Genomic DNA, 112,105 nt, shown 5'->3' on the forward strand with positions numbered 1-112,105 from the left:
TGCCGCACATGTCCGCGCTGACCAGGCGTTCGCCCTCGCGCAGCACGGTCTCGGCCTCGGGCTGCGCGGCGGGGGGGTCGGCAGCCACATCCTCGCTCTTCCACAGCGCCACCTCGGCATCGAAGGCCGTCTTCTGGCGCGCCTGGAACGCGGCAATGCTGTCCGCCTGCTCGGCCACAAAACGCTGATGCGCCGCGAAGTCGAATATCTCTTCTTCGATGCGGACCGTCGCGCGGCCTTCGCGGAAGTCTTCGCGCAGCACATCCAGTTCGGCTTCGGTGACCGGATAGAACCGCACCTGATCGAAGAAACGCAGCAGCCAGGGCTTGCCGTCCTGGAACACGGGATTCTTCAGGAACTTGTTCCAGATGGGCAGCGTGCGTCCCACCAGCTGATAACCCCCGGGCGAATCCATGCCGTAGATGCACATGTAGACGCCGCCGATGCCCACCGTGCCCTCGGCGGTGAAGGTGCGCGCCGGGTTGTACTTGGACGTCAGCAGGCGGTGGCGCGGATCGATCGGCACCGCGCACGGCGCGCCCAGATAGACGTCGCCCAGGCCCATGATGAGATAGCTGGCGTCAAAGACGATGCGGCGCACCTCGTCGCGCGAATCCAGGCCGTTGATGCGCTGGATGAAGTCCACGTTGTTCGGCAGCCAGGGCGCGCTGGCGCGCACGGTTTCCTGATAGCGCTGCACCGCGCCCAGCGTGGCGCTGTCTTCGAAGGCCATGGGCAGGTAAACGACGCGCGTCGGCACCTTCAGCGTCGCGACGTCGGCCAGTCCTTCCTCGATCTTCAGCAGCCTGGCGATGAGCGCGCCCTGCAGGATCACCCGGCTGTCGTAGCGGATCTGCAGCGAGCGCACGCCCGGCGACAGCTCCAGCACGCCGGCCACCGGGTTCGCGTTCAATGCTTCCATCAACAGGTGGATGCGCATGCGCAGCGCCAGGTCCAGCACGTTGTCGCCGTATTCCAGCAGCAGGTAGCCGTCGCCCGCCTGCCGGTACGACACCGAGGGACGCGATCCTTCAGCGGGCAGCGCGGCCACGATCGTCTCGGAGACGGTCGCGGGCACGGGCGTCGGCTCCGTCGCAGCGGGAACCGCCGGCGCCAGATCGGCAATGCGGCGGTCCTGCGCAGCTTCCAGCGCCACGGCCTGCGGGTAGTCGATGCGCACGAAGCGGATGCGGTCGCCGGGCTTGACCTGCCCCACCTTCCACAGTTCGGCGCGGGCAATGGTGACCGGGCACACGAAGCCGCCCAGGCTGGGGCCGTCGCGCGTCAGGATCACGGGGCTGTCGCCCGTGAAGTTGATGCTGCCGATCGCATACTCGCAATCGTGGATGTTGGACGGGTGCAGGCCCGCCTCGCCGCCGTTCTCACGCGCCCACGTCGGCTTGGGCCCGATCAGCCGCACGCCCAGGCGGTTGGAGTTGTAGTGCACCTCCCAGTCGGCCGCGAAGAACGCGTCGATGGCTTCCGTCTGAAAAAAGTCCGGCGCGCCGTGCGGGCCGTACAGCACGCCGATCTCCCAGGTGCTGCCGTATTCGGGGATCAGCGCCGCAGGCGCGGCCTGCGGCAGCGTCTCGGGCGGCGCGGCCGTGGCGCCCGCCAGCTCGGGGCGGATCACGGGCAGCATGTCGCCTACGCGCAGCGTGCGGCCGGCATGGCCGCCGAACTGCCCCAGCGCAAACGTGGAGCGGCTGCCCAGATACGGCGGCACGTCCAGACCGTTGCGCACCGCCAGGTAGCTGCGGCAGCCGGACAGCGCACGGCCGGTGGCCAGCACCTGACCCGACGTAACGAAGATCGGCTGCCACATCGGGACGGGTTCGCCGTCCAGCGTGGCGGCGCACGAGGCGCCGGTCAACGCCACGACGGCGTCGCCGTGAAAGCGCAGCGTGGGTCCGACCAGCGTGGTCTCGATGCCGGCCGCGTCCGGCGCGTTGCCGACGATGCGATTCGCGACCCGAAACGCGTAGTCGTCCATGGGACCGGACGGCGGCACACCGATGTCCCAGTAGCCCGCGCGGCCGGGATAGTCCTGCACGCTGGTGTAGGTCCCGGCTTCCACGACCTCGATCGCCGACGGGCGATACGCAAAGCTTTCCAGAAAGCACGTGGACAGCTGCCCAGCGCGAAAGCGCGCATCGGCCACGATCTGGCGCAGGTAATCCAGGTTGGTCGCAATGCCGTGCAGGCGCGTGCGCGCCAGCGCGTCGGCCAGCTTGTCCAGCGCGGCCTCGCGCGTGTCCGCATGCACGATCAGCTTGGCCAGCATCGGGTCATAGAACGCGGGCACGTCCGTGCCGGTTTCGACCCAGCCATCGACGCGCACGCCTTCCGGGAACGAGACCTCGGTCAACACGCCTGGCGACGGCTGGAACTGGCGCAGCGGATCCTCCGCATACAGGCGCACTTCAATGGACGCGCCTTGCGGCGCGCGCGACATGGCTGCGAAATCCAGCGGCTCGCCTGCTGCCACGCGCAACATGCACTCCACCAGGTCCAAGCCGGTGACGGCCTCGGTCACCGGATGCTCGACCTGCAGGCGCGTGTTGACCTCCAGAAAATAGAAGGCGTCGCGCCCCGGATCGTAGATGAACTCCACCGTGCCGGCAGAGCGGTAGTTCACCGATTCGCCCAGCTTGACGGCGGCATCCAGCAGCGCGGCGCGCGTGGCGGCCGGCAGCAACGGCGCGGGGGTTTCTTCGATGACCTTCTGGTTGCGGCGCTGCACCGAGCAGTCGCGTTCGCCCAGCGCCAGCACGCGGCCCGCACCGTCGCCAAAGATCTGAACCTCGACGTGCCGCGCGTTGTCCACATACCGCTCGATGAACGCGCCGCCATCGCGAAAGAAGTGCTCGCCCATGCGCTGCACGCTGTCGAACGCCACGGTCAGTTCCGCCTCGTTCTCGCAGCGCGAGAGCCCAATGCCGCCGCCGCCCGCCGTGCTCTTGAGCATGACGGGATAGCCGATGCGCTCGGCCTGCGACAGCGCCTCACCCAGGCTGGACAGGAGCCCGGTGCCCGGCGTCATCGGCACGCCAGCTTCCGCAGCCAGCTCGCGCGAGCGGTGCTTCAGCCCGAACTCGCGTATCTGCAGCGGCGTGGGGCCGACGAAGGCGATGCCCGCGGCCTCGCAGGCGTCCGCGAATTCAGCGCTTTCCGACAGAAAGCCGTAGCCGGGATAGATCGCCTGCGCACCCTGTTCGCGTGCGGCGGCCAGCAGCAGGTCCATGCGCAGGTAGCTGTCGGCCGCCTTCTCGCCGCCCAGCGCCACGGCCACATCGGCCTCGCGCACGTGCGCGGCGTTGCGGTCCGGGTCGGAATAGACGGCCACGCTGCGGATGCCCAGCCGCTTGAGGGTGCGGATGGCGCGGACGGCGATTTCGCCGCGGTTTGCAATCAGAACAGTATCGAACACGGTGCGACTCCCTGAGGTGAGGGCGGGGTTATGGAGTGGGTAGCGGGTAGTCAGCAGGTGGCGGCATTCAGGCTGGCCAGATAGGCCCGCCAGCCGCCGAACGCGGTGATGTCGCGCGCGCCCTCCAGGCCGCGCGGTTCGCAGATGAAGCCCTTGACCAGCCGGCCGTCGGCCAGCTCCAGCGTGCCGATGCCCAGCGGCGCGGGAATCTCGGCCACAAACGCGCCGAAGGCCGTCACCGGCACGTCCCACAGCTCGACCTCGATGGCGGCGCCGCTGTCCATCTTCACCAGCCCGGGCTTGGGCGGTGTGGTGTTGGCCAGGGCGAAGAGGCGGTAGTCGCCCGCCGTCGCCGTCTTCTCGACAAACACCGCGTGGCGCGACGTCAGTTGGTGGTTGAGCGGCATGCCGGTCAGATGCGCGCCCACGACGGCGACGCGCACGGTGTCCGCGGACGGTGCGCCATCCGCCGCCAGCGCGGGCAGCGGCATCCCGGTTGCGCCCAGCGGCAGCCCGCGCCGCGCCTGCCATTGCTTGCCGAACTGCGCCAGCGCGCGATCCTGCCACGCCAGTCCGATCAGCGTGATGCCGGACGGCAGCCCATCGGCGCGCATGCCGGCCGGCACTGCCAGCGCGGACAGATCGGCCAGATTGGCGAAGTTGGTGTAGACACCCAGGCGGGAATTGAGCGTGACGGGGTCCGCTTCAAGCTGGGCGATGGTATAGATGGACGGCGAGGTCGGCACGACCAGCGCGTCAAAGCCTTCCAGCGCGCGATGGATCTGGCGGGTGAGCTCGGCGCGCCGGTACTCGGCCTTGAACGCGTCCAGCGCGATGTAGTTCGCGGCCTGTTCGACAATGCCGCGCACCACCGGATTGATGGCGCCGGGGTTCTCTTTCCACAACGATTCCACGGCCGCAAAGCGTTCGGCGACCCATGGCCCTTGATACAGCAGCGCGGCCAGTTCGCTGAACGGCGCGAAGTCGATGGTCTCGACCTGGGCGCCCTCGGCACGCAGTGCACGCACCGCGTCGTCGAACACGGCGGCGGCCTGCGTGTCGCCAAAGAATTCCAGCGATGCGGGCACCGCCAACCGAGGCGCCTTCGGCCACGGCAGCGACGCGCCAACCGGCATGGGGCGCGAATACGGATCGGCATCGTCGTACCCGCCGGCCACTTGCGCCACCTTGTCGGCGTCGTCCACCGTCAGCGCAAAGATCGATACGCAGTCCAGCGTGCGGCACGCCGGCACTACGCCTGCGGTGCTGAGCCAACCCTTGGTCGGCTTGAGCCCGACGATATTGTTGAAGCCGGCCGGCACACGCCCGGAGCCCGCGGTATCGGTGCCCAGCGAAAACGCCGCGATGCCGCGCGCGACCACCGATGCCGAACCGGAGCTGGAACCGCCGCTGACGTAGGCGGGATCGAACGTGTTGGCCACGGCGCCATGCGGCGATCGCGTGCCCACCAGGCCGGTCGCGAACTGGTCCAGATTCGTCTTGCCGATGAGGATGGCGCCGGCCGCGCGCAGACGGCGCACGACGGTGGCGTCTTCCTGCGGTGTATAGGCGAACTCGGGACACGCCGCGGTCGTGGGCCAGCCGGCCGCATCGATGTTGTCCTTGATCGCGAAGGGAACGCCATACAGCGGCAGGCGCGAGATGTCGCCGCCCGCCGCGGCCAGCAAGAGACGCAGGCCGTCGAGCTGTTCGTCGAGCTGCGCGCGGTCCACGCGCCGGATCCAGGCATTGTCTTCGACGTCATCCGGCGCGGCCACATGGCCGGCCAACAAGCCTTCAGGCTGCGCACCGTCGCGGTAGGCGGCCTGCCATTGCGCGATCGTCCAACCGGCGGGGTGCTTCTGCGTTGCTGCGGCATTCATGCTGGAATCCTTTCTTGTATACAAGTACGGATTCCCAAGCAAAGTGCGTGCCATGTTGGCCGCGCACGCCGCTTTCCCTCTGAAGCGCGGCAAGACCGCGCGCCTGGCGCTTTCGCAGGCCATCGCATCGGCATGCACGCCGCACCGTCATCGCGCGCAACACGCACCGATTCTGTGCAGACGGCACCGTTCTGATCCCCGTCGCGCGGCGCCGCCATCGCCACGCGCCTTCGCGTAAACCCGCCCGCTTCATACAGCAGCCGCATGCCTGCCAAAACTTGGCACGCGTTTTGCTTTTGAGTCTCTGTGCGACTGCATTTTCAGAACGTTCTCTCGCCGGCCAGGCCGGCACCTTCCATCCAGGAGTCACCATGAAACGCAGACTAGCCCTTAAGCAACTGACCGCCGTGAGCCTGTTGGCCATGACAGGATGGATGCCGCAGGTCCATGCCGCCGAGGACACCATCAAGGTCGGCATCCTGCATTCGCTGTCGGGCACCATGGCCATCTCGGAAACGTCGCTCAAGGACGTGGCCCTGATGACCATCGACGAGATCAACGCCAACGGCGGCGTGATGGGCAAGAAGCTGGAAGCCGTGGTGGTGGACCCCGCCTCGAACTGGCCGCTGTTTGCCGAGAAGTCGCGCCAGCTGCTCGCGCAGGACAAGGTGGCGGTGGTCTTCGGCTGCTGGACCTCGGTGTCGCGCAAGTCGGTGCTGCCGGTGTTCAAGGAACTGAACGGTCTGCTGTTCTACCCCGTGCAGTACGAAGGCGAAGAGCTGGAGAAGAACGTGTTCTACACGGGCGCCGCGCCCAACCAGCAGGCCATTCCCGCCGTCGAATACCTGATGAGCGAAGACGGCGGCGGCGCCAAGCGCTTCGTGCTGCTGGGCACCGACTACGTCTATCCCCGCACCACCAACAAGATCCTGCGCGCCTTCCTGCATTCCAAGGGCGTGAAGGACAGCGACATCGACGAGGTCTACACCCCGTTCGGTCACTCCGACTACCAGACCATCGTCGCGAACATCAAGAAGTTCGCCACGGGCGGCAAGACGGCCGTGATCTCGACCATCAATGGCGACTCGAACGTGCCCTTCTACAAGGAACTGGGCAACGCCGGCCTGAAGGCCACCGACGTGCCGGTCGTGGCGTTCAGCGTGGGCGAAGAGGAACTGCGCGGCGTCGACACCAAGCCGCTGGTCGGCCACCTGGCTGCGTGGAACTACTTCCAGTCCGTCAAAAACCCCGTCAACGACGCATTCATCGCGAAGTGGAAGGCCTACGCCAAGGCCAAGAATCTGCCCAACGCCAACACCGTCGTGACGAACGATCCGATGGAAGCCACCTACATCGGCATCCACATGTGGAAGCAGGCGGTTGAACAGGCCAAGACCACCGACGTCGACAAGGTCATCGCAGCGATGGGTGGGCAGAAGTTCAACGCGCCGGACGGCTACACGATCGAAATGGACAAGACCAACCACCACCTGCACAAGCCCGTCTACGTCGGCGAGATCAAGGCGGACGGCCAGTTCAGCGTGGTGTGGAAGAGCAAGGGTCCGATCCGCGCCCAGCCGTGGAGCCCGTACATCCCGGGCAACGAAGGCAAGCAAGGCCTGTAGTCTCAACCCCAAGGAAAAGGTAGCCATGCGCATCGCGGCAATCGCACACTTCTTGCGTCGTTTCCTCCTGGCATGGCTGATCGCCGTGCCGGCGCTGGCCGCGCCCGCGGCCGCCGCCGGCGTGGACCAGGCCCTGCTTGCGCCGCTGGCCGGCGACGACACCGACGCCAGGCTGCAGGCGATTGCCGCGCTGGGCCAACTGCCCGATCCCGCTGCGGCCGCGGTGCTGCAGGCGCTGGGCAGCGACCAGCTCTACGCCACTGCCGACGGCCGCGTGCTGATCGGCGCCGGCGGGTCGCGCGCCACTGACCCTTCCACGAGCGCTGCCGTGGACCTGCCCGCGGACGCGGGCACGATTTCCATCAACAACCGCCTGCGCCGCGCCATCGAGGCCGCGCTGGCGGGATCCCGCCTGTTCTCCGACAACGCCAACGAGCGTCTTGACGCGGCCCGGCGGCTGCAGCAGACCGGCGACCCGGCGCGCCTGCCGATGCTGGAAAAGGCGCTGGCTGCGGAGAAGAGCGAGGCCGTGCGCGGCGCACTGCTGATCGCGCAAGCCAATCTGGAACTGAAAAGCGAAGACCCCGCCAAGCGCCGCCACGCGGTGCAGGTGTTGGGCGACACGAAGAATGCGGCCTTCCGGCCCACGCTGGCGGCCCTGACGCAGGAGCGCGACGGGACGTACACCGAACCCGACGCCGGCGTCCGCGAGGCGGCGGCCAATGCGCTCAAGCAGATCGACCGGCACCTGGCCACGATCGAATGGGCCGGCAATCTCTTTTACGGCGTGAGCCTAGGCAGCGTGCTGCTGCTGGCCGCGCTGGGCCTGGCCATCACCTTCGGCCTGATGGGCGTCATCAACATGGCGCACGGCGAACTGCTGATGATCGGCGCGTATGTGACGTACGTGGTGCAGACGGTGTTTCGCGCCTGGCTGCCGGGCTGGCTGGACTGGTATGTCGTGGCCGCGTTGCCGCTTGCCTTCGTGGTGACGGCGCTGGTGGGCATGGCGCTGGAACGCACCGTGATCCGCTGGCTGTATGGCCGTCCGCTTGAAACGCTGCTGGCCACCTGGGGCATCAGCCTGATGCTGATGCAGGGCGTGCGGTCGCTCTTCGGCGCGCAGAACGTGGAGGTCGGCAACCCCAGCTGGATGTCGGGCGGCGTAACGGTGTTGGGCGGGTTGGTGCTGACCTACAACCGGCTCGTCATCATCGGCTTTGCCTTCTTTGTGGTGTTTCTGGTGTGGGCCCTGCTGAACCACACGCGGCTCGGCCTCTTTGTCCGCGCCATCACGCAGAACCGGCGCATGGCCGACTGCGTGGGCGTGCCCACCGGCCGCGTTGACATGCTGGCCTTCGGCCTGGGCTCGGGCATCGCGGGGCTTGCGGGCGTGGCGCTGTCCCAGCTGGGCAACGTGGGGCCGGACCTGGGCCGCGGCTACATCGTCGACTCGTTCATGGTCGTGGTGCTGGGCGGGGTGGGCCAGCTGGCCGGCACCGTCATCGCCGCGCTCGGCCTGGGCGGCGTGAATAAATTCCTTGAGCCTTACGCGGGAGCTGTCATGGCCAAGATCACCATCCTGGTGCTCATCGTGCTGTTCGTCCAAAAGCGGCCACAAGGCCTGTTCGCCCCCAAGGGCCGGAGCGTCGAATGAAACAGACCGCGCTGACCGACCTGAACCTGCTGGCGCGCCGCCCGATCTTCTCGGGCCGCGTGTGGGCGGCGCTGGCCGCGGGCGTCGTCCTGCTGGCGCTGTTGCCGCTGATGAATCTGGTGTTTCCGCCCGGCCATGCACTGCATGTGTCGGCCTACGCCGTGGCCTTGATGGGCAAGTTCATGTGCTACGCCATGGCGGCGCTGGCGCTGGACCTGGTGTGGGGCTATGCGGGCATCCTGTCGCTGGGCCATGGCCTGTTCTTTGCGCTGGGCGGCTACGCGCACGGCATGTACCTGATGCGCGCCATCGGCCGCGACGGCGTCTACCAGAGCGACCTGCCCGACTTCATGGTGTTCCTGGATTGGAAGACCTACCCCTGGTACTGGTCGTTCACCGAACACTTCTGGTACGCGATGCTGCTGGTGGTGCTGGTGCCGGGCGTGCTGGCCTTCGTCTTCGGCTACTTTGCCTTCCGCTCGCGCATCAAGGGCGTGTACTTCTCGATCATTACCCAGGCGCTGACCTTTGCCGCGATGCTGCTGTTCTTTCGCAACGACACGGGGTTTGGCGGCAACAACGGCTTTACCGATTTCAAGCGCATTCTGGGCTTTGACATCACCGCGCCGGGCACGCGCGCGACGTTGTACTGGGTGACGCTGGCGGCGCTGGCCGGCGCGCTGATTCTTGCGCGCATGGTCACGCAGAGCAAGCTGGGCCGCGTGCTGACCGCCGTGCGCGATGCCGAAAGCCGCGTGCGCTTCATCGGCTACGACCCGCTGGGCTTCAAGCTGTTCGTATGGACGCTGTCGGCCGTGCTGTGCGGCATCGCCGGGGCGCTGTACGTGCCGCAGGTCGGCATCATCAATCCCGGTGAAATGTCCACCGAGAACTCCATCGAGATGGTCATCTGGGTGGCGACGGGCGGGCGCGGCACGCTGATCGGCCCCATCATCGGCGCGGGCGCCGTCAACGGCCTGAAGACCTGGTTCACCAGCGTGCTGCCGGAATACTGGCTGTACGCGCTGGGCCTCATCTTCGTGCTGGTGACCCTGTTCCTGCCCACCGGCATCGTCGGTCTTGCCCGCCGCATCGCGGCCCGCGTCCAGGAGAAAAAGGCATGACCACCACGCACACCGAATCGGCCACGCTGGACGGCGGCCCGAGCGGCGACGCCGGCTATGGCCGCGTCAGCCCCAAGGGCCTGGACACCAGCCACGGCGCCATCCTGTACCTGGAAGGCATCACGGTCAGCTTCGACGGCTTCAAGGCGTTGAATGATCTGACGCTGGATATCGGCGTGGGCGAACTGCGCTGCATCATCGGCCCCAACGGCGCCGGCAAGACCACCATGATGGACGTCATCACCGGCAAGACGCGGCCCACGGCGGGCACGGCCTACTTCGGCCAGAGCATCGACCTGACGACGCTGAGCGAGGCGCAGATCGCGCACGCGGGCATCGGCCGCAAGTTCCAGCGCCCCACGGTGTTCGAACAGCACACCGTGTTCGAGAACCTGGAATTGGCGATGAAGACGGACAAGCGCGTGCGCCCCACCCTGTTCTCGCGGCTGTCCAGCGAACAGGCCGACCGGATCGGCGAGACGCTGGACCTGATCCGGCTGCGGCCCGAGGTATGGCGGCCCGCGGGCCTCTTGTCGCACGGCCAGAAGCAGTGGCTGGAGATCGGCATGCTGCTGATGCAGGAGCCGCAGTTGCTGCTGCTGGACGAACCCGTGGCCGGCATGACCGACGCCGAGACCGAACGCACCGGCGAACTCTTGAATGAACTGCGCGGCCGGCATTCCCTGATGGTGGTGGAACACGACATGGACTTCGTGAACCAGATCGCGGGCGATGGCAAGGTGACGGTGCTGCACGAAGGCTCGGTGCTGGCCGAAGGCCCGATGAGCCGTGTGCAGGCCGACCCGCGCGTGATCGAAGTCTACTTGGGGCGCTGAACATGCTGGACGTAAGCACGATCGACCAATACTACGGCGGCAGCCATACCCTGCGCGGCGTGTCGCTGTCGGTGCGGCAAGGCGAATGCCTGGCGCTCCTGGGCCGCAATGGCGTGGGCAAGACAACGCTGCTCAAGTGCGTCATGGGCGTGCTGCCCGTGGCGCGCGGCGGCATCGCCTTCGACGGCGCCGACATCACGCGCCTGGCGCCGCACCAGCGCGCCGCGCGCGGCATGGCTTATGTGCCCCAGGGCCGCGACATCTTCGCGCGGCTGACGGTCGAAGAAAACATCCTCATGGGCATGGCGACCAAACCCGCGGCCCGCGCCCGCCGCATCAAGGAGGAAGTCTTTGAACTGTTCCCGGTGCTGAAAAGCATGCTGTCGCGGCGCGGCGGCGATCTGTCTGGCGGGCAACAGCAGCAGTTGGCCATCGCGCGGGCGCTGGTGGCCGAGCCCAAGCTCATCATCCTGGACGAGCCCACCGAAGGCATCCAGCCGTCCATCATCAAGGACATCGCGCGGGTTATCCACATGCTGCGCCAGCGCGGCGACATCGCGATCCTGCTGTGCGAACAGTATTTTGATTTCGCGCGCGAACTGGCGGACCAGTTTGTCGTGCTGTCGCGCGGCGAGGTGGTGGCAAGCGGCGGGCGCGATGCCATCGACGGCGAGGACGTGCGGCGGCATCTGTCGGTGTGACGGCGGCGCGGCGCCGGACTGCGGCGCGGTAGATGGACTATGCTCCGGGTCTTGCCTTGCTCAATGGCATGGCGCAGTTGCATTGTGCAGATTCATCGCGCATCACCCGAAGGAGGAGCCCTCATGTCCGACGTCATCATCTATCACAACCCCAAGTGCGGCACCTCGCGCAACACGCTGGGCCTGATCCGCAACGCCGGCATCGAGCCGCAGATCGTCCTGTACCTGGAAACGCCGCCCTCGCGCGAAACGCTGAAAGCGCTGTTCAAAAAGGCTGGCGTCAGCGTGCGTGATGCCCTGCGCGAAAAGGGCACGCCCTACGCGGAACTGGGTCTGGACGACACGTCGCTGTCGGATGACGCGTTGCTGGACGCGATCGAGCAGCACCCGATCCTGCTGAACCGTCCCTTTGTGTCGACGCCGCTGGGCGCGAAGCTGTGCCGGCCGTGCGAACTGGTGCTGGACATTCTTCCGTCGCCGCAGAAGGGCGCTTTCTCGAAGGAAAGCGGCGAGCCGGTTGTCGATGCGCAGGGCAATCGCATCCAGAAGTAAAAGCGGCCGTATCGAAGCGCGTTGTAAGGGAACTGACGGGTACGGTCATTACCATCGCGGCAACCGATTTATTACGCCGCGATGACGTGTCATGGATTTCCTGGAAAGCTTCAACCAGTCCCTTTTTCTTCTGATCAACGCCGACCCCGCCACGCCCGCGTGGCGGATCCATGCGGCCATGCTGGTGGCGAACAAGCTCATCCTGCTGGTGCCGGGCGTCATGGCCGCCGTGTGGCTGTGGGGCAAGGAAGCCCGGCGCAGCCTGATGCTCAAGGCGCTGGCCAGCGTCGCCGTGGCGTTGGCCGCCAGCTATTTATGCGGCATGCTGTGGCCGCATCCGCGGCCGTTCGTGATCGGCCTGGGGCACGCCTTCTTCACGCACAAGGCGACCTCGTCGTTTCCCAGCAATCACACGATCATCATCGCGGCCTTCGCCTTTGCGCTGATCCTGGATCGCCGCTGGGCGGGATGGGGCTGGCTGGCATTGGGGGGCGCGTTGCTCGTGGGGACATCGCGCGTGTATCTGGGCGTGCATTTCCCGCTGGATATCCTGGGCGGGTTGCTGCTGGCGCCCATGGCCGCGGCGGTCACGATTCCCGTGTGGCGCCGCGCGGGCGCGCCGGTGACGGCGGCAATCCAGGGGCTGTATCGCAAGGTGCTGGCCCTGCCGATTTCGCGTGGATGGATCCGCGCATGACGGGGGTCACGACGGCCGGCGCGGCAGCGGCCGCAATGGCCGCTCCCGCCCTGCCCCTCAATTCACTGCAACTTTCGCTTCCTTGACCAGCTTCGCGTAGTTCGCGGTGTCTGCGCCTATGCGTGCCTTCATTTCCGCGGGCGTGTCGCCGATCGGCACCGCGCCGATTTCCGCCATGCGGCGCGTGAAATCGGGTGATCGGATGATCTTCACCATCTCGGCATTCAGCCGGTCGACCACCTCCTTGGGCGCGGCGGCCGGCGCCAGCACGCCGAACCACGTGCCCATGTTGAAGGGCTTCAGACCGGCCTCTTCCATGGTCGGCACGTCCGGCAGCGCGGCCGAACGCTGGTTGGTGGTGACCGCCAGCGCACGCAGCTTGCCGCTCTGAATGTGCGCCAGCACCGGCGTGATCGTGTCGAACGACATGTCGATCTGGCCGCCCAGCAGATCGGTCGTCAGCGGACCACTGCCCTTGTACGGCACATGCAGCAGCTGCACATGGCCCGCGCGCTCGAACTGTGCGCCGATCAGGTGCTGGCCCGTTCCCATGCCGTTGGAACCGTAGGTCAGCTTGCCGGGCGACGCCTGCGCCAGTTTCAATAGCGACGCCACGTCCTTGGCGGGCAGCTTGGGATTGACGACCAGCACGTTGGGCACCAGCGCCACCGTGGTGACCGGCGCGAAGTCCTTCTGGAAGTCGTAATGCAGGCTTTTGTAGACACTGGTGGCGATGGTGTGATGCACCGCGCCCATCAGCAACGTGTAGCCGTCCGGCGCCGCCTTGGCGACGTAGTCCGCGCCCAGCGTCGAACCCGCGCCCGGCTTGTTCTCGACCACCACCGGCTGGCCGAGGCTCTTGGCCAGCTCCTGCCCCAACGCGCGCGCCAGCACGTCCGTCGTGCCGCCCGCCGGGAACGGCACGATCAGGCTCACGGGACGCGCCGGGTAGGACTGCGCCTGCGCGCCGCCCGCGAATGCAACGCCGATCAGGCAGGCGAACGCCAGGGCGCGCGCGGTCATCGCTTTCTTATGCATGATTTGTCTCCTGACTACGAATGAACTTCGCTTGTTGTTGTGTTGCCGGGCGCAGGGGTCGGATCTGATGTCCTCTTACCTGACCGGATTTCCTGAAGCCGTAAGACAGATTCAGGTGTCTGACACCGGAAACGGTCCTACATCAAGAAGGGTGTCTGACACCGGAATCCGTCCTACATCCGGAAGCCGTCTATGCCGCCTTGGCTTGCGCCGATTCCGCCAGCTTTGCGCAGACCGCCTTGGTCACCTGCTCGGTCGTCGCCCGTCCGCCCAGGTCGCCGGTGTGCAGCGCGGGGTCGGCGGTGACGCTTTCGATGGCCTGCATCAGCCGCGCCGCCGCATCGGTCTCGCCCAGGTGTTCCAGCAGCATCACCACCGACCAGAACGTCCCGACCGGATTGGCGAGTCCCTTGCCCATGATGTCGAAGGCAGAACCGTGGATGGGTTCGAACATGGACGGGTAGCGGCGCTCGGGGTCGATATTGCCGGTGGGCGCGATGCCCAGGCTGCCGGCCAGGGCGGCCGCCAGGTCGCTCAGGATGTCGGCGTGCAGGTTGGTGGCGACGATGGTGTCCAGCGTCGCGGGCCGGTTGACCATACGGGCGGTGGCGGCGTCGACCAGCTCCTTGTCCCAGGTCACGTCGGGGAATTCGCGGCTGACCTGCACGGCGATCTCGTCCCACATCACCATGGCGTGGCGCTGGGCGTTGGACTTGGTGACAACGGTCAGCAGCTTGCGCGGCCGCGACTGCGCCAGCTTGAACGCAAAGCGCAGGATGCGCTCGACGCCGGCGCGCGTCATGATCGACACGTCGGTCGCGGCCTCGATGGGATGGCCTTGATGCACGCGGCCGCCGACGCCGGAGTACTCGCCTTCGGAGTTCTCGCGCACGATCACCCAGTTCAGCTGTTCGGGCGTGCAGCGCTTGAGCGGGGCGTCGATGCCCGGCAGGATGCGCGTCGGGCGTACGTTGGCATATTGGTCGAAGCCCTGGCAGATCTTCAGGCGCAGGCCCCACAAGGTGATGTGGTCGGCGATGTCGGGGTCGCCGGCCGAGCCGAACAGGATCGCGTCCTTGTCCCGCAGCGCATCCAGCCCGTCGGCGGGCATCATGACGCCATGCTTGCGGTAGTAGTCGCCGCCCCAGTCGAAGTCTTCAAATTCGAACCGCAGACCGCCCTGGGCCGCGAGTTCCTGCATGACGCGCTGGCCGGCGGGAATCACTTCCTTGCCGATGCCGTCGCCGGGGATGGTTGCAATGCGATAGGTCTTCATGGTGCCAGCGCTCCGTGCGGATGAGTCTGCTGGCACTGTACCGAGCGCGGCGCGTGGTGAACGCGCCGAAATTCACAACATTTTCAACTTGAAGTTGAAAGTGCCGCCTCGGTACGGCGCTGCGGCTGCGCGCTGCGCCAGGCGGCCTCGTGCGCCAGCAGCCAGCGCTTGCGGTGCAGGCCGCCGCCGTAGCCCGTCAGCGCGGCGTTGGCGCCGATCACGCGATGGCAAGGAATGACGATGCCCACGGGATTGGCGCCGTTGGCCAGCCCGACCGCGCGCACGGCCGTGGGACGGGCGATTCGGGTCGCCAGCGTGCCGTAGCTGATGGTGCTGCCGCCTTCGATGCCGCGCAGCGCGTGCCAGACCTGCTGCTGGAAGCGCGTGCCGCCGAAGGCGACCGGGAGATCCGTGATGGCGTCCACGTCGCCATCGAAATACGCTTGCAGCGCGCGGCTTGCCTGCGAAGGCTGCGCGGCGTCCTGCAGTTGCACCGCGCCCCGGCCGTACTGGCGCTGTAACAGCAGGTGCATGCGGGATTCGTAGTCTTCCCAGTCCACGGCGCGCAGGTGGGCTTGGGCATCGGTCAGCACGAGCATCCGGCCAATGGGGGTGGGAACCCGTTCCAGCAGAAAGGTGTGTACCGGCATGATGTCGCTCCGGATAGGTGTGCAAGCCGCCAATATAGACCCGCCGCCGGACCGGGCGCTGGCGGTTTTCGGACAGCAGTGTGACATTCACAACCCTGTCCGAAATCCGCTAGATCTTGCCCGCCCGGCGGCGTTAGCATCGCTTCATGAACCTGAACCACGAAGCCTGCTACAGCGCCATCCAGGTGCGCGACGCCCGTTACGACGGCCGCTTCTTCACGGCCGTCAAGACCACGCGCATCTATTGCCGTCCGGTCTGTCCGGCGCGCACGCCGCTGTCGAAAAACGTCACGTTCTTTTCGACGGCCGCGGCCGCGCAGGAAGCCGGGTTTCACCCTTGCCTGCGCTGCCGCCCCGAAACGGCGCCCGAAGTCGGCCCCGGCCACGAGTTGCCGCCCACCGTGTCGCGCGCATTGCAGCGTATCGAGCTGGGCGCGCTGGACGAGGCCGGCGTCGATGCGCTGGCGCAGCGCCTGGGCGTGGGCGAACGGCAGTTGCGGCGCCAGTTCCGCCAGCACCTGGGCGCCTCGCCCGTCGCATTCGCGCAGACGCGCCGCGTGCTGCTGGCCAAGCAGCTCATCCATGAAACGCAGTTGCCCATGGCCGAGATCGCCTTCGCGTCGGGATTCGGCAGCATCCGCCGTTTCAACGAGGTGTTCCTCGACCTGTTCGGCCGGGCCCCCGGCGAACTGCGGCGTTCAGGCAAGCCGGAGGTCCCGGCGGGCCAAAATGGGGAAATCAAGCTGCTGCTGCGCTACCGCCCGCCCTACGACTGGGACGCCATGCTGGCGTTCCTGCGGCTGCGCGCCATTCCCGGCGTCGAGTCCGTGACGGGCGACACGTATGCGCGCACCGTCAGCCTGGATGGTGCGCAAGGCACGGTCACGGTGCGGCCGGGCGCGGGCGACGCGCTGCAGGTGGCGGTGCGCTTTCCTCATCTGCCGTCGCTGCCGGCCATCATCGCGCGCCTGCGCCGCGTGTTCGACCTGGCCAGCGACCCGGCGGCAATCGCTGCGCAGTTTGCCGCCGATCCGGTCATGACAGCGCTGATGCAGGCGCGGCCGGGGCTGCGCGTGCCGGGCGCGTGGGACGGTTTTGAACTGGCCATGCGGGCAGTGCTGGGACAACAGATCACGGTGGCCGCCGCCATCCGGCTGGCGGGCAAGCTGGTGGCGGCGCATGGCAAGCCGCTAGCGCAGCCGGACGGCGCGCTGACGCACGTGTTTCCCGAGCCGGACGTGGTGGCTGCCGCCGAACTGGCCTCGCTGGGCATGCCGCGCAGCCGGGCGGCGACGCTGTCCGCGGTGGCCGCGGCAGCGGTCGCGGACCCGCATCTCTTTGACGCCGCCCTCGACCTGGAAGACGCCGTGCGGCGGTTGCGCACGATACGCGGCGTGGGGGAATGGACGGCGCAATACATCGCGCTGCGGCAATTGCGTGAGCCGGATGCGTTTCCGCATGCGGATATCGGCCTGATCCGCGCGCTGGAAAAACTGGAATCGCGGGCCTACACACCCGCGCAACTGTTGACGCGGTCCGAGGCCTGGCGGCCGTGGCGCGCCTACGCGGCGCAGCACCTGTGGACAGCGTGATCGATGTTGAAGGAATCGCGCGCAACGGGATCTCGCACAAAGGAACAGCGCTTCACCACCGCCCCTCCGACCCTTCGCCGAAATACGCCACCAGAAAATCCACGAACACCCGCACCTTGGCGGACAGGTGGTGCCTTTCCGGGAAAACAGCGTAGATATCCGCCTGCGGCAGCGCATAGTCCTCCAGCACCTGCACCAGCCGGCCGCTGCGCAGGTAGCGCGCCAGGTCCCATTCCGCGCGTTGCAGGATGCCCAGGCCGGCCAGGCCCCAGGTCAGGGTGACCTCGCCATCGTTGCTGCTGAGATTGCCGCGCACCTTCACGGTTTCGCTGCGCCGGCCCTTCGTGAAACGCCACAGCCCATAGGCAGCGTCGTTCTGGCGCAGCACGATGCACTGGTGCCGCGCCAGATCGTGCGGCGTGGCCGGCGTGCCGTGTTTTTTCAGGTAACCGGGCGACGCGCACACGAGGCGCCGGTTGGGCGCGATCTTGCGCGCGATGAGACTCGTGTCGGGTAGATCGCCAAAGCGCACCGCAACGTCAAAGGCCTCGCGCACGAAGTCGGCCGGCCGGTCGGTCAGCTGCAATTGCAGCGAGACTTCGGGATACTGCTGCGCGAATTCCGCGATGGCCGGCGCGATATAGCTGCGCCCGAAACCCAGCGGCGCATTGACTTTGAGCAGGCCGCGCGGGGCGGCCTGACGGCTGGCGATGAGCGCGTCCAGGTCGTCGATCTCGCCCAGGATGCGGCGGGCGTTTTCCAGATACACCTCGCCCTCGGCGGTAAGACTGAGGCGCCGCGTGCTGCGGTTGAAGAGCCGCACGCCCAGCCGCGCCTCGATCTGCGCCAGCCGCTTGCTGACTGCGGCAGGGGTGACATCAAGCTCGCGCGCCGCGGCCGACATGCCGCCCGCGCGCGCAAGCTCAACGACAAGGAGCAGTTCGCTGGAATGCCCCATCGGTGCGGCCCGCGCGGCTTAGTCGCGGAAGTTTTCGAACTGCAGCGGCAGCTCGACGTCGGTCTTTTTCAGCAATGCAATGGCGGTCTGCAGGTCGTCGCGCTTCTTGCCCGAGATGCGCAGCTTGTCGCCATTGATCTGCGATTCGACCTTGAGCTTGGCGTTCTTGATGGCGGCGATGAGCTTCTTGGCGACGGGCTGTTCGATGCCCTGTTTGATGGTGACCTTCTGGCGGGCGCCGCCCAGGTTTTCCAGCGGGTCGGCCACGTCCAGGCAGCGCACGTCGATGCCGCGGGCAGACAGGCGGCCGCGCAGGATGTCCAGCATCTGCTTGAGCTGGAACGCGCTGGAAGCGACCTGGGTCACGACATAGCCCTCGAGCTCAAACTTGGCTTCGGTGCCCTTGAAGTCGAAGCGCGTGGACAGTTCGCGGTTGGCTTGGTCGACGGCGTTGGTCAGTTCGTGTTTGTCGACTTCGGAGACGACGTCAAAAGTAGGCATGACACGGGGTCCTGTGAAAATTGGCGGAAAAGTGCAATGCCCGCCATTTTACCGGCCCCGCGTCCGGCGTCACGCCGTCATGTCGTGACCACCAGCAGGCGCTCGGGCTGCAAGGGATGCGGCATGACATGGGCGTCGATGCCGTAGGCCAGGAACAGGTTCTTCGGCGTCAGCACCTCGGCCGGCGTGCCCGACGCGATGGCCCGGCCGCCGCACAGCAGGAGCAAGCGGTCGCACCAGCGCGCCGCCAGGTTCATGTCGTGCAGGATCACGAGTACGCCGGTATCGCCGTCATGGGCCAGGCCCGCCGCGACGCGCAAGAGGTCGCCCTGGTGCTTGGGGTCCAGACTGGCGGTGGGCTCGTCCAGCAGCAGATAGCGCGGCTCACCCTGCGCCCGGGCCGCCTTGCACTGCACCAGCACGCGCGCGAACTGCACCCGCTGCTGCTCGCCCCCGGACAGCTCGGGATAGCGGCGCGCATTCAGATGCGACACGTCGGCCCAGCCCAGCGCCTGATCCACCAGCGTGTCCACCTGCGCGGGCGACAGTTCGGGAAACGGGTACGCCCCCATTGCCACCACGTCACGCACGTCCAGGTCGAAGCTCAACCCGGGCTTTTGCGGCAGCACGGCGCGCAGGCGGGCCTGTTGGCGATGCGCCAATTGCTGCACGTCGGCATCGCCCAGGCGGACCGAGCCAGCTTCCGGCGCCAATTCGGCGGACATCGCGCCCAGCAGCGTCGACTTGCCCGCGCCGTTCGCGCCCAGCAGGCCGACCACTTCGCCGGGCCGCACCGCCAACGACACCTTGTCCAGAATGCGGTTGCCGCCCCGCGTCAATACGAGATCGTCGGCTGCAAGCATCAACCGTGCCTCCGGCCGCGCGCCAGCAGCCACAAGAAAAAGGGTCCGCCCACCAGACTGGTCACCAGCCCGATCGGCAGCTCGGCCGGCACGACGGCGACACGCGACAGCCAGTCGGCCAGCGTCAGCGCCAACGCGCCGCCCAGCACGCAGGCCGGCAGCAGCCAGCGGTGATTCGCGCCCAGCGTCATGCGCACCAGATGCGGCACCACCAGGCCGACAAAGCCGATGCCGCCCGTCGCGGCAACCAGCGGCCCAACGATCAGCGCGCATGCCAGCACCAGCTGCGCGCGCACGCGCTTGAGCGCGTAACCCAGGTGCTGCGCTTCGCGCTCGCCCAACAGCAAGGCGTTCATGACGCGCCACTGGCGCATCAGCCACCAGGACATCAGCAGCACCCACGGGCCAAGGAACGCCAGCAACGTCCACTTGGCGCCGGCCAGGCTGCCCATGGTCCAGAACGTGAGGTCGCGCAACTGCGCGTCATTGGCCACGAATGTGAACAGGCCGATCATGGCGCCCGCCACCGCGTTGATGGCGATGCCCGCGAGCAGCAGCCCCGCCATGCCGGGCACGCGCCGGCCCAGCGCGTATGCGCAGAAGGTGGCAAGCAGGCTGCCGGCGAACGCGGCCGGCGCCAGCACCCAGAAGCCGCCCGAGGTCAGCACGATGGCGGCCACCGCGCCCAGCGAGCCCCCCGCCGAAATGCCGATAAGGCCGGGCTCGGCCAGCGGATTGCGAAACAGCGCCTGCATCGCCGCACCGGATATGGCCAGCGCGGCGCCCGCCGCCATCGCAAACAACACCCGCGGCAGGCGGATGTCGATCAGGACGTTGCGCCACAGCGCATCGCCCGGCGCGGGGTCGCCAAACAGCAGCGTGGGCATGTCGCGCAACGGAATCTGGACCGCGCCGCTGCTGCTGGCGGCCAGCGCCACCAGCGCCAGCACGGCGCCCAGCACTGCCAGCGCCAGCGGCGCGGAGACGCGCTTTGCGCTAGCGCCCCATGACACCGGCCGCCTCCCGCTTGAGTTCGGTCAGCGCCAATGGCAGGCGCGGGCCCATGCCCAAGAGGAGCAGGTCGTCCATGACGATGACTCGCTTGTGCGCGGCGGCGGGCGTGGAAGCCAGGCCCGGCAGCGCCAGCAGCTTGTCCACGCCGCCGGAAGCTTCCAGCGAAGTGCGCGTCACGACGATGACGTCGGGCGCCAGCGCGCTGACCGCTTCGGCCGAGATCGGCTTGTAGCCCTGCTGGTCCTTGAGCACATTCGCCAACCCCGCCATCGTCATGACTTCGTTGGCCGCCGTGCCGCCGCCCGCGCCTTGCAGCGTGCCGGTGCGGTTCATCACCAGGATGGCGCGCGCGCCAGTGACCGGAATCGCCTCGACCGCCTTCAGGTCGCGGGTGATCTCGGTCACCAGCGCTTCACCCGCCGGGGCCACGTCCAGCGCCTCGGCGATGTTGCGGATGCGCGCTTTCAGCGAATCCACCGACGGCGCGTCCGGCACGGTGACGATGCGCACGCCGACGTCGCCCAGGCGCTTGAGCGCGTCGGGCGGACCGGCCTGCTCGGACGCCAGCACCAGATCCGGCTTGAGCGCCAGCACGCCTTCCACCGGCACCGCACGGTAATAGCCGACGCGCGGCAGCTTGGTCGCGGCCTCCGGGTACAGGCTGGAGAGATCGTCTCCCACCAGCTTGCCGCCCTGCCCGAGCTGATACACGATCTCGGTCACGGTGCCGCCCAAGGTCACCACCCGTTCGGGCGGCGCCGCCTGCGCGCCTGCCGCCAACAACCAGGCCGCCACTGCCAACCATTTCTTCATCGCTCTCGTTTCCTTATGCGCTCAAGCGGCCAGCGGCGCGCTGCACAGGCTGACCATCAGGTCGCGCCATTGCGGGATTTCCCGCTGACCGGGTTTGCGTTCACCGAAGAACTGCACGATCAGGTCGCCCGTGCTGGCGTACACCTCCAGCGAGGTGACCCAGCCGTCGGTCGTCGGCTTGTTGACCACCCAGGCCGACGCGATGGCCGTGGTGTCCAGGTGCAGGTTGAACCTGGGATCCAGCACGTTGAACCACGGGCCCGCGCGGCGCAGCGACTGCACCGGACCGGAGTGGATCTGGATCATGCCGCGGTTGCCCACGAAGCACATGATGCGCAGGCCCGATTCGGCCGCCGATTGCAGCATGCGCTCCACGGCGTCGGCAGGCACCGGCTGCGCCAGGTCTTCGCCGGCCGCCGTCAGGGCCGCCAGGCGCGACACCTTGAACTTGCGCAGCAGCGGGAAGAATTCGTGCGTGTCCTTCATGCCCAGCCACGCTTCGCGCCACGCGGAAGCGTCTTCGACCTGCTCGGCGTCGGCGGACGGCGCGTAGGCCTGGGCCACGGGCCATTGCGACTCGCCCGCGAACCGCGCGACCAGCGCGTCCCATGCGGCGGCATCCGTGCCGTCGGTGCGGTAGACCTTGTGCACGGCCACGCCCGCGCCGTCGAAGAATTGCAGGCTCTGGCGTCCATCCTGCTCGACCGCCCAGGCCGACTTCCATGCAGTGAAGAACACGCGCAGGTCGATGTCCGGTCCCAGCACCAGACCTACCGGACCGTCGGCCTGGATGTCCTCATACACGCCATGGCGCTCGTGCACACACCAGTCGTTGCGCGTCAGCGCCATCACTTCGCCCAGCGTGCCCAGTTCGCGGAATATTTCTTGCGGCGCGCCATGCAGCGCCGTCGCCTTCACGCCGCCACAGCCGGCGGCCACCCACTCGGCCTCGGACACGCCCAACGCTTGGGCCAGATTGCGGGCGCGCAGCCCGGGTTGCGACGCCGCCAGCGCCTCATTGCGGGCACGCAGTTCTTCAGCGCGGGTCGAGAAATCATTATTCGTCATCGTAGGCCCTCCGGCCGGTGCAAAAAAACACTGCAGAAAACCGCCGCCGGTCCGGTCGGCGCCGAATGGCGGCGGACCGAACTCAATATTGATAAGTCAGTGAGAGGCGCACGCTGCGTCCCGGTTCCGTGTACCAATCCACCGCACGCGGGATCGCGGTGGCGCCCGCGGTCGGCACGTTGATGGCCTCCCAGTACTTCTTGTCGAACAGGTTGAACACGCCCGCCTGCACCTGCAAGCCCTTCACCGCGGCCGGACGCCAGTAGCCCATCAGGTCCACCACGCCATAGCCCGGCGCCTTGAAGTCGGGATTGGGCGCGTCGGGCGACGCATCGGGATACTCGACCTTGTTGCGCTGCATGGCTGTGGTGAGCATGGCGTCCACGCCCCACACGTCGCGGCCATACCCGACGCCCAGTATCGCCTTGAGCGGCGCGACGGAGTTCAGGTACTGCCCCGTGCCCTCGTCCTTGCCCACCGCCCAAGCCAGCGAGCCCCACGTGCGCCAACCCGGCGCAAACTTCCAGTGCGCGCTGGCCTCGGCGCCGTAGATGCGGACCTTGGCGCGGTTGACGTTGCCGGTCACGCCCAGCGGATACTGCCCCGCCCAACCCGGCTGCCACTGCGGCGAATTGGGATTCAGCGGCACATCGCCATCGATAAAGTTCTGATAACGATTATCAAAGAACGATACCGCACCGCCGAGGTCGTCGGTACCTAGCTTGGCGCCCAGTTCCCAGCCCTTGCTGGTTTCGGGTTTCAGGTACGGGTTGCCCACGCGCAGATAGGTGCCGGGGCCGCCGTAGTTGGTGTAGAGCTGCGTGGCGCTGGGCGCCTTGAAGCCGTAGGCGTATTGCGCATAGAGGCTGAGCTGCTCGGCCGCCCGCCACGTGCCCAGCAGCTTGGGCGAGAAGCGGCTGCCGCTGTTGCTGGGCGGCAGCGCGGCCGCGTTGGGGTTGCTTTCATAGCCGGCGGTGGACTGCGGCCGTTGCTCGTAGTGGTCGTAGCGCAAGGCCGGCGCCAGCGTGTATTTGCCATCGGCAAAGCTGAACTCGTCCTGCACCCACAGCGCCCATTGATTGCCCTTGGACTGCGGCACGTCGGCCTGGTTGGTGTGCAGCATGTCGCACGCGCGCGGGCCGAACGGCGCGGGCGTGCCGGGTCGGATCACCGGGCAGTTGTCGTAGCCGCTGGAATTCTGCTCGGTCTTGTTGCCGTACCACTCGCCGCCGAACGACCACAGCTGGGACACCGACGCGCCCGCGATGCGCTTGGTGAACTCCGTGCTGGCGCCGAAGAGCGTCTGCTGGATCGAATTGCTGCGGCCGTAGGGGCCGTTGGGAAAGCCGTAACGGAATGGGTCGCCCGGAATGATTCGGGCGCGCGCGTCCACGCCGCGGATGCCGTCCAGCGAGTTGTCCAGGCGAACGCGCTGCCAGTACACCACCGCGTTGGCCGTGTCGATCAGGCCGCCCGAATCCGGCGCCGTGTACGTGTAGTCGAACGACACGCGCTCGCGCTCGGTTTCCTTGCGGGTGCTGTTTTCGCCGATGAGGTAGCTGGTGCCGGGGCCTTGCTCCCACTTGTTGTCGATGTCGGCATTGCGCTTGAAGTATTCGCCCGTCAGGCCGAACAGATGCGCGCCGTCCACGCGCTGTTGCAGCTTCATGAGGAAGCTGCGCTGGTCGTAGTCTTCGGGGCTTGGCTTGCTGCGGCTGGCGCCGTAGCCGCCGACGTCGCCGCGGTTGTCCAGTTCGTGGCCGTTGCGCACCCCGGCCTGCACCAGCCAGAACGTGTTGCTGTGGATCTGGCCCGCCAGCGCGGCGTTGGCGCCCCAGCTGTTGTCGGCGGAGTCGTAATCGGTCTTGGCCAGCGCGCCGAAGGTCTTGCCGCCGCCCAGCAGGTCGGCCGGATTCAGGGTGTGCAGGTCGGCAATGCCCGAAATCGCGCCCGAGCCGCCGCCAGTGGCGTCCGCCCCGCGCACGATGTCCAGGCGCGACAGGCTGTTGAAATCCACCGCCTCCAGGCCGCCCTTCACGCCGCGCGCGCCGTCGTCCAGCCATGGCAGGCGGATGCCGTCCACGCGGGTCAGCACGCGGTCCTGATCCAGGCCGCGGATGTTGATGCTGTTGGTCGTGCGATTGAAGTTCACGCCCGGTTCGGCGCGCCGGCTCAGGTCGGTCCAGTTGCGGATCTGCAGATTGTCCAGGCGGCGGCGATCGGTGCTGGTTTCCCAGGCCGGCGTGACGACGGCCGCTTCGCCGTCGATCTGCACCGGCGCAAGCTGCGTCACGCTGCCCTGCGGCAACGCCTGCAGCACGAAGACGCCCGCGCTGCGTTCCTGCACGCCCAGCCCGCTGCCCGCCAGAAGACGCGCGAACCCTTCATGCACGGAGTACGCCCCCTGCAGTCCGGCGGTGCGGCGCTGGCCCACCAGCGCCGCATCGAACAGCACCGTCACGCCGGCGCTCTCCGCAAAACGCGGCAGCGCGTCCGCCAGCGATCCCGCCGGGATGCTGTAGCCGCGCGCCCCGGCCTGCGTCACCGCGGCGCCTTGCGCCTGCGCGGCGGAGGCCGGCAGCATCGCGGCGGATGCAGCGGTCAGGGCCAGCGCCGCATGCACGGCAGCGGTAAGACGGGTCAGCCGGCATTGCGCGCCTTGGGCTGCTCGGGAGCCGCTTGCGCGGCCGGCGGGGTAGTAAGCCATGGTCGTCCTTTGGATCCAACAGGTATCGGCATCCGTGTGCCTATACAGACCATGACCCGCGTGAAATCAAAACCGGACAGTATTTTCAAAAATATTTTCAGCGCGCCGGAAAAAGGCGGGGCAACGCCGTGAACGTGATCCGCCATGCCGACCCCGCGCCTCACGCCGAGGTGTCGCGAGGCACGATCGTTACCCAATACGGCGTGCGGTAGCGCACCTGCACGGGCAAGGTGGCGGGCAGCGCCGCCAGCACCGCGTCCGTGTCGTGCAACTGGAAGGCGCCGGAGATGCGCAGGTGCGCGATCTCCGGCGCGCAGCGCAGGATGCCCTGCCGGTAGCGGCCAAGCTCGGCCGCGAAGGTGTCCAGCCGCAGTGCGCTGGCGTACAGCACGCCGCGCAGCCAGTCGCTGGCATGCGGATTGGCGGGCGTCGCTGGGCCGGCGCCATCCGGCGACAGGCTGCTCTGCTCACCGGCCGCCACGTCCACGTAGCGCCCCGGCTGCCCGGCGCTGCTGACGCGCACGCGTCCTTCCTGCACGCTGAGCTGACAACGCCCGCTCTCTTCGCGCACACAGAAGCGCGAGGCCTGCGCCTCGATATCGCCCAGCCGCGTGCGCACGATGAAGGGACGCGGATGACTGGCGGGGTCCGCCACCGCATGGACGGCGATCTCGCCGGCGCGCAGGCGCAAAAGGCGCGTCGCGTCGTCGAACAACACGTCGACGGCGCTGGAGGTATTCAGGTGCAGCGTCGAGCCGTCGGCCAGGATCACGTCGCGCCGCTCGCCGGCGGCGCTCCGGTAATCGGCGCTCCAGTCCAGGGGATCGGCCCGCCAGGCAGCCCAGCCGACCGGCGCGGCCACAATCAGGGCAACCAGCGTCTTGAGCGCGGCGCGGCGGCTCTTGAGGTCCGGTCGATTCAGCGTTGCCATGCCCAGCGCCGACGGAATGAGGCCGAAGCGCGCATTCACGCGCTGCGCCCGCTGCCAGGCATGTTCGTGCTCGGCCTTGCTGGCGCGCCATTGGTCGCAGGCATGGACGTCCGCGTCGGTAGCCCGGCCTGAGCTCAGCCGCATCAGCCACCGCGCAGCCTCGCGTGCGACGTTGCGCTCGACGGCGGGCAGCTCGGCTGCCGGTTCCGCTGGCGCGCTCACATCACCGCCATGATGCATTGCTCGTATCCCTTGGTGATGTAGCGGTGCACGGTGCGCAGCGACACGTTGAGCTTGTCGGCGATCTCGCCATGGCTCAGGCCTTCCAGTTGCGCCATCAGGAACGCCTGGCGGGCGGGCAGCGACAGGCCGGCCAGCATTTCTTCAATCTCCTGCAGCGTCTCCAGGATGATGAAGCGCTGTTCGGGGGAAGGAGCAAGCGCCTCGGGCATCAACGCCAACGCTTCCATGTAGGCCTGCTCGACCGATCGGCGGCGATGGTGGTTCAGCAGCAGGCGCTTGGCGATGGTGGTCAGGTACGCGCGCGGCTCGCGCAGCGCGTCCAGTTCGTGCCGGTGCCGCAGCACGCGCACGAAGGTGTCCTGCGCAAGATCGGCGGCATCGAAGCTGTTGCCCAGCTTGGCGCGCAGCCAGCCGTGCAGCCATCCGTGATGGGTGCGGTACAGCATGTTGACGGCGTCGCCCGAGGCGAGCACGGAATTCGGCACGGACGGCTCCCTGACTCACTAACTACAAAATTCATAACTACAAATAACAATCGTTCTCATTCTAAATGCAAAACCATGATCTTGGTCAAGTCCGCGCGTCGGGTTTGCGGCGATATCATCCGTACGACGTCCGCCGCCTCCCGCGGCGGCGCTTTCCACAGGCTGATCCCATGCTCTACGCCGTCCTGCAGTTTCTCCACGTCATGGCCGTGATCCTCTGGGTGGGCGGCATGCTGTTCGCCCACTGTTTTCTGCGGCCGGCGGCCGCGAAACTGGATCCGCCCGTGCGGTTGCCGCTCTTGGCCTCGGTGCTGGGCCCCTTTCTGAATGCCGTGCTGGCGGCCATCGTGTTGATTCTCGTGACCGGCGCCTGGATGATCGGCTCGTCGGCCAGCCAGGCCGCGCAGACGGGCGGCTCGTTCTTCATGCCCCGCAACTGGACGCTGATGGCCAGCGGCGGCATCGTCATGATGGCGATCTTCGGCCACATCCGGTTTGCGCTGTTCAAGCGCCTGGCCGCTGCCGTGGCGGCGTCCGACTGGCCCAGGGGCGGCCAGGCGATGGCCGGCATCCGGCGCTGGGTCGGTGTGAACCTGCTGCTCGGCATCGCCATCGTGGCGGTCATGTTCCTGGGCTAGCGAATGACTGGCGGCCGCCAGGACCAATCGGATAAACGCCGGTTGGTATCGGAAATCTTGGCCTTGGTGCAATACGGCGTACATCCGCGCTGGCCACACTGCGGATGACTCTCGCGGGTCACGTCCACGACAACAGGGAAATCCCATGATCAAACGTGCATTGCATCTGGCCATATTTGGCCTGTTCGCCACCGCCGGCGCCGCCCAGGCCGCCGCTATCGACAACAGCGCCATCGGCCAGCCCGAGTTCCGCGCGCACAAGGCCACCTACGGCGTGGTCTACCGCTTGCCGGCTGAGGTGAACGCCGTGCTCGACGCCAAAGTCACCGGCGTCCTCAAGGAAGATCTGATCAAACTCGGCCTGAAGACCGAAGCCGACACGCCCAACCTGCCGCACGTCACCGTTGTCCACATCCACAACGCCGATCCGCAGACGCCCGCGCGCATGCTGAAAGCGTTGCCCAAGCCGCCGGCGCCGCTGCGCGTCACGCTCAAGACCTTCTATCCGACCGAGGCCGCCAAGGGCGCGGGCCATCCGTGGTGGCTGGACCTGGGTGTGGTCAAGAGCGGCCAGGGCTTCGACGACATGATGCGCTACAACACCGTGGCGACCGCCGCCCTCGCCCCGCTGCGCGACGGCCCGCTGCCGCGCGTGACCGGCCCGGTCTACGCCAAGATGGGCGATGCCGGAAAGGAACTGGTCAAGACGCTGGGCGTGAGCGGCGTGAACGTCATGCAGGACGGCAAGGAAGTGCGCGCGCACAACCCGCACACCACGCTGGTCTACAGCATGACTCCGTATGACGCGCGGCTGCAGGACGCCATGAAGGCGGAATCCGAAAAGTTCAACGCCGTGCTGCCCGATGGGATTGAGACGACCTTCAAGGACGTGTCCATTGTCGAGATCGGGTTTGCGGGCAACGTGGTGCGCGAGATCTACCGCGTCAGCCTGGAAGACGGGTCGGTGCTGGACGTGGCGTCGGGCAAGCCGGTCGCCAAGTAGGAGGATCCGGGGCTGAAATCGCGGGCCGGACTATCGCCGCCTGCTGCCAATCCATGGCAGTATTGCGCCGTCTGCCCTTCCCCCGCCCCCATGTCCCGCACCGAACGCCTCCTGGAGCTGCTCCAGACCCTGCGCCGCCACCGCCTGCCCGTCAGCGGCCATCGGCTTGCGGCCGAGATGGGCATCAGCCTGCGCACGCTGTATCGCGACATCGCCACGCTGCAATGCCAGGGCGCGGAAATCGAGGGAGAACCGGGCGTGGGCTATGTGCTGCGGCCCGGCTTCATGCTGCCGCCGCTGATGTTCAGCACCGAAGAAATCGAGGCGCTGGTGCTGGGCACGCGCTGGGTGGCCCGCCGCTCGGACGAACGCCTGGGGCTGGCCGCGCGCAATGCGCTGGCCAAGATCGGTGCGGTGCTGCCGCAGGAACTGCGCGACGAGCTTGACGCCATTCCGCTGCTGGTTGCGCCCAGCGCCGTAGCCGTCACGGACCGTGTCGACGTGGCGCTGATCCGCCAGGCCATCCGCGGCGAACAGAAACTGGAAATCACCTATCGCGACGACAAGGGAGCCGATTCCAGCCGGATCATCTGGCCGTTCGCGCTGGGCTTTTTCGACAGCGTGCGGCTGGTGATGGCCTGGTGTGAATTGCGGGGCGACTTCCGGCATTTCCGCACCGACCGCATCGCCACGCTGGCCATCGGCGCCAGGTATCCCAAACGGCGGCACATCCTGCTCAAGGCGTGGCGCGCGCTGGACCACGAGGCGCGCAAGGACTGATGTTCACTACTGCCAAAAACTGACAGTACCCCTGCCTATCATGAGCGCATCCAACCCCCGGAGCGCATCATGTCAGACACCAATTTCGTCATCCTGTATGTGGAAAAGCCGCAAGCCAGCGCCGCGTTCTACAGCGCGCTGTTGCAGCGCCCGCCCATCGAATCGTCGCCCACGTTTGCGCTGTTTGCGCTGGACTCGGGGCTGATGCTGGGCTTGTGGTCGCGCTACACGGTGGCGCCGGCAGCCGCCGGACGCGGCGGAGCGTCCGAACTGGCGTTCACGGTGGCCGATGCCGATGCGGTCAACCAGCGTCACGTGGACTGGAGCCTGCGCGGCCTGCCCATCCTGCAGGCGCCGACCGACATGGATTTCGGCCGCACCTTTGTGGCGCTCGACCCCGACGGCCATCGACTGCGCGTGTTCGCCCCGGCCCCCGCGCCGGCGCCAGCCGCGCCCCGCACCGAGCGCGCCGTCGCGGCCGTCTGATGACAAACGGCCGCGCCAAAAAGCGCGGCCGTTGACGACCCATCACGCACGCTGCCGCGTATTCATGGCGACCGCTTCGCCGCGCTTCTTGAACAGCAGGTAGTACGCCGCGGCGAGCAGCACCAGGAACGGCACGCCAAACACCAGCGTCAGCTTGAAGACGCTGGTGAAGTACGTGGTCACCAGAATCGCCAGCATCGCTCCCGCGCCCAGCAGCGTCAGCACCGGAAAGCCCGGCATGCGGAACGACAGCTTTGCGCCGCCTTCGCGCACCCAGCGGCGGCGGAAGAAATAGTGCGTGACGAAGATCATCATCCAGGTAAAGAGCGCGCCGAACATCGAGATGGCCATCATCAGCGTGAAGGCCGTTTCGGGGTACAGCACGTTCAGCACTGTGGCGATGGCGATGCCGCTGGTCGACAGCAACAGCGCGTTCAGCGGCGTGCCGTTGCTGGACAGCCGGCCCAACGCCGACGGCGCATGGCCCGCGCGCGACAGGCTGAACATCATGCGCGTGGTGATGTAGAGCTGGCTGTTCATGGCCGACAGCGCGGCCACCAGGACGATGAAGTTGATGACACCTGCCGCGCCCGGAATATCAAGCACCTCCATCACCTGCACGAAGGGGCTGCCGCCCTTGCCGGCATCATCCCACGGCACGATGGCCAGGATGAGCGCCAGTGTCAGCAGGTAGAACACGACAAGCCGGACAATGGTGGCGCGAAACGCCTGCTTGACCGCGCGTTCCGGATCCTCGGCTTCACCGGCTGCCACGGCGATCATCTCGACGCTCAGATAACTGAAGATCGAAATCACGACCGCGATCCACATGCCCCACACGCCGTTCGGAAAGAACCCGCCGTGCGCGGTGTAGTTCGCCGTGCCGTACTGCGGATTGCCCCAGACCACGTAGGCGCCCAGGATGATGAAGCCGATGATGGCGCTGATCTTGATGGTCGAGAACCAGTATTCGATCGTGCCGAAGGCCTTGACGCTCAGGGCATTGATGAGAATGAGCGCTGCGGAAAAAATGCACACCCATAGCCATCCGGGCACGCCGGGAAACCAGAAAGCCATGTATTTGGCCACCGCCGTGACTTCCGTGCCCACGGCCAGCACCACGCAGGACCAATACGCATAGCGCACCAGAAAGCCCGCGAGCGGGCCGATGTAGTGTTCGGCATAGGCGCCGAACGAGCCGGACGTGGAATGCGCGACCGTCATTTCGGCCAGGCAGGCCATGAGCAGCAGCGTGATCACGCCGCCGATGGCATAGCTGATGAGCACGCTGGGCCCGGCAAAGCCAATGGCGAATTTACTGCCCAGGAACAGGCCCGTGCCGATGGCCCCGCCGATGGCGATCATGCTCATCTGGCCGGACGTCAGCCGGCGCTTGAGCCCCTGTTCGCGTTCGGCAATCTGGCCGAACCCTTTCTGTTGTTGCATTGTCTCCTCCTGTACTGCGCATTTTTGTGTGATGTACGGCCCGCGAGGCCGGCGCGACGAGGCCCGATACCGGAATCAGGTCACGGCGGAACGCTGCTTGAACTCGGGCTTGTCCCACGCGCGGGTATCCAGCACGTCCTTCAGGATGTCGACCGCGTCCCAGACGTCGGCGTAGCCGAAATACAGCGGCGTCAGCCCGAAACGCAGGACCTCGGGTTCACGGTAATCACCGATCACGCCGCGCGCGATCAGCGCCTGCATGACCTCGAAGCCGTTGGGATGGCGGAAGCTGACGTGGCTGCCGCGGTCGGCGTGCGTGCGCGGCGTCACCAGCGTCAGCGGATGCCCGGCGCAACGCGATTCCACCAGCTGGATGAACAGGTCGCTCAGCGCCAGCGACTTCTTGCGCACTTCGTCCATGCCGGCGGCATGCGCGACATCGAGACCGCATTCGACCATCGACAGCGACACGATGGGCTGCGTTCCGCACAGGTAGCGGCGGATGCCGCCGGCGGGCTCGTAGGCCACGGCCATGTCGAACGGGCGGCTGTGGCCCCACCAGCCGGACAGCGGCTGCCAGAAATCCTTGGTGTGACGCGGGGCCACCCAGATGAACGCGGGCGAACCGGGGCCGCCGTTCAGATACTTGTAGGTGCAGCCCACGGCGAAGTCGGCATTGGCGCCATTCAGATCGACGGGCACCGCGCCCGCGGCGTGCGCCAGATCCCAGATGGCCAGCGCGCCGTGTTCGTGCGCCTGCGCCGTGACGGCGGCCATGTCGTGCATCTGGCCGCTGCGGTAATTGACGTGAGACAGCAGCATGACGGCAACGGAGTCGTCCAGCGCCTTGTCCAGCGGCAGGTCGTCGTCGATCAGGCGCATTTCGTAGCCCTGCTGCAGCAGGTCGATCATGCCCTGGATCATGTAGAGGTCGGTGGGGAAGTTGTCGCGCTCGGACAGGATGACGCGACGCGCGGGGTGCTTGTGCTGCTGGATGCGCAGCGCGGCGGCCAGCGCCTTGAAGATGTTGAGCGACGTGGTGTCGGTGACGACCAGCTCGCCCTCGCGCGCGCCCAGCAGGCGGCCCAGCTTGTCGCCCAGGCGCGCAGGCAGATCGAACCAGCCCGCGGTGTTCCAGCTGCGGATCAGGCCCGTGCCCCACTCTTCGGTAATGACCTGCGCCGCGCGGGCCGCGGCGGTCTTGGGCAGCACGCCCAGCGAATTGCCGTCCAGGTAGAGCACGCCGGGCGGCAGGTCGAATTGTTCTTTCACGTGGGCCAGGGGATCCTGGCGGTCGGCGTTGACGCAGGCTTCACGAGTGTTCATGTTCCGTTCCTTCAGCAGATTTCCGGATACATGCTATCAGCGCAGTCAGTCCGAAAAATTGCAAATCCCGTCGTGACTTACCCGCGTTTTCCGCATTAAATTGCATTCATCATCATTTTTTCGAACTGGATTGCGCCATGCAGATTGACGTCATAGACCAGCGCATTCTGGCCCGCCTGCAGGAAGACGGCCACCTCAGCAATCAGGACCTGGCGGAACAGGTGGCGCTGTCGCCCTCCGCCTGCCTGCGCCGTGTGCGCGCGCTGGAAGAAGCCGGGCTCATCCGCGGCTACCGTGCGCTGCTGGACGCCGAGAAGCTGGGCTTCGAGCTGGAGGCCATCGTGCATGTGTCGCTGGACCAGTCGCGCGCGGGATGGCACGAGGAGTTTCTGGCGGGCATCGCGCTGCACGACGAGATCACCGAGGCGGCCATCGTCACTGGCGCGTCCAACTACATCCTCACCGTGCGTACGCGCAACCTGTCGGCATTTTCGAATTTTGTCGAGGACAAGCTCAGCAAGATCCCGGGCGTGCGCGATCTCTGTTCGCATATCGTCATGCGCAAAGTGAAAGACCGCGAAGGCATGCTGCCGCTGGCGGCCTGGCGCTGAGTCGACCTCGCCGTCGGCGTGAAGCAAGGCGCGCTAGGTTGGCGCGTGCTCCAGAAAGCCGAAGACCGTCACGAAATGGCAGGCCGTGCCGCCCATGACGAACAGATGCCAGATGCCGTGCGCATGGCGCCAGCGTTTGTCGTTGGCATAGAACAGCGTCCCGATCGTGTAGATGGCGGCGCCCGCCAACAGCCACGTCAGCCCCGCCGTCGATAGCGCGCCCGCGATCGGCGCGGCAAAGGCCACACCCAGCCATCCCATCAGCAAATAGAGCGGCAAGGCCGGCGGCGCGTTGCGCGCCCACCAGAGTTCGCGGGTGATGCCCACCAAGGCCAGCAGCCAGATCGCCACCCCCATCGCGGCGCCCCACCGATGATCCACGGGGCCGTACGCCAGCGGCGTGTACGTACCGGCTATCAGCAGGTAGATCGCGCAGTGGTCCGCCTTGGCCCACATCGCCTTGCGGCGCCCCTGCGAACAGTGGAACAGCGAAGACGACGCATACACCGCGATCATCGACGCCGCGAACACCGCGCAACTGACGATCTGCCGCGTGTCCACGCGCAGCTCGGCGGCGCGCGTGATCAAGGCGCCGGAAGCCAGCACCGCCAGCGCCAGCCCGGCCAGATGCGTCACGCCGTTTAGTCGTTCGCCTTCCTGCATGTGCGCCCCCGCCCCGGCGTCGTGCCGGCGCTTGTCATCATGGCGGGCTTGTGTGACAGGCGCGGGTCAGCGGCATCACCCCACGAAATCCACCGCGGCCGGATAGCCGTCAATGGCGCGCGCGGCCAGGATCGCGCGCTGCACCGCGATCGCCATGACCTCGGCGGCCATGACACCCAGCAGCATCACGTTGGCGGATTTGCCCGACGCGCCCGTGCCCAGCGCGAAGATCGTGTCGCCGTCGAGCATGGTGTGGATGGGGTTGATCGTGCGCGCCAGGCCGTCGTGCGCCATGCCGGCGATCTTTTGGGCTTCGGCCTTGGTGATCCGCGCATCGGTGGCCACGGCGCCGATGGTGGTGGCCGCGCCCGCGCGCATCGACTTGGGCAGGTCGCCCGCCAGGATGGCCGCGCGCGTGTCGAACAGCATCTTGCCGTCTTCGGTGCGCGCGCCGGCCAGGATGCGCCCGGTGGCCGGGTCCAGCACATCGCCCACGGCATTGACCGCAACGATGGCGCCCACCGTCACGCCCGCCACCGTCAGCGACGCGCTGCCGATGCCGCCCTTCATGGCGCGCTTGGGGCCATACAGCTTGCCCACCGTCGCCCCCGCGCCCGCGCCCACGTTGCCTTCCTGCGGCGCGTCGGCGGTAGCCGACCGGCAGGCCTGGTAACCGGCGGCGGCATCGGGCCGCACCGACGCGTCGCCCACGCCCAGGTCGAACAACACCGCGCTTGGCACGATGGGCACAAATGCCACGCCTACGTCAAAGCCGATCTTCTTTTCTTCCAGATAGCGCATCACGCCCGACGCCGCGTCCAGGCCGAACGCGCTGCCGCCCGTCAACACCACCGCGTGCACCTTGTCGACCATGTTGATCGGGTTGAGCAGGTCGGTCTCGCGCGTGCCCGGCGCCGCGCCGCGCACGTCCACGCCACCCGTCGCGCCGGCCTCGGCAATGATGACCGTGCAACCGGTGGGCCGGCGCGTCTCGGTGTAATGCCCCACCCGCAAGCCCGCCACATCGGTGATGCTGCCGCCGCCCGGCATGGACGCCGCGCCGCCAGCGGCCTGCGTGGGCATTGCCCCCGCCGCGGCAGCGCCCGCTGCCGCCACCATGAACGCACGCCTGTTCCATTGCTGTTCCACACCCGTCTCCGTCAACGTAACGCCAGAAGGATCCCGGACCGACTGCCCGGGCGTTCGGTAAAGCTATATGACTTGTAGCTATATTTTTACTATTCCATATGCTTTGTGGAAAAATAGGCCGGTTGTTAGAGTGCCGCTACGCCGGAGGGCATTGCAGGCCCACATGCTCTCCACAGTGATCATCCGTGGAGCATTGCCATGAAACTCTTCCGTACGCTGTTCATCGCCGGCCTCGTGCAGGTCGCCGCCCTGTCCGCCGCCCATGCCCAGTCCGAACTGGACCAGATCAAATCCGCGGGCGTCTTCAAGATCGGCACCGAAGGCACCTACGCGCCTTTCACCTTCCACGACGCATCGGGCAAGCTTACCGGCTTTGACGTGGACCTTGGCCGCGCCATCGCCGAGCGCCTGGGCGTGAAGGCGCAATTCGTCGAAGGCAAGTGGGACGGCCTGATCGCCGGGCTGGACGCCAAGCGCTACGACGCCGTCATCAACCAGGTGGGCATCACGGATGCGCGCCGCGCCAAGTACGACTTCTCCGATCCCTACATCTCGTCCGCCGCCGTGCTGATCGTGCGCGACGACAACACCAGCATCAAATCCTTCGCGGACCTGAAGGGCAAGAAGTCCGCCAATACGCTGACCAGCAACTTCGGCAAGCTGGCGCAGAACCACGGCGCGGAAGTGGTCGCCGTGCAGGGCTTCAATGAAGCCATCGACCTCCTGACCTCGGGCCGCGTCGAAGCCACCGTCAATGACAACCTGTCGTTCCTGGACTTCAAGAAGCAGAAGCCCAACGCCCGCGTGAAGATTGCGGCCACCGACAAGACGGCGGAGTTCAGCAATTCGGGCGTCCTGATCCGCAAGAACAACCCCGAGCTGCAGGCCGCCATCAACAAGGCGCTGGCCGACATCAAGGCTGACGGCACGTACAAGACCATCTCGGTCAAATACTTCGGCACGGACCTGTCCGCGCAATAAACCACTGGAGCGCCCATGACGCTGCCCCCCTGGCTGCACGCCGTCCTGCCCGACTGGCTGCTGGCAAAAATAGGCGAATGGTCGGTGCCGGCCTGGGTGCAGCTGATGGCGGACTCGTTCTGGCCGCTGCTGCACGCGGGGCTGGTCTTCACGGTTCCGCTGACGTTGATGTCGTTTGCGCTGGGGCTGGCGCTGGCGTTCGTGGTGGCGCTGATCCGGCTGTTCGGGCCCGCGCCGCTGGTGGCGGTGGTGCGCTTCTACGTCTGGCTCATCCGCGGCACGCCGCTGCTGGTGCAGCTGTTCGTGATCTTCTATGGCCTGCCCAGCGTGGGCATCGTGCTGGACCCGTTGCCCGCGGCGCTGATCGGCTTCACGCTGAACGTCGGCGCGTACAACTCCGAAGTGATCCGCGGCGCGATCGAATCGATCACCAAGGGGCAGTGGGAAGCGGCCTATTCGCTCAGCATGACGCGCGGCCAGGCCTTGCGCCGCACGATCCTGCCGCAGGCGGCCCGCGTGGCCGTGCCGCCGCTGTCCAATTCGTTCATCGCGCTGGTCAAGGACACGTCGCTCGCGGCGGTGCTGACGGTGCCGGAAATCTTCCAGGCCGCGCAGCGCATCGCAGCCGTCACGTATGAGCCGCTGATTCTCTATACGGAAGCGGCGCTGATCTATCTGGCGTTCAGTTCGGTCCTGTCCGCCGCGCAAGTGCGGCTGGAACGGCGCTTCGGCCAGCATGCGATGTTTAGCGAGAAGACCCGATGATCCGCCTTGAAAAAATCGAAAAGTCCTTCGGCGGCAATCCCGTGCTCAAGCAGGTGGATGTCCAGATCGACGAAGGCAGCGTCACGGCTTTGATCGGCCCGTCGGGCAGCGGCAAGAGCACGCTGCTGCGCTGCGTGAACCTGCTGGAAATGCCGGATCGCGGGCGGCTGGAGATCGGTCCGGAAACGGTCGACTTTGAACCCGGCCGCAAGCTGGCGCGCGAACAGGTCCAGGCGGTGCGCAAGCAGACCGGCATGGTGTTCCAGAACTTTCAGCTTTTTCCGCATCAGACCGTGATCGGCAATGTGATGGAAGGGTTGGTGACGGTACAGAAGTGGCCCGCCGACCGTGCACGCGCGCGGGCGGAGGAATTGCTGCGCAAGGTGGGGATGCTGGAGAAGGCGGAAGCCTGGCCGGCGAATCTGTCCGGCGGCCAGCAGCAGCGCGTGGCGATCGCCCGCGCGCTGGCGCCGGCGCCGCGGGTTCTGCTGTGCGACGAGCCGACCTCGGCGCTGGATCCGGGATTGGCGGCGGAAGTGGTGGATGTGCTGCGTCAGTTGGCCGCGGAAGGCATGACGATGCTGATGGCCACGCATGATCTGCGGCTGGCGGCCAGCGTGTCGCGGGAAGTGGTGTTTCTGCTGGATGGCGTGGTGGTGGAGGCCGGGGATTCGCGGTCGGTGTTCACGAATCCGAGTGATTCACGCACGGCGGCGTTTGTATCGACGCTGACGCAGGAAGCGCCGTAGATCCGGGTGTCTGACACCTGCCGCAAGTTGGAGACTGTTTTACTTGGCGCAAAGCCGCCGTCTGCTACTTCGGCGGCAGGGATCCCGCCGGGTCGACCGCCTGACCGTCGTAGCGCAGTTCGAAATACAGCCCGACCTGCTTGCTGTCGCTGTTGCCCATCTCGGCGATCTTCTGGCCCTGCGACACGCGTTGCCCTTCCTTGACCAGCAGCTTGCTGTTGTGCGCGTAGATGCTGAGGAAGCTGGCGTTGTGCTTGACGATGACCAGATGCCCGTAGCCGCGCAAGCCGCTGCCCGAATACGCCACCGTGCCGGGCGCGGCGGACACGACGGGCGTGCCGGCGGAATTGCTGATGACGATGCCGTTTGAATGCGAACCGTCGTAGCCGCGCGTGACCTTGCCCTGCGCGGGCCAGACCAGCGAGATCGCGCCCGGCGGCGCCGTGCGCCGCTTGCCGGATGACGCGGTGGCGCGCGGCGCGGGTTTGGGTTTGGTGCTGGCCTTGCTGGGCGGCGAGGTGCGCGCCTGGCCGGCGGGCGGCTCGACCCGCAGGACCTGGCCGACTTCGATCGAATTGGAGTTCGACAGCTTGTTCCACCGGACCAGGTTGCTGACTGTCGTGCCTTCCTTGCGCGCAATCTGGTACAGCGTGTCGCCCGACTGGACCCGGTAATAGCCCGGCTGGACCTTGGTCGTGCCGCAGGCGGTCAGCAACACCAGCAGCGCCGCCATCAGCGCGCCCAGCCATAGACGGGAATATGAGCCCGCGCGTCCCGGCCCGGCGGACGGGTCGGCATTGGACAAACTGGCGGCGGACAAAGTCGAAACGGACAAGGAAAGCTCTGAAACCTGGGGCACGGGGTCGCGTGTCGGAAAGAAGTGCGTTCAAGGGTACCAAGAAATCGGGAACGCTTGGCATAGAATGCCTGCATGCCTTCGTCGACCCGCCTCCTGTGCACGCTGCGCGCCCTGCGCGCCGACGCCGTGCTTTGGCTGGCGATCCTGGCATTGGCGCTGCGGGCGCTGATTCCCGCTGGCTACATGCCGGACGCCCGCGCGCTGCACGATGGCCGGCTCGAGGTCACATTCTGCTCGGCGGCGGGCAACGTGTCGTCATTCAGCGTGGCGCTGCCGGCCGATGACGGCGGCAAGGCCCCGCACGACAACGCCAACACCGGCGCGCAATGTCCCTTCGGCCTGCTTGTCCACGCCACGCCCGCCACGGCGCCGGCCATGACGACGCTGCTGCTGACGGCCGCCGGACATCCTGTCTTCCCTCCTGCGCATCGCGCCCTGCCCGCGCAGCCCGCCCACGGTCCGCCGCTGGGTTCGCGCGCGCCGCCGCCGCTGGCATGACTTCGTCCAGGATCGTCCACGCCCCTTACTAATTAGTAAGGCGCTGCGGACGGCACTTGCCGCGCGGCCAGACCGCGTGGCCGACTCGTCAATCCAGAGGTTTCAATGAATTCCCTTTTTTCTCGCACGCCCGCCGGCGTGACGCGCGCCGCCCCCACGCCGGGCGCGCCCGACCCGCGTCGCCGTCTGCTGCTGTCGACACTGGCGCTGCTGCCGCTGGCGGGCTGCGGTCCCGACGCCCCGCCGCTGCACGGCATGGACCTGTCCGGCATGACCACCGGCGATTTCCAGTTGCAGGACACCGATGGCAAAACCCGCACCCTGGCCGACTACCGCGGGCATCCGGTCATGTTGTTCTTCGGCTTCACCCAATGCCCGGACATCTGCCCGACGGCGCTCACCCGCGCCGTCGAGATCAAGACGCTGCTGGGCAAGGATGCCGACAAGCTGCGCGTTCTCTTCATTACCGTGGACCCCGAGCGCGACACGCCTGAGATCCTGCGCGCCTACACCCAGGCCTTCGATCCCGGCTTCGTCGGTCTGCGCGGCACGGCGGAACAGACCCGCGCCGCCGCCCAGACCTTCAAGGTGTTCTACCAGAAGGTCCCGACCGGCTCGTCCTACACCATGGACCACACCGCGCTGACGTACCTCATCGACGCCGAAGGCAAGCTGCGCGTGGCGCTGCGCCATCAGCAGAGCGCGCAGGAATGCGCGCAAGACCTGCGCACCGTGCTCTGACCCAATAAAGGAAACCCTCATGAAGAAGCTTTCGATCAAACCGCTGGCCGCCGTCTTCGCGTTGGCCCTGGCCGGACTCAGCCATGTTGCGTTGGCGCAGGACGCCGGCCTGTCCGTGCAGGACGCCTGGGTGCGCGCGACCGTGCCCAACCAGCACGCGACCGGCGTGTTCATGCAACTGACGTCCAAGGAAGCCGGCCGGCTGGTCGGCGTGGAATCGCAGGCGGCCAAGCACGTGGAAGTGCACGAGATGGCGATGCAGGACAACGTCATGAAGATGCGCCAGGTGCCCGGCATCGACCTGCCCGCCGGCCAGGCGGTGGACCTGAAACCCGGCGGCTACCACGTCATGCTGATCGACCTGGCCAAGCAGATCGTGCCGGGCGATCACGTCGCGCTGACGCTGATCGTGGAAGACGCGGCCCGTCAGCAGCGGCGCGTACCGATCGACGCAGTGGCCCGGCCACTGAATGCGACCGCCGCGCCAGCGGCCGGTCACGGCCACTGATGACGGGCGGCAGGCGCTCATCGCGCGCCTGCCGCGTGGCGGGGTCGCACCGCGATCTCGCCATTTGAACGCCTGTCGCCGGCGCTCCATGCTCGCCTGTTCCCCTATCGGCGGCTACATATCAGGGACACATCGCCCCGCCGCCGCGACAGCGCCGCCCTCCGATTCACCATACAATGCCTGCACGTCCGAATCCCGCGCCTTCCGGCCCGGGCAGCAGCCGGCCACCGCCGCCGCGCTCCGGATGCCAGCGTTCCGCGCAGCCGGGCGCCCGTAACTGCCGGCAGGCTGGCCGGCCCTCTGTATCTGGATATGCCCGGTAGTTCCGCCTTTTCCTTCCTGCGTACCCTCTGCAGCCTGCGCTGGCTCGCCATCGCGGGCCAGGCCGCCACCGTCCTCGTCGCCAGCAGCGTGCTGGGCCTGGATCTGCCGCTGGAACCGCTGTGGCTGGGCGTGGGCATGCTGATCGGCTTCAACGTCTACGCCAGCCTGCGCCTGCGCCATCCGCGCGACCTCTCCCACGCCACCGCCTTCGGCCACCTGTTCATCGACATGGCGGTGCTGGCCTGGATGGTGGGCTGGAGCGGCGGCATCAGCAATCCGTTCGGCACGATGTTCCTGATCCTGACCGCCCTGGCCGCGCTGGCGCTGCCGCGCAACTGGGCGCTGGCCGCGGCGCTGGCCGGCGTGCTGGGCTATGGCGCCGCCGCCATCTTCGGGCAGCCCCTGCGTGGCGACGTCGACCCCCACACCCTGCTGCTATGGGGTCTGGGCGCCAATTTCCTGATTTCGGTCGTGGTGGTGCTGGTGTTCTCGACCCGCCTGGCCGCCGACATGCGCGCCCGCGAGCGCGAACTGGCCCGCCTGCGCGAACGCTTCACCCGCAACGAAGGCATCGTCGCCCTGGCCACCCACGCCGCCGCGATGGCGCACGAGCTGAACACGCCGCTCGCCACGATGACGCTGCTGACCGACGAGATCGCCGCCGAGGTCCAGGACGACGAAGACCTGCGGGAAGACGTCACCACCCTCAGCCAGCTTCTGGCCCTGTGCCGGGAACGCATCCGCAATCTGGCGGTCCCAACCGCCGTGGATCTGGTTCGCGTCGTGGGGCAATGGCGTTTGATCCGGCCGACCATCGACCTGCAACGCTCGGGCACGCTGCCCACCAGCCTGCGCGTCGATCCCGCCATCGCCCACCTCTTGCAGGCGTTGCTGAACAACGCCGCGGACGCGGGGGAATCCGCCGACGCGCCCCGCGTGGACCTGCATCTGGAATACGGTTACGGCGCCCTGCGCGGCGAAGTCCGGGACTACGGACGGGGTTTCGATCCCGATCATGCCGTGCTGCCGGCGACCAGCCTGTTCAACAGCGGCAAGCCGGGAGGACTGGGCGTGGGCCTGGCCCTGTCGCACGCCACCGTGGAACAGATGGGCGGTGAAATGACCATGACCGCGGCCGAAGGCGGCGGCACCCGCATCCGCTTTTATTTGCCTCTCGGCAACCCCGGGACCTGAATGTGATGAATGCAAACGATCTTGGCCTGCTGATCGACGACGACGAACTCTACGTGCGCACCCTGCAGCGCAGCCTGTCGCGCCGCGGCCTGGAAACCCGAACCGCCACCGGCATCGCCGAGGCGCTACGCGTGGCCGAGGAAATCCGTCCGGCCTTTGCCCTGGTCGACCTGCGCCTGGGTGAGGACTCCGGCCTGACCCTGATCCGCCCGCTGCGCGCGCTGCGCGAAGACATGCGCATCCTGCTGGTCACCGGCTACGCCAGCGTGGCCACCGCCGTGGAAGCCATCAAGCGCGGCGCCGACGACTATCTGCCCAAGCCGGCCACGGCGCCCATGATCCTGCGCACGCTGGGTCTGGTGAAGCCAGAAACGGTTACGATCGAAACGACCATGACGCCGTTGCACCGCCTAGAATGGGAGCACATTCACCAGGCTCTGCACGAGACCGGCGGCAATGTTTCCGCCGCGGCGCGCCTCCTCGGCATGCACCGGCGCTCGCTGCAACGCAAGCTGGCGAAAAAACCGGGGCCGGAACGCGAGGTGCTTCCGGAATGAGTTGTGCGGGGCGACACATCTTTACAACACCCCCATGTGCACGTGCGACATATCGTCGCACCCCCTCCCTCCCCTCGGGGCTTCTGCTCCCCTAGGAAAACCCTGAATCCGCCGCCATTGGGCCGGATTTCTCCCAGGCAATGCGACCTTTCGTCGCAGGCTTGACCCAGATCAAACCGATAGGATGGACGTTGCTGCCTAGCAGCATTCCAGTCTGCTGCTTTGCAGCATTTCCCACCTTCCATCCAAGGCTGTACGTGAAACACCCCCTCCTTGCGACCCTTACGCGCATATTTGGCGTCGGCGCGGTCATGCTGCTTGGCGGCTGCAACATGGAAATCCTCTCCCCCAAGGGAGATATCGGCATCCAGGAAAAGACGTTGCTGCTGACGGCGACCGGGCTCATGCTCATCGTCGTGATCCCGGTCCTCATCATGATCGTGGCGTTTGCCTGGAAGTACCGCGCTTCCAACACCAAAGCTGACTACCAGCCCAAGTGGGCCCACTCCACGGCAATCGAAGCCGTCGTCTGGACCGTCCCTTGTATCATCGTGGCGATTCTTGCCGTGATCACCTGGCGCTCCACGCACGCGCTGGATCCCTACAAGCCGCTCGTGTCCGAACACAAGCCGGTGACCATCGAGGTGGTTTCACTGGATTGGAAGTGGCTCTTCATCTACCCCGAGTACGACATCGCCACGGTCAACGAGATCGCGTTCCCCGTGGACGTTCCGGTCAACTTCCGGATCACGTCGGCTTCGGTCATGAACTCGTTCTTCATTCCCCAGCTCGGCAGCCAGATCTATTCGATGGCCGGCATGGAGACCAAGCTGCACCTGAACGCGCGCGAAATCGGCACCTACGCCGGCATTTCGGCCAACTACAGCGGCGGCGGTTTCTCGGGCATGCGCTTCAAGGCGCACGCCATGTCGCAGGAAGGGTTCGACAACTGGATCAAGGAAGCGAAGGCTGCTCCCACCGCCCTGACCCCCGAGGTCTATGCGGAACTGACCAAGCGCAGCGAGCGCAACCCGGTCGTGAAGTATTCGTCGGCGCCGCCCGCCATGTTTGATTTCATTCTGGGCAGCACGATGACCAAGATGGCCGGCGTGGACTCCGCCACGTGCACCTCCACGTCGAATAATCTGATCGCAGGAATCAACTAACAATGCTCGGGAAACTTACCCTCGAGGCCATTCCGTACCATGACCCCATCGTCATGGTTACGCTGGCCGCCGTGTGCCTGGGAGGCCTAGCGGTCTTCGGCGCCATCACCTACTTCAAGAAGTGGAAGTACCTCTGGACGGAGTGGCTCACCACCGTCGACCACAAGCGCATCGGCGTGATGTACATCATCGTTGCGCTGATCATGCTGCTGCGCGGCTTTGCCGACGCCATCATGATGCGCACGCAGCTTGCCGTCGCGTCCGCGGACTCGGCCGGCTTCCTGCCGCCGCACCACTACGACCAGATCTTCACCGCCCACGGCGTCATCATGATTTTCTTCATGGCGATGCCCTTCATCACCGGGCTGATGAACATCGTCGTGCCGCTGCAGATCGGCGCCCGCGACGTGGCGTACCCGTTCCTGAACTCGCTGAGCTTCTGGCTGTTCGCCGCCGGCGTCGTGCTGATGATGCTGTCGCTGTTCGTGGGCGAATTCGCCGCGACCGGCTGGCTCGCGTATCCGCCGTTGTCCGGGCTGGACTACAGTCCAAGCGTGGGGGTGGATTACTACCTCTGGGCACTGCAGATATCAGGGCTGGGGACAACACTTAGCGGCATCAACTTCATCGTCACCATCCTGCGCATGCGTGCGCCTGGCATGACCCTGATGAAGATGCCGATCTTCACGTGGACCTCGCTGGTCACCAACGTCCTGATCGTCGCCGCCTTCCCCGTGCTGGCCGCGACCCTGGCGCTGCTGACGATGGACCGCTACCTGGGCACGCACTTCTTCACGAACGACGGTGGCGGCAACGTCATGATGTACGTGAACCTGATCTGGATCTGGGGCCACCCCGAGGTCTACATCCTGGTGCTGCCGGCCTTCGGCGTGTATTCGGAAATCGTTGCCACGTTCGCCCGCAAAACCCTGTTCGGCTACAAGTCCATGGTTTACGCCACGGCCGCCATCGGCGTGCTGTCGTTCCTGGTCTGGCTGCACCACTTCTTCACCATGGGTGCGGGGGCCAACGTCAATGCCTTCTTCGGCATAGCGACAATGATCATCTCGATCCCGACCGGGGCCAAGATCTTCAACTGGCTGTTCACCATCTACCGCGGCCGCCTGCGCATCACGACGCCGGTGCTGTGGACGCTGGGCTTCATGATCGTGTTCGTCATCGGCGGCATGACCGGCGTGATGCTGGCCATCCCCGGCGTGTCGTTCATCCTGCACAACAGCCTGTTCCTGATCGCGCACTTCCACAACACCATCATCGGTGGCGTGGTGTTCGGCTGCATCGCCGGCATGGTCTATTGGTTCCCGAAGGCGTTCGGCTTCACGCTGAACGAGCGTCTGGGCCGCTACTCGTTCTACTGCTGGTTCGTCGGCTTCTTCCTGGCCTTCATGCCCCTGTACGTCCTGGGCTTCAAGGGCATGACGCGTCGCCTGAACCACTACGACAACCCCGAATGGCAGCCGTACCTGCTGGTCGCGCTGGCTGGCGCCGCGCTGATCATGCTGGGCATTTTCTTCCTGCTGCAGCAAGTGTTCGTCTCGGTGCGTCAGCGCAAGCAGAACCAGGACGTCACCGGCGATCCGTGGGATGGCCGCACGCTGGAATGGTCGATCTCGTCGCCCGCGCCTTTCTACAACTTCGCCCACGTTCCTCACGTCGATGAACTGGACCAGTTCTGGGAAGACAAGCAAAGCGGCAAGGCGTACAAGCGCCCGGCCAAGTACGAAGACATCCACATGCCGAAGAACACCGCCGCTGGTGTCTGGATTGGCGCCTTTGGCCTGGTCATGTGCTTTGCGCTGATCTGGCACATCTGGTGGCTGTCGATCGTCGGTTTCGTGGGCATGATCGGTTCGTTCATCGTTCGCGCCTATGACCGCGACGTCGACTACTGGGTCCCGGCCGCGGAAGTCGAACGCATCGAAAACGCTCACTTTGACAAAATGCAGAAGGCCGCCTGAGCCATGATTCAAGCCGTAGCCACTCACCCCCACGCGGGTCACGACGATCACGCGCATCACGACGATGGATCCAAGACCGTTTTCGGTTTCTGGGTCTATCTGATGAGCGACTTGCTGATCTTTTCGGTGCTGTTTGCCACGTTCGCGGTGTTGTCCAACGCCACCGCGGGCGGTCCGTCCGGCAAGGAACTGTTCGACCTGAACTTCGTCCTGGTCGAAACGCTGTTGCTCCTGGTGTCCAGCTTCACCTTCGGCATGGCCAACCTGAACGTGCACGCCAACAACAAGAGCCGTGCCATGGGCTGGTTGATGGTCACGTTCCTGTTCGGCGCGGGCTTCATCGCGATGGAAATCTATGAATTCCATCACCTGATCAGCATCGGCGCCGGTCCGGGCCGCAGCGCCTACCTGTCCGCGTTCTTCACGCTGATCGGTACGCACGGCCTGCACGTGACCTTTGGCCTGATCTGGATCATCGTCATGCTCGACATGATCCGCCGTCATGGCCTGGACTCGATCAACAAGCGTCGTCTGGCGTGCCTGAGCCTGTTCTGGCACTTCCTGGACATCGTCTGGATCTGCGTCTTCACCTTTGTCTACCTTCTGGGAGCCCTCTGATGTCGCACTCCGCTGCGGCCGCACACGGCCACGACGATCACGCCGCCGATCACGGCAGCCTGAAGTCCTACATCATCGGTTTCGTGCTCTCGCTGCTGCTCACCTTCGGCTCGTTCGGCCTGGTGATGCACGGCGCGCTGTCCCACACCGCCACGATCATCGGCGTGGTGGCGCTGTGCATTCTCCAGCTGCTGGTTCAGCTGGTGTACTTCCTGCACATGGGCGCATCGAAGTCGTCCCGCGACAACCTGGCCACGTTTGTCTTCACCGTGCTGATCATCTTCATCATCGTCGGTGGTTCGGCCTGGGTGCTGTACAACATGAACGTCAACATGGGCCACGCCATGTAATGACCGCTTGCCGTTCAGGCATGCAAAAACGGGCGCCTTCGGGCGCCTGTTTTTTTTTGGGGTGGGATTGCGCGGAAGGCGCTGGGGCGTCGCGGGCAGGCAGCTGGCCACAGCCGCTGCGCAGCGCGCGCCGGATCAGCGCGGCGGCTCAGCGCGGCGGATCAGCGCGGCGGATCAGCATGGCGATTCAGCGCGGCGGCGCCGGCAGGTCCACCTCGGCGCGCCGTGCCAGCTCGGTTGCCGTCACGCCCTCGAAGGGCTGCACGCGCGACGTCTGGTTCAGATCGCATCCAGCCGGGCCAGCGGTTGCATCGAGCACCTGCTTGACCGCACGTCCGCCCATCGGGCTGACCGGGCCGTTGTTGCCGAGCTGCCAGGCCAGCACGTCCGCCACCGCCATGCCGCAACGGGCCGGCGTCTTTGGCGCGCCGCCGTGTTCGAGCAGCAACTGAACCTTGTTGTCCATGCCCAGGTTCAGCATGGTCACCAGCGGCAGCGCGTCCGCCGCCGCGACGCCCTCAATCCGCATGTCGGAATCGCTCCGGTCGGTCGGGTCCGCACCCGCCTTCAGCCAAGCCTCGTACAAATCGTCGGGCAGCCACGGCAGGCTGAGCGGCGCGATCCGGTTGCGCAGCGGTCCCGCCGTGTCGGCCGGCGCCGCCAGCGGCACCCCTGCGGCCACCAACCGGTCCGCGACGGCGCGCAGCCGCGCGCGCTGGCCGTCCCACGCCGCGCTGTTGCCGTCAGCCGCCGCGCGTTGCTCCACCTGATTCCACATCGACAGCAGACTGGACAACGGCTCCGTCGAAAGCGGCGCTTGCGGCGGGCGAGCAGCCTGCACCAACTGATCGATGAGGCCAGGCTGCAGGTAGCGGACGGCCAGCGACAGGCCTTCATTCATCCCGTTACGGTCCGGCGCGTCCTTGCTGGCGCCGTAGCCGCCCACCGCGGGATCGGCGCCATGGGCCAGCACGTATGTCACGCGCTCGGGCACGGCATAGGTTGCCGACGGGGTGAGGTCGCCGCCCGGCGATTCCCGCAGGGCCTCGAGCAAGGGCGTTTCCCACATGGGACTGTTGCCGTAATACATGCGGGTGTAGGCGGCATTGATGTCCGCCCCCCGCGCCAGCAGTTTCTCGGCAAACCAGAAATTCTTTGGCGTTTGCAGCGCGGCATGCAGCAGCGAGCGCCCGTTCTTTTCGCGCGCGTTCGGATTGGCGCCCTTCTCCAGCAGGTAGACCAGGTTTTCCTTGCTGTCGCTGTAGTACGAAATCCGGCGCATCAGCAGCGGCGTGCCGTTCGAGTCCAGCGCATCCACCGGCGCGCCCGCGGCGATCAGGATGTCGGCCAGCGCGTAGCGCTCTGCGGCCGGGCGGGTGTCCTTGGCGTCCGGCAACGCGCTGGCGACCAGCGAGAACCCGTTGTCGGGGCCGTCCGCCTTGGCGCCCGCGTCCAGCAGCACGCGCACCATCTCAAGCTGCTTGCGCGACACGGCCACCGACAGTGCGGACCTGCCGTATTCGTTCACGCCGTTCGGATCCTGTCCGCCCGCCAGCTGGGCGCGCACCGCGTCCAGATCGTTCGCCTGGATCGCCTGGAAGATCGCCAGGCGCGGACGGCAGACCTGCGCATCCAGTGCCGAGGCCTCCAGCGCCGCGCCGATGCGGGACGCGATGTTGGCCGGAATGGCTTCCTTGGCGGCAAGGCGCTTTGAGCAATACAGCCGGTAGTCCTCGCGCGCCAGCGCTTCGTAATAGGCCCGCTCCTCGCGCGATTTCTCGCGCTGTTTCCAGCGGGCGTCGGCGCGGTTAAGGTAAGCGGCGGTGCGCGACGGATCGCGCCGCAGCACGTCGGTCAGGATGCGTTCCGCCTGCGCCGTGTCGCCCGACTCGGCCAGCCAGAAGCCGTAGTCGTTCAAGGCGGTCAGCATCTCGGCGTCCTTGCCGTCCGGATCGATCTCGCGATAATCCTGCGCCATGACGAAGCGGCGCAGGTCGGCCAGCGCACGGTTGAACTCGGCGGTCTTGGCGCGCGGAATGGCGCGCGCCACCTGATGCAACGTGCGGAACGTGGCCGTCACGTCCGGCGCCGTCTGGTGTTCGAAACGCACCTGCGCGGGAAAGGGGTCCAGCCGCGTGGGATAGTCGCGCAGCGCCGCCTGCAATGTTGCCAGGGCCTGCGCGCGGCGCGCCTCGTCCCACGGGCGGCTGCTGGTGACCACCGCTAGCTGCGAGTCGGCGTTGACCGACGCGGCCTCGCCTTTGTCGTCCACCAGAAAACCCGTGGCCTTGCCGGCGCCGGCGCCGCGATCGGCATAACCGACCCAGTAGAAGGCCTCGCCCGCGCGCGGGGACCGGACCGCCACGTTGTCCTCGCGCGACGCCTTCCAGCCTTCGGGATCGATCACCAGCGGCTGCGAGCGGAAATCCAGCTTGAAGGTCTTGGCCCCCTCGCGCACGTACCGGTACAGGTACAGCCGGTTTTCCATCTGACCCACAAGGACGGCGTCCTTGACGTTCTCGGTGCCCCACACCCGGCGCTCGGGCTCGCGCAGCGGATAACGGGAAAGCCGGATCGAATCAATGACAGCGCCGACGTCAAAGGCCAGGGCCGGCGGCGGCGATGCGGCCATGCCGGCCAGCGCCAGCGCGACAGCGCCGAACAGACGGGTGACAGCGGGACGGAAACGGCGCGGCATGTTTGGGGTGTTATGCAATGGAAAGGACGCCGATCATACCTGTCCCCGCTAATTACCCTCGGGTATGTCCCAACGGGGATTCACCCGCATATGGCAGAAGCGCGCCGATTTTTCGTTATATATTCGCCCCTACACTGTTTAGTTAACAGCTTAATAAAACCGTTACCGCATTAAGAATCATGATGGACGCCGTGCCCGTGCCGCCCTCTCTTCCCGACACCAGCATCACCGATCGGGCCCAGCGGTTTGCGCATGCCTTGCTGCGATATGCACCGCCCGTTCATCCCGACGCCGGCTTTTTCGCCGCCGTCATCGGCACCAGCATTGCCCACCAGGACCTCGCGCGTAGTGGTCTGTCGCCGGCCGAACTGCACGACCTGCTGGACTATCTGTTCCCGGGCGCGCTGACCGGCTTCGACACATCCCTGTCCCCGCTGCGCGAGCAATATGCCGCCTACGTCGGGATGGGCGTGAGCGATCCTCAGCCCGGTTTCACGCTGTTGATGCGCGTCCTGCTCGACGCCTACCGCGCGCCCGGCCCCGACACCACCCCATGGGTCAGCAGCGTTCTGGCGCACGCCTGCCTGCGGCCAGACCACCTGTGGCGCGATCTGGGTTTGTCGGGTCGCGAAGACGTCACCGTGCTGCTTGCGCGTCACTATCCGGGCCTGGTGAGCCGTAACGTGAACAATCTGCGCTGGAAGAAATTCCTGGCGCATTCGGCGTGCGAACACGCCGACCTGCCCGCCGCGGCCGCGCCGGGATGCAGCGATTGCGAGGACAGCGCGTACTGCTACCCCGCCGCGGCGTAAGGCGCGGGCGGGGCCACGACAGCCCCACGCACCTCGCGCGTCAGAACCGGTAAGTCGCCCCCACGCCCACGCCCGCATTCCGTCCGGGCGCCGGTTCGTAATAGCGCCCGTTGCCTTCGTTGACGATGACCGAACCTGCGTAGTCGCGGTCGAACAGGTTGTCGACGCGGGCGTAGGCGTTCAGCTCCCACGGGCCGGCGCGCTTGATGTAGCCGACGCTGGCGGCCGCGACAAAATAGGCGGGCGCGTCGCCATTGTTGGCGTCGTTGACGTAGATCTTGCTCAGGTAGCGGCCTTCCACTCCGGCCTGCCAGCCTTCGGGCGGCGCCCAGGCCAGCGAGGCATAGGCCGCCTGGCGCGCGATGCCGGGGATCTTGTTGCCCGCGCGGATATCGCCGCTGCCGTCGTCGGCATAGCGTGCGTTGAGCAGCGTGTACGCGAGCTGCGTGCGCCAATGGCGCGCAAATTCCCCGGACCAGCTCAGTTCCAGGCCATCGCGGCGCGTGCGGCCGGCATTCTGGTAGCTGGTGCGCCCGCCCAGGCTGCCCGCAGACACGATCTCGTCGTCCGTGCGGGTGCTGAACACCGCGGCCGTCAGCAGGCCGCCGGCCATGCGCGCCTTGACGCCGGCTTCGACGTTGGTGCTGACCGATGGCATCAAGCCGAAGTTCAGCCCCGGGTCGCCGCCGGGCCGGTACGAGATCTCGTTCAGCGTGGGCGTTTCAAAACCCCGGCCGTACGAGGTGTAGACGCTGACGTCGTCGTTGACGGCGTAGCGCAGCGCGGCCACGGGCAACGCCTTGCGGTAGCGCGCGCCGCCGCTGTCGTCGGTATTGCCGGCGGTGATGTAGTGGTCGTCGGAGTCGAAGCGGACCGTGCTGTAGCGCAGGCCTGCGTCCAGCGTCCAGCGGTCGGCAAAATTCCAGGAGGCCTGCGCATAGGGGTCGGCGTTGTAGACGCGATTGGTTTCATCGCGGCGCAACGCGCCTTTCACGCCCAACTGGCGGCTTGCGCCCGAACCGACGAAGTTCTCGTAGCCCTTGCGGTCTTCCTGCATGGTGTCGTACGAGAAGCCGCCGATCACGGTCAGCGCGCGGCCCGCCAGCGTCAGTTCCGAGGTCCAGCGCACGTCCGCGCCGCCGTATTGGCGCTTCAGATCAATGACGCCGCCGGCTTGCGTGGGCGGCGTCTGCACGGCGGGCGGGATCGACTGATATTGCGTGGTATCGCGCTGGCCGTAATACACCATCACGCGCAGCGCGTTGCGGCCGTCGATCTGGTGGTCGAAGACCAGCCCGCCCTGCGTCTGCTTGACCGTCTTGCGGGTGTTGTACTGCTCGGCCACCGGCGCGCTGCGCGGGTCGTCCTGGAACTGCTGGTAGGTCAGGCCCAGCGGATCCTGCGCCTTCAGGTCGACGCTATTGACGACGAGGGTCAGGCGGCTGTCGTCGTTCAGTTGCAGGCCCAGCTTGGCGTTGCCCAGATTCTTGCGCGCGGCGCTGTGATCGCGATAGCCATCGGTGGTGAAACGCGACAGGTCCAGCACGTAATCCAGCTGACCCGCGCCCGTGCCCGTGACGCCGCTGGCCTGCGCGCCGTAGCGCCATGTGCCGTAGCTGCCGCCCCAGCCGCTGGCGGTGATCTCGGGCGGATTGGCGCCGTCCTGCGTGAACACCTGGATGACGCCCCCGGAGGAATTGCCGTACAGCGCCGAGAACGGCCCGCGCAGCACCTCGACGCGGTCGATGGAGCCGATGTCGATATTGGAGGTCTGCCCCTGGCCATCGGGCATCGTTGCGGGAATGCCGTCGACATACAGCCGCACGCCGCGCACACCGAACGTGGACCGCGCACCGAAGCCGCGGCTGGAAATCTGCAGGTCCTGCGCGTAGTTCTGGCGGTTCTGGATCTGCAGGCCGGGCACGCCAGCCAGCCCTTCGGACAGGTTGATGCCGGGCTGCTGCCAGCGCATGGCGCTGCCCTGCACGACATCGACGGAGGCCGGCGTGTCCAGCACCGCGGTGCCGAGCCGGGTGCCGGTCACCACCACCGGGGCCAGCGTCTGGGCTTGCGCCAGCGCGGTCGCAGCCGGTGCAAGCGCCAGTATCGTGCTTGCCGTCCACCACCACGTGCCGCTGTCCCGCCATTGCCGCTGTACCAAACTTCTCTCCTGTGATCGGGCGGGAATGGGTTCTAATACCCGCCATGGAAAATACGCAAGACATCGAACGCCGGCTGATGGACCTGGAGGTCAAAGCCAGCTTCTCGGATGATCTTCTGGAGCAGTTGAACCAGATCATCGTCCGCCAACAACAGCAGATCGACCGGCTCATGCGCGAGGTCGCCGACCTGCGCCAGCAGGCGCCTGAGGGGGCAGCCCCCTTCCGCAGCCTGCGCGACGAACTGCCGCCGCACTACTGATCGCTAATAGTGATAGCGCAGCAGCCTGGTCATACTACCCAAGGGCTCGACCCGGCGCATCAGCCATAACGCCGCCTGCGCCGGCAGCGAATATCGTGCCCGCTGCGCGGGGTCGTCGGTTTCGTACCCGCCGCGCACCGTGCGCAGCCGCAAGGCCGGCACCTGCGCCTCCAGATCCTGCGGACGCCCCAGGCTCCATCGCGTGACGGCGCCCGTGGATTGGATCATGCGGTTGTGCGCCACCCAGGCCAGGCCCAGGCGGTTGTAGGCATCGAAGACCACCTCGCCGGACGGAAACTGCGCCGTGACCGTGCGCAGCAACGTCAGCAGCGCGTCCTCGGGCAGATCAGGCGCGAAAAATCGTAGTCGATGTGGGCGACGGCATCGGCGGCGTGATGGTCCTGCAGCACGGAATTGGGTAGCTGGCTTTCTCGGGCCTTGGCGTACAGCGTGATGAGAAGCGTGGCCTTTTCCCGGGTGAGGTCGATTTTTTCCATGCACAAGTCCAGTCGATCCGCCCCGCCTCGGTATTCCAACAATGGTGATTTAGCCTACTTAGAGGCGAAATCTTTCCACTGATGGAATTATCTTTTACCGATATCCGGGTTTATCCGCATTCTAGATCGGCGCAAGATTCACCCCATCGGGAAACAGCAACGAACCACGACGGAAAGGCCGCCGGATTCGCTCCCAGGCTCTAGAAATCGGAGGTTTACCATGAAGACCCTTGCTACCGCTTTGATGTTCTCGCTGGCTGCACTGAGCGCCGGCGCCTACGCCTCGCCCAACATCGAACCCAACAACGTGCCCTTCCAGGGCGTCTACGGCACCCCGTACGAAGGCCCCACCCGCGCTCAGGTGAAGGCCGAACTGGCTGCCGCCAAGGCCGCCGCCAAGGCTGCCGGCATCAACACCAACGCCGAACCGAACAACACGCCGTTCCAAGGTGTGTATGGCACGCCGCACACCGGCAAGACCCGCGCCGAGGTACAGGCCGAACTGGCCGCCGCCAAGGCCGCCGGCCAAGTGTCGAACGTGGAACCGAATGACATGCCGTTTGCCGGCGTGTATCGCGGCAACTGAAACGGCAACTGATCCGGCTCTCCCGCAGCGCAACGATTTACCCTCCCCTTGTTGTAGCTTGGCCGCCCGTTGGGCGGCCTTTTTTTGGCGTACTATCGGCTCAGATTCACGGTGCAGACTCGCTTACCGCCTTACTGGCTGTTCACATCAGGGAGCCCATCTTGAAATATCCCCGCGTTCTTGCCGCAGTGCTTCTGTCCAGCGTCATGGCGTCGGCGGCGGTCGCCGCCCCGGCCGTCATGCTCAACGACGCCCTCATCACACAGATATTGCCGGCCGACCGCGCCTCGTTTCACGAGGCCGTGGCACAGGCGCTGAACAGCTCGGCCGACGGCCAGAGCACCGAATGGACCAGCACGCACCAGCGCAAGAAGGCGGCGCCAATCACGGTGCAGTTGACGCCCAAGCAAACCACCAAAGCCGGCAATGACCGCGTCTGCCGCTTCCTGGTCGGCAATTTCTCGCGGACCACCACGACCGAAACCTGGCAGTTCTGGTTCTGCAAGCAACCGGACGGCACCTGGAAGGCCAGCGCAAACTAGGCCTGGCCGCTCACCTGCAGAAAAAAATGCGCGCCGGCTCCATGAGGAGTGGCGCGCATTGTCTTGGCCGCGCGAATCACGCGGCGGGCTCAATGGCGATCAGGCGCCTTCGACGCGGTTGGCGTCGAGCACCGTCATGGCCGTCATGTTGATGATGCGGCGCACGGTGGAGCTGTTGGTCAGGATGTGCACGGGGGCATTGGCGCCGAGCAGGAACGGACCCACCGCGACGTTGCCGCCCGCTGCCGTCTTGAGCAGGTTGTAGGCGATGTTGCCGGAGTCCACATTCGGGCACACCAGCAGGTTGGCTTCACCCTTGAGCGTGGACGACGGCAGGATGCGCATGCGCAGGGCCTCGTCCAGCGCGCAATCGCCGTGCATTTCGCCGTCGATTTCCAGTTCCGGATCCATCTGCCGCACCAGTTCCAGCGCGCGGCGCATCTTCTCGCCCGAGGCCGAGCTGCCCGAGCCGAAGTTGCTGCGCGACAGCAGCGCGACCTTGGGCGCCAGATTCATGCGCGCCATTTCCTGCGCGGCCATGATGGTGAATTCGGCGATCTGCTCGGCGGTGGGCTCGTCGTTCACGTGCGTGTCCACCAGCACCACCGTGCGCTCGTCGAGCAGCAGGATGTTCATGGCGGCGTAGACGTTGTGGCCCGGACGGCGGCCGATGACCTCGTCCACGAATCGCAGGTGGTCGTGGTACGCGCCGACCGTGCCGCAGACCATGCCATCGGCATCGCCCAGATGCACCATCATTGCGCCGATCAGCGTCAGGCGGCGGCGCATTTCCACGCGCGCCATCTCCTTGGTGATGCCGCGGCGGCTCATCAGCTCCCAATACGTCGTCCAGTATTGGTGGAAACGCTCGTCGTATTCGGGGTTGGTGACTTCGACGTCTTCGCCCAGGCGCAGGCGCAGGCCGAATTTTTCGATGCGCGACAGCAGCACGGCGGGACGGCCCACCAGGATCGGACGGGCCAGGCCTTCGTCGACGATGACCTGAACCGCGCGCAGCACGCGTTCGTCTTCGCCCTCGGTGAAGACAATGCGCGCCTTGCCGCCGGAGCGCACGATGCGCTTGGCCGCCGAGAACAGCGGCTTCATGAACGCACCGGAGTGATACACGAACTGCTGCAGCTGTTCTTCGTAGGCTTCCAGATCGGCCAGCGGACGCGTGGCGACGCCGCCTTCCATCGCGGCCTTGGCCACGGCCGGCGCGATGCGCACGATCAGGCGCGGATCGAAGGGCTTGGGGATCAGGTATTCGGGACCGAACGAGATGTCGTAGGTGCCGTAGGCGGCGGCCACGACTTCGTTCTGTTCTTCTTCGGCCAGGTCGGCGATGGCATGCACCGCGGCCATTTCCATTTCGCGCGTGATGGTCGTGGCGCCCACGTCCAGCGCGCCGCGGAAGATGTACGGGAAGCAGAGTACGTTGTTGACCTGGTTCGGGTAATCCGAACGGCCCGTGGCCATCACCACGTCGTCGCGCACGCCGTGCGCCACTTCCGGCAGGATTTCCGGCGTGGGGTTGGCCAGCGCCAGGATCAGCGGACGCGAACCCATGGCGGCGACCATTTCGGGCTTCAGCACGCCGCCCGCCGACAGGCCCAGGAACACGTCGGCGTCCTGGATCACCTCGGCCAGCTTGCGGGCGTCGGTCTTTTGCGCAAAGCGCGCCTTGTCCGGATCCATCAGCGTGGTGCGGCCCTCAAAAACCACGCCCTCGATGTCGGTGACCCAGATGTTTTCCAGCGGCAGGCCCAGGTCCACCATCAGGTCCAGGCACGCCAGCGCCGCAGCGCCCGCGCCCGACGTGACCACCTTGACCTGCTTGATGTCCTTGCCCACGACCTTCAGGCCGTTGATGAAGGCGGCCGACACGGTAATGGCGGTGCCGTGCTGGTCATCGTGAAAGACCGGGATCTTCATGCGTTCGCGAAGCTTGCGCTCGACGGTGAAGCACTCGGGGGCCTTGATGTCTTCCAGGTTGATGCCGCCGAAGGTGGCTTCCAGGCCGGCGATGATCTCGACCAGCTTGTCGGGGTCGGTTTCGTTGATTTCGATGTCAAAGACATCCAGGCCGGCGAACTTCTTGAACAGCACCGCCTTGCCTTCCATGACCGGCTTGGACGCGAGCGCGCCGATGTTGCCCAGGCCCAGCACCGCGGTGCCGTTGGAGATCACGCCCACCAGGTTGCCGCGGGCGGTGTAGCGGTACACGTTGGACGGGTCGGCCACGATTTCCTCGCAAGCCGCCGCCACGCCGGGCGAGTACGCCAACGCCAGGTCGCGCTGGTTGACGAGCGGCTTGGACGCCACGACGGAGATCTTTCCCGGGGTGGGGAACTCGTGATAGTCCAGGGCTGCCTGGCGGTCGGAGGGGTTGTTCATGGGCTGTGGCCTCGCTGTCTTGAATGTGCAAAATTCTAGGGTGGAAGACATAAGGTGTTCATTCGGATTTAATATCGTCCCATCACACTTTCCTAATGCCTTGTCTATGACAGCCTTTGATCCGGATGCCGTTTTCCGGAAATTGACCTCGCGCCTGAAGATGCGCCACCTGATGCTGCTGCTCCAGATCGAGCAGCACGGGTCACTGACCCGGGTGGCCGAACACATGGCGACCAGCCAACCCGCCGTGACCAATGCGCTGGCCGAACTGGAAAGCATGTTTGGCGTGCCCCTCTTCGACCGCTCGGTGCGGGGCATGACGCCCACGCCCATGGGCGCCGTGGTGCTGGCGCGTGCCCGCGGGCTGGTCCATGACCTGGGCCATCTGGTGCAGGAAATGGAAACCGTGGCGGCCGGGCACGCCGCCCACCTGCACATCGGGGTCATTCCGTTCGTGTCGGGCCAGATGCTGTCGGCGGCCATCGGCCGCACGCTGCCGCAGGGCCGTCAGCTCACCGCCACCATCCACGAGGGTCAGGGGCCGGCGCTATTGCGCCAATTGCGCGACCACACGTTGGACGTGGTCGTCGGCTGGGCCACGCCCTCGGTGGACCTGAGCAACATCGGTTTCGAGGTGCTGTACCACCAGCAGCCGCGCCTGATCGCCAGCCGCCGGCTGGCCGCCCGGCTGGGTCGGTCGCGCCTGGAATGGAACCGGCTGGCCGATCTGGACTGGATCCTGGGCACGCCGGGCAGCCCGATCCGCGAGCAGGTGGCCGACATCTTCTTGCGCGCCGGCCTGGCGCCCCCGCCGCCGTCCGTGCAAAGCGACTCGTCCAAGCTGATCGGCGAGATGATCGTGGCCAGCGACCGCGCCGTCACGATCCTGCCGGCCGACATCGCCGACGAACTGGTCCGCATCGCGGGTGCGGCCATCGTGCCGTATTCGTTTGACTGGACGCTTCCGCCGATCTCGCTGTTCACGCGGTCCGACGGATTGCGGCGCAACGTCGAGGCGCTGTTTGCGGCGGCGTTGCGCGAGGTCTATCTGAAGGGCGCGCGGCCGATGTGACGCCTCGGGCCGGCAGCCCGTCGTATCATGGACGCCGGACTGACCTGTGCGGCCCCCGACTTCCGGCCCGGTCACGTGGCCGGTCCCTCCGGGAGGCCGTACGTCATGACGCAGGCGAACACGCAGGTTCCGCAAGCTCCTCGCCCCTGGCACCAACTCTCCGTCGACGAGACGTTGGGCATCCAGGTGACCAGCGCCGCCGGCCTTTCGCAAGACCAGATCCGGCGCAGGCAAGAGACCCACGGCCTGAACGCACTGCCCCCGCCTGCCCGCCGCAGCGCCTGGCTGCGATTTCTGGGCCACTTCAATGACGTGCTGATCTACATCCTGCTGGGTGCGGCGGTGGTGACATCGCTGATGGGCCATTGGCTCGATACCGGCGTCATCCTGGCCGTGGCGGTCATCAACGCCGTCATTGGTTACGTGCAGGAAAGCCGCGCCGAACGTTCGCTGGACGGCATCCGCAACATGCTGTCGAACCATGCCCGCGTGGTGCGCGACGGGCAGAAGGAAGAGATCGACGCCCGCGACCTGGTGCCGGGCGACATCGTGATCCTGCGACCCGGCGACAAGATCCCGGCGGACGTGCGGCTCTTTGACACGCACAACTTCCGCGTCGAGGAATCGATGCTGACCGGCGAATCCACCGTCGTCGAAAAGCACGATGCGCCCCTGCCGGGTGACGCGCCGCTGGGCGACCGCCTGAACCTGGGGTTCTCGGGCACCCACGTCAGTGCGGGCAATGCGCGCGGCATCGTCGTGGCCACCGGCAGCGACACCGAGATCGGCCACATCAACCGCATGATGACGGACGTGCAGACGCTGCAGACGCCGCTGCTGCGGCAGATGGAGCTGTTGGGCAAGCGCATCTTCCAGGTAGTGCTGGTGATGGTGGTGGTGCTGTTCGTGCTGGGCCGTTACGTGCTCGACATGCCGCTGTCCGACCTGCTGATGTCGCTGATCAGCATCGCGGTCGCCTCCGTGCCGGAAGGCCTGCCTGCCATCATCTCCATCATCCTGTCGCTGGGCGTGCAGCGCATGGCGCGCAACCGCGCCATCATCCGCAAGCTGCCCACCGTCGAAACGCTGGGCGCGATGACGGTGATCTGCTCGGATAAGACGGGCACCCTGACCATGAACGAGATGACCGCCAAGAACGTGCTGCTGGCGCAGGGCGTGTATCGCGTGTCGGGCGACAACTACCGGCCCGTTGGCGAGATCACCCGTGAATCCGACGGGACGCCGGTGGACTGGCAGCGCGAGGACGCGCTGACGCGCTTCGTGCGTGCGGCCGCCATCTGCAACGACAGCCAGCTCCACGAAGATGCCGATGGGCAGTGGCGCATCGTGGGCGGTCCCACGGAAGGCGCGATGATGGTGCTGGCAACCAAGGCCGGCCAGAGCCTGGAGGGCGTGGCCAAGCACGGCAAGGTGCCGTTCGATTCCAGCTACAAGTACATGGCGCGCCGCTGCGACGACCATGGTCAGAACATCATCTACGTCACCGGCGCGCCCGACGTGCTGTTCAAGCTGTGCGCGCAGGAACAGGGCGAAGCCGGGCCGCAGCCGCTGCGGCTGGACTACTGGGAGCGCGGCCTGGAGGCCTTTGCGCACCAGGGCCTGCGGACATTGGCAGCGGCGTACAAGCCCGGCACGGCGGACGCCACAGTGCTGGATCATCCGGACTTTCAGGACGGGCTGGTGTTGCTGGGCGTGGCCGGCATCATGGACCCGCCCCGTCCCGAAGCCATCGAAGCCATCGCGCAGTGCAACCAGGCAGGGATCCGCGTGAAGATGATCACGGGCGATCACCCCGAAACCGCGCTGGCGATCGGCGCCATGCTGGGCATGACGCATGTGCGCGAGGCGGTGACCGGCGCCCAGTTGCAGCAGATTGGCGACGAAGAACTTGCCGCGCTGGCGCGCGACCACGACATCTTTGCGCGCACCAGCCCCGAGCACAAGCTGCGCCTGGTGCGCGCGCTGCAAAGCATGGGCGAAGTGGTCGGCATGACGGGCGATGGCGTCAACGACGCGCCCGCGCTCAAGCAGGCGGACGTGGGCGTGGCCATGGGCATCAAGGGCACCGAGGTCACCAAAGAGGCCGCCGACATGGTGCTGGCGGACGACAACTTCGCCTCCATCGCCTATGCCGTGCGCGAAGGGCGCCGCGTCTACGACAACCTGAAGAAGACGATCCTGTTCATCCTGCCGACCAACCTGGCGCAGGGACTGCTGGTCATCGTGGCGCTGCTGGCCGGCGCACAGGCGCCGCTGACGCCGCTGCAGATCCTGTGGATGAACATGGCGACCTCCATCACGCTGGCCTTCGGCCTGGCGTTTGAACCGGCCGAACCGGGCATGATGCAGCGCCGGCCGCGCGATCCCGCGAAATCGATCCTGGACGGCTTCGCCCTCTGGCGCATCGCGTTCGTGGGGCTGCTCTTCACCACGTCCGCCTTCATCATCGAAAAGAGCCTGATTGCCGCCGGGCGCGATCCGGACTTCATCCGCACCGTCATCCTGCAGACGCTGGTGACGGCGCAATGGACCTATCTGTTCAACTGCCGCCTGCAGGACCGGTGGCCGATCACGCCCAGCATGTTCCGCAACAAGGCGCTGTGGCTGGTCACGATCCTGCTGGGCCTGCTGCAATGCGCATTGATCTATCTGCCCGCGATGAACCGCGTGTTCGGCACCGTCCCGCTGCCGCCGGAATACTGGACCCTGACGCTGGTGGCCGCCGCGGCGCTCTTTTGCGTGGTGGAGATCGAGAAGCTGGTGCTGCGGACATGGCGCGCGCGGCGCGCCCGGCTCGAGCTGGCGCATCGCCCCGCAGCATGACGTGACGACCGCGGCGTGATGGCGCGCCCCGGTTGTCCGCCGCGCCTCGCGCACAAAAATGCCAACAAATGTAAAGGCCGCGGCCGCGCGGCTGCGCGCCCTCCTATACTTGCGCCCGCCAAGATTCACAGGAGGGCCCGCAGCTTGTTCACCATCTCGCCAACCTTTGCGAGCGGCCGCGCGCTTTGCCTGCTGGGACTCGCCGCGCTGACCGCGCTTTCAGGCTGCAGTTCGATGCTCGGGGAAGGCACGGGCGCCGCGGCCGGTATCGCCGGCACGGCCATCGCCAACAAGGTGACCGACAACGCCACGGTAGCCACGGGCATCGGCCTGGGCGTGCAGGCCGGCGCGAAGGCCGCGCTGGCCTATGCGCAGCGCCAGACACGCGGCGAAGAGCAGGACGCCATCGCCAAGGCGGCCGGCGCGCTTGCGGTGGGCAAGGTCGCCAGCTGGAACGTCGAGCATAAGTTGCCGATCGAGGACGACGCGCGCGGCCAGGTCACCGTCAGCCGGCTGATCGGCGGTGGCGATTTGCAATGCAAGGAAGTGGTGTTCTCGGTGGACACGCCTGCCGGCAAACCCGGCGCTGATCCGGAACGCGAGTTCTACGTCACGACCGTCTGCCGCGACGGCGAAAACTGGCGCTGGGCCAGCGCCGAACCGGCGACCGCCCGCTGGGGCTCGCTGCAGTGACGCGGGCGATCGGCATGCTGGCGCTGGCCGCCAGCCTGGCGCTCGCGGGCTGCCAGAGTTCCTCCATCGGTCCCGCCACGGGCGCGGTGGTCGGCACGCTGAGCGGCGCGGCCACGGCCAATCCCGTTGCCGGCTTTGCCATTGGCGTGACGGTGCAGGCCGCGGTGGACGCCACCGTGAAGTACGTGTTGCGCGAATGGAAGAACGACCAGCAGAACGTCATGGCCAATACGGTGGGCGGGCTGCCCATCGGTGAAGTCCGGCAGTGGCAGATCAAACGCACCCTGGCGGTGGGCAACGAACGCGGCAGCATCCAGGCGGTGCGCGACATCGAGACGCCGCTGGCGCACTGCCGCGAGGTGCTGTTTACGGTGGAAGTGGAAGGCGCCGCGCCTGCCTACGCCAGCACGATCTGCCAGCGCCGGGACGGGCAATGGAAATGGGCCTCGGCCGAACCCTCCGTGGCGCGCTGGACCGGCCTGCAATAGCGACGCTTGATCGGCGCGAGATCTGCGGGCGATACTGGCCCGACCGCCATCGCCGCCACGTCATTCATGCCCGCACGCCAATTCCTCATGCAGCGCAGCGCCATCGCCGGCGTGCAGGCCGTATCCGCCTGCAGCGGCCACGCGTTCGCGCGCCACACGCATGAACAATTCGGCATCGGGGTGATGCGCCAAGGCGCACAGGTGTCGCACAGCGGCCGGGGCCAGGTGGAGGCCGGGCCGGGTTACGTCATCACGGTCAATCCGGGCGAGGTCCACGATGGCGCGCCCATCGGCGACGGTGTGCGGGCCTGGCAGATGATCTACCTGGATCCCGGCGTCGTGACCGCCTGCGCCGAAGACCTGACCGGCGCGGGCGTGCCTCGGCGTCACGATGCGGGCAGTCTGTCGGGCGCCTCCCTCTACGAATTCGAGCCCCCGGCGCGGCACCAGCCAGCGCTGGCCCGTGACGTCCTTGCGCTTTATGCACACATCACCGCAGGCGGATCGCCGTTGGCGTGCGACAGCCTGCTGTTGCGCGTGCTGGCGCAGGCTGGCGGTCCGCGCGGCACGCTGGCCACCGCCCCTGCGCGCGAGGCGATACCGTCCTCCCTGCGCCATGCGATCGCGCGCATCGACGACGACCCGGCCGCCGCGCTGTCGCTCGCCGATCTGGCCACCGCCAGCGACCTGAGCCGCTACCAGGTGCTGCGCGCCTTCACGCGCGCCACGGGGCTGACGCCGCACGCCTACCAGATGCAGCGTCGCCTGCTGCTGGCGCGGCGGCTCATCCGGCAGGGCATGGCGCTGGCCGATGCGGCCGCGCTGGGCGGATTTGCCGACCAGAGCCACATGACGCGGCTTTTCGTGCGCGCCTATGGGGTGTCGCCGCGCCGCTATGCGTTGGCCGCGGGCGCCTGACCCGCCTTCCCTGCAATTTCGTTCAAGACCTGCCTCCCGCCTGCGCCCTACGCTGCGCCTTTTCCAACGGGAATTCAGGCGATGGCCATCAACAGGCTGCGGTGCGGGTATCTCTATCTGGCAGTGGCCATGGTGCTGGTCGGCAGCACCGTGACCGCCAGCAAGATCATCGGCGTGGGGTTGCCGCCCTTCACCGCGACCGCCCTGCGCTTTGCCATCGCGTTGCCCTGCTTCGCCCTGCTGATGGCGGCGACCGGCGCGCGCCTGCCCCGGCTGCACCGGCGGGACTGGCTGCTGCTGACGGTGCAGGCGGTGGCGGGCAGCGTCGGATATACGACCTTGTTGATCGCCGGGTTGCAGCGGACCTCGGCGGTGGACGGCGGCATCATTCTGGGGACGCTGCCGCTCGTCACCGCCGCGATCGCCATGCTGCTGGGCGAGCGCCCAGGCCGGCGGGCCCTGGCTGCCATCGGCATGGCGGCGTTCGGCGTGTGGCTGATGACCAGCCGAACCCCCTCGCGGGGCATGGACGGGTCGCTCGCCGGCAACGCGCTGATCCTGGGCGCGGTGGCCTGCGAGGGGCTGTTCATCCTGTTGAACAAGCGCCTGCGCACTCCGGTTGCGCCGCTGGCGCTATCGACGTTGATGACGGCATTCGGCCTGGCGTTTTCCGCGGTGGCCAGCCTGACCGAAGCGCCATGGGCATTGGACTACACGCCTGGCGCGGTCGCTGCCGTCGCGTACTACGCGCTGGTGCCCACGGTGGGCGGCTTTCTGCTCTGGTACGCGGGCGCGGCGCGCGTGCCTGGCTCAGAGGCGGCGCTTTTTACCGCACTGGCGCCCGTTTCCGCAGTGATGCTGTCGGCCAGCCTGCTGGACGAGCCGGTGACCGGCGCGCAGATCGCCGGCATAAGTTGCGTGCTGGGTGGCGTCCTGGCAATGACCCGGCGCGGCGGCCCGCGCAGCAATGGAACGGGGGACGGCATTTAGCCGCGGCTGAAGGCCTGCGCGAAGTCGTCGGAAAAGATGGCGGCCAGCGCGTGGCGCAATGCCGCGGCGCGCTCGGCGCCGTACGCGGCTTCGAAACGGTTCTGCGCGTCCTTCCACAAGCGGCGGGATTCCGCCAGCTTGGCGCGGCCGGTCTCGGTCAACTCCACCCGGCGGCTGCGGCCATCCAGCGGGTCGCGCATCATCTGCACGTACCCATCGCGCTGCAAGGGCTTGAGGTTGTGCGCCAGCGCGGACCGGTCCAGCACCATCGCGCGGGCCAGGTCGGTCATCGACGGCGAACCCGCGCGGGCAATGTGCACCAGGATCGAATGTTGCGACACTTTCAGCCCGCAGGGCGCGAGCACGGTGTCATAGAGCTGGGACACGCGACGCGTCGCCTTGCGCAGCGCAGCGCCGTTACAGACAAGCGGATCCGGAGGAACGGCAGAGCCGAGGAGCGGGGCGTCGGACATGGCGGCCAAGGAGGGAAAATCGGCGGGCAAGGACATAACGCTACCGCCCGCGCGGGTTCACGTCCAGCCCGTTATTGACAGTTATTGGCATATGCACGTAAATTTTGCCGATCACGTCCACCGGCCTTCCCCATGCCAGCGACCGCTCCGCCACGCCCCGCCAATGCGCGCTTGCAAGCCATGCTGCATGGCCCCATCGCGCCCACGCTGGCGCGGCTGGCGTGGCCCAACATCCTCATGATGCTGGCGCAGTCGTCCACCGGCCTGATCGAGACCTGGTTTCTGGCGCGGCTGGGCACGCCGGTGCTGGCCGGCGTGGCGCTCGTCGTGCCGGTGCTGATGCTGATGCAGAACATGTCGCAGGGCGCGATGGGTGGCGGGATTTCCGCCGCAGTCGCGCGCGCGCTGGGCGGCGGACGGCAACAGGAGGCGGATCAGCTCGTGCTGCATGCAGTCGTGCTGAACGCCTTGCTGGGTCTGGCCTTCTGCGTGTTGTTGCTGGCCTTCGGTCCGGCGCTGTACCGCGCGCTGGGCGCCGAAGGCGAAGCGCTCGACGCCGCGCTGGCGTATTCCAATGTGATCTTCGGCGGCATCGTCCTGATGTGGCTGATGAACGCCTTTGCCAGCGCCATCCGCGGCACCGGCAACATGCTGGTGCCGGGCGCGGTCATCTGCGGCGGCGCGCTGCTGCTGATTCCCCTGTCGCCATGCCTGATCTTCGGATGGGGCCCCTTCCCCGCGCTGGGCGTGGCGGGCGGCGGCTGGGCGCTGGTGATCTACTACGCCGTGGGCACGCTGATCCTGGGCGCCTATTGCGCCAGCGGACGCAACGCGGCGCGGCTGGTCGCCAGCCGGCTGCATGCGACGCTGATGCGCAACATCCTCAGCGTGGGCGCGCTGGCCACCATCAACCCGCTCATGACCAACGCGCTGGTGGCCCTGACCGCGGCGCTGGTGGGCGCCTACGCGGGCGAGGCAGCGGTGGCGGGCTATGGCGTGGCAGTGCGGCTGGAATATCTGTTGATGCCCATCGCCTTCGGGCTGGGCGCGCCCATGGTGGCGATGGTCGGCTCGAACATCGGCGCGGGCCAACCGGAGCGCGCCATGCGCATCGCCTTGACGGGCGGGGCGATGGCGTTCGTGCTGGCGGAGGCGATCGGGCTGACCGCGGCGTTTTTCCCCGACGCGTGGCTGCGCCTGTTCGGCGCGCAGGATCACATGCTGGAGGCCGGCGCCGGTTATCTGCGCATTGTGGGTCCGGTGTATGGGTTTTTCGCGCTGGGCTTTTCGCTGTACTTCGCGTCGCAAGGCGCCGGGCGGCTGAAGTGGCCGTTGTTGGCGGGGTTCCTGCGGCTTTTGATCGGCATCGGCGCAGGCGGCGTCGCGCTGCACATGACCGGTTCGCTGACGGTGTTCTTCGTGATCGCGGCCGTGGCGATGTGCATTTACGGCCTGATCATCCTGGCCGCCGTCGCGTCGGGTTCGTGGTTTGACCGCGGCCACCTGCCGGGGCGCCGGCAGTTCGCGCGGTAGCGCGGGCGGGCGCGGTGGCGGGAGCGGTGGCGGGAACGCCAATTGCATTCTGGCCAGGCGCGCCAGACCGCGCTTCTGCCGCATCGCCAGCCGGTGCGTCGCGCAACGCATAGGCCACCAGATCCGCCGCGTACGCGGGGAGATCATCACGCACGCACAGCACCAGATCGCGGGCCGCCCACGGATCCGCCAGCGCGACGCGGCTTACCCCCGCCGCGCGGCCATAGCGCACCGCCGCCGCGCGCGGCACGATCGCCACGCCGACCCCCTGTCCCACCATCCGGCAGACGGCATCGAAACTGCGCAACCGCACGCGATAGGACAGCGCCTTGCCGCTGCGGCGCGCGTGATGCGCGATGTGCTCCTGCAGCGCGCTGCCCTGCACCAGTCCGACGAATTCAAACCCGGCCACGTCCTCCAGCAGCACCTGTTGCAGCGCCGCGAGCGGATGGCTGCGCGGCACGATCAGCGTCAGCGGGTCATGGCGGAAGATGCGCGTGCGCAGGCCGTGCAGATCGGCCGAATCCGCCAGCACCCCGATGTCGCATGCGCCGGTCCGCAGCGCGTCGGCGATCTCGTGGCTCAGGCGCTCTTCGAGGTCGACGGAAATATGCGGATGGTCCTTGAGAAACGCGCCCAGCACGGGCGGCAGGTATTCGCTGAGCGCCGTGGTGTTGCACAGCACACGCACATGGCCTTTCAGCCCGGCGCCGTAATGATCCAGCTCGCCGCGCATGCGGTCGATCTGGCCCAGCACCAGCCGTGCATGATGGACCAGCGTGCGCCCCGCGGGCGTCGCCTGCACGCCGCGCGGCTCGCGCACCAGCAGCGGTACACCCAGCGCGTCTTCCATGCCCCGGATGCGCTCGCTGGCCGACGCCAGCGTCATGTGCGACCGCCCCGCGCCCGCCGTGATGGAGCCGGTTTCGTGCACGTTCAGGAAAAGCCGCAGGTCGGTCAGGTCAAAGCGCATGGAAAAAAGCGTAGCACGCCAGCCTCAGGCGCAGCCATAGTCTGGGTACGCCAGATCCCGATAGGCGCGGCCGGGCGCGAGCGTGAGAATGCGTCCATACCCACCCAAACAGGCGGAAATCATGAACACTGCAACGTTGCGCACCCGGACCGCGCGCTGGCCGGGGCTGGCCTTGGTCGTACTGGCGCTGCACGCCTCAGGCGTAGCCGAAGCACAGGCCGGACTTGGCGGCCCCCTCACCCCCGCCCAGCAGTACGCACTGGCATAGGAAGCGCAGACGCAGGGCGACCATGGCGCAATGCTGACGTGGCTGCGCGCCGCCGCGCGCGCGGACCATCCGCCCGCGCAACGGATGCTGGGCATGGTGCTGATCGGCGGTCCCGCGTTGTACGGCCCGTCGCTGCCCGCCGACCTGTGCGAGGGGCGCGCATGGCTGCTGCGCGCCGCCCGCCAGAACGAAGGACCGTCGCAGGATGTGGCCTTCGCCCTGTTCGGCCGCCCCAAGGACGCGCTGACCGCGCACTGCGAGCCCGCATGAATCTTTTCGATCCCGTATTGCTCGCGGCTGTCGTGACGGTCTTCGTCCTGGCCGGCGTGGTCAAGGGCGTGGTTGGGCTGGGCCTGCCCACCATTTCGATGGCATTGCTGGCGCTGGTGATGGCGCCGGCGCAGGCGGCCGCGCTGCTCATCGTACCGTCGCTCATCACCAACCTGTGGCAGGCGTTGCCGTGGGTCACACTGCGCGGGGTCCTGCGCCGGATCGCCGGCATGCAGGCCGGCGTCTGCGCGGGCACGGTGGCGGGCGCGCTGTGGCTGGGTCCGCCCTCGGGCGACTGGGCCGGCATCTTCCTGGGGCTGGCGCTGGTGGCTTATGCCGCCTGGGGACTGTTTGGCTCGCCGCCCACGGTGCAGCCCCGGCATGAACAATGGATGGGCATCGCGGCCGGCGCGGTGACCGGGGTGATCACCGCCGCCACCGGCGTCTTCGTCATCCCGGCCGTGCCCTATCTGCAAGCCCTGAAATTGGACAAGGACGCGCTCATCCAGGCCATGGGGATTTCCTTCACGGTGTCGACCGTGGCGCTGGCCGCGGGGCTGTGGCTGAACGGCGGCTACACGGCCGGCGCCGCCAGCGCGTCGCTCCTGATGCTGCTGCCGGCACTGGCCGGCATGGCGCTCGGGCAACGGCTGCGCGGTCGGCTTTCCGCGCGCACGTTCAAGCTGTGTTTCATGGTCAGCCTGGCGCTGCTGGGCGCCTACCAGGCCGGGCGCGGGCTGCTGGGCGGCTAGCGGCTGCGCGCCTCAACGGTCTGCGGGCTGCTCACCCGATGCGGCTGGCGCGCTGTAGGCCTCAAGCGGCCAGCCGTCTTCCGTCGACAGCGCCGATCGACACGGACATCTCGCGCCACCGTGCCAGCTCCTGTTGCACCGACTGGATCTTGCTGCGCGCCTGATCGAAGGAATCGCGGCCCAGGAACAGATGCAGGGGCGCGTACTGCGCCTCGGCGGCCTGGATCAGCGCCTGCGCCGCCTTGACCGGATCGCCGCCCTGGTCCCACCCTTGCTCGCCGCGCGCGGCCAGCTCCGGGGATGCTTGCGCATCACCCGCGCGCATCGCGCCCGGGTAGACAAGCGACACCCGGATGCCCAGCGGCGCGGCTTCGGCGGCCAGGGATTCGGTCAGCCCGCTGACGGCAAACTTGGCGGCGCTGTAGGCGCCCCATTCCGGCGCGCGGCCATCGAAACCCAGAATCGACGAGATATTGAACACATGCCCGCCGCGCTGCGCGCGCAGACGCGGCATCACGGCGCGGATGACGTTCAGCACCCCGAACACGTGGATATCGAACGTGCCGCGCAACTGCGCGTCCGACAACCGCTCGAGCGAGCCTTGCACGCCCTGGCCGGCGCCATTCACCACGACGTCGATGCCGCCAAAGGCCGCCGTCGTGGCGTCCACCGCGCGGCGCACCGCGCGCTCGTCGGCCAGGTTGACGGTCAGGGGCAGGAACCGGCCTTCCAGCTTGGCGCCCACCGCTTCCAGCAACGCATCGCCGTCGTCCGACGTAGCCGCGACCTTGTGCCCCTGGTCCAGCAGCATCTTGACCAGCGTGACGCCCAGCCCGGCCGACGCGTCCGTCACCAACCAGATTTTTTCGGTATTCATGCGATTCCCTTCCCTTGCTTGCGGCCGCCGGCAAGATGCCTGGCTGCCCGGCCGATTGCCCCCGCGCTCCGCAGAGCCACGGCCGGCGCGGCCCTGGACAGGATAGTAAGAATCGCGTGCGCGGGCGTACAGGCAGGATCTTGCGTGAAACCTGCCTATTTCTACGGCAATGCGATATGGCGGATAATCCGTCTGTTTGCCGCCGCCACGCGCGGCGGGTCATTGCGGGGCTTTCTTTCCCCGCTGCTTTCGGAGTCAGCTATGCATCGCGGCATTGAAGCGATCGAACACTTCATGGAATCCATCGGCCTGACCTGGCAGCCCGGCCGCGTTGCACGCGCCGAGCTGCGCGTCAGCTACCGCATCGGCAATACCCGCCCACTGGGCATCGACCGCACGCTGGTGGAATTCCACTGCGACGCCAAACGGGCAAAGGTGTGGGTGCCCGAGTTCTCGCGCACCAGCTTTCACCAATGGTTTGAAGTCCCCTATCAGGACTTCGAGTACACGCCCGGCGGGTCCATGCTGAAGATCAAGGCCGCCGCGCGCGGCAACGCGCCGCCCTACAGCGTGGGCATCAAGCCGCTGGCCTGATCGCCCCGCGCGGAACGCCGGTCATAGCGGCTTGTACATGATCGTCGTTCCGTCCACCTTCGCCGGGTCGAGCGGATCGCGCGCAAATCCCGGAATCACCCCCACCGTCCGATAGCCCAGCGACGCGTACAGCGGCTCGGCCGAATCGCCCGTGCGCGTGTCCAGCGTGAGCAGGCTGCGATGCAGGCGGCGCGCCATGTCCTCGACCTCGTGCATCAGCCGGCGCGCGATGCCCTGGCGGCGAAAATCCGGATGCACCAGCAGCTTGCGCACCTCGGCGCGGTGCGGCTGGTTCGGCGGCGTGTCGACGTCCAGTTGCACGGATCCGGCAACCCGCCCGTCCACGCGCGCCACCCACAACTTCACCGCCCCGCTTTCGACGCCCGGCAGCACCTTGCCACGCCAGAACGCCTGCGCGTCGTCATGCGTGTACGGCAGCACGAAGCTGACGCTGGCCCCGCCCTGCACGCACGCGTGCAGCAAGGTGGCCAGCTCGGGGACGGCGGCCGCGGCGGCGTCGGCCGTCAGCAGCGTCAATTCAAGGTTTGCAGGGGTCATGGCAGGCTCAGACGATGAAAAGCAGGTAGCGGGCGCCGCTGTGCGGCGGGGTGACGAAGGCGCTGGCGCCGAATAGCTGGTAGCGCAGGCAGTCGCCCGGCAGCAGGCGATGCGTATGGCCGTCGGCCGTGACGGACAGCTCGCCGTCCAGCATCAGCAGATGGTGTTCAAGGCCGGGCCGTGGCGATTGGTCATATCGGATGCGGGCATCGGCGGCCAGTTCGCAGGCCAGCACCTCGCCCGCCAGGCGCTGCGACGGCGGCGACACCGAGCGGCGGCGGAAACCCACGCTGTCATCCACCCACACCGCCTGCGCGGCCTCGGGCACATGGGCGGCAAAGTCGTCTTCGACCATCAGCATGAGGCGCGACATCGTCATGTCATGGGCTGCGCAGAGCTTGCCCAGCACGCTGGCAGTGGGACTGACCTCGCCATTTTCAAGGCGGGAAAGCGTGGCGCGGCTGATGCCGGCGCGGCCGGCCAGATCGTCCAGCGACCAGCCCCGGTCCTGGCGCAGGGTTTTTAGCCGGGCGGCCAGACGAAGGTCCAGCCCGGCATCGGCGGCGGCGGCGGTGTTTGGTTGTTCCATATCCGGGAATTTATTCCATATATGAAAACATGTCGACCGCGTGGTTTCCCCGATGCGCAATCCGTTCGCCCGCCGGACACTACGAGCGACCCGCGCCGGATTCGGCACAATAGCGGTCATGCACTTGGGCAAACACCTCTACATGACCATCTTTTGCGCGTTGACCTCCGGTTGTTCCCTTCCCTCGCTGGACAAGCGCAGCGTGTCGCAGGGACTTACCGATGAGGAAGCCGGCGCAACGCCGCTGGGCCGGGCGATCGCCCCACTGGCCGCCGCGCATCCCGGCAAGTCCGGCATCCACGCCCTCGCCGATCCCCTGGACGCCTTTGCCGCGCGCATGATGCTGGCGCGTGCGGCCGAACGCAGTCTGGACGTGCAGTACTACATCTGGCACGACGACATGACGGGCATCATGCTGTTCGAGGCGCTGCACGAGGCCGCCGACCGGGGCGTTCGCGTGCGCCTGCTGCTGGACGACAACGGCACGTCGGGACTGGACCGGACGCTGTCCGCGCTGGACGGGCATCCGAACATCGAGGTGCGGCTCTACAACCCTTTCACGCTGCGCTGGCCCAAGCCGCTTGGTTACCTGACGGACTTCAACCGGCTGAACCGCCGGATGCACAACAAGTCATTTACCGCCGACAACCAGGCCACCATCGTCGGCGGCCGCAACATCGGCGACGAGTACTTTGGCGCCACCGACGGCGTGCTGTTCAGGGACATGGACGTGCTGGCCATCGGCGCCGCCGTCAGCGACGTGTCGGGCGACTTCGACCGCTACTGGCGCAGCGATTCCGCCTATCCGGTGGAAGGCATCGTCCGGAAGGCTGCGTCCAACGAACTGGAAGAACTGGAGGCGGACGCGGCCGCGGTCGAACAGTCGCCCGAGGCCGCAGCCTATGCGCAGGCGATGCGCGACCTGCCCTTCATCCGGCAGTTGCTTGGCGGCGAACTGCCCCTGATCTGGGCGAGCACCCAAATGGTCAGCGACGATCCGGGCAAGACGCTGGGCACCGCGCCCCCCGAGGCGATGCTGCCGCACCAACTGCACGAGATCGTGGGCGAACCGGCAAAGGAACTGCTGCTGGTGTCGCCTTACTTCGTGCCCACCGCCGCCGGCACGCAGGCGTTTGCCAAGATGGCGCGCAATGGCGTCAAGGTCCGGGTGCTGACCAACGCGCTGGAAGCCACCGACGTGGCGGTGGTGCATTCAGGCTACGCCAAGCGCCGCAAGGACTTGCTGGCCGCCGGCGTCGAGCTCTACGAAATGAAGCGCGCCGCGCAAGGTGTCGAGCGCAACAAGAGCATGGGTCCCTTCGGCAGTTCGGGCTCCAGCCTGCATGCCAAGACCTTCGCGGTGGATGGCGAGCGCGTGTTCGTCGGGTCGTTCAACTTCGATCCGCGCTCGGCGCGATTGAACACCGAGCTGGGATTCGTGATCGACAGCCCGGCGCTGGCGCGTGGCATCGAAGAGGCCTTCGAGGAAGAACTGCCCCGCACCGCCTACCGCGTCATGCTGGATGAGATGGGCAAGCTCTACTGGCTGGAAGATCGCGACGGCCACACGGTGCGCCATGACCGCGAGCCCGGCGCCAGCGTGTTGCAACGCGCGACCGTGTGGGTGGCGTCGCTATTGCCGCTGGAGCCGTTGTTGTAGGGGTGGAAGTCGAACGCGACCCGGTCAAACGCGACCCGGTCCATCGGAATCCGCAACAAGCGGAGTGGCCGTTCATTTCGCAAGGCGTAGACTGGACGCAGCGATTTTCCGCAGTGAATCTGCCGCCGTAAATTTGCCGCAGTAGTTCTCCATTCAACGACCATGACCACCACGCCCGCCGACGCCCTGCTCGCGCAGCAGGACTGGAACCGCGCCGTTGCCGACCTCGACGCGCACGGCAACGCCATCCTGCCCGCCTTGCTGACGCCTGCGCAATGCATCGCGCTGTCGGACGCCTACGATCACGATGATCGCTACCGAAGCCGTATCGTGATGGCGCGTCACGGATTCGGGCGCGGCGAGTACAAGTATTTCCGCTATCCCTTGCCTGACCTGCTTGCCCGCCTGCGCGGCGCGCTTTATACCCAACTGGCGCCCATCGCCAACCGATGGAACCGGCAGATGGGCATCGGCGTGCAGTACCCCGCGGATCACGCGGATTTTCTTGCGCGGTGCCACGCGGCCGGCCAGCGCCGGCCAACGCCATTGATCCTGCAGTACGGGCCGGGCGACTACAACTGCCTGCACCAGGACCTGTACGGCGAACACGTGTTTCCTTTGCAGGTGGCGGTGCTGTTGTCCACGCCGGACGTGGACTTCACGGGCGGTGAATTCGTCATGACGGAAACCGGCAGCCGAGAGCAGCGCGCCGACGTGCTGCCCCTGAAGCAAGGAGATGCGCTGATCTTCACGGTGAACCAGCGGCCGGTTCCCGGCGTGCGCGGGTGGCGCAAGGTGGCCATGCGCCACGGCGTGAGCGAGCTGCGGTCGGGGCGCCGCCACACGCTGGGCATCATTTTTCACGACGCGGTGTGACATGACCCTGGACCTATTCGGCGGCGACGATCCCGCCCAGCATGGCCGCGTGACCATCGGCCCGCAATCCCTGGTGTTGCGCGGCTTTGCGCTGCCAACCGTTGACGCGCTGCTGGCTGGCGTGGACGACGTGACCGCGCAGGCGCCGTTCCGGCACATGGAGACGCCCGGCGGGTACACGATGTCGGTGGCGCTGACCAACTGCGGCGACTTGGGGTGGACGACGGACGCCCGCGGCTATCGCTACAGCCGCATCGACCCCGTGTCCGGACAGCCCTGGCCGGCGATGCCGCAGGCCTTCAGGCAGTTGGCGCAGGACGCGGCGCGGGAAGCCGGCTTTCCGGATTTTGCGCCCGATGCGTGCCTGGTCAACCGCTACGAACCCGGCTCGCGTCTGTCGCTGCACCAGGACCGCAACGAGCGCGATTTCAACGCGCCCATCGTGTCGGTGTCGCTGGGCATGCCGGCGATGTTTCTGTTTGGGGGAGACGACCGCGCGGACCGCGCCTCGCGGGTGCCGCTGTTTCACGGTGACGTCGTCGTGTGGGGAGGCGTGGACCGCCTGCGGTTTCACGGCGTGATGCCGCTGAAGGACCTGCCACATCTGCGGCTGGGCAGCCAGCGCATCAACTTCACGATACGCAAGGCAGGATAGGGGCGCGCGGCCGCTGCCGGCGCCCCTGCGGAACGCGGCGGCCCGGGCCGTGGAGACAGCGCGGGCCGCGCGTTGCCAAGGCCGCCTGGGTTGCCCAGGTTGGCCCCGGATCGCTCACGCCGCGCGCAACTGCACACGCGGGAAATCCACCGGCACGTCGAACGCCACGTTCACGTAGTTGGTAAACAGGTTCAACGCCACATGCGCCAGGATCTCGACGATCTGCTCGTCATTGAAGCCGGCTGCGCGCACCGCCGCCACGTCGGTGTCGGCCACCTGGCCGTGCTGGCGCACCAGCTTCAGCGCGAAATCCAGCGCCGCGGCCGTCTGCGGATCGTCGGCGTGGCCGGCCTGGGCCGCAGCCATCTGTTCGGCAGTGGCGCCAGCCTTGCGACCCAGCGCGGTGTGCGCGGCCAGGCAGTATTCGCAGCGGTTGCGGTCGGCGACGGCGACGGCGATCTTTTCCGTCAGTTGCGGGGGCAGCACGCCGCCGCCCAGGGCGCCAAACGCGCCCCACATGCTTTTCAGGGCGGCCGGCGAGTTCGCGACCGCGCGGAACATGTTGGGCGTCGCGCCGAACGCGCCGTGGATCTGGTCAAGCAGCGCCTTGCTGGCAGCGGGCGCAACGGAGGAGTCGATGAGTTGAACGCGGGACATGATGTTTCCTTTCAGTAAGCTGATTCAGTCGTTGTGGGAAAGGCGCCGGTTGGTTTCCCTGCTGCCTTTGCGTCAGTATGGGTGGGCCGGGAGTAATATTGGGCACCTATCGTCCACGATTCATATCTATTCGTCCAAGACGCCATGACACCTTCGCTCGACCGTCTGTCCGCCCTGCTCGACCGGTTCCGCGTGCGGGCGCACCTGTTCCATGCCGGCCCGCTGTGCGGTCTGAACCGGTTCGCGCCCGAACCCGGGCGCGCCTTCCTGCATGTGCTGCGGCGCGGCGACATGGAGGTCGCGCACCGGGCCGGCAGCGGTCTGCCCCGCCGGCTGCGCGTGGCCGAGCCGACGCTGCTGTTCTACGCACGCCCGGTGCACCATGAATTCCACAACCCGCCCGAGGACGGCTCGGATTTCACCTGCGCCACGCTGCACTTCGAAGGCGGCGACCACCATCCGCTGGTGCGCGCGCTGCCGCCGCTGATCGCGCTGCCTTTGGCGCGTGTTGACGGACTGGCGCAGGCGCTGGCGTTGCTGTTCGCCGAAACCGAACAGGTGCGATGCGGGCAGCGGCTGCTGGCGGACCGCCTGTTTGAGGTGGTGTTGATCCAGCTGTTGCGCTGGCTGATCGACCATCCTGCCGAGGCCGGCATACAGATCGGGTTGATGACGGGTCTTGCCGAGCCGCGCCTGGCGCGTGCGCTGGTCGCCATGCACGAGCAGCCCGGCGCGGCCTGGACGCTGGCGGCGCTGGCCGGCCGTGCAGGCATGTCGCGCAGCGCCTTTGCCGCCGCGTTCAAGCACGTGGTCGGCCAGCCGCCGGCGGACTACCTGGCCGACTGGCGCCTGACGCTGGCGCAGTCGCGCTTGCGGGAAGGCATCGCCGTCAAGACGATCGCCGCCGAACTGGGCTACGCGAACGCGTCGGCCCTGTCGCGCATCTTCAGCCAGAAGCTGGGCGCATCACCGCGGCAATGGCTGGATGCGCGGGCGGGGGAAAACTGAGCGGGCGGCAGTCCACGATGCAGCCTTTGGGGGTCCGCCGGCGGGCGGTCCGGCGGTCCGAAGCTCCGGCGGTCCGGCGCTCCGGCGATCCGGCGATCCGGCGATCCGGCGCTCCGCCGCTCCCGTTTCCGCCGACGCGTCCGTCCAACATGAGGGTTCACCATGTCTGGCGGCGGCCGCGCAGCGGACCTACTATTGCGCACCCCTCAGGCCCAACCCGTCGGACTGCCATGCGTACCCGCACTGCCTTCGCCCTGCTCTGCACCCTGACCTGCGCGTCCGTCCAGGCGGCCACGCCGCCCGACATCGTCGAGAACTCGCTGGGTATGACGTTCGTGCGTGTCCCGGCGGGCACGTTCCAGATGGGTAGCGACGAAGGGGCCGACACGCTGGCCGCCGCGTATCCGCACTATCCGCCTGACCGCTACGCCCAGCTCTTTGACGAAGCGCCGGTGCACGCCGTTCGCATCACGCGGCCGTTCTACCTGGAGCGCACGGAAGTCACCGTGGGCCAGTTCCGGCGCTTCATCGAAGCGTCCGGCTACGTGCCGGAGTCCGAAGCCGACGGCACCGGCGGCTACGGCTACAACGCCGCCTACGATCCGGAAACGTCCGCGTCGGGCGACGCCTTCGAAGGCCGCGACCGACGGTATTCCTGGCGCAACCCGGGATTTAAGCAGGGCGACGATCACCCGGTGGTGAACATCAGCTGGAACGACGCGCAGGCGCTGGCGCAATGGCTGACCAGGACGGAAGGCCGCGTGTACCGCCTGCCGACCGAAGCCGAATGGGAATACGCCTGCCGGGCCGGCACGCGCACGCGCTACCAGAACGGCGACGACCCGGCCGCGATGCCTGACGTGGGCAACGGTTTCGATGCCGACGCCAGCCCGCTGTGGCCGAAGTGGCAGGCCTTTGCCTCGCCGCGCCACGACGGCAACACCTTCACCGCCCCGGTCGCCAGCTACGCGCCCAACGCGTTCGGCCTGTACGACATGCACGGCAACGCATGGGAATGGGTCGCGGACTGGTACGGCGAGGACTACTACGCCCACTCCCCGACTGATGATCCGCAGGGTCCGGAAGCCGGCAACGTGCGCGTGCGGCGCGGCGGCTCGTGGCATACGTGGGCGCTGTATACGCGCTCGTCGTACCGCAACTGGAACACGCAGGAAACGCGCTATCCGCTGGTCGGCGTGCGCCTGCTGCGCGAGGCCGACGCCGCCGACTGAGGTCAAAGACTTCCTGGTGGGTTAGCATGGCCGCACGATCCATTTGAAGAGAGTCCTGATATGCACACGCTGGGCCGTCTCGTCCTGCTGGTAAACGACTACGACACCGCCATCGCCTTCTACCGGGACAAGCTCGGGATGGAGGTGTCTGTCGACATGCCTGTCGGCCAACAGCGCTATGTGCATCTGCGTCTGCACGATCAGCCCTCGGTGGGCATGTGGCTGCTGCAGGCCCAGACGCAGGCCCAGCGCGATCGCGTGGGCGACCAGACGGGCGGCCAGCCCGTCGGCGTGTTCTACACGGACGACGTGCTGCGCGATCACGCGCACTTCTCGGCCAAGGGCGTGCGCTTCACGCGCGAGCCCGTACAGGAAGAGACCGCCGCGTACGCCCACTTCATCGACCTGTACGGCAACGAGTTCGTGCTGGTCCAGCTTAAGCAGCCGGCGTAGCCGCGGGGTCTGCTCATGGCCGTCGATGCGACCCGCAAGGACTGGATCCGGCGTGCCGCGCCGTCCAGCCGCGTGGAACGCATCGAAGCGTACTTCGGCGGGCATGGCTACGACATGCACCGCCACGACACCTACGCCATCGGCCGCACCCTGGCCGGCGTGCAAAGTTTTCATTACCGGCGCGGCATGCAGCACAGCCTGCCGGGCGGCACCATCGTGCTGCATCCCGACGAAGCGCACGACGGCCAGGCCGGCACCGAGGCGGGCTTTCATTACCGGATGATCTACGTGGAGCCGGCGATGATCCAGCAGATCCTGGGCGGCCGGCCGCTGCCGTTCATCCGCGACGGCATCAGCGCCGATCCGCGGCTGTACGCGGCCAGCGGCGCGCTGCTCCAGGCCACGGGCCAGGACATCGATCCGCTACAGGAAGACGACGCGCTGTTTGAACTGGCGCACGCGCTGTGCGCCGCCGCGGGCCGCAGAACCGGCCGGCGTGCGCCCGATTACGCCGCAGCCGAACGCGCCCGGCAGTTCATCCATGCATCGTTGGACCAGCCGATCCTGCTGGACGACCTGGCGCGTGCGGCGGGCACGGATCGCTGGAGCCTGTCGCGCGATTTCCGCGCGCTGTTCGGCACCAGCCCATACCGCTACGTGATGCTGCGGCGCCTGGACCTGGCGCGCCGGCTGATCGCGGTGGGCACGCCGCTGGCGCAGGCTGCCGCCGACGCGGGCTTCACCGATCAAAGTCACCTTACGCGCCGACATGTGCAGGCCTACGGCATGGCGCCCGACCGCTGGCGGCGGATGCTGAACGGCTGACGCGCGTCCCCGGCGGGCATCGGCAAAAGCTGCTCGATCGTACAAGACGGCGCACCCGGCGCCGCCGTATCGTGGGGCTTTCCATCCCCACGAGCCCGCCATGTCCCTCCCTGCTTCCATCAATCTGGCCGCCAAGCTGGCCCTGATCCACGACCACTGGATGCCCAAGGTCATTGCCGAGATGAACGACTACCAGTTCAAGCTCGTCAAGCTGAAAGGCGATTTTGTCTGGCATTCGCACGCCGACACGGACGAGACGTTCATCGTCATCGCGGGCCATCTGCGGATCGCGCTGCGTGACGGCGAGATCGCGCTGGGTCCCGGTGAAATGACCGTGATCCCCAAGGGCGTGGAGCACAAGCCCTGTGCGCCGCAGGAAGTGCAGCTCATGCTGATCGAGCCGCGCGGCGTCGCGAACACCGGCGACGAAGGCGGGCCGCGCCGTGCGCCCAACGACGTATGGATCTGATCGGCCGCGTTTGCTAACGTGTGGCCCAACAGTGATGCCACCACAGGAGGAAACCATGTCCAAAGTCATGCTTGTCACCGGCGGCAGCCGCGGCATCGGGGCTGCCATCGCCAAGCTGGCCGCCCGCCGCGGGTACGCGGTCGGCGTCAATTACCACGCCAATGCCGATGCCGCAGAGGCGGTCGTGGACGAGATCACCCGAGACGGCGGCAAGGCCGTCGCGATTCAGGCGGATGTCGCCCAGGAGGACCAGGTGCTGCGCATGTTCCGCACGCTGGACGAGCGCCTGGGTCGCATCGACGCGCTGGTCAACAACGCCGGCATCCTGGAAAAGCAGATGCGCGTCGAGGACATGGATGCCGCCCGGCTGCACCGGGTGTTGTCCACCAACGTGGTCGGCGCATTCCTGTGCGCACGCGAAGCCGTGCGGCGGATGTCGCCGCGCCACGGCGGCCAGGGCGGCGCCATCGTCAATGTGTCGTCGGCCGCGGCGAGGCTGGGATCGCCCAACGAATACGTGGACTACGCCGCGTCCAAGGGCGCGATGGACACGCTGACCATCGGGCTGTCCAAGGAAGTCGCCCCCGAAGGCATCCGCGTGAACGGCGTGCGCCCCGGCACGATCTACACCGAGATGCACGCCAGCGGCGGCGAGCCGGGCCGCGTCGACCGGCTGAAAAGCGTCATCCCGATGCGGCGCGGCGGCACCGTGGAAGAGGTGGCCGGGGCGGTGATGTGGCTGTTTTCGGACGAGGCTGGCTATACCAGCGGCTCGTTCATCGAGGTGTCGGGCGGAAGTTAATAGCCGCCCGGCAGGACGCCGCCGGGCAGTTCTAGTTCCGGTGTCAGACGGTATCTGCGCTATACAGGAAGCGCCGAGCGCGCGCTGACTACGGCGCCCCTTTGTCGTCCGTCGAGATCACGCGCTTTTCCTGGCTTGCGGAAATGCGCGCCTCGACGCGGCGCAGCACGGCCAGCACAAACAGCGCCATCAGGGTGCTGACCACGGCGGTGGCCTCGCGGCCCATGCCGGCGGCCACGCCAATGGCGGCGGTCATCCAGATGCTGGCCGATGTGGTGAGGCCGTGGATTTCGCGCTCGGCGCCCAGCTTGATGATGGCGCCCGCCCCCAGAAAGCCGATGCCCGCGATCACGCCTTGCAGCACGCGGCTCAGGTCTCCGACCTCCATGCCGCCCTGCAACGGCACCAGCACGAAGATGGCCGCGCCCAGCGCCACCAGCATGTGTGTGCGCAGCCCGGCGTCCTTGCCTCTGCGTTCCCGTTCGTAACCCAACAGGCCACCCAGCAGGACGGCCATGCTTAAGCGCAGCACAATGCGTGTTGCCTCCGCCACATCGGGAATATCGGCAAATTCAGTACGCACTGCAGTCCAAATTTCCAGCCAGATTTGCGACATCGACGAGTCCTTGGATCCGAGGAGAAACCGAGCATAGCAGGCGGCGCGCGGACGCGGCGCACCTTCGCGTCTTCAAAAATTCTGCCCTGGATCCCACAGCGCCGCGCATCCGGTTTACAACGTCTGCAAGGCCGCGCCGACCGGCGCGCATCGACAGGAGCGCTACATGGATTTGCAGCTGGCGGGTAAACGCGTCCTCATCACGGGCGCCTCCAAGGGCATCGGTCTGGCGTGCGCCATCGCGTTTGCGCGGGAAGGCGCCGAGCCGGTACTGGTTGCGCGTGACGATGCCGCGCTGCATGGCACCACGGCGGCGATCCGCGAGCAGACGGGACGGCAGGCCGGCGCGGTGACGCTGGATCTGGCGCAACCCGGCGCGGCCGAGCGCCTGTGCAAGGAAACGGGGCCCGTCGACATCCTGGTGAACAATGCCGGCGCCGTGCCGGGCGGCGCGCTGGATCAGGTTCAGGACGAACGCTGGCGCGCGGGCTGGGAGTTGAAGGTGCACGGCTACATCAGCCTGGCGCGCCACTACTATCCGGCGATGCGCGACGCGGGGTCGGGCGTCATTGCCAACATCATCGGCATGGCGGGCTCGGCGCCGCGCGCCGATTACATCTGCGGCGCGGCGGCCAACGCCTCGCTCATTGCATTCACCCGGGCGCTGGGCGGCGAATCGCCGCGCCACGGGGTGCGGGTGTTCGGCGTCAATCCGTCGCGCACGCGCACCGATCGCGTGCTGACGCTGGCGCGGCAACGCGCGCAGGCGCGCTGGGGCGATGAATCGCGCTGGCAGGAAACACTGTCGGATCTACCGTTCGGGCGGCTGATGGAGCCGGGCGAGGTGGCCGACATGATCGTCTTCGGCGCCTCGCCGCGCGCGGGTTATCTGAGCGGGACGGTGATCGACCTCGATGGCGGCGAACAGTACGCCACGCACGGGCGTTGATGCCCGGCGCGGCGGATGCGCGTCAGGCGCCCGCCGCCTGCCGGCACATCGATCGGCAATCGCGCGCCAGCGCCTCAGGCCGCTTGCGCCCGCCAGCCCGCCAGCAGCGCCGGCAACTCGCGCATATCGGTGAACACGTGCGACACGCCCACGTTGCGCAGCGCCTGCGCGCCGCTGTGGCCGAGTTCGCCGGGGCTGTAACCGAATACGGTGGCGCCGGCGGCCACGCCTGCCGTTGCGCCGGTGACCGTGTCCTCGACGATTGCGCAACGCTTCGGGTCCACGCCCAGCGCCTGCGCGGCCGCCAGGTACACGTCCGGAAACGGCTTGCTGCGCGGCATCTCGTGGCCGCTGAAGACGCGCCCGTCGAAGCAGTCGGCGATGCCCACCTTGGCCAGTTGCAGCTCGACCTTGCGGCGGTCCGCGCCCGACGCCACGGCGATGCGTCCATTCAGCGCTTCGTGCAAGGCGCGCACGGCGTCGGGCGCGCCGGGGATTTCGACGAGATCGCGGTCCAGCGCGTCGTTGCGGCGCTGGCGGAACTGGTCGAACCACCCTTGATCGATCGTGGCGCCGGTGCGCGCCTCGATCAGCGGCAGTTCGTCCTTTACCGCCTTCCCGGTAAAGATCTGCATTGTCTCGGCGTGCGTGATGCCCCAGCCCAATTCATTGAGCATCTCGGTCAGCACGCGGCTGGTGATGGGTTCGGAATCGACCAGGACACCGTCGCAGTCGAACAGCACGGCGTCAAAGGGAAAATCAGTCATTGCGGGCAGCGGGGGGAGTGTCGATAAAGCCGGTAAGCATACTGCACCGCAATTGACCGCCGGCTGGTGCGGCCCCGCGGACAGCAAGCGGCGGAGTGCCCGGGCGCGCCGGACTGGCTAAGCTGTGGATTCGTACCGGCGGCGGGTAACGCCTGGCCGCCAGGGCGATTGCCACGCGCAGGACGATGAACATGAACATGACCACGCCCAAGACCACGATCCCTTCCATGACGCGCCCCGGACCATGACCTCGCCCGCCTCCCGCCCGCTCGGCGAATACGACTGGATACGCATCGCGCAGGACCTGGACGCGCAGGGCTGGGCGCTGCTGCCCGCGCTCTATGCGCCGGCTGACGCACGCGCGCTGGCAGCGCTGCAAGGCCTGCCCGATCCCCTGCCGGCGCCGCTGGCCAGCCTGCGCACCGATCTCTACGCGCGCCTGCTGCCGGTGGCGCGCGCCTGGGCAAGCGCACTGGACGGGGATGTCTCCTACCCGGACGATCTGCCCGCCTACCTCCAGCAGAACCGCCTTTCAGGACAATCGCGCAGCCTTTCCACGATCCAGCGGCTGCACGCACCCGGCTACCAGCCGCTGCTGCAGCATGCCGACGGCGCCTGCGTGTTTCCGCTGCGGCTGATCGTGCTGCTGTCCGAGCCCGGCGTGGATTTCACGGGCGGCGAACTTGTCATGACCGAGCAGCGCCCGCGCATGCAGTCGCGCCCGATGGTGCTGCCGTTGGGCCTGGGCGATGGGGTGGTGATCGCGACGTCGCACCGGCCCGTATCGGGCTCGCAGGGCGTCTACCGCGTCACGGAGCGCCAGGCCGTCAGCCGGGTGCGCAGCGGCGAACGCGTGGGCCTTGACCTGATGCTGCACGACGCGCCGTAACGGGCAGCAGCGCTGTGCACGTCTTCGCGAACGGCCGCCCCCGCGCTGCCCCACGGGCTGACCCACGTGGCGCCCGACCAGCCGCCCCGCCAGCCCGCACAACCCGCTTTCAGTTTTCCGCCGTGATGTTGCCGTCGGCCACGACCTTGGCGAACACCGCCGTCTGCGCCTTGATGAACGCGCGGAACTCGTCCTGGCTCATCGGCTGCACTTCGCCGCCCAGTTCACGGATGCTGGCCACGAATTTCTCATCCTTCAGGCTGCGGTCGATGGCGGCCGCCAGCTTCTGCTGCACTTCCGGCGGCGTGCTGGCCGGCACGAAGACGCCAAACCAGTTTTCCAACGCATAGTCCTTGAGCGGCGCATACTCGGCCAGCGCGGGGATGTCGGGCGCGAACGACGCGCGCTTGGCGGACGTGACCGCCAGCGGTTTGACCTTGCCGCTCTTGATGAACGGCAACGCGCCGGCCAGGCTGACGAAGGTCAGATCCACGCTGCCGGCCGCCACGTCCACCAGTTGCGCCGCCGCGCCCTTGTACGGCACGTGGACCATCTTGATGCCCGCCAGCGACTGCAACAGCTCGCCGTTCAGGTGCTGCGGGTTGCCCACGCCGCTGGTCGCGTACGTCAGCTTGTCGGGATGGGCGCGGCCATAGGCCACCAGTTGCTCGACGTTGGCCACCGGCAGCTTGGGATTGGCGACCAGCACGTTCGGCACGCGGGCGATCAGCGCGACAGGCGCCAGATCCTTTTCCGGCTGGTACTGCATCTTGCTCTTGAAGACGAGCGGGTTGATGGCGGTCTCGCCGGCCGATCCCAGCAACAGCGTGGCGCCGTCCGGCGCGGAACGCACGACTGCGGTGGCGCCCAACATGCCGCTGGCGCCCGGCTTGTTCTCCACGACCACGCCCTGTGGCAGTTCGCTGCGCAGGCGCTCGGCCAGCAGCCGGCCCATACCGTCCACGCCCCCGCCCGCGGCAAAGGGCACGATCAGGGTGATCGGGCGGTTGGCCGGCAGGTCGGCGGCGTGCAAAGGGGTCGAGGCGGCAAGCGCCAAGGCCGCGGCGGCGGCCAGGGTACGGATGGGGGGCATGTCTGTCTCCTAGGGGGCCAAGCGTCAGTGCGCGGCCGGGTTTGTCCTTAATTGCATTTTAGGCAGGCAATATGCAAAACTGGCAGCTATGGAAAACACCAATGCCCCGCTCCGCCGCGCACGCTTCACGCTGAATGGCGCCTCGTACAGTTGCCTGGACCTGCCCGCCGCATACGGCGCGGATTACTTCCGGCTGCCGGTCGTGCTGCGCCTGTTGCTGGAGAACGCGCTGCGCAACATGCAGGGCGCCGAGCGCGACGCCGCCGTCGCCGCGCTGTTCGGCTGGCTGGCGCACGGCACCAGCGAATCCGAAATCGCCTTCCAGCCGGCCCGCGTGCTGATGCACGACACCACCAGCACGCCCGCCCTGGTCGACATTGCCGCCATGCGCGACGCGCTGGCCGAGGCCGGGGTCGATCCGTCGGTGCTGAATCCCGTGCTGCCGGTGGACGTGTCGGTGGACCACTCGCTGGCCGTCGAAGCCTATGCGCGCAGCGATGCGGCGCAAGCCAACCTGGACCTGGAACTGCGGCGCAACGCCGAGCGCTACCGTTTTTTGCGCTGGGCCTCCAAGGCGCTGTCGAACGTGCGCATCCACCCGCCGGGCACCGGCATCATGCACACGATCAATCTGGAGCAACTGGCCACGGTGGTCTGCCAGCAGCCCAGTCCCGACGGCACTGCCCTTTATCCCGACATGATGATCGGCACCGACAGCCACACGCCGATGATCAACGGCATCGGCGTGCTGGGCTGGGGCGTGGGCGGCCTGGAAGCCCAGACGGTCATGTTCGGCATGCCGACGATGCTGCGCATTCCCGACGTGATCGGCGTGCGGCTGACCGGCGCGCTCCAACCCGGCGTCACGGCCACGGACCTGGCCTTGACCGTCACCCAGCGCCTGCGCGCCATCCACGTCTCCGGCGAGTTCGTCGAATTCTTCGGGCCGGGCGTGGCCACCCTGCCGGCCGGCAGCCGGTGCGTCGTGGCCAACATGGCGCCCGAATACGGCGCGACCACCGGCTACTTCCCCATCGACGGTGAAACGCTGGCCTACCTGCGCCAGACCGGCCGCGCCGAAGATCAGATCGCGCGTGTGGAGGCCTACGCGCGTTGCACCGGCATCGCGCTGGATCCCGACGCCGAGCCGCGCTATACCCGTGTGGTCGACATCGCGCTGGATGCCGTGCAGATGCACGTGGCCGGTCCCAAGCGTCCGCAGGACCTGCACCCCTACGGACAGACGCGCGACATCCTTGCGGCGCTGGATTTCACGCCGCGCGCGCCGTTCGCCCTGCCCCGTCACGCCATCGCCATTGCCGCGATCACCAGTTGCACCAACACGTCCGATCCGCGCCTGTTGACGGCCGCCGGGCTGCTGGCCCGCAAGGCGCGCCAGTTCGGGCTGCGGCCGCCGCACTGGGTCAAGACGTCCCTCGGCCCCGGCTCGCCCGCCGCCGCCGAATACTTGGCGCGCGCCGGTCTGCTGGAAGACCTGGCCGCGGTGGGCTTTGACATCGTCGGCTACGGCTGCACCACGTGCATCGGCAATTCCGGCCCGCTGCCGCCGGCGGTGCGGCACGCGCTGGCCGACGGCGCCATCCACCCGGTGGCGGTGCTGTCCGGCAACCGCAATTTCACGGGCCGGATCCATCCGGATCTGGACCTGGGTTTCCTGATGTCGCCGCCGCTGGTCATCGCCTTTGCGCTGGCCGGCGACGCGGAAAGAGACCTGAGCCGCGAGCCGGTCCAGGTGACGCCCGACGGGCGCGCGGTTCACCTGTCCGAGCTATGGCCGACGGAAGCCGAGATCGACGCCGCGCTGGCCGCAGGGCAGCGTCCCGACGACTATCGCGCCGCGTTCAAGATCGCCAGCGCGAACCCGGCCTGGCAGGCCCTGCAATCGCCCGCGTCGGCGCGGTTTCCGTGGGACGCTGCGTCCACCGCGCTGCGCCGCCCGCCCTTTGCCAGCACCGAGGCCGGCAGTCAACTGGGCCGCTACACCGCGCATCCACTGCTCGTCGTGGGCGACGACGTCACGACCGACCACCTGTCGCCCGCCAGCGCCATCCCGCCCGACAGCCTGATCGCGGACTTCCTGGTCGAACGCGGCGACGACCGCAACGACCTGAACGTATTCGCATCGCGCCGCGGCAACTGGGAAGTCATGATGCGCGCCGCGTTCTACAGCAAGAGCCTGACCAACCTGCTCTGTCCCTCCGCCCCCGTCGGCCACACCCTGCACGCACCCAGCGGCCGGCTGGAACCCATCTGGGACGCCGCCGCGCATTACGCGAAGGCGTCGCAGCCCGTCGTGCTGGTGGCGGGCGCGCGCTTCGGCACAGGCTCGTCGCGCGACTGGGCGGCCAAGGGCCAGCGGCTCTTGGGCATCCGCGCGGTGCTGGCGGTCAGCTTCGAACGCATCCACCGGTCCAACCTGATCGGCATGGGCATCCTGCCGCTGCGCCTGCCCGACGGGGTTACGCCCGCGACGCTGCGGCTGCAGCCGGGCGACCGGATCGAGATCGACGTCGAGGCCGCCGCGCTGGCGCCCCGCGCCGCCATTCCCGTGCGCGTCCTGCGCGCCGATGGCCGCTCCGAGCCGCTGACCGCCACCGCGGCCGTCGAGACCCGGCTTGAGATCCGGCTGTTGCAGATGGGCGGCGTCATTCCCGCTATCCTGTCGGACACCATTTCATCGGCCGTCCGCCACCCGTGAGCGCGCAAACCAATACCGTCACGAAGATCCTGGACCTCATCAAGGAAGACCGTCTGCAGGAGGGCGCGCACCTGCGCGCGCAGAAGATCGCCGACCGCCTGCGGCTGTCGCGCTCGCCGGTCAACGATGCGCTGGGTATTTTGGAGCAGCACGGTGTGGTGGCGCGCAAGCCCAACCGCGGGTACTTCCTGCTGCGCGACTTCGACGTCGCGGGCGAAGCCCCCGCCGACATCACGCCCCCATCGGCGGACGACATCGTCACGCAGACGTACTTTGCGCTTGCCGACGAACTGCTGCGCGGCGAACTGCCGATGCAGTGCAGCGAAGCGCAGCTGCGCACGCGCTACGCGCTGACCAATGCGCAAACGCAGGCGCTGCTGGGCCGCATTTCGCAAGAGGGCTGGGCGCAGCGCCGGCCCGGATACGGCTGGGAATTCTCGTCCATGATGACGACGCCCGACAGCCTGCTGCAGTCCTACCGGCTGCGGCTGGCGCTGGAGCCGGCGGCGCTGCGCGAGCCCGGCTTTCGCATCGAAAAATCCGTGCTGGCGCGCTGCCGCGCCGCGGAAATGCACCTGCTGAACGGCGGCATCGCCACCGACACCGCAGACCAGCTCCACGATCGCGGCGTGCGCTTTCATGAATCGCTGGTGGAAGCCTCCGGCAATCCGTTCTTCATCGACACGATCAAACGCGTCAATCGCGTACGCCGCCTGCTGTCCTACCGCTCGATGCAGGACCGCAGCCGCTACCAGCAGCATTGCGACCAGCACCTGGCCATCCTGGACATGCTGGAACGCGAACGCAACGACGAGGCGGCCGAGGCGCTTTCGGCCCACCTGCGCAGCACGCTCGACAACCTGGCCCGCATCAGCGGCATCCTGACTTCGTAGGGCCGCGCGTGGCGCGGCCGTTTTCAACTGGCAAAATGAGGCTCGCGCCATGCATGTCTATATCGGTTCCCGGACCACCCGGGAACGCAATGCCCGCGGCGAGGGCATCAGCGTGTTCGACTACGCGCCCGAGACGGGAACGCTGACGCTCAAGCAGGTCGTGGGGGGTCTGCACAATCCGTCGTATCTGCTGCCGCATCCGTCGCTGCCGATCCTGTACACCGTGCACGGCGACAGCAGCGAGGTCAGCGCGCTGCGCCGCGATGCGCATGACGGCACGCTGACGCCCTGGCATACGCAGGACTGCCAGGGCCGCAATCCCGTCCATCTGGCGCTGGGGCCGTCGGCCCGCTATCTGATGGTGTCCAACCATCTGACCGGCACGCTGGCGGTGCTGCCCGTAGCGGCGGACGGCGCGCTGCAAGCCGTGTCGCAGACGGTGCCGCTGGCCGGCGAACCGGGGCCGCACCGCAAGGAGCAGCCATTTTCCAAGCCGCATTTCAACGTGCTCGACCCGTCGGGCAAGTATGTAGCGGTGCCGGACAAGGGGCTGGACCGGGTGTTCCTGTATCCCGCCGACGCGCATGGGATCGGCGCGCAGCCTGCCAGCGTTGCGACGTCGCGCGAGGGCGCGGGCCCACGCCATGCGGTCTTTCATCCATCAGGGAAATGGCTGTACGTCGTCAACGAGTTGGACAACACGGTCACGGCCTATGCCGTGGAAGCAGGCGCGCTGCGTCCCTTCCAGGTGCTGTCCACCCTGCCCGACACCTATACCGGCAACAGCCGCGCCGCCGGCATTGCGCTGGACGCCGATGGCCGGCACCTGTATGCGTCGAATCGGGGTGACGACAGCATTGCGGTGTTTCGCGTGGACGCATCCACCGGTCGACTGACCACCGTGCAGCATGCCCGCACGCACGGCAAGACACCGCGCTTTTTCACGCTGTCGCCCGACGGCCGGTTTGTCTTCGCGCTGAACGAAGACAGCGACACGCTGCAGCGGTTTCGTGTCGATCCGGCCAGCGGCATGCTGGCGCACGACGGCTACGCGCTGTCCGTCGGCAGCCCGGTGTGCATGGTGTTTGCCGGCGCTTAGAAGTCCATCGATGCCGACAGCATGACGGTGCGCGGCACGCCTTGTGAGATCGTGCCGTACGAGGCCACGCCGGACCAATAGGCGCGGTTGAACACGTTGACGACGTTGGCGCGCAGCGTGACGTCCCGGCCTTGGACCTTGAGCGCATATCGCGCGCCCAGGTCGAACGTCGTCCACGACGGCACCGACTGCGTGTTGGCCTGGTTGATGTATTCGCGTCCGGTGTAGACCATGCCGCCCGTCAAGGTCAGCCCCGTCACCCACGGCGTGTCCCACTCGGCGCCCAGGTTGACCGCGACGGTGGGCACGCCCACGGGCCGGTTGCCCTGCGTGGCCGCGCTGTTGGTGCGCGTCAGCTCCCCATCCAGGAAGGTCACGCCGCCCAACAGGCGCACGCCGCGCATCGGTTCGCCGGACACATTCAATTCCAGCCCGCGGTTGCGTTGCTCGCTATCGGCCGCATACACGCCATTCGTGAGCTGCCCGCTGGGCTTGGTGATCTCGAAGGCGCTCAGCGTCACCATCGCGTTGTCCAGCTCGACCTTGACGCCCACTTCCTTCTGCTTGGCCTTGTACGGCTTGAAGACCTCTCCCGCGTTGGTGGCCGTGGCGGGCGCCACGTCGCCCTTGCTCAGGCCCTCGATGTAGTTGGCGTAAAACGAAACGTTGTGCCAGGGCTTGATGACCAGCCCGGCCAGCGGCGTGGTCGCGCTTTCGTCGTAGCTGACGGTCCGCACACCCGTGGCGCCGTTGAAGTTGCGCGATTCGATGCGCTGGTGGCGCAGGCCCAGCGTCAATTGCGCGCGCTCGTCCAGGATGCTGAGCGTGTCGGCCAACGCCAGGCCGGACAGATCCGACGACGACACCTTGGGCACGTTGGCCGGCGCGGGAATGTGCTGCTCCGGACGCGTGATCGGGTGGTAGATGTTGGACGTGAGCGGGGTGCCGTTCACGCTGGCCTGCAGGTTGCGGTCGCTGTACAGGCTGCCCATGAAGCTGATGGCGTGGCGCACCGGCCCCGTGTCCAGCTTGGCGCGCAGTCCGGCGTTGTAGGTGCTGCGGTTGACCTGGAAGCGGAAGTTGTTGGGCGTCACGACGGTGTCGCCGGCCTCGTTCACGATGGTGGGCGTCTGGTCCGACAGGCGCGACACGGTGGTGTCCGAGCCGCCCGCGTCCGCGAACACCGTCAGGCGGTCGCTGATGTCGTATTCCACGCGCAGCAGCGCCGATTGGCCGTCGGACTTCCACCAGCCCCACGGCTGCGTGGCGTTGCGGCGTCCGTCTGCAGCGCGCGGCACGGCAATGCCCGGCGCCACCAGAAACGGCCGCGTCGGGGCGTCGATCTTCTCGTGCTGCGTCAGCAGATCCAGCGAGGCGCGCAGCCGTTCGCCCTGGTAATCCAGCGACAGCGCGCCGATGGTCGTGCGCGATTTCATGTTGTCCAGCGGCGTATCGCCCTGCCGCTGCATGCCGTTGACCCGCACGCCCCACTCTCCCGCGTCGCCGAACCGGCGGCTCAGGTCGACCCGGGCGCCAAACTGCGAGTCGCCGACGTAGTCGGCCGACACGCGGGTCAGGTCCTCGGGCAGCGAGCGTTTGGGCACCATGTTGATGACGCCGCCCACCCCGCTGTTGGGCGACATGCCGTACAGCAGCGCGGCAGGCCCCTTCAGCACTTCCACGCGCTCGATGTAGTCGGTGAAGACGTGGTAGTTGGGCGCGACGCCATAGACGCCGTCAAACGCGATTTCGCCCAAGTTGCCTTCGCCGATGGGAAAGCCGCGGATGTAGAACGAATCGGTCACGCCGCCGATCTGGCCGGTAAAGCGCACGGACGGCTCGACGGTCAGCGCGTCGGCCAGCGTCACGGCCTGGCGGTTCGCCAGCAGTTCCGACGTGTAGCTGGTGACGTTGAACGGCGTATCCATCACGTCGCGGTTGCCCAGCAGGCCCATTCGCGCGCCGCGAGCCACCTGGCCGCCCGCGAATTCGGCCGGCAACGCCGAGGGGCTGACGCCCGCCCCGTCCACCGTCACGGCGGGCAGCACGGTGGTCTCGCCAGCAGCCGCGGGCAGCTTGCGCAGCGAATACGTGCCGCCGCCCTGTTCGGCCAGCGCATAACCGGACCCCGACAGCAGCCGGGCGAAACCCTCGCGCACGGTGTAGTCGCCCTGCAGTCCGGCGCTGTGCTGGCCCGCCACCAGGGCGGGATCAAACGACAGCGGCACGCCCGCACTGGCAGCAAACTGCGCCAGCACGTCGCCCAGCGGCCCCGGCGCAATGGCGTAGGACTTGCGCGGCGCGGCGCTGGCGGTCTCGGCCGCAACGGTGGGCGCCGGCATTCCCGATGCCGCAAGCAGCGCCAGCCCCAGGCCGGCGGCCCGGACCAGCGACGCCGCGGGCGACAGGACGGCAATGCCGCGCGGCAGGCAGGGCGATCGGGAGAGTCGGGAAACCATGAAACGATCCTTCGTGGGGTGGGGTGGCGCGCATGTCGCGGCGGTTCACCCGGTACACCGGACGAAGCGGAAAAAAGTGTCAGCCGATTGGCGATTAATTTGTAACGGCGGCGCGGGGCGCAATCGTCGTCCACCACGGGGTCACGCGGCTCACCCGAACCGGCAGCGTCTTTTGCAGGAGGCGCAGGCTGGCTTCGATGTCGTTCAACGGGAACGCCCCCGACACGCGTAGCTCGGCCACGGCCGGATCGCATCGCAGCACACCGTGGCGGTAGCGGCCCAGCTCGTCCACCAGATCGGCCAGCCGCCAGTTGCGCGCGGCCAGCATGCCGTCCGCCCACGACGCCGCCAACGCGTCGGCGGGGACCGGCGCCTCAGCGCCACCGGCCGAAAAGACGGTCTGCTGGCCCGCCGCCAGCACGACGCCGTGGACGTCCGCCCCGGCCGGCCGGACCTCGACCGCGCCCTCGTAAACGGCCACCCGCACGCTGGCGCCTTCGTCGCGGACCATGAAGCGCGTGCCCAGCGCCCGCAGCACGCCCTGCGTCGTCTGCACCAGGAACGGGCGCGACACGGGCGCGGGGTCGTGCCCCGTCGTCAGCAGGATTTCGCCCGCGCGCAGCCACAGCACGCGTTGCGTCGGGGTGTAGTCGATGTCCACGGCGCTGGCCGTGTTGAGCACCAGTTGCGTGCCATCGGCCAGTTCGACGCGGCGCTGCTCGCCCGTCGCCGTGCGCAGGTCCGCGCGCCATTCGCGCCAGGGCAGCTCGCGCACGCCCAACCACGCCGCCGGACCCAGCACCAGCAGCCCCGCCAGCGCGCGCACGGCCTGGCGGCGTCCGGCGCGGTCCGCCTGCCGCAGCGCTTGCCCGCCGATCCGCGGCGGCACCTGGCCAAACCCGCGCAGCATCGCCTCGGCGCGTTGCCAGGCGGCTTCATGGTCGGCGCTGCGCGCCCGCCAGCGCGCCAGTGCCGCGCGATCCGCCGCTGAGAGTGTCTCGGACTGCAAACGCACCAGCCAGCCGGCCGCTTCGTTGAGGATGGCGGGGTCGATGACCGCGTTCACGCCGCGTCCGCCTGATACGCGATCAGGCACGCGGCAAAGGCGGCCTGCATATGGCGCTTGACCGTCGACAGCGACACGCGCTGCTTGCGCGCGATCTCGTCATAAGCCATGCCGTCGAACTGCGACAGCAGAAAGACTTCCCGCGTGCGGGCGGGCAGCGAACGCAGGGCGGCGTCGATGGCGTGCAGCGTTTCCAGGATCAGGGCGCGCGCCTCGGGCGATGGGGCCTCGGCCTCGGGCACGTGCGCCACGGCGGCCAGGTAGGCGTCTTCCACCGCGCGGCGGCGCCAATGGTCCGCCACCAGGCCCTTGGCGATGTGGGTCAGCAGCGCGCGCGGCTCGGCGCCGGTGTCGTCGCGGCGCCGGCCCGCCATCAGCCGCACGAAGGTGTCGTGCGCCAGGTCCGCGGCGTCGAAGGAACTGCCCAGCTTCTTGCGCAGCCACATCGAGAGCCAGCCGTGGTGTTCGCGATAAAGCTGGGTGACGTTGTCGGCGGATGGGGATAGCGGCGCAGGCAAGGCGCACCTCGGCATATGTGCAAATAGGAATTGTTCTTATTCTATACGAGCCTCCTGTCCGCGCACGCGCGCCCGAGTGCTGGGATAGAATCGGTCACCTACCCCGCCACCCTATCGAGTGCCATGCAGAACGACCCGTCCAAGCCTCTGTTCCTTGCCAGCGGCGGGGAAATGGGCGCACGAGTCAGCCGCCACGACTGGTCTGCCACGCCGCTCGGTCCCATCGCTTCCTGGCCCGCCTCGTTGCGCATTGCCGCGAGCATGGTGCTGTCGTCCCGGTTTCCGTCCTGCCTGGTCTGGGGCCCCGAGCTCATCTCGATCTACAACGACGCGTTCGTCCCCATCCTGGGCGCCAAGCCCGACGCGCTGGGCTGCCCGTTCGATGAGATCTGGCGCGAAGCCTGGTCGCTGATCGGCCCGATCGCCGAACGCGCCTACGCCGGCGAGGCCACCTTCATCGAGGATTACCCACTCGTCGTCCACCGATACGGCCGCGCCGAGATGGCCAACTTCACGTTCTGCTACAGCCCCGTGCGCGATGAAAACGGCAATGTCGCCGGCATGATCGACACCGTCATTGAAACCACCGCGCGGGTCGGCGCCGAAAAGGCCCAGGCCGACGCGCTGCGCCTGACCGAAGAGGCCCTGCGCCAAAGCCAGAAGATGGAAGCCATCGGCCAGTTGACGGGTGGCGTCGCGCATGACTTCAACAATCTGCTGACGGGAATCTCCGGCAGTCTGGATTTTCTGTCCCAGCGCCTTGCGCAGGGGCGGACCGATGACCTCGCCCGTCACATCGCGGTGGCAAAAGGCGGCGCCGACAAGGCGGCCATCCTGACGCGCCGCCTGCTTAATTTTTCGCGCCGCCACCCGCTTGAGCGCACGGCGGTGGACATCAACCACGTCATCGCCGACATGGAGGCGCTGATCACGCGCAGCGCCGGAGCGGCGATCACGCTGGACGTGGACTGCGCCGCCGGGTTGTGGCCGGTCTGGGTGGACGCGCACCAGCTGGAAAATGCGCTCCTGAATCTGTGCCTGAATGCGCGCGACGCCCTGTACGCGAGCGGCACGCTGCGCATCGAGACATCCAACGTGACCCTGGGCGCCGAGGACGCGCGCGAGCGCAATCTGGAACCGGGCGACCACGTGCGGTTGCGCGTGTCCGACACGGGGTGCGGCATGACGCCCGAGACGATGCGACGCATGTTCGAACCCTTCTACACCACCAAGCCGGCCGAGCGCGGCACCGGCCTGGGACTTGCGCTGGTTCACGACTTTGTCCGTCAGTCCGGCGGTCACATCCAGGTGCGCTCGCAACCGGACCTGGGCACGGATATCGACCTCTACTTTCCGCGCCATGGCGGGGCCCGCATCCAGGTCGCCGCGGACACGGCATCGGTCTCGCCGTCGCGGGTCTTGCAGGGCGGGACGGTTTTGCTGGCCGAGGACGATCCGGCCGTGCGCGAAATCACCGCCGAAGTGCTGAAGGAAATCGGCTTCGATGTGATCGAAGCGACGGACGGCGCCAGCGCGCTCAAGCACCTGACCACGCAGGCCCGGATCGACCTATTGGTCTGCGACCTGGCCTTGCCGGGCGGCGTGAACGGGCGGCGGGTGGCGGAGACCGGCAAGACATTGCGGCCGGAAATGAAAGTGCTGTTCATCACGGGCTACGGCGAAACCGCCGAGGGGAACAACGCACCGGCGACGGGTGCGCCCGTGTTGCTGAAGCCATTCACCCTTGAAGATCTGGCAAGCCAGGTGCATGCGCTGATGCGCTGAAAAACGCGGCCGGGCGGGTGCTCAAGCGGACGGCAGGCGCCGGGTCGTGCGGATCCAGAACAGCCCCGCTCCCGACAGCAGCATGGCGAACAGCAGATACACAAAACAGATCAGCAGGCCGAAGAAATAGTAGCGGTCGTAGACGCTGGCCGCCCACCACGCAACACCGCCATACACCGCCATGACGATGAACGGCAGCCACAGCACCGCCACGCCGGCGCGGCGCCAGCCCGGGGTGTTCAAGCGCGGAAAGCGATGCGGCCGGGCGCGCACAAGCAAAGCCAGCGCCGACAGCGCCGGCAGCACAAAGGCCAGCACCGCCAGCACCAGCAGGCCGGCATCCAGGAACGTCGCCACGAACTCGCGCAAAATCGGCTCCTTGCACGGCGCGCATGGGTGGCGCCGTACCGGACGTTATACACGAGCCGCCGCGCGCGTCCTTACAGCTTGGGCGCGTAGCGCACGGTCAGCATCACATTGCGGGGCTCGCCGTAGTAGTTGTTGCTGGACAGCGTGTTGTACGACGGCACGTAGTATTTCTTGTCGAACACGTTGTTCACGTTCAGCCCGAAACTCAGCTCCGGCGTGGCCTGGTAACCCACGCGCGCGTTCCAGATCGTGAATCCCGCCAGCTTGAATTCGCGGTCCGAACTGATCGTCGACGTCTGCGTGCTCACGCCGGCGCCCACGCTCAGGCGGTTCCACGTGCCCGGCAGCTTGTAGTTGGCCCACAGGCGCAGCATGTGCTTGGGCGTCCAGGTGCTGAAGACCTTGCCCTGGTTGTCCGGGTCCTCCAGGAACTTGGTGGTGTTGTAGGCATAGCCGGCATACAGCTCCAGGCCCCTGACCACCTCGCCGGAAATCTCGGCTTCAACGCCCTGGCTGCTGACCTTGCCGGCGGCGCGCGAGCAGTACCAGCCGTTGCAGGCAAACCCGGCGTCGTAATCATTGACCGCACGATTCTTGTGGTCGTAGCGGTACAAGGCAAGCAGGGTATTGACCCGGCCATCCGCCAGTTCGCCCTTCAAGCCGACTTCATAGTTGTTGCCCTCGATCGGCTTGAGCAGGCTGCCCGACACCGTGCGCTCGGTCTGCGGTTCGAAGACCGTGGTGTAGCTGCCGTAGACCGACCAGTTGTCGGTCAGCGAATACACGATGCCGGCGTACGGAATGAACTCGCCCGAGGTCGATGACGTCGTGGCTTCGCCCCCGCCGCTGTAGCGGTAGTCGAACCAGCCGACGCGGCCGCCGCCGATCAGCGCCAGCGATTGCGTGGGTTTGACGCGCCACGTGCCGTAGATGCCCTTCTGCCGGATGTCGTAGGCGCTGCGCGAATCGTAGCCGCTGGCGGCGACGATGGAATCGATGTCCTGCCACGGACGGTGATGGTCCAGATCGAAGATATTGCCGCCGCTTTCCCACGAGCGGGTGAACCGGTCATTCGTCGTGAGCTTGGAGTAGTTGGCGCCGATCACCACCTCTTGTGCCATGCCCCAGGCGTTGAAGTCACCGGCCACCGACATGTCCATGCCGCGCTGGCGGCTCGTGAAGTCCACGCCGAAATTGCCATAGTCCAGGCCGCTGCCGTCACGCTGCACGGGTCCGGTGACGCGCTGGTGCACGGTCGTGTTGTCTTCGTCCATCGCCACGCCGGCCAGCCGGAAGCGCCACGACGAGTTGAAGCGATGTGTGATGTCCGCATTGAAGATGGTCTGGTCGTTGGTGGCGCGGTTCCAGGTCGAGCCGGTGAACGTCGAGCGCGGCAGATCGATGCTGCCGCCATCGTCATAACGGGGATAGCCGACGAACATGGGCCGCGACTTGCTGTACCGATTGCTGACGCCCAGTCCCACTGTCGTGTTCTCGGTGATGTCGTAGTCCAGCGCGGCGTACAGGTTGCGCGTCCTGTCCCACACGTAGTCGATGTACGAATGGCTGCGGTCTTCGTCCAGCACCACGCGCCCGCGCAGCGTGCCCGATTCATTGAGCGGACCGCCCGCATCCAGCGTCAGGCCGTAGTGATCCCACGATCCCACCTTGCCCGTCACCACCACCGAGGGCTCTGCGCCGCCCCGCTTGCGCACCAGGTTGATCGCACCGCCGGGACTGCCCGCGCCTTGCAAGAGGCCCGCCGCGCCGCGCAGGATCTCTACGCGGTCATAGAACACCAGCGAATCCTGCTCCCAGTTGCCCAGGCTGTAGCTGTTGCGCAGCAGGGACACGCCGTCGTATTGCAGCAGGTCCACGGGAAAGCCGCGCGAATTGATCGCGACGCCGGCGCCCACGCCCTGCACGCCCACCATGCCGGCGGTGTTGTTGACGGCGTCCGGCAGGCTGGTCATGTCCTGGTCGTCCATCCGCTGCCGCGTCAGCACGGTGATGGACTGCGGAATGTCTTTGAGCGCCTGCGGCGTCCTGCCGATGGTGACCGCCGGCGACGTGTACGAACCCGTGCCGTCCGTCGTGGTGTTGTAGGTGCCCGTCACCGTCACGGGCGCCAGCGTCGTGGCCGCCTCGGCCGGCGCCTGCCGCAGACGATAGCCGCCCTCGGCGCGCGCAACCGCTTGCAGGCCCGTGCCGGCCAGCAGGCGCTCGAGCGCGGCGTCCACGGTGTACGTGCCCGTCAATCCCCGCGTCGAGGCCCCGGCCGTCAGGCCCGGATCGGACGCCACCATCACGCCCGCCTGCACGCCAAACGTGCCCAGCGCCGCGCTCAGCGGCCCGGCCGGAATGCTGAACGCGATGGCGCGCGGCGCCTGAGCCTGGGCATGCACCGCCACCGGCGCCAGGACGGCAGCCGCCGCAAGGGGCGTGAAACGCCGCAGCGCGGCGCTCAGCGCCGTGCGGCGCAGGGGAAGTCGGACAAGCGCCGCGGCGCTTACGGCGCGGACAGGACGAGGTGACATGTAAGGGTTCCCAGGCTCATGAAAGGTCGGCGCAGCCACGAGACACGGGCTGCTTTCCTGACATGAAGCGCGAGATCGGGATATCCGCCGTTGCTGTTACAAAAAAGCCGGCAATGAGGGAAACGCGGCTCACCGAAGGATGAGAATCACAAGGCCACGCGATTCACACGTGGCTCACCGTCACCCAGTAACGCGTATAGCGGCGCACCTGCACCGGGAGGATTTCTTCAAGCATGGCCAGGACCTTGTCGGTGTCGGCCAGCGGGAACGCCCCCACCACGCGCAGCCCGCCGGCCGCGTCCGTGCAATGCAGCAGGCCCGGACGGTAGCGGCCCAGTTCGTTCAGGAACGCCGACAAGGGCATTTCGTCCGCGATCAGCATGCCGTCAAGCCAGGCCGACACGCCGGGTTCCAGCGTCCCCGGCGCAAAGCTGCCGCCCGCCGTGAACTCGGCCTGTTCGCCGGCCCGCACGCGCCGCGGGCCTGCGTCCGTCGACAGGCCGCGCACGTCAACCGCGCCTTCCAGCACCGCCACCCGCATGCGGCCAGCCTCCAGATCGCGCACCAGAAAGCGCGTGCCCACCGGCGTCACCACGCCGCCGCGCGTGCGCACGCTGAACGGCCGGCCGTTCGCATCGGGCGCGGTCGCGATCAGGATTTCGCCCTGCAGCAGCACCAGTTCGCGGTGGCTTGCGGTATAGCGCAGATCCACCGCGGTGCCGGCGTTCAGTTCCACCTGCGTGCCGTCGGGCAGCGTCACTGACCGGCGTTCGCCGGTGCCGGTGCGCAGGTCCGCCGACAACCGGCGGATCGCGTCACGCTCACCCACGGCCCAGGCGCCCAGTCCGACGCCAACGGCCGCGAACATCAGGCGCAATGCGGTACGGCGGGACTGGATCAGCGGCGCCTGCAGCAAGGTGCGCGATGCCACCGACGGCCCCGCCTGCGCCACGCCCGCCGCGACGTCGCGCGTCAAGGCGCCCAACCGCTGCCAGGCCAGCTCGTGGGAAGGTTCCGCCCGCCGCCAGCGCTCGAAGCGATCGCGTTCGGCGGGGCTGGCGTCTTCACGCAGACGCGCCCACCAGTCCGCCGCCTGCCGGATCACTTTGGGATCGATGGCGCCGGCCTCGGGCGCGTGGGGCCGCAGCAGCTTGGCGTTGTCCATGAATTCTGGGGTCAGCCGTATACGGCCGTGTAGCAGTGCACCAACGCGCGAGCCAGCGACTTCTGCACGGCGTTGGGCGTCAGGCCCAGCTGCTGGCCGATCTCGGCATACGACAGGCCGTCGATCTGCGCCATCAGGAAGATCCGGCGGCTGGTCATCGGCAAGGCATCGAGCAGTTCGCAGACTTCCGCCAGCGCCTCCAGGATCAGCGCGCGGGCCTCGACCGAGGGTTCGACGGCCACGGGCTGCAGCGCCAGCGTCTCGGCGTAGGCCGCTTCCAGCGCGGCGCGGCGCGCCCGGCCGATCAGCAAACGGGTGGCGATGGTGCGCAGGTAGGCGCGCGGTTCATTGAGCGGTTCGCGGAGATTGGCGCGGATCAGGCGCTCGAACGTGTCGTGCGCCAGGTCGGCCGCGTCCGACGCATTGCCCAGCTTGCGCTGCAACACGCCCCGCAGCCATTGGTGATGGGCCTGGTAAACGGACTGCACCTCTGCACGAGAGGCAAATGAGGAGGATGGCATGGCGGTGCGGCCCGGCGTCGCCGCCTGAGAGCAAGACGAGATGAAAATGATTCGCAATTATAGATGCGGTTTTCGTCTTTGCAAGGCGCCGCCCCACGCGCCCGCCGTATGGTGGCGTGTCGCCGCTAGTAGTCCATCGGCACGTGGCTCTGTGCAGCGCGTATCTCTTGTATATGGCGTTCGGCTTCCTGGCGTTCGACGGCGGGCGGCAGCGCGCGCCAGCTCACCAGGTTGCCCGGCGTCTTCAAGGGCATCCAGCCCAACACGCTGTACAGCGAAATCGCGGTGCCGCCGGTATCGAGCCGCGTCTCGTAATAACCCTGACGATCCGGCATGGTGTCGCCGGGCGTCCAATCCAATTGAGACATCCAGGTCTCCTCCTGGTGAAGCTTATGTGCAAGGACGCGCGGTCCTTGCAAGGCGGATTCCACCGATCGTATAGCGTCCGGACCGGCTTGTCCCCTATCAAAAAGACTGAATTTCCAATTATTGACAGAGGGGAATCCCTAGGCGGCCCGCACGTTTTTGCATTGCTAAAGCCCGAACACAGGCGCTAGCATGCGGCAACGGATTTTTACCCCCGGCGGACAAGCATCGCCCGGGCCCCTCGCGCCACAAGACGGCCATGCCGAAATCGATCTTTCCGCAGTACCCAAGAGATCGGCTGGCCGCCCTGGCAAGCGCCAACTCCCTGCGCGCCATCCGCGAAGGCCTGTTGTGGGCCATGCCCTGCCTGCTGGTCTCCGCCTTGTTCCTGGTGCTGTCCGTTTGCGCACGCCTGTTCGGCCTGCCCGACAGCATTGCCGATCTGCTGGCGGGTCTGCACCGCGCGCTGTCGGGCGTCATCCCGCTGCTGGCCGGCACGGCCATCGGCTACATGCTGTCGATCCGCCACCGGCTTCCGCACCTGCCCACCGCGCTGCTGTGCCTGTGCTTTGTCGCCATCGCCGAAAACCTGCTGGCGCCCTACCCTCGCGCAGCCGCCACGCTCACCTTGTTCATCGCGATCGTCACGCCGATCGCGGCCGTGCCGGCGATGGCCTGGCTGCACCGGCGCCGCTGGACCCAACTGGCGCCGGACGGACTGATCGGCGAAAACGTCCGCGACTCATTGAACATGATCGTGCCGGGATTGCTGACGGCGGGCCTGGTGATGGCGGCGCTGTCGGCGGCGTTGAGCATCCCCGCCGTGGCACAGGTCGACATTCCGCTGAGCCTTGCGTCCCTGGACAGCCCCTACACGTCCGGCGCGCTGGTCGGGGCGCTCAATTCCCTGTTCTGGTTCTTCGGCATCCACGGCGCGCAGGCCATGGCGCCCATCATGGACGTGCTGGACCAGGCTACCCGGCTCAACGCCACCAGCGTGGCCGCGGGGTACGAAGGCGTCTATGCGCTGAACGGCACGCTGCTGGGCGCGTTCGTCTTCATTGGCGGCTCCGGCGCAACCTTGTCGCTGGTGGTGGCGATCCTGCTGTTTTCGCGCAGCGATTCGCTGCGGGTGCTGGCGGTGGCCAGCATTCCGGTGTCGCTGCTGAACATCAACGAGATCCTGCTGTTCGGCCTGCCGCTCATCCTGAATCCCCGTCTGCTGCTGCCCTTCGTGCTGACGCCCGTGGTCAACGTGCTGGTTGCCGTGGCGGTCGTGCAACTGGGCTGGCTGGCCCCCGCCACCGTGGCGCTGCCGCTGACATCGCCCGTGCTGTTCAACGCCTACCTGGGCGCGGGCGAAAGCCTGGCGGGAATCGTGCTGCAATGCGCGCTGGTCGCGCTGGGCGCCTGCATCTACGTGCCCTTTCTGCTCGCGCTGGAGCGGCAGCGCCAGGCCGATGCCACGGTGTACTTCAAGTCGCTGGACACCACCTTTCCGCAGTTGCAGGAAGAATCCCTGCTGTATGCCCATGACCCGGTGGCGTCCACCTACGCCACGCGCGCGCGCCGCCAGGCCGAGGTCGCGCGCATCCGCGCCATCAGCGAATACGACTTCTATCTGGAGTTCCAGCCGCAGGTATCGATGCGCACGGGCCTATGCACCGGCTGCGAGGCCCTGCTGCGCGCCACCGGCCCCGAAGGCACGCAACAGGCGCCGCTGGAATTCCTGCGCTGGCTGGCGCGGGCGGACCTGATGCGCGAAGTCGATCTCTGGGTGGCGCGGCAGGCGGTGCTGCAATGCCTGGCGTGGCGGGCGCAGGGCTTCACGATGCCCATGACCATCAACGTCACAAGCGGCACGTTGACGGCGCCGGCCTTTCTGGACCGGTTGATCAAAGTGCTGGCGCAGGCGCAGGGCCAGGTCTCGGTCGAGCTCACGGAAGACGCGCTGGTCGAAGACGCCGACGCGCTGCACACGGCTTTTGACCGCCTGCATGGCATCGGCGCACGCGTCTATATCGACGACTTCGGCACGGGGTATTCGGCGCTGAGCTACCTGCACCAGTTTCAGATCGACGCGGTCAAGATCGACCGCAGCTTCGTGATGGCGCAAAGCCACGACCGGGGCGCGCTGGTGATGAGCGGCCTGCTGCGATTCTGCGAGGCGCTGAACCTGCAGATCATCGTCGAGGGCGTGGAAACGGAGGGGCAGTTGTCCGCGCTGGCGTCCAGCGCGGAGATCGTCGTGCAGGGCTGGTACTACAGCAAGGCGGTGTCCGGCGAACACATCGTGGACTTCGCGCGCCGGCGGCGGGAGCTCTCCGCCCTGCCGGCGCATCCTGCCAGCGCGGCCGCTACTTGATGCCGATGAAGGGCAGCGCGGCGCCCGGCACCTGCGTGGACGGCAGCACGCCATCCCACTTTTCAACGGCGTTCAGGCTCACCAGATTGGTGTTGGCGGCCAGCGCCTCGGCCTTGGCGCGGATCGACGCCGCTTCGGCCTCGCCGCGCATGCGGATGCCGTCGGCTTCCGCGGTGAACTGCTGACGGCGCGCATCGGCTTCGGCCTTGGCCTTCACCACCTGGATCTCGGCGGTGATCATCGCCGTTTCCTTCTGCTGGCGGGTCGTCTCGATCTGCACCTGCGCCAGCATGCGCTGTTCGATCGAATGCTCGTAGGCCTGCGAAAAACCTACCTCTTCGATCTGCACGCCCACCACCTGGACCGGCGCGCCTTCCATCGTCTTGAGCACGGCGTTGTTCACGTCCAGGCCGAGCTTCTGGCGTTCCTGGATGGCGCGCACGGCGGTGTACTGGCCAAACACGTTCTTCACCGCGTCCGGCGTCTTGCGTTCCAGCACGCGCATCTGCAGGTTGGCGATGGTGCCGTACTCGGAGTAGAGCTCGGCCACGTGCTCGGACGGCACACGGTACGTGACCGACACGCGCAGCGTCGCGGGCTGCTGGTCGTAGCTGTAGGCCTCGAGCTTTTCGAACACGAAGGTGTGGTCGCGCACGGACACCGTCATCACGTTGTCGATGAACGGCGTCTTGAAATCCAGTCCGGGTTCGGCCACGCGCACAAGCTTGCCGTTGCGCAGCACCACGCCGCGTTCGCCCTGATCGACCTGGAACCACGATCCGAAGGCGATGAACAGGATCAGCAGGAAGATGAGTGCGGTTCCAATGGCGAATTTCACGTTGCGCGGCTTGACCGCGCCGATCGTCTTGACCATCTGGATATCTGTCGGCTTCATCTTCACTTCCAATCCCTGTCTGTTCTTTTGCGTTTACGGTCCGAGAGCACCGCCGCGATGCCGCGCGCGAGCAGATAGGCGACTACCGCCGCCCCCACCAAGATAAGGAAATACCGCATCGAGCGTCCCCCCCGGGAAAGAAGGACGGGATTCTATCCCGCAGCGGCCGACCCGCCGCAGGCGTGTATCGACGTAATGTGGCGATACGTTTCTGAACGTTTCTGCTGCAGTGATTCTGCCGGTTTCAGGCGCCGTACCAGCGCAATCCCAGCCGCGCAATCGAGTCCGGGTAGTCCCAGAATGCGTGATCCAGCGACTCCATTTCTTCCTGCTCCTGCTCGGTCATCGCGCCGTAGATGTCGTTGAGCTGCACCACTTCGGGCGAAGCCTCGAAACGGTCGATCAGTCCGCGCATGCGCGACAGCACATCCAGCATGTGCACCGCGCCGATCTTGCGCAGCGCCTGCAACGCCAGTTGGCAGGTCTGGTCGCCCCAGTTGCACAGAAACTGCATGAAGCCGCCATTGTTGATGTCGGCCTCCATGCGCCACAAGGCCACCAGTTCCTGATCGGTTTCCGACAGCCGGTCGAGCTTCCATTGCGCGGCTTGCAGCGTCGCCATGGCTTGCTCGTAGCGCAGATCCCACAGCAGATCGTGCACGTTCAGCATCCCTTCCGGCACAGGTGCGGCCAGCGCGGGCCACACGACGCCATGCCCATCGTCCACCAGTTGCCAATGCGTGCGCGCCTCGGGTGTTGCCTCGTGCAGGCGGATGTGCCGGCGGATCGGCTCCTTGACCTCGCGGCCGTCGGCAAGCGTCAACAGCACGTGCGTATCGGTGAGCGACAAGGAAGCGATGCGGTAGTCAGGCGTGGTCATGCAAGGGTCCGGAAAAACGGGAAAGCGCAAGACGCTACCGGATCAGCTCAGCGCTGTCGAGGTGCGTGCGTTGCCGCTGCGCATCGCGCCGCATCCTGTTACGGCGCGCTGTTCACCCATCTGCTACGTTAACCAGGCATGCGCCGGGGTGTCCTCCGGCGCCTTTGCCGGAGACTGACCATGCCCCGCCCTTCCGAGTCCGCTCCATTGATCGGAGTGGTCCCGCCGTACATGCTGGACCGGCTTGCGCAGCATACCGATGCGCGCGTCAGCATGCCCGCCGTCAAAACGATGATCATCGATCAGCAGCAACGCAGCCTGCGCGAGATGGCCGAGCAGCCGCCGCGCGCAACGCTGGCGCCGGCACGCCAGGTGGCGCCAGCCGGCACGCCCGACCGCGCCGTGCATGACGCGGGCAACAGCACCACGCTGCCCGGCAAACTGGTGCGGGCCGAAGGCGCGCGGCCCAGCGGCGACGCCGCGGTCGACGAGGCCTACGCGCACCTGGGTTCGACCTACAAGCTGTTCTGGAACGTGTACAAGCGCCACTCCATCGACGCGCACGGCCTGCCGCTGATCGGCACGGTGCATTACGGCGAAGACTACGAAAACGCCTTCTGGAACGGCGCGCAGATGGTGTTCGGCGATGGCGACGGCGAAATCTTCAACCGCTTCACCATCCCCGTCGACATCATCGGCCACGAACTCACGCACGGCGTCATCGACACCGAAGCGGCCCTGCTCTATCAGGGCCAGTCGGGTGCACTGAACGAATCGCTGTGCGACGTGTTCGGTGCGCTGGTCAAACAGTATTCGCTGGGGCAAACCGCCCGCCAGGCGGACTGGCTGGTGGGCCAGGGCCTCTTCACGGAAAAGGTGCGGGCGCGCGCACTGCGCTCCATGGCCGAGCCGGGCACCGCGTACGACGATCCGGTGCTGGGCAAGGACCCGCAGCCCGCGCACATGCGCGACTACGTCGATACGCCGCGCGACAACGGCGGCGTGCACATCAATTCGGGCATTCCGAACCGCGCGTTCTATCTGGCTGCCACGGCGTTGAATGGCAATGCGTGGCAAGGCGCGGGCCAGGTCTGGTACGACACGCTGTGCGACAAGCGCCTGCGCCACGACGCCGGCTTCAAGGACTTTGCGGGCCTGACGATCCAGATCGCCGGCGAGAAGCACGATGCGGCCGTGCGCCGCGCCATCGACGACGCCTGGAAGGCCGTGGGAGTGCTGCCATGATCGAACTGCCCTCGCTGGATCTCGCCCAACTGGTGCGCTTGACGCGCGAGGGCGGTCTTGCCTACCTGCCCGGACTGGCGCAGCCGCGTCACATCGACATGACCGCCTGCCCGCCCGGCGTGCGGCAGGAAGTGTGCGAGGCGCTGCTGCATGCCGCGCCCAAGGCCGTGTCCTGCGGGCCGGATGCGCGCGGCGATCAGCGCTACTTCCACGTTGAAGTGGAGTTCGAAGGCGCAGACGCGCCGCGGATCACTTTTGACGTGCCCGAGGCGGATGCGCCGCCGACGCTGGTGCAGCTGTGGAAGCGCCAGGCCGGCCAATCTGGATAGCGCGCCCGGCATACAGCCCAGCCAGCGCCATCAGCGCGCACAACGCCGCACACACGCCCAGCGCAACGCCCCAGCCGCCCAGCGCGTCGTGCACACTGCCCACCAGGGTGGGGCCCGTCGCGGCGAACAAGTACCCCACGCATTGCGCCATGCCAGACAGGGCCGCCGCCTGTTGCGCGTGGCTGGCGCGCAGCCCGACAAACGCCAGGCCCAGGATGATGCCCGCGCCGGTGCCCAATCCCAGAAACGCGATCCACACCACACCCCATGCGGGCGCCGCGATCAGGCCCGTGAACGCCACGAACGACGCGCCCGCCGCGCAGAACGCCGCCGCGCGCTGGTCCTTCAAGCGGCGCAGCAGCGGCGCCAGAAAAAGCGCGGGCGCTGCGGACGCCAGCTGCATGAAGCCGTGCAGCGAGCCCGCGCGCTCGGCCGAAAAGCCCGCGTCCTGCAGGATGGCGGGCAGCCAGCTCACTGCGACATAAAACACGAACGAATTGATGCCCAGGTACGCCGTGACCTGCCAGGCCAGCGGCGAGCGCCACAGACGCACGCCGTGCGGTGCGTGCGCGGTGGTCGCGGCGGGCGGCGTATGGTTGGCCAGCTGCGGCAGCCACAGCAAGAGGCTGAGCAGCGGCAGCGCCAGCATGCACAGCGTGGAAAACCGCCAGCCACCCAGTTGAAGGTTGGCCAACGGCAATTCGGCCAGGGGAATCGCGACGGCCGAGGCCAGCCCGGCTGCAAGGCCCATCGTCAGCACGTAGGCCGACGTCAGGCCTGCCAGGCGCTGCGGGAAATCGCGCTTGAGCAGACTGGGCAGCAGCACGTTGCCCAGCGCGATTCCCGCGCCGATGATGGCCGTGCCCGCGTAGAGTCCCACGGCATCGCCCAGCACGCGGATCCCGATTCCGCCGGCGATGAGCAGCAGCGCCGCGAACAGCGTGCGTTCCAGTCCAAAGCGGCGCGCCAGCCCCGCGGCAAACAGCGACACCACCGCGAAGGCCAGCAGCGGCAGCGTGATGAGCATCCCCGCCGCCGCCGACGACAGATTCAACTCGGCGCGGATCAGGCCGATAAGCGGCGGCACGCCGGTGAACGGCGCGCGCAGGGCCATGGCGATGAACAGGATGCCCAAGATCAGCAGCGCGGGGCGGCTGGGTATGGGGTGGCTGGATGAGGCGTGGCTGGACATAGGTTGGCCGGGTGCGGGGTGGCCGGGTGTGCGGTGGCTTGGCATCGGGTGGCGGGAGGCTTGCATGGAGTCAGCTTGGAAATTCTTCAGGCATGGAGGCCCTATTCGATCCCGCCAGCTTACGCATCGTCCGCTTTACCGAATTTCGAGATAATGACAAACTCTCTCGCAATCCGGCCAAAACGCGCCCTTCTGCCCGGCCGACGCCCATGCGCACGCCCGATACGCCCACCGCTCCGTTCGATCCCGACAGCCCCACGCAATGGGCCTTCGCCATGCCCGTGCATGCGGCCGAGCGGGACAACGAATCGCCCACGCATCAGCATCACATGGGCCAGCTTGTTCTGGCGCTGCGCGGCGGGGTCACGTGCTCGGTGGCGCAGGGCCTGTGGATGGTGCCGCCGCAGTGCGCGGTCTGGATTCCCGGCGGCCAACCCCACAGCAATCGTGTCACCGCCAATGGGCGCATGTGCTTCCTGTTCGTGCCGGCCGACACGCCGCGTTTGCCCACGGCCTGCTGCACGCTGTCGATCACCCCGCTGGTGCGCGAGCTGGTCGTGCACCTGGCCAACCTGACGCCCGCCGAGGCCGCGGCCGACGCCAACCGCAAGCTGGCCGACGTGCTGCTGGACCAGCTGTCGCACATGCCCACCGAGCAGCTGCACCTTCCCATCTCCGACCACCCGCGTCTGCGCGAAATCGCCGGCGCGCTGAACGCGGACCCCGCCGACCGCAGCACCGTCGCGCAGTGGGGCAAGCGCGTCGCCATGAGCGAACGCACGCTGGCGCGGCTGGTGCAGCAGGAGGTCGGCATGAGTTTCGGCCGCTGGCGCCAGCAACTGCACATCATCCTGGCCTTGCAGCGGCTGTCGGCGGGCGTGTCGGTGCAACGCACGGCGGACGACCTGGGGTACGAATCGGTCAGCGCCTTCATCACGATGTTCAAGAAGACGCTGGGCAAGACGCCCGCGCGTTACTTTGCGGACAAGACCGACGGGCAGACGGCCGTGCAATGATGCCCGGCCAAGGGCTTGGCCTCGCGCGGAGAACCGGGTTCGGTGTGGCCGCGGGATTGCCCGCCCTACGCCTGCTTCGCGCTCGCCACGATGAACAGCCGCGGAAACGGCAACAGCACGGTGCCGTCCGCCAGCGCGGGATAGGCCGCTTCGATCAGCGACTGATAGCGCGCCAGAAAGCTGGCCTGCTCATCGGCATCCAGCTTGTCCAGATACGGCCGCAGGGCCGTGCCCTTGAACCATTCCACCACCGCCGCGGCGCCCGCCAGCGGATGGTGATACGTCGTGCGCCACACATCCAGCGTGCCGCAATGCGGCTTGAGCAATTCGTAGTACCAGGCCGCGCTGTGCCGCGGCGGATGCTTCACGCCGCCCGTCTTGGCGGCCCAGGGCGCCTCACCGGCCACCTGCCGGGCAAGACGGTGCGCGGGCTCTTCCAGGTTGTCCGGCGTCTGCACCGCCAGGCTGCCGCCGGGCGCCAGCTTGGCCACCAGCGCCGGATACAGCGTGGCGTGGTCGGGCACCCACTGCAGCGCGGCATTGGCCAGGATCACGTCGTACGCCTGCGGCGGATTCCAGCTGGCGATGTCGGCCAGCTCGAACGACAGTGCAGGCATGCGCTTGCGCGCGGCGTCAATCATGTCCTGCGAACTGTCCATGCCTGAAATCTCCGCGTCCGGATAGCGGCTGGCCAGCACCTCGGTGGAATTGCCCGGCCCGCAGCCCAGGTCCACGGCGCGCTTGACGACCAGATTGGGCAGCGCCGCCACCAGGTCCCGCACCGGACGCGTGCGTTCGTTTTCAAAAGCGGAGTACTGCTTGGCGGACCAGGTGTTCATGATCGTTCCTTGTTTGGCGGCCGGATGGTGAGACCCGGTGGTGCGACTCGGTGGTGCGTGTCGGAAATAGCGGTTTGTCAGCCGCCGACTCTACGCCTGGCCCTTTCCAATGACAAATCCACAAAACACCCGTCTGCCATATCCGGCGCATATGGCTTGCCACAAAAAAAACCGCCCGCCGAGCGTTGCCGGCGGGCGGGTTCGTGGGGCGGTAAGCCGGATTACTGAGGCTTCAGCTCATCCGTGCGGGTTTTCCACAGCGAGAACAGCACGCCGCCAAGGATCAGGCTGAAGGTCACGCCCAGCGAAATCGCGGGAGGCACCTTGCCGATGAAGCCGACCAGGAAGATCTTCGTGCCGATGAACACCAGGACCAGGGCCAACGCGTACTTCAGGTAATGGAAGCGGTGGATCATCGCCGCCAGGGCAAAGTACAACGCACGCAGGCCCAGGATCGCGAAGATGTTGCTGGTGTACACGATGAACGGGTCGGTCGTGATGGCGAAGATTGCGGGCACGGAGTCCACGGCAAACACCAGGTCGACGAACTCGATCAGCACCAGGGCCAGCAGCAGCGGCGTCGCATAACGCACCTTCTTGGACGTCGCCGGATCGGTTTCGGTCACCATGAACGCGTTGCCGCGCAGGCCGTCCGTGACACGCATGTGACGCTTCAGGAACTTCAGGATCGGGTTGGTCGCGATGTCAGGCGTCTGGTCCGCGATCATCCACATCTTGATGCCCGTGAACACCAGGAACGCGCCGAACAGATACAGCAGCCAGCCGAAGTTGCTGACCAGCGCGGCGCCCAGGCCGATCATCGTGGCGCGCAGCACGATCACGCCCAGGATGCCCCAGAACAGCACACGGTGCTGGTATTGGCGCGGGATCGCAAAGAAGCTGAAGATCAGCGCGATCACGAACACGTTGTCCATGGACAGCGATTTCTCGATCATGAAGCCCGTGTAATAGGCCATGCCGCTTTCGGCGCCCATGTTCCACCAGACCCAGCCACCGAACAGCACGGCAGCGGTGATGTAGCCGGCGGAAAGCAGCAGGCTTTCACGCACGCCGATCTCGCGGTCTTCCTTGTGCAGCACGCCCAGGTCAAAGGCCAGCAGGCTGACGACGATGCTGATGAAAAGCAGCCAGCTCCAGGTTGGCGTGCCGAGAAAATCGGCATTGAAGAAGGTGATCAAAGTGTCCATGATTGCCCCGCTAGATTCGAAGGTGCCCATGATCCGGATCCGCCGGGGATGGAGAAATCAGCCTGAAAGTGAGTTAAGGTTCGGAAAAACCGAAGTGATCCGACTGACTGAGCCAACACCCATGCTGAACTACCGCCACCTGTACTACTTCTGGATGGTCGCCAAGGAGGGCGGGTTTTCCCGCGCCGCCGAGCGCCTGGACATGGCCATCCAGACCATCAGCGCGCAGGTCCGCGAACTGGAAAAGAACCTGGGCCATCAGCTGCTCAAGCCGGCCGGCCGCGGCGTGAGGCTGACCGACGCCGGCGAAGCCGCCTTTGCCCGCGCCGAAGAAATCTTCCAGATCGGGCAGGTGTTGCCGCAGGAAGTGCGTGCCGCCGCCACCAAGCCCGTCGTGCGCCTGTCCGTGGGCCTGTCGGATGGCATTTCCAAGCTGGCGGCACACGCCTTGCTGGGGCCCGTGCTGCACACGCCCGATCTGCATCTGACCTGTCATGAAGGTGAAGTCGAGGAACTGTTGGGCGAGCTGGCGCGGCATCACCTGGACCTCGTGCTGGCCGGCCAGGGCGCCCCCGCCAATCCCAACCTGCGGCTGACCAGCGACCGCCTCGTGTCGTCTCCGGTGGACTGGTACGGCCCGGCCAAGCTGGTGCGCAAGCCGGACACGCTGGATTTTCCGGGCTGTCTGGAGCGCCTGCCCGTGCTGCTGCCCACGGGCCATTCGGTGCTGCGCCAGACGCTGGATCGCTGGTTTGCCGAACAGGGCGTCTACCCGAACGTCGTGGGCGAGTTCGAGGACAGCGCCCTCATGTCGGTGTTCGCGGCGCGGGGCCTGGGCGTCTTTCCGCTCAGCCGGCTGGGCGGGGACGACGTTGCGCTGCTGCGCGGCCTGCGGCCACTGGCGCGCTGCGACGACGTGCACGAGGAAATCCACGCCATCCGCAACCGGCGCGGCCAGCATCATCCGCTCGTCCGGCAGATCCTCGAGCAGGCTAAAACTTCGGTTTTATCTTAATGTTTGTCACATCCACTCTGGTTTTTCAGAAATAGAATCCCCGGTATCGTGGCCGTTCTTTTTGAGTCATCGGAGTACCTGAACAAATGAAGAAAATCATCTGGCTCGTTTTTGCCGTCCTGGCGGCGCTCTGGACCGGGCTGGTGGCGCTGACCCTGCAACTGACCGACTGGGTGCTGGCCACCATCGCCACGGCGCAGGTGCCCGGCACGGCCATCGACACCTCGCAGTGGGTGGCGCCGGCCTGGGCGGCGCCGTGGGTTGACCCGGCATGGCTGGCATCGCTGCAAGGGGGCCTGGTCTGGGCCGCGCAAGGCCTGAACCAGGTCCTGCCTTTTGCCGGCAGCCTGGGTACGCTGATCACCGTGCTGGGCTGGATCTGCTGGGGCTTCATCATGGCGGGACTGCTGGTGCTTGCGCTGATCCTGCACTGGCTGGCCGGCAAGCGCGAGCAGCAGACGGCCCCGGGCCGTCAAGTGGTGTAAAAAGGGGCAGGCAACGCGCCGCCCGGCACGCTGCCCTCAACCGGAGCGTGCCGTGCCCTCTCGATCTACCCGCCGTCTGATCCTGCCGTTTGCGGCGCTGCTGGCCAGCGCCGCCGCGACGTCCGGGCAGGCGGCGCCTTCGCAAACCGCACCAACGCAGGCCGCACCACCGCAGGCCGCAACAACGCAGGCCGCCTCCCCCCACGGCATCGACGTGTGCACGGTGACGGGGACCTCGGGGCAATACAGCGTGCGGGTGCGCAACACCACGGACAAGACGCTTTCGCACGCGGACGTCGTGGGCGTGCATCTGAACGCCGCCGGCCAGGGCGGCAACACCGTTACCGTCAACCTGCAGGACGTACCGCCCGGCAAGTACAAGACCGCCGTCCTGGCGCGCCACGGCGAATCGGCGGCGCTAGTCAGCATCGCCACCTACCAGACCGTCAACGGCGTCGACACGCCGCAGCAGGAACTCTACGCGGGCAAAGTCGCGCACGTGGCGCCCGGCTCGGCATTGCAGTACACGCTGGCACCGCTGGCCCTGCGCGGCTGGACCGTGGCCTATGGCACGGCGCAGAGTCCCAAGCTGGAACCCGGCAGCGCCGTGCTCCTTATCTATCCCGCCCGCACCGGAAAGAAGCGTGACGTCACGCGGCCCGATGCCGGGCGCGCGCCGGCGGACGTGGTGCCGCTGCTTTCGTGCGCCACGCCTCGCAAACATTGATCGCGTTCATTTGCTGACGCGGGACCGCGTTGCTACGGCGAGATTGCCGTCCCACGCCCCCTACGCTTTCCTATCACGTGCCGCTCAGCAGATCCCGCTCGTTCAGCAGCGCATAGACGATCTCGGGCCGGCTGTCGAAACCGCGACGGATCGCGGCAGGCAGCGACGCCCGCGTCTTGCGGCACAGACCCGGAAGTTCTTCAAGCTGTATCGAAATGCCGCGCGACGTCCGCACCTCGTTTTCGCTGGGCGTGATGTGGATGACGATGCCAAGCTGCGCCTGAATGCGCCCCTGCATCGCACGCAGGTCGTCCAGGCTGGTGATGTTTTCCAGCCGCGCCACCAGACGCTTCTCTTCCTCGCGCGTCAGCCGCAGGACCCGCATGTCCGTCGTTGGATTGGCCAGCAACTGCTCCCGGTCGCACACACAGGCGCCGGGAGGACATTCTTGGCGGATGGGAAACGGCAGGTTCATGGGGACGGTGCACCAGCCACAACGGCGCGGGACGATATCTTCCCGATTCTAACCAGGATGACCACCCGCCGACGCGCACTGCGCGTTTACCCGCAAGCGCGGGGCGGCGGCCCGCCCCCTGGCCCGCTACCAGTCATCGTTCAGGCGTGAGATTGCCCCGAATGCCTTTTGCCGTAAGCTCCTGCCCTTGCCCTGAATCCTGGCTCCCCCCATGACCGTTTCGACCTACCGATTTGCGGCCCGCACCTTGATGGCGTTGGCGGCGCTCGTGCTGCTAGCCGCGGCGGCGCTGGCCGCGACCGGATTGCTAACCAGCGCGCGCCACGCCGACGTGGCCGTCGTGCTGGGCAACAAAGTTGAACCCGGCGGCCAGCCTTCGCCGCGCCTGGCCGCGCGGCTGGACCGCGCCTACGACTGCTACGCCGCATCAACCTGCCGCGTCCTGTTCGTCAGCGGCGGCGTGGATCCCGCGGGCACGGACGAGGCCGCCGCCATGCGCGATTACCTGCTGGCGCGCGGCGTGCCCGCCGACCGCATCGTCGTGGACAGCGCCGGCGTCGACACCTGGGCCACGGCCCGCCACGCCAGCGCCTACATGCGCCAGCACGGCTACACAAGCGCGATGGCCGTGACGCAGTATTTCCATGTGCCGCGCACGATGCTCGCGCTCAAGCGCCAGGGCGTCGCGGACGTAAGCGGCGCATACCCTGCATTTTTCGAATTACGCGACGTCTATTCCGTTTTGCGCGAGCTGCCCGCCGTGGCGCTGTATATTTTCCGGCCACTGTAGCGGCGCATCCGCCTGCCCTACCCTTCCAGGACTTTCCATCGTGCTGATCTTCCACAATCCCGTTCACGACAAACACAGCGGCCGCCAGGAGATGTTCCGCGGCAAGCTGGTTCCCTGCCACGAAACGCCGGCCAGGCTGGAATACGTGCTGGACGCGCTGCGTCAGCGCGGCATCGGTGAGCTGCGCGCACCCTCCGCGCCCGACATGGAACTGATCAAGCGCGTGCACACGCCGCGCTACGTGGACTTTCTGGCAAGCGCCTGGAACGAATGGGTTGCGCTGGATCCGGCCAACGCGGATCTGGACGTGCTGCCG

Annotated in this window: 109 protein-coding genes and 1 pseudogene (2 of these 110 only partly in view); 63 read left to right on the forward strand and 47 right to left on the reverse strand. The window is 67.2% G+C overall.

Annotated features, from left to right (window positions below):
* A protein-coding gene (gene uca / locus MHZ91_RS05855) for an urea carboxylase (RefSeq protein WP_239212903.1) crosses the window boundary here: on the reverse strand, positions 1–3,430 show its 5' portion. It extends 209 nt beyond the left edge of the window; only the first 3,430 of its 3,639 coding nucleotides appear in the window; it begins with the start codon at positions 3,428–3,430; its stop codon lies beyond the left edge, outside the window.
* A gap of 50 nt (positions 3,431–3,480) precedes the next feature.
* Complete coding sequence (atzF, locus tag MHZ91_RS05860) at positions 3,481–5,313, reverse strand: allophanate hydrolase (RefSeq protein WP_239212904.1); 1,833 nt, start codon at positions 5,311–5,313, stop codon at positions 3,481–3,483.
* 371 nt (positions 5,314–5,684) lie between these two features.
* Between atzF and urtA the strand changes: the two genes are divergently transcribed.
* From urtA to MHZ91_RS05895, 7 genes are all read left to right on the forward strand, one after another.
* Positions 5,685–6,938, forward strand: a complete 1,254-nt coding sequence (urtA, locus tag MHZ91_RS05865; protein WP_239212905.1) for an urea ABC transporter substrate-binding protein — start codon at positions 5,685–5,687, stop codon at positions 6,936–6,938.
* Positions 6,939–6,963: 25 nt separating this feature from the next.
* Entirely contained in the window at positions 6,964–8,595 is a 1,632-nt protein-coding gene (urtB, locus tag MHZ91_RS05870) for an urea ABC transporter permease subunit UrtB (RefSeq protein WP_239212906.1), read from the forward strand.
* Positions 8,592–9,719, forward strand: a complete 1,128-nt coding sequence (gene urtC / locus MHZ91_RS05875; RefSeq protein WP_175137722.1) for an urea ABC transporter permease subunit UrtC — start codon at positions 8,592–8,594, stop codon at positions 9,717–9,719. Before urtB ends, urtC begins: the two co-directional genes overlap by 4 nt.
* A complete protein-coding gene (gene urtD / locus MHZ91_RS05880; RefSeq protein ID WP_239212907.1) occupies positions 9,716–10,555 on the forward strand; it encodes an urea ABC transporter ATP-binding protein UrtD in 840 nt (279 codons plus the stop codon). Before urtC ends, urtD begins: the two co-directional genes overlap by 4 nt.
* 2 nt (positions 10,556–10,557) lie before the next feature.
* Positions 10,558–11,256, forward strand: coding sequence for an urea ABC transporter ATP-binding subunit UrtE (gene urtE / locus MHZ91_RS05885; protein WP_056571844.1), 699 nt, complete (start codon positions 10,558–10,560; stop codon positions 11,254–11,256).
* A gap of 123 nt (positions 11,257–11,379) precedes the next feature.
* A complete protein-coding gene (arsC, locus tag MHZ91_RS05890; protein ID WP_239212908.1) occupies positions 11,380–11,808 on the forward strand; it encodes an arsenate reductase (glutaredoxin) in 429 nt (142 codons plus the stop codon).
* A gap of 91 nt (positions 11,809–11,899) precedes the next feature.
* Entirely contained in the window at positions 11,900–12,505 is a 606-nt protein-coding gene (locus tag MHZ91_RS05895; RefSeq protein ID WP_239212909.1) for a phosphatase PAP2 family protein, read from the forward strand.
* A 57-nt stretch (positions 12,506–12,562) separates the two neighbouring features.
* Here the strand turns inward: MHZ91_RS05895 and MHZ91_RS05900 are convergent, their stop codons facing one another.
* The 3 genes from MHZ91_RS05900 to MHZ91_RS05910 form a co-directional block, all read right to left on the reverse strand.
* Positions 12,563–13,543 carry a tripartite tricarboxylate transporter substrate binding protein gene (locus MHZ91_RS05900; protein WP_175124471.1) on the reverse strand — a complete coding sequence of 327 codons (981 nt, stop codon included), beginning with the start codon at positions 13,541–13,543 and terminating at the stop codon, positions 12,563–12,565.
* Between the two features lie 190 nt (positions 13,544–13,733).
* A complete protein-coding gene (locus tag MHZ91_RS05905) occupies positions 13,734–14,819 on the reverse strand; it encodes a tartrate dehydrogenase (RefSeq protein WP_175137718.1) in 1,086 nt (361 codons plus the stop codon).
* Positions 14,820–14,902: 83 nt separating this feature from the next.
* Positions 14,903–15,469 carry a methylated-DNA--[protein]-cysteine S-methyltransferase gene (locus MHZ91_RS05910; protein WP_239212910.1) on the reverse strand — a complete coding sequence of 189 codons (567 nt, stop codon included), beginning with the start codon at positions 15,467–15,469 and terminating at the stop codon, positions 14,903–14,905.
* A 146-nt stretch (positions 15,470–15,615) separates the two neighbouring features.
* Here MHZ91_RS05910 and MHZ91_RS05915 point away from each other — a divergent pair, with 146 nt between their 5' ends.
* On the forward strand, positions 15,616–17,061 hold the full coding sequence (locus MHZ91_RS05915) for an AlkA N-terminal domain-containing protein (protein ID WP_239212911.1): 1,446 nt from the start codon (positions 15,616–15,618) through the stop codon (positions 17,059–17,061).
* 52 nt (positions 17,062–17,113) lie between these two features.
* Here the strand turns inward: MHZ91_RS05915 and MHZ91_RS05920 are convergent, their stop codons facing one another.
* The 9 genes from MHZ91_RS05920 to MHZ91_RS05960 all read right to left on the reverse strand — a co-directional run bounded on the left by MHZ91_RS05920 (position 17,114) and on the right by MHZ91_RS05960 (position 26,644).
* Entirely contained in the window at positions 17,114–18,019 is a 906-nt protein-coding gene (locus tag MHZ91_RS05920) for a LysR family transcriptional regulator (protein WP_218343073.1), read from the reverse strand.
* An 18-nt stretch (positions 18,020–18,037) separates the two neighbouring features.
* Positions 18,038–18,520: a YajQ family cyclic di-GMP-binding protein gene (locus MHZ91_RS05925; RefSeq protein ID WP_056571865.1), complete on the reverse strand. Its 483-nt coding sequence runs from the start codon at positions 18,518–18,520 to the stop codon at positions 18,038–18,040.
* Positions 18,521–18,597: 77 nt separating this feature from the next.
* Positions 18,598–19,383: a heme ABC transporter ATP-binding protein gene (locus tag MHZ91_RS05930; protein WP_370647783.1), complete on the reverse strand. Its 786-nt coding sequence runs from the start codon at positions 19,381–19,383 to the stop codon at positions 18,598–18,600.
* Positions 19,383–20,345, reverse strand: coding sequence for a FecCD family ABC transporter permease (locus MHZ91_RS05935; protein WP_370647788.1), 963 nt, complete (start codon positions 20,343–20,345; stop codon positions 19,383–19,385). The genes MHZ91_RS05930 and MHZ91_RS05935 overlap by 1 nt, the downstream gene beginning before the upstream one ends.
* A gap of 34 nt (positions 20,346–20,379) precedes the next feature.
* The gene (locus MHZ91_RS05940) at positions 20,380–21,210 is read right to left on the reverse strand and encodes a hemin ABC transporter substrate-binding protein (RefSeq protein ID WP_175137713.1); all 831 of its coding nucleotides are present in this window, start codon (positions 21,208–21,210) and stop codon (positions 20,380–20,382) included.
* A 21-nt stretch (positions 21,211–21,231) separates the two neighbouring features.
* Positions 21,232–22,278, reverse strand: coding sequence for a hemin-degrading factor (locus MHZ91_RS05945; RefSeq protein WP_239212914.1), 1,047 nt, complete (start codon positions 22,276–22,278; stop codon positions 21,232–21,234).
* A gap of 82 nt (positions 22,279–22,360) precedes the next feature.
* Positions 22,361–24,985 (reverse strand): TonB-dependent hemoglobin/transferrin/lactoferrin family receptor, encoded by a 2,625-nt coding sequence (locus tag MHZ91_RS05950; protein WP_370647784.1) that lies wholly within the window; start codon positions 24,983–24,985, stop codon positions 22,361–22,363.
* Between the two features lie 160 nt (positions 24,986–25,145).
* Positions 25,146–26,156, reverse strand: coding sequence for a FecR domain-containing protein (locus MHZ91_RS05955; protein WP_239212916.1), 1,011 nt, complete (start codon positions 26,154–26,156; stop codon positions 25,146–25,148).
* Complete coding sequence (locus tag MHZ91_RS05960; protein WP_175124461.1) at positions 26,135–26,644, reverse strand: sigma-70 family RNA polymerase sigma factor; 510 nt, start codon at positions 26,642–26,644, stop codon at positions 26,135–26,137. Before MHZ91_RS05960 ends, MHZ91_RS05955 begins: the two co-directional genes overlap by 22 nt.
* Before the next feature lie 170 nt (positions 26,645–26,814).
* Between MHZ91_RS05960 and MHZ91_RS05965 the strand changes: the two genes are divergently transcribed.
* From MHZ91_RS05965 to MHZ91_RS05980, 4 genes are all read left to right on the forward strand, one after another.
* Positions 26,815–27,282 carry a CopD family protein gene (locus MHZ91_RS05965; protein ID WP_218343067.1) on the forward strand — a complete coding sequence of 156 codons (468 nt, stop codon included), beginning with the start codon at positions 26,815–26,817 and terminating at the stop codon, positions 27,280–27,282.
* A gap of 145 nt (positions 27,283–27,427) precedes the next feature.
* On the forward strand, positions 27,428–28,285 hold the full coding sequence (locus MHZ91_RS05970; RefSeq protein ID WP_239212917.1) for a hypothetical protein: 858 nt from the start codon (positions 27,428–27,430) through the stop codon (positions 28,283–28,285).
* A 90-nt stretch (positions 28,286–28,375) separates the two neighbouring features.
* Complete coding sequence (locus MHZ91_RS05975) at positions 28,376–29,065, forward strand: YafY family protein (RefSeq protein ID WP_218343065.1); 690 nt, start codon at positions 28,376–28,378, stop codon at positions 29,063–29,065.
* Between the two features lie 69 nt (positions 29,066–29,134).
* Positions 29,135–29,551, forward strand: a complete 417-nt coding sequence (locus tag MHZ91_RS05980) for a VOC family protein (protein ID WP_175124455.1) — start codon at positions 29,135–29,137, stop codon at positions 29,549–29,551.
* 42 nt (positions 29,552–29,593) lie between these two features.
* Here the strand turns inward: MHZ91_RS05980 and MHZ91_RS05985 are convergent, their stop codons facing one another.
* Both MHZ91_RS05985 and kynU read right to left on the reverse strand, forming a co-directional pair.
* Positions 29,594–30,997: an amino acid permease gene (locus tag MHZ91_RS05985; protein WP_175186322.1), complete on the reverse strand. Its 1,404-nt coding sequence runs from the start codon at positions 30,995–30,997 to the stop codon at positions 29,594–29,596.
* A 75-nt stretch (positions 30,998–31,072) separates the two neighbouring features.
* Positions 31,073–32,323: a kynureninase gene (gene kynU / locus MHZ91_RS05990; protein ID WP_239212918.1), complete on the reverse strand. Its 1,251-nt coding sequence runs from the start codon at positions 32,321–32,323 to the stop codon at positions 31,073–31,075.
* Between the two features lie 137 nt (positions 32,324–32,460).
* Between kynU and MHZ91_RS05995 the strand changes: the two genes are divergently transcribed.
* The gene (locus tag MHZ91_RS05995; RefSeq protein WP_175124452.1) at positions 32,461–32,934 is read left to right on the forward strand and encodes an Lrp/AsnC family transcriptional regulator; all 474 of its coding nucleotides are present in this window, start codon (positions 32,461–32,463) and stop codon (positions 32,932–32,934) included.
* Positions 32,935–32,967: 33 nt separating this feature from the next.
* On the opposite strand, the gene MHZ91_RS06000 is transcribed toward MHZ91_RS05995, so the two are convergent.
* Together MHZ91_RS06000 and MHZ91_RS06005 are read right to left on the reverse strand one after the other, a co-directional pair.
* Entirely contained in the window at positions 32,968–33,597 is a 630-nt protein-coding gene (locus MHZ91_RS06000; RefSeq protein WP_218343062.1) for a hemolysin III family protein, read from the reverse strand.
* Positions 33,598–33,672: 75 nt separating this feature from the next.
* A complete protein-coding gene (locus tag MHZ91_RS06005) occupies positions 33,673–34,716 on the reverse strand; it encodes a P1 family peptidase (RefSeq protein ID WP_255809017.1) in 1,044 nt (347 codons plus the stop codon).
* A gap of 228 nt (positions 34,717–34,944) precedes the next feature.
* On the opposite strand from MHZ91_RS06005, the gene MHZ91_RS06010 reads away from it, so the two are divergent.
* The 3 genes from MHZ91_RS06010 (at position 34,945) to MHZ91_RS06020 (ending at position 37,241) form a co-directional block, all read left to right on the forward strand.
* On the forward strand, positions 34,945–35,727 hold the full coding sequence (locus MHZ91_RS06010) for an amino acid ABC transporter substrate-binding protein (protein WP_239212920.1): 783 nt from the start codon (positions 34,945–34,947) through the stop codon (positions 35,725–35,727).
* Between the two features lie 84 nt (positions 35,728–35,811).
* Positions 35,812–36,492: an ABC transporter permease subunit gene (locus tag MHZ91_RS06015; protein ID WP_056327000.1), complete on the forward strand. Its 681-nt coding sequence runs from the start codon at positions 35,812–35,814 to the stop codon at positions 36,490–36,492.
* On the forward strand, positions 36,489–37,241 hold the full coding sequence (locus tag MHZ91_RS06020) for an amino acid ABC transporter ATP-binding protein (protein ID WP_239212921.1): 753 nt from the start codon (positions 36,489–36,491) through the stop codon (positions 37,239–37,241). Before MHZ91_RS06015 ends, MHZ91_RS06020 begins: the two co-directional genes overlap by 4 nt.
* Before the next feature lie 64 nt (positions 37,242–37,305).
* Here MHZ91_RS06020 and MHZ91_RS06025 read toward each other — a convergent pair whose 3' ends face one another.
* On the reverse strand, positions 37,306–37,974 hold the full coding sequence (locus MHZ91_RS06025) for a peptidoglycan DD-metalloendopeptidase family protein (protein ID WP_175124570.1): 669 nt from the start codon (positions 37,972–37,974) through the stop codon (positions 37,306–37,308).
* A gap of 198 nt (positions 37,975–38,172) precedes the next feature.
* Between MHZ91_RS06025 and MHZ91_RS06030 the strand changes: the two genes are divergently transcribed.
* The 9 genes from MHZ91_RS06030 to cyoD all read left to right on the forward strand — a co-directional run bounded on the left by MHZ91_RS06030 (position 38,173) and on the right by cyoD (position 46,035).
* Positions 38,173–38,598, forward strand: a complete 426-nt coding sequence (locus MHZ91_RS06030; RefSeq protein WP_218343060.1) for a DUF2946 family protein — start codon at positions 38,173–38,175, stop codon at positions 38,596–38,598.
* A 105-nt stretch (positions 38,599–38,703) separates the two neighbouring features.
* Positions 38,704–39,339: an SCO family protein gene (locus MHZ91_RS06035; RefSeq protein ID WP_239212922.1), complete on the forward strand. Its 636-nt coding sequence runs from the start codon at positions 38,704–38,706 to the stop codon at positions 39,337–39,339.
* A 19-nt stretch (positions 39,340–39,358) separates the two neighbouring features.
* Positions 39,359–39,847 (forward strand): copper chaperone PCu(A)C, encoded by a 489-nt coding sequence (locus MHZ91_RS06040; RefSeq protein WP_239212923.1) that lies wholly within the window; start codon positions 39,359–39,361, stop codon positions 39,845–39,847.
* 312 nt (positions 39,848–40,159) lie between these two features.
* A complete protein-coding gene (locus MHZ91_RS06045; RefSeq protein ID WP_175124446.1) occupies positions 40,160–41,365 on the forward strand; it encodes an ATP-binding protein in 1,206 nt (401 codons plus the stop codon).
* A gap of 5 nt (positions 41,366–41,370) precedes the next feature.
* Positions 41,371–41,922, forward strand: coding sequence for a response regulator transcription factor (locus MHZ91_RS06050; RefSeq protein ID WP_056558235.1), 552 nt, complete (start codon positions 41,371–41,373; stop codon positions 41,920–41,922).
* 257 nt (positions 41,923–42,179) lie between these two features.
* The gene (gene cyoA, locus MHZ91_RS06055) at positions 42,180–43,088 is read left to right on the forward strand and encodes a ubiquinol oxidase subunit II (protein ID WP_175124445.1); all 909 of its coding nucleotides are present in this window, start codon (positions 42,180–42,182) and stop codon (positions 43,086–43,088) included.
* Between the two features lie 2 nt (positions 43,089–43,090).
* Complete coding sequence (gene cyoB / locus MHZ91_RS06060; RefSeq protein WP_175124444.1) at positions 43,091–45,067, forward strand: cytochrome o ubiquinol oxidase subunit I; 1,977 nt, start codon at positions 43,091–43,093, stop codon at positions 45,065–45,067.
* A gap of 3 nt (positions 45,068–45,070) precedes the next feature.
* Positions 45,071–45,685 carry a cytochrome o ubiquinol oxidase subunit III gene (gene cyoC / locus MHZ91_RS06065; RefSeq protein ID WP_056326361.1) on the forward strand — a complete coding sequence of 205 codons (615 nt, stop codon included), beginning with the start codon at positions 45,071–45,073 and terminating at the stop codon, positions 45,683–45,685.
* The gene (gene cyoD, locus MHZ91_RS06070) at positions 45,685–46,035 is read left to right on the forward strand and encodes a cytochrome o ubiquinol oxidase subunit IV (protein WP_175124443.1); all 351 of its coding nucleotides are present in this window, start codon (positions 45,685–45,687) and stop codon (positions 46,033–46,035) included. The genes cyoC and cyoD overlap by 1 nt, the downstream gene beginning before the upstream one ends.
* A gap of 187 nt (positions 46,036–46,222) precedes the next feature.
* Here cyoD and MHZ91_RS06075 read toward each other — a convergent pair whose 3' ends face one another.
* Positions 46,223–48,733, reverse strand: a complete 2,511-nt coding sequence (locus MHZ91_RS06075; RefSeq protein ID WP_239212924.1) for an ankyrin repeat domain-containing protein — start codon at positions 48,731–48,733, stop codon at positions 46,223–46,225.
* Positions 48,734–48,912: 179 nt separating this feature from the next.
* On the opposite strand from MHZ91_RS06075, the gene MHZ91_RS06080 reads away from it, so the two are divergent.
* A complete protein-coding gene (locus tag MHZ91_RS06080; protein WP_370647785.1) occupies positions 48,913–49,545 on the forward strand; it encodes a nitrogen fixation protein NifQ in 633 nt (210 codons plus the stop codon).
* 40 nt (positions 49,546–49,585) lie between these two features.
* Here the strand turns inward: MHZ91_RS06080 and MHZ91_RS06085 are convergent, their stop codons facing one another.
* On the reverse strand, positions 49,586–51,652 hold the full coding sequence (locus MHZ91_RS06085) for a TonB-dependent receptor (protein ID WP_239213012.1): 2,067 nt from the start codon (positions 51,650–51,652) through the stop codon (positions 49,586–49,588).
* Positions 51,653–51,750: 98 nt separating this feature from the next.
* Between MHZ91_RS06085 and MHZ91_RS06090 the strand changes: the two genes are divergently transcribed.
* On the forward strand, positions 51,751–51,966 hold the full coding sequence (locus MHZ91_RS06090; protein ID WP_056558252.1) for a SlyX family protein: 216 nt from the start codon (positions 51,751–51,753) through the stop codon (positions 51,964–51,966).
* A gap of 3 nt (positions 51,967–51,969) precedes the next feature.
* Here MHZ91_RS06090 and MHZ91_RS06095 read toward each other — a convergent pair whose 3' ends face one another.
* Entirely contained in the window at positions 51,970–52,287 is a 318-nt protein-coding gene (locus tag MHZ91_RS06095; RefSeq protein ID WP_239212925.1) for a hypothetical protein, read from the reverse strand.
* A 2-nt stretch (positions 52,288–52,289) separates the two neighbouring features.
* Positions 52,290–52,463 (reverse strand): hypothetical protein, encoded by a 174-nt coding sequence (locus MHZ91_RS06100; RefSeq protein ID WP_239212926.1) that lies wholly within the window; start codon positions 52,461–52,463, stop codon positions 52,290–52,292.
* Between the two features lie 220 nt (positions 52,464–52,683).
* Between MHZ91_RS06100 and MHZ91_RS06105 the strand changes: the two genes are divergently transcribed.
* Together MHZ91_RS06105 and MHZ91_RS06110 are read left to right on the forward strand one after the other, a co-directional pair.
* Positions 52,684–53,049, forward strand: a complete 366-nt coding sequence (locus MHZ91_RS06105) for a DUF4148 domain-containing protein (protein WP_218343057.1) — start codon at positions 52,684–52,686, stop codon at positions 53,047–53,049.
* A 161-nt stretch (positions 53,050–53,210) separates the two neighbouring features.
* Entirely contained in the window at positions 53,211–53,591 is a 381-nt protein-coding gene (locus MHZ91_RS06110; RefSeq protein ID WP_175137704.1) for a hypothetical protein, read from the forward strand.
* 99 nt (positions 53,592–53,690) lie between these two features.
* Here the strand turns inward: MHZ91_RS06110 and MHZ91_RS06115 are convergent, their stop codons facing one another.
* Positions 53,691–55,988, reverse strand: coding sequence for an NADP-dependent malic enzyme (locus tag MHZ91_RS06115; protein WP_239212928.1), 2,298 nt, complete (start codon positions 55,986–55,988; stop codon positions 53,691–53,693).
* 106 nt (positions 55,989–56,094) lie between these two features.
* Between MHZ91_RS06115 and MHZ91_RS06120 the strand changes: the two genes are divergently transcribed.
* From MHZ91_RS06120 to MHZ91_RS06145, 6 genes are all read left to right on the forward strand, one after another.
* A complete protein-coding gene (locus MHZ91_RS06120; protein WP_175124438.1) occupies positions 56,095–57,060 on the forward strand; it encodes a LysR substrate-binding domain-containing protein in 966 nt (321 codons plus the stop codon).
* Between the two features lie 105 nt (positions 57,061–57,165).
* Complete coding sequence (locus MHZ91_RS06125; protein ID WP_239212930.1) at positions 57,166–59,904, forward strand: cation-transporting P-type ATPase; 2,739 nt, start codon at positions 57,166–57,168, stop codon at positions 59,902–59,904.
* A gap of 144 nt (positions 59,905–60,048) precedes the next feature.
* Positions 60,049–60,597 carry a hypothetical protein gene (locus tag MHZ91_RS06130; protein ID WP_175184449.1) on the forward strand — a complete coding sequence of 183 codons (549 nt, stop codon included), beginning with the start codon at positions 60,049–60,051 and terminating at the stop codon, positions 60,595–60,597.
* Positions 60,594–61,085, forward strand: a complete 492-nt coding sequence (locus MHZ91_RS06135) for a hypothetical protein (protein WP_239212932.1) — start codon at positions 60,594–60,596, stop codon at positions 61,083–61,085. The genes MHZ91_RS06130 and MHZ91_RS06135 overlap by 4 nt, the downstream gene beginning before the upstream one ends.
* Positions 61,086–61,151: 66 nt before the next feature.
* The gene (locus MHZ91_RS06140) at positions 61,152–62,003 is read left to right on the forward strand and encodes an AraC family transcriptional regulator (protein WP_239212934.1); all 852 of its coding nucleotides are present in this window, start codon (positions 61,152–61,154) and stop codon (positions 62,001–62,003) included.
* An 81-nt stretch (positions 62,004–62,084) separates the two neighbouring features.
* A complete protein-coding gene (locus MHZ91_RS06145) occupies positions 62,085–62,993 on the forward strand; it encodes a DMT family transporter (protein ID WP_239212936.1) in 909 nt (302 codons plus the stop codon).
* Here the strand turns inward: MHZ91_RS06145 and MHZ91_RS06150 are convergent.
* Entirely contained in the window at positions 62,990–63,466 is a 477-nt protein-coding gene (locus tag MHZ91_RS06150) for a MarR family winged helix-turn-helix transcriptional regulator (RefSeq protein WP_218343307.1), read from the reverse strand. The genes MHZ91_RS06145 and MHZ91_RS06150 overlap by 4 nt on opposite strands.
* A gap of 132 nt (positions 63,467–63,598) precedes the next feature.
* Between MHZ91_RS06150 and MHZ91_RS06155 the strand changes: the two genes are divergently transcribed.
* Positions 63,599–64,999 carry an MATE family efflux transporter gene (locus tag MHZ91_RS06155; protein WP_239212938.1) on the forward strand — a complete coding sequence of 467 codons (1,401 nt, stop codon included), beginning with the start codon at positions 63,599–63,601 and terminating at the stop codon, positions 64,997–64,999.
* Between the two features lie 91 nt (positions 65,000–65,090).
* Here the strand turns inward: MHZ91_RS06155 and MHZ91_RS06160 are convergent.
* Positions 65,091–65,972, reverse strand: a pseudogene (locus MHZ91_RS06160) (LysR family transcriptional regulator); the annotation flags it as partial.
* A gap of 298 nt (positions 65,973–66,270) precedes the next feature.
* Between MHZ91_RS06160 and MHZ91_RS06165 the strand changes: the two are divergent.
* Both MHZ91_RS06165 and MHZ91_RS06170 read left to right on the forward strand, forming a co-directional pair.
* Complete coding sequence (locus tag MHZ91_RS06165; RefSeq protein ID WP_239212940.1) at positions 66,271–66,510, forward strand: sel1 repeat family protein; 240 nt, start codon at positions 66,271–66,273, stop codon at positions 66,508–66,510.
* The gene (locus MHZ91_RS06170) at positions 66,507–67,262 is read left to right on the forward strand and encodes a sulfite exporter TauE/SafE family protein (RefSeq protein WP_218343049.1); all 756 of its coding nucleotides are present in this window, start codon (positions 66,507–66,509) and stop codon (positions 67,260–67,262) included. The genes MHZ91_RS06165 and MHZ91_RS06170 overlap by 4 nt, the downstream gene beginning before the upstream one ends.
* Before the next feature lie 61 nt (positions 67,263–67,323).
* Here the strand turns inward: MHZ91_RS06170 and MHZ91_RS06175 are convergent, their stop codons facing one another.
* The gene (locus tag MHZ91_RS06175) at positions 67,324–68,139 is read right to left on the reverse strand and encodes an SDR family NAD(P)-dependent oxidoreductase (protein ID WP_218343048.1); all 816 of its coding nucleotides are present in this window, start codon (positions 68,137–68,139) and stop codon (positions 67,324–67,326) included.
* Between the two features lie 261 nt (positions 68,140–68,400).
* Here MHZ91_RS06175 and MHZ91_RS06180 point away from each other — a divergent pair, with 261 nt between their 5' ends.
* Positions 68,401–68,733, forward strand: coding sequence for a hypothetical protein (locus tag MHZ91_RS06180; protein ID WP_056558301.1), 333 nt, complete (start codon positions 68,401–68,403; stop codon positions 68,731–68,733).
* A 21-nt stretch (positions 68,734–68,754) separates the two neighbouring features.
* On the opposite strand, the gene MHZ91_RS06185 is transcribed toward MHZ91_RS06180, so the two are convergent.
* Both MHZ91_RS06185 and MHZ91_RS06190 read right to left on the reverse strand, forming a co-directional pair.
* A complete protein-coding gene (locus MHZ91_RS06185) occupies positions 68,755–69,291 on the reverse strand; it encodes a GNAT family N-acetyltransferase (protein ID WP_239212942.1) in 537 nt (178 codons plus the stop codon).
* A gap of 7 nt (positions 69,292–69,298) precedes the next feature.
* Positions 69,299–69,880, reverse strand: coding sequence for a helix-turn-helix domain-containing protein (locus tag MHZ91_RS06190; protein WP_239212943.1), 582 nt, complete (start codon positions 69,878–69,880; stop codon positions 69,299–69,301).
* A gap of 118 nt (positions 69,881–69,998) precedes the next feature.
* On the opposite strand from MHZ91_RS06190, the gene MHZ91_RS06195 reads away from it, so the two are divergent.
* The 3 genes from MHZ91_RS06195 (at position 69,999) to alkB (ending at position 73,071) form a co-directional block, all read left to right on the forward strand.
* Positions 69,999–71,540, forward strand: a complete 1,542-nt coding sequence (locus tag MHZ91_RS06195; RefSeq protein ID WP_239212944.1) for a phospholipase D family protein — start codon at positions 69,999–70,001, stop codon at positions 71,538–71,540.
* A 162-nt stretch (positions 71,541–71,702) separates the two neighbouring features.
* The gene (locus MHZ91_RS06200) at positions 71,703–72,416 is read left to right on the forward strand and encodes a 2OG-Fe(II) oxygenase (protein WP_239212945.1); all 714 of its coding nucleotides are present in this window, start codon (positions 71,703–71,705) and stop codon (positions 72,414–72,416) included.
* 1 nt (position 72,417) lies between these two features.
* Positions 72,418–73,071, forward strand: a complete 654-nt coding sequence (gene alkB / locus MHZ91_RS06205; protein WP_239212946.1) for a DNA oxidative demethylase AlkB — start codon at positions 72,418–72,420, stop codon at positions 73,069–73,071.
* A 114-nt stretch (positions 73,072–73,185) separates the two neighbouring features.
* Here the strand turns inward: alkB and MHZ91_RS06210 are convergent, their stop codons facing one another.
* Complete coding sequence (locus MHZ91_RS06210; RefSeq protein WP_175137691.1) at positions 73,186–73,728, reverse strand: carboxymuconolactone decarboxylase family protein; 543 nt, start codon at positions 73,726–73,728, stop codon at positions 73,186–73,188.
* A gap of 144 nt (positions 73,729–73,872) precedes the next feature.
* Here MHZ91_RS06210 and MHZ91_RS06215 point away from each other — a divergent pair, with 144 nt between their 5' ends.
* From MHZ91_RS06215 to MHZ91_RS06240, 6 genes are all read left to right on the forward strand, one after another.
* Complete coding sequence (locus MHZ91_RS06215) at positions 73,873–74,736, forward strand: AraC family transcriptional regulator (RefSeq protein ID WP_239212947.1); 864 nt, start codon at positions 73,873–73,875, stop codon at positions 74,734–74,736.
* A gap of 230 nt (positions 74,737–74,966) precedes the next feature.
* A complete protein-coding gene (locus MHZ91_RS06220; RefSeq protein ID WP_239212948.1) occupies positions 74,967–75,968 on the forward strand; it encodes a formylglycine-generating enzyme family protein in 1,002 nt (333 codons plus the stop codon).
* 60 nt (positions 75,969–76,028) lie between these two features.
* Positions 76,029–76,421: a VOC family protein gene (locus MHZ91_RS06225; RefSeq protein ID WP_175124421.1), complete on the forward strand. Its 393-nt coding sequence runs from the start codon at positions 76,029–76,031 to the stop codon at positions 76,419–76,421.
* Between the two features lie 15 nt (positions 76,422–76,436).
* Complete coding sequence (locus MHZ91_RS06230; protein ID WP_239212949.1) at positions 76,437–77,246, forward strand: AraC family transcriptional regulator; 810 nt, start codon at positions 76,437–76,439, stop codon at positions 77,244–77,246.
* Between the two features lie 100 nt (positions 77,247–77,346).
* Complete coding sequence (locus MHZ91_RS06235) at positions 77,347–77,715, forward strand: cupin domain-containing protein (protein WP_175137687.1); 369 nt, start codon at positions 77,347–77,349, stop codon at positions 77,713–77,715.
* 55 nt (positions 77,716–77,770) lie between these two features.
* The gene (locus MHZ91_RS06240; RefSeq protein ID WP_239212950.1) at positions 77,771–78,517 is read left to right on the forward strand and encodes an SDR family oxidoreductase; all 747 of its coding nucleotides are present in this window, start codon (positions 77,771–77,773) and stop codon (positions 78,515–78,517) included.
* Between the two features lie 88 nt (positions 78,518–78,605).
* Here MHZ91_RS06240 and MHZ91_RS06245 read toward each other — a convergent pair whose 3' ends face one another.
* The gene (locus MHZ91_RS06245; protein ID WP_239212951.1) at positions 78,606–79,133 is read right to left on the reverse strand and encodes an MgtC/SapB family protein; all 528 of its coding nucleotides are present in this window, start codon (positions 79,131–79,133) and stop codon (positions 78,606–78,608) included.
* A 166-nt stretch (positions 79,134–79,299) separates the two neighbouring features.
* Between MHZ91_RS06245 and MHZ91_RS06250 the strand changes: the two genes are divergently transcribed.
* Positions 79,300–80,082: an SDR family oxidoreductase gene (locus tag MHZ91_RS06250; protein WP_239212952.1), complete on the forward strand. Its 783-nt coding sequence runs from the start codon at positions 79,300–79,302 to the stop codon at positions 80,080–80,082.
* Positions 80,083–80,156: 74 nt separating this feature from the next.
* Here the strand turns inward: MHZ91_RS06250 and MHZ91_RS06255 are convergent, their stop codons facing one another.
* On the reverse strand, positions 80,157–80,849 hold the full coding sequence (locus MHZ91_RS06255) for an HAD family phosphatase (RefSeq protein ID WP_239212953.1): 693 nt from the start codon (positions 80,847–80,849) through the stop codon (positions 80,157–80,159).
* Between the two features lie 244 nt (positions 80,850–81,093).
* On the opposite strand from MHZ91_RS06255, the gene MHZ91_RS06260 reads away from it, so the two are divergent.
* Positions 81,094–81,738, forward strand: coding sequence for a 2OG-Fe(II) oxygenase (locus MHZ91_RS06260; protein WP_239212955.1), 645 nt, complete (start codon positions 81,094–81,096; stop codon positions 81,736–81,738).
* 109 nt (positions 81,739–81,847) lie between these two features.
* Here the strand turns inward: MHZ91_RS06260 and MHZ91_RS06265 are convergent, their stop codons facing one another.
* Positions 81,848–82,831 (reverse strand): tripartite tricarboxylate transporter substrate binding protein, encoded by a 984-nt coding sequence (locus MHZ91_RS06265; RefSeq protein ID WP_239212956.1) that lies wholly within the window; start codon positions 82,829–82,831, stop codon positions 81,848–81,850.
* A gap of 88 nt (positions 82,832–82,919) precedes the next feature.
* Here MHZ91_RS06265 and acnA point away from each other — a divergent pair, with 88 nt between their 5' ends.
* The 3 genes from acnA to MHZ91_RS06280 are packed head-to-tail and all read left to right on the forward strand — an operon-like array spanning position 82,920 to position 87,542.
* Positions 82,920–85,550, forward strand: a complete 2,631-nt coding sequence (gene acnA / locus MHZ91_RS06270; protein WP_239212957.1) for an aconitate hydratase AcnA — start codon at positions 82,920–82,922, stop codon at positions 85,548–85,550.
* Positions 85,547–86,443: a GntR family transcriptional regulator gene (locus tag MHZ91_RS06275; protein ID WP_239212958.1), complete on the forward strand. Its 897-nt coding sequence runs from the start codon at positions 85,547–85,549 to the stop codon at positions 86,441–86,443. The genes acnA and MHZ91_RS06275 overlap by 4 nt, the downstream gene beginning before the upstream one ends.
* A 49-nt stretch (positions 86,444–86,492) precedes the next feature.
* Entirely contained in the window at positions 86,493–87,542 is a 1,050-nt protein-coding gene (locus MHZ91_RS06280; RefSeq protein ID WP_175124411.1) for a lactonase family protein, read from the forward strand.
* Here the strand turns inward: MHZ91_RS06280 and MHZ91_RS06285 are convergent.
* From MHZ91_RS06285 to MHZ91_RS06295, 3 genes are all read right to left on the reverse strand, one after another.
* Positions 87,539–90,001 carry a TonB-dependent receptor gene (locus MHZ91_RS06285; protein WP_239212959.1) on the reverse strand — a complete coding sequence of 821 codons (2,463 nt, stop codon included), beginning with the start codon at positions 89,999–90,001 and terminating at the stop codon, positions 87,539–87,541. The two genes, MHZ91_RS06280 and MHZ91_RS06285, sit on opposite strands and share 4 nt — an antisense overlap.
* A 94-nt stretch (positions 90,002–90,095) precedes the next feature.
* Positions 90,096–91,067: a FecR domain-containing protein gene (locus MHZ91_RS06290; protein ID WP_175137678.1), complete on the reverse strand. Its 972-nt coding sequence runs from the start codon at positions 91,065–91,067 to the stop codon at positions 90,096–90,098.
* On the reverse strand, positions 91,064–91,585 hold the full coding sequence (locus MHZ91_RS06295) for a sigma-70 family RNA polymerase sigma factor (protein ID WP_175184463.1): 522 nt from the start codon (positions 91,583–91,585) through the stop codon (positions 91,064–91,066). The genes MHZ91_RS06290 and MHZ91_RS06295 overlap by 4 nt, the downstream gene beginning before the upstream one ends.
* A gap of 123 nt (positions 91,586–91,708) precedes the next feature.
* On the opposite strand from MHZ91_RS06295, the gene MHZ91_RS06300 reads away from it, so the two are divergent.
* Entirely contained in the window at positions 91,709–93,370 is a 1,662-nt protein-coding gene (locus tag MHZ91_RS06300; protein ID WP_239212973.1) for an ATP-binding protein, read from the forward strand.
* Between the two features lie 21 nt (positions 93,371–93,391).
* On the opposite strand, the gene MHZ91_RS06305 is transcribed toward MHZ91_RS06300, so the two are convergent.
* The 5 genes from MHZ91_RS06305 to MHZ91_RS06325 form a co-directional block, all read right to left on the reverse strand.
* Positions 93,392–93,739 (reverse strand): hypothetical protein, encoded by a 348-nt coding sequence (locus MHZ91_RS06305; protein ID WP_175137677.1) that lies wholly within the window; start codon positions 93,737–93,739, stop codon positions 93,392–93,394.
* Between the two features lie 71 nt (positions 93,740–93,810).
* Complete coding sequence (locus MHZ91_RS06310; RefSeq protein ID WP_239212974.1) at positions 93,811–96,276, reverse strand: TonB-dependent siderophore receptor; 2,466 nt, start codon at positions 96,274–96,276, stop codon at positions 93,811–93,813.
* Positions 96,277–96,439: 163 nt separating this feature from the next.
* Positions 96,440–97,441: a FecR domain-containing protein gene (locus MHZ91_RS06315; protein ID WP_175137675.1), complete on the reverse strand. Its 1,002-nt coding sequence runs from the start codon at positions 97,439–97,441 to the stop codon at positions 96,440–96,442.
* An 11-nt stretch (positions 97,442–97,452) separates the two neighbouring features.
* Positions 97,453–97,929, reverse strand: a complete 477-nt coding sequence (locus MHZ91_RS06320) for a sigma-70 family RNA polymerase sigma factor (RefSeq protein ID WP_239212975.1) — start codon at positions 97,927–97,929, stop codon at positions 97,453–97,455.
* A 158-nt stretch (positions 97,930–98,087) separates the two neighbouring features.
* On the reverse strand, positions 98,088–98,330 hold the full coding sequence (locus MHZ91_RS06325) for a hypothetical protein (protein WP_175122763.1): 243 nt from the start codon (positions 98,328–98,330) through the stop codon (positions 98,088–98,090).
* Between the two features lie 257 nt (positions 98,331–98,587).
* Here MHZ91_RS06325 and MHZ91_RS06330 point away from each other — a divergent pair, with 257 nt between their 5' ends.
* Positions 98,588–100,693 (forward strand): PTS sugar transporter subunit IIC/EAL domain-containing protein, encoded by a 2,106-nt coding sequence (locus MHZ91_RS06330; RefSeq protein WP_175184466.1) that lies wholly within the window; start codon positions 98,588–98,590, stop codon positions 100,691–100,693.
* On the opposite strand, the gene MHZ91_RS06335 is transcribed toward MHZ91_RS06330, so the two are convergent.
* Positions 100,686–101,588, reverse strand: a complete 903-nt coding sequence (locus MHZ91_RS06335) for an SPFH domain-containing protein (RefSeq protein ID WP_370632992.1) — start codon at positions 101,586–101,588, stop codon at positions 100,686–100,688. The two genes, MHZ91_RS06330 and MHZ91_RS06335, sit on opposite strands and share 8 nt — an antisense overlap.
* 244 nt (positions 101,589–101,832) lie before the next feature.
* Positions 101,833–102,468, reverse strand: coding sequence for a DUF4375 domain-containing protein (locus MHZ91_RS06340; protein ID WP_175184467.1), 636 nt, complete (start codon positions 102,466–102,468; stop codon positions 101,833–101,835).
* A gap of 180 nt (positions 102,469–102,648) precedes the next feature.
* Between MHZ91_RS06340 and MHZ91_RS06345 the strand changes: the two genes are divergently transcribed.
* Positions 102,649–103,713 (forward strand): M4 family metallopeptidase, encoded by a 1,065-nt coding sequence (locus MHZ91_RS06345; protein WP_239212976.1) that lies wholly within the window; start codon positions 102,649–102,651, stop codon positions 103,711–103,713.
* Entirely contained in the window at positions 103,710–104,042 is a 333-nt protein-coding gene (locus MHZ91_RS06350; protein ID WP_175122759.1) for a protealysin inhibitor emfourin, read from the forward strand. The genes MHZ91_RS06345 and MHZ91_RS06350 overlap by 4 nt, the downstream gene beginning before the upstream one ends.
* On the opposite strand, the gene MHZ91_RS06355 is transcribed toward MHZ91_RS06350, so the two are convergent.
* Positions 103,963–105,234: an MFS transporter gene (locus MHZ91_RS06355; RefSeq protein ID WP_239212977.1), complete on the reverse strand. Its 1,272-nt coding sequence runs from the start codon at positions 105,232–105,234 to the stop codon at positions 103,963–103,965. The two genes, MHZ91_RS06350 and MHZ91_RS06355, sit on opposite strands and share 80 nt — an antisense overlap.
* A gap of 209 nt (positions 105,235–105,443) precedes the next feature.
* Between MHZ91_RS06355 and MHZ91_RS06360 the strand changes: the two genes are divergently transcribed.
* Positions 105,444–106,250, forward strand: a complete 807-nt coding sequence (locus tag MHZ91_RS06360; protein WP_175137669.1) for a helix-turn-helix domain-containing protein — start codon at positions 105,444–105,446, stop codon at positions 106,248–106,250.
* Between the two features lie 65 nt (positions 106,251–106,315).
* On the opposite strand, the gene tam is transcribed toward MHZ91_RS06360, so the two are convergent.
* Together tam and MHZ91_RS06370 are read right to left on the reverse strand one after the other, a co-directional pair.
* Positions 106,316–107,089 carry a trans-aconitate 2-methyltransferase gene (gene tam / locus MHZ91_RS06365; protein ID WP_218343033.1) on the reverse strand — a complete coding sequence of 258 codons (774 nt, stop codon included), beginning with the start codon at positions 107,087–107,089 and terminating at the stop codon, positions 106,316–106,318.
* 221 nt (positions 107,090–107,310) lie between these two features.
* A complete protein-coding gene (locus MHZ91_RS06370) occupies positions 107,311–108,297 on the reverse strand; it encodes a TerC family protein (protein ID WP_175122755.1) in 987 nt (328 codons plus the stop codon).
* Positions 108,298–108,418: 121 nt separating this feature from the next.
* Here MHZ91_RS06370 and MHZ91_RS06375 point away from each other — a divergent pair, with 121 nt between their 5' ends.
* The 3 genes from MHZ91_RS06375 to MHZ91_RS06385 all read left to right on the forward strand — a co-directional run bounded on the left by MHZ91_RS06375 (position 108,419) and on the right by MHZ91_RS06385 (position 110,524).
* The gene (locus MHZ91_RS06375; protein ID WP_239213013.1) at positions 108,419–109,312 is read left to right on the forward strand and encodes a LysR family transcriptional regulator; all 894 of its coding nucleotides are present in this window, start codon (positions 108,419–108,421) and stop codon (positions 109,310–109,312) included.
* An 86-nt stretch (positions 109,313–109,398) separates the two neighbouring features.
* Complete coding sequence (locus tag MHZ91_RS06380) at positions 109,399–109,797, forward strand: hypothetical protein (protein ID WP_175122753.1); 399 nt, start codon at positions 109,399–109,401, stop codon at positions 109,795–109,797.
* A 52-nt stretch (positions 109,798–109,849) separates the two neighbouring features.
* Positions 109,850–110,524 (forward strand): hypothetical protein, encoded by a 675-nt coding sequence (locus MHZ91_RS06385; RefSeq protein WP_239212978.1) that lies wholly within the window; start codon positions 109,850–109,852, stop codon positions 110,522–110,524.
* 73 nt (positions 110,525–110,597) lie between these two features.
* Here the strand turns inward: MHZ91_RS06385 and MHZ91_RS06390 are convergent, their stop codons facing one another.
* Positions 110,598–110,999, reverse strand: coding sequence for a hypothetical protein (locus MHZ91_RS06390; protein ID WP_191576163.1), 402 nt, complete (start codon positions 110,997–110,999; stop codon positions 110,598–110,600).
* Positions 111,000–111,210: 211 nt separating this feature from the next.
* On the opposite strand from MHZ91_RS06390, the gene MHZ91_RS06395 reads away from it, so the two are divergent.
* A complete protein-coding gene (locus MHZ91_RS06395) occupies positions 111,211–111,789 on the forward strand; it encodes a YdcF family protein (RefSeq protein WP_239212979.1) in 579 nt (192 codons plus the stop codon).
* 40 nt (positions 111,790–111,829) lie between these two features.
* Positions 111,830–112,105, forward strand: the start of a protein-coding gene (locus MHZ91_RS06400) for a histone deacetylase family protein (RefSeq protein WP_370647786.1). It continues 768 nt past the right edge of the window; 276 of the gene's 1,044 nt are visible here — the first part of the coding sequence; the start codon lies at positions 111,830–111,832; the stop codon falls past the right edge of the window.

Origin of the sequence: Achromobacter sp. ACRQX (assembly GCF_022346505.1) — a bacterium.
Classification (GTDB): Bacteria; Pseudomonadota; Gammaproteobacteria; order Burkholderiales; family Burkholderiaceae_B; genus Achromobacter; species Achromobacter animicus.

Coding starts and splice junctions, on each gene's coding strand:
- atzF (WP_239212904.1), bottom strand. CDS start 5,313: ATGAATGCCGCAGCAACGCAGAAGCACCCCGCCGGTTGGACGATCGCG.
- urtA (WP_239212905.1), top strand. CDS start 5,685: ATGAAACGCAGACTAGCCCTTAAGCAACTGACCGCCGTGAGCCTGTTG.
- urtB (WP_239212906.1), top strand. CDS start 6,964: ATGCGCATCGCGGCAATCGCACACTTCTTGCGTCGTTTCCTCCTGGCA.
- urtC (WP_175137722.1), top strand. CDS start 8,592: ATGAAACAGACCGCGCTGACCGACCTGAACCTGCTGGCGCGCCGCCCG.
- urtD (WP_239212907.1), top strand. CDS start 9,716: ATGACCACCACGCACACCGAATCGGCCACGCTGGACGGCGGCCCGAGC.
- urtE (WP_056571844.1), top strand. CDS start 10,558: ATGCTGGACGTAAGCACGATCGACCAATACTACGGCGGCAGCCATACC.
- arsC (WP_239212908.1), top strand. CDS start 11,380: ATGTCCGACGTCATCATCTATCACAACCCCAAGTGCGGCACCTCGCGC.
- MHZ91_RS05895 (WP_239212909.1), top strand. CDS start 11,900: ATGGATTTCCTGGAAAGCTTCAACCAGTCCCTTTTTCTTCTGATCAAC.
- MHZ91_RS05900 (WP_175124471.1), bottom strand. CDS start 13,543: ATGCATAAGAAAGCGATGACCGCGCGCGCCCTGGCGTTCGCCTGCCTG.
- MHZ91_RS05905 (WP_175137718.1), bottom strand. CDS start 14,819: ATGAAGACCTATCGCATTGCAACCATCCCCGGCGACGGCATCGGCAAG.
- MHZ91_RS05910 (WP_239212910.1), bottom strand. CDS start 15,469: ATGCCGGTACACACCTTTCTGCTGGAACGGGTTCCCACCCCCATTGGC.
- MHZ91_RS05915 (WP_239212911.1), top strand. CDS start 15,616: ATGAACCTGAACCACGAAGCCTGCTACAGCGCCATCCAGGTGCGCGAC.
- MHZ91_RS05920 (WP_218343073.1), bottom strand. CDS start 18,019: ATGGGGCATTCCAGCGAACTGCTCCTTGTCGTTGAGCTTGCGCGCGCG.
- MHZ91_RS05925 (WP_056571865.1), bottom strand. CDS start 18,520: ATGCCTACTTTTGACGTCGTCTCCGAAGTCGACAAACACGAACTGACC.
- MHZ91_RS05930 (WP_370647783.1), bottom strand. CDS start 19,383: ATGCTTGCAGCCGACGATCTCGTATTGACGCGGGGCGGCAACCGCATT.
- MHZ91_RS05940 (WP_175137713.1), bottom strand. CDS start 21,210: ATGAAGAAATGGTTGGCAGTGGCGGCCTGGTTGTTGGCGGCAGGCGCG.
- MHZ91_RS05945 (WP_239212914.1), bottom strand. CDS start 22,278: ATGACGAATAATGATTTCTCGACCCGCGCTGAAGAACTGCGTGCCCGC.
- MHZ91_RS05950 (WP_370647784.1), bottom strand. CDS start 24,985: ATGGCTTACTACCCCGCCGGCCGCGCAAGCGGCTCCCGAGCAGCCCAA.
- MHZ91_RS05955 (WP_239212916.1), bottom strand. CDS start 26,156: ATGCATCATGGCGGTGATGTGAGCGCGCCAGCGGAACCGGCAGCCGAG.
- MHZ91_RS05965 (WP_218343067.1), top strand. CDS start 26,815: ATGCTCTACGCCGTCCTGCAGTTTCTCCACGTCATGGCCGTGATCCTC.
- MHZ91_RS05970 (WP_239212917.1), top strand. CDS start 27,428: ATGATCAAACGTGCATTGCATCTGGCCATATTTGGCCTGTTCGCCACC.
- MHZ91_RS05975 (WP_218343065.1), top strand. CDS start 28,376: ATGTCCCGCACCGAACGCCTCCTGGAGCTGCTCCAGACCCTGCGCCGC.
- MHZ91_RS05980 (WP_175124455.1), top strand. CDS start 29,135: ATGTCAGACACCAATTTCGTCATCCTGTATGTGGAAAAGCCGCAAGCC.
- MHZ91_RS05985 (WP_175186322.1), bottom strand. CDS start 30,997: ATGCAACAACAGAAAGGGTTCGGCCAGATTGCCGAACGCGAACAGGGG.
- kynU (WP_239212918.1), bottom strand. CDS start 32,323: ATGAACACTCGTGAAGCCTGCGTCAACGCCGACCGCCAGGATCCCCTG.
- MHZ91_RS05995 (WP_175124452.1), top strand. CDS start 32,461: ATGCAGATTGACGTCATAGACCAGCGCATTCTGGCCCGCCTGCAGGAA.
- MHZ91_RS06000 (WP_218343062.1), bottom strand. CDS start 33,597: ATGCAGGAAGGCGAACGACTAAACGGCGTGACGCATCTGGCCGGGCTG.
- MHZ91_RS06005 (WP_255809017.1), bottom strand. CDS start 34,716: ATGGTGGCGGCAGCGGGCGCTGCCGCGGCGGGGGCAATGCCCACGCAG.
- MHZ91_RS06010 (WP_239212920.1), top strand. CDS start 34,945: ATGAAACTCTTCCGTACGCTGTTCATCGCCGGCCTCGTGCAGGTCGCC.
- MHZ91_RS06020 (WP_239212921.1), top strand. CDS start 36,489: ATGATCCGCCTTGAAAAAATCGAAAAGTCCTTCGGCGGCAATCCCGTG.
- MHZ91_RS06025 (WP_175124570.1), bottom strand. CDS start 37,974: ATGGCGGCGCTGCTGGTGTTGCTGACCGCCTGCGGCACGACCAAGGTC.
- MHZ91_RS06030 (WP_218343060.1), top strand. CDS start 38,173: ATGCCTTCGTCGACCCGCCTCCTGTGCACGCTGCGCGCCCTGCGCGCC.
- MHZ91_RS06035 (WP_239212922.1), top strand. CDS start 38,704: ATGAATTCCCTTTTTTCTCGCACGCCCGCCGGCGTGACGCGCGCCGCC.
- MHZ91_RS06040 (WP_239212923.1), top strand. CDS start 39,359: ATGAAGAAGCTTTCGATCAAACCGCTGGCCGCCGTCTTCGCGTTGGCC.
- MHZ91_RS06045 (WP_175124446.1), top strand. CDS start 40,160: ATGCCCGGTAGTTCCGCCTTTTCCTTCCTGCGTACCCTCTGCAGCCTG.
- MHZ91_RS06050 (WP_056558235.1), top strand. CDS start 41,371: ATGAATGCAAACGATCTTGGCCTGCTGATCGACGACGACGAACTCTAC.
- cyoB (WP_175124444.1), top strand. CDS start 43,091: ATGCTCGGGAAACTTACCCTCGAGGCCATTCCGTACCATGACCCCATC.
- cyoC (WP_056326361.1), top strand. CDS start 45,071: ATGATTCAAGCCGTAGCCACTCACCCCCACGCGGGTCACGACGATCAC.
- cyoD (WP_175124443.1), top strand. CDS start 45,685: ATGTCGCACTCCGCTGCGGCCGCACACGGCCACGACGATCACGCCGCC.
- MHZ91_RS06075 (WP_239212924.1), bottom strand. CDS start 48,733: ATGCCGCGCCGTTTCCGTCCCGCTGTCACCCGTCTGTTCGGCGCTGTC.
- MHZ91_RS06080 (WP_370647785.1), top strand. CDS start 48,913: ATGATGGACGCCGTGCCCGTGCCGCCCTCTCTTCCCGACACCAGCATC.
- MHZ91_RS06090 (WP_056558252.1), top strand. CDS start 51,751: ATGGAAAATACGCAAGACATCGAACGCCGGCTGATGGACCTGGAGGTC.
- MHZ91_RS06100 (WP_239212926.1), bottom strand. CDS start 52,463: ATGGAAAAAATCGACCTCACCCGGGAAAAGGCCACGCTTCTCATCACG.
- MHZ91_RS06105 (WP_218343057.1), top strand. CDS start 52,684: ATGAAGACCCTTGCTACCGCTTTGATGTTCTCGCTGGCTGCACTGAGC.
- MHZ91_RS06115 (WP_239212928.1), bottom strand. CDS start 55,988: ATGAACAACCCCTCCGACCGCCAGGCAGCCCTGGACTATCACGAGTTC.
- MHZ91_RS06120 (WP_175124438.1), top strand. CDS start 56,095: ATGACAGCCTTTGATCCGGATGCCGTTTTCCGGAAATTGACCTCGCGC.
- MHZ91_RS06125 (WP_239212930.1), top strand. CDS start 57,166: ATGACGCAGGCGAACACGCAGGTTCCGCAAGCTCCTCGCCCCTGGCAC.
- MHZ91_RS06140 (WP_239212934.1), top strand. CDS start 61,152: ATGCCCGCACGCCAATTCCTCATGCAGCGCAGCGCCATCGCCGGCGTG.
- MHZ91_RS06145 (WP_239212936.1), top strand. CDS start 62,085: ATGGCCATCAACAGGCTGCGGTGCGGGTATCTCTATCTGGCAGTGGCC.
- MHZ91_RS06150 (WP_218343307.1), bottom strand. CDS start 63,466: ATGTCCGACGCCCCGCTCCTCGGCTCTGCCGTTCCTCCGGATCCGCTT.
- MHZ91_RS06155 (WP_239212938.1), top strand. CDS start 63,599: ATGCCAGCGACCGCTCCGCCACGCCCCGCCAATGCGCGCTTGCAAGCC.
- MHZ91_RS06165 (WP_239212940.1), top strand. CDS start 66,271: ATGCTGACGTGGCTGCGCGCCGCCGCGCGCGCGGACCATCCGCCCGCG.
- MHZ91_RS06170 (WP_218343049.1), top strand. CDS start 66,507: ATGAATCTTTTCGATCCCGTATTGCTCGCGGCTGTCGTGACGGTCTTC.
- MHZ91_RS06175 (WP_218343048.1), bottom strand. CDS start 68,139: ATGAATACCGAAAAAATCTGGTTGGTGACGGACGCGTCGGCCGGGCTG.
- MHZ91_RS06180 (WP_056558301.1), top strand. CDS start 68,401: ATGCATCGCGGCATTGAAGCGATCGAACACTTCATGGAATCCATCGGC.
- MHZ91_RS06185 (WP_239212942.1), bottom strand. CDS start 69,291: ATGACCCCTGCAAACCTTGAATTGACGCTGCTGACGGCCGACGCCGCC.
- MHZ91_RS06190 (WP_239212943.1), bottom strand. CDS start 69,880: ATGGAACAACCAAACACCGCCGCCGCCGCCGATGCCGGGCTGGACCTT.
- MHZ91_RS06195 (WP_239212944.1), top strand. CDS start 69,999: ATGCACTTGGGCAAACACCTCTACATGACCATCTTTTGCGCGTTGACC.
- MHZ91_RS06200 (WP_239212945.1), top strand. CDS start 71,703: ATGACCACCACGCCCGCCGACGCCCTGCTCGCGCAGCAGGACTGGAAC.
- alkB (WP_239212946.1), top strand. CDS start 72,418: ATGACCCTGGACCTATTCGGCGGCGACGATCCCGCCCAGCATGGCCGC.
- MHZ91_RS06210 (WP_175137691.1), bottom strand. CDS start 73,728: ATGTCCCGCGTTCAACTCATCGACTCCTCCGTTGCGCCCGCTGCCAGC.
- MHZ91_RS06215 (WP_239212947.1), top strand. CDS start 73,873: ATGACACCTTCGCTCGACCGTCTGTCCGCCCTGCTCGACCGGTTCCGC.
- MHZ91_RS06220 (WP_239212948.1), top strand. CDS start 74,967: ATGCGTACCCGCACTGCCTTCGCCCTGCTCTGCACCCTGACCTGCGCG.
- MHZ91_RS06225 (WP_175124421.1), top strand. CDS start 76,029: ATGCACACGCTGGGCCGTCTCGTCCTGCTGGTAAACGACTACGACACC.
- MHZ91_RS06230 (WP_239212949.1), top strand. CDS start 76,437: ATGGCCGTCGATGCGACCCGCAAGGACTGGATCCGGCGTGCCGCGCCG.
- MHZ91_RS06235 (WP_175137687.1), top strand. CDS start 77,347: ATGTCCCTCCCTGCTTCCATCAATCTGGCCGCCAAGCTGGCCCTGATC.
- MHZ91_RS06240 (WP_239212950.1), top strand. CDS start 77,771: ATGTCCAAAGTCATGCTTGTCACCGGCGGCAGCCGCGGCATCGGGGCT.
- MHZ91_RS06245 (WP_239212951.1), bottom strand. CDS start 79,133: ATGTCGCAAATCTGGCTGGAAATTTGGACTGCAGTGCGTACTGAATTT.
- MHZ91_RS06250 (WP_239212952.1), top strand. CDS start 79,300: ATGGATTTGCAGCTGGCGGGTAAACGCGTCCTCATCACGGGCGCCTCC.
- MHZ91_RS06255 (WP_239212953.1), bottom strand. CDS start 80,849: ATGACTGATTTTCCCTTTGACGCCGTGCTGTTCGACTGCGACGGTGTC.
- MHZ91_RS06260 (WP_239212955.1), top strand. CDS start 81,094: ATGACCTCGCCCGCCTCCCGCCCGCTCGGCGAATACGACTGGATACGC.
- MHZ91_RS06265 (WP_239212956.1), bottom strand. CDS start 82,831: ATGCCCCCCATCCGTACCCTGGCCGCCGCCGCGGCCTTGGCGCTTGCC.
- acnA (WP_239212957.1), top strand. CDS start 82,920: ATGGAAAACACCAATGCCCCGCTCCGCCGCGCACGCTTCACGCTGAAT.
- MHZ91_RS06280 (WP_175124411.1), top strand. CDS start 86,493: ATGCATGTCTATATCGGTTCCCGGACCACCCGGGAACGCAATGCCCGC.
- MHZ91_RS06285 (WP_239212959.1), bottom strand. CDS start 90,001: ATGGTTTCCCGACTCTCCCGATCGCCCTGCCTGCCGCGCGGCATTGCC.
- MHZ91_RS06300 (WP_239212973.1), top strand. CDS start 91,709: ATGCAGAACGACCCGTCCAAGCCTCTGTTCCTTGCCAGCGGCGGGGAA.
- MHZ91_RS06310 (WP_239212974.1), bottom strand. CDS start 96,276: ATGTCACCTCGTCCTGTCCGCGCCGTAAGCGCCGCGGCGCTTGTCCGA.
- MHZ91_RS06315 (WP_175137675.1), bottom strand. CDS start 97,441: ATGGACAACGCCAAGCTGCTGCGGCCCCACGCGCCCGAGGCCGGCGCC.
- MHZ91_RS06325 (WP_175122763.1), bottom strand. CDS start 98,330: ATGTCTCAATTGGATTGGACGCCCGGCGACACCATGCCGGATCGTCAG.
- MHZ91_RS06330 (WP_175184466.1), top strand. CDS start 98,588: ATGCCGAAATCGATCTTTCCGCAGTACCCAAGAGATCGGCTGGCCGCC.
- MHZ91_RS06335 (WP_370632992.1), bottom strand. CDS start 101,588: ATGAAGCCGACAGATATCCAGATGGTCAAGACGATCGGCGCGGTCAAG.
- MHZ91_RS06340 (WP_175184467.1), bottom strand. CDS start 102,468: ATGACCACGCCTGACTACCGCATCGCTTCCTTGTCGCTCACCGATACG.
- MHZ91_RS06345 (WP_239212976.1), top strand. CDS start 102,649: ATGCCCCGCCCTTCCGAGTCCGCTCCATTGATCGGAGTGGTCCCGCCG.
- MHZ91_RS06350 (WP_175122759.1), top strand. CDS start 103,710: ATGATCGAACTGCCCTCGCTGGATCTCGCCCAACTGGTGCGCTTGACG.
- MHZ91_RS06355 (WP_239212977.1), bottom strand. CDS start 105,234: ATGTCCAGCCACGCCTCATCCAGCCACCCCATACCCAGCCGCCCCGCG.
- MHZ91_RS06360 (WP_175137669.1), top strand. CDS start 105,444: ATGCGCACGCCCGATACGCCCACCGCTCCGTTCGATCCCGACAGCCCC.
- tam (WP_218343033.1), bottom strand. CDS start 107,089: ATGAACACCTGGTCCGCCAAGCAGTACTCCGCTTTTGAAAACGAACGC.
- MHZ91_RS06370 (WP_175122755.1), bottom strand. CDS start 108,297: ATGGACACTTTGATCACCTTCTTCAATGCCGATTTTCTCGGCACGCCA.
- MHZ91_RS06375 (WP_239213013.1), top strand. CDS start 108,419: ATGCTGAACTACCGCCACCTGTACTACTTCTGGATGGTCGCCAAGGAG.
- MHZ91_RS06380 (WP_175122753.1), top strand. CDS start 109,399: ATGAAGAAAATCATCTGGCTCGTTTTTGCCGTCCTGGCGGCGCTCTGG.
- MHZ91_RS06390 (WP_191576163.1), bottom strand. CDS start 110,999: ATGAACCTGCCGTTTCCCATCCGCCAAGAATGTCCTCCCGGCGCCTGT.
- MHZ91_RS06395 (WP_239212979.1), top strand. CDS start 111,211: ATGACCGTTTCGACCTACCGATTTGCGGCCCGCACCTTGATGGCGTTG.